The sequence below is a fragment of the Mucilaginibacter gynuensis genome (genome assembly GCF_039541195.1).
In the GTDB taxonomy this organism is placed as follows: Bacteria; Bacteroidota; Bacteroidia; order Sphingobacteriales; family Sphingobacteriaceae; genus Mucilaginibacter; species Mucilaginibacter gynuensis.
In genome coordinates this window covers 1-115,343 of record NZ_BAABFT010000004.1, presented here as the reverse complement: position 1 = coordinate 115,343, position 115,343 = coordinate 1, and the positions used below count along the sequence as shown (strand labels likewise).

The 115,343-nt window shown below is 43.3% G+C and carries 96 protein-coding genes and 1 tRNA gene; 41 read left to right on the top strand and 56 right to left on the bottom strand.

Annotation, left to right across the window (positions count from 1 at the left end):
- The first annotated feature begins 156 nt into the window (after positions 1-156).
- From ABD894_RS09640 to ABD894_RS09630, 3 genes are all read left to right on the top strand, one after another.
- Complete coding sequence (locus ABD894_RS09640; protein ID WP_345210808.1) at positions 157-834, top strand: MCP four helix bundle domain-containing protein; 678 nt, start codon at positions 157-159, stop codon at positions 832-834.
- A 117-nt stretch (positions 835-951) separates the two neighbouring features.
- A complete protein-coding gene (locus ABD894_RS09635; protein ID WP_345210807.1) occupies positions 952-3,453 on the top strand; it encodes an AsmA family protein in 2,502 nt (833 codons plus the stop codon).
- 71 nt (positions 3,454-3,524) lie between these two features.
- Positions 3,525-4,076 carry a cupin domain-containing protein gene (locus tag ABD894_RS09630; RefSeq protein ID WP_345210806.1) on the top strand — a complete coding sequence of 184 codons (552 nt, stop codon included), beginning with the start codon at positions 3,525-3,527 and terminating at the stop codon, positions 4,074-4,076.
- 179 nt (positions 4,077-4,255) lie between these two features.
- Here the strand turns inward: ABD894_RS09630 and ABD894_RS09625 are convergent, their stop codons facing one another.
- The 6 genes from ABD894_RS09625 to ileS form a co-directional block, all read right to left on the bottom strand.
- Positions 4,256-4,558: a hypothetical protein gene (locus ABD894_RS09625; protein ID WP_345210805.1), complete on the bottom strand. Its 303-nt coding sequence runs from the start codon at positions 4,556-4,558 to the stop codon at positions 4,256-4,258.
- 4 nt (positions 4,559-4,562) lie between these two features.
- Entirely contained in the window at positions 4,563-5,282 is a 720-nt protein-coding gene (locus tag ABD894_RS09620; RefSeq protein WP_345210804.1) for a pirin family protein, read from the bottom strand.
- Positions 5,283-5,358: 76 nt separating this feature from the next.
- Positions 5,359-5,949 carry a Crp/Fnr family transcriptional regulator gene (locus ABD894_RS09615; RefSeq protein WP_345210803.1) on the bottom strand — a complete coding sequence of 197 codons (591 nt, stop codon included), beginning with the start codon at positions 5,947-5,949 and terminating at the stop codon, positions 5,359-5,361.
- A 345-nt stretch (positions 5,950-6,294) separates the two neighbouring features.
- Entirely contained in the window at positions 6,295-6,900 is a 606-nt protein-coding gene (locus ABD894_RS09610) for a lipoprotein signal peptidase (RefSeq protein WP_345210802.1), read from the bottom strand.
- Entirely contained in the window at positions 6,900-7,286 is a 387-nt protein-coding gene (locus ABD894_RS09605) for a TraR/DksA family transcriptional regulator (RefSeq protein ID WP_345210801.1), read from the bottom strand. Before ABD894_RS09605 ends, ABD894_RS09610 begins: the two co-directional genes overlap by 1 nt.
- The gene (ileS, locus tag ABD894_RS09600; RefSeq protein ID WP_345210800.1) at positions 7,286-10,669 is read right to left on the bottom strand and encodes an isoleucine--tRNA ligase; all 3,384 of its coding nucleotides are present in this window, start codon (positions 10,667-10,669) and stop codon (positions 7,286-7,288) included. Before ileS ends, ABD894_RS09605 begins: the two co-directional genes overlap by 1 nt.
- A 139-nt stretch (positions 10,670-10,808) precedes the next feature.
- On the opposite strand from ileS, the gene ABD894_RS09595 reads away from it, so the two are divergent.
- Positions 10,809-11,177: a diacylglycerol kinase family protein gene (locus ABD894_RS09595; RefSeq protein WP_345210799.1), complete on the top strand. Its 369-nt coding sequence runs from the start codon at positions 10,809-10,811 to the stop codon at positions 11,175-11,177.
- Positions 11,167-11,892, top strand: coding sequence for a DNA repair protein RecO (gene recO, locus ABD894_RS09590; protein WP_345210798.1), 726 nt, complete (start codon positions 11,167-11,169; stop codon positions 11,890-11,892). The genes ABD894_RS09595 and recO overlap by 11 nt, the downstream gene beginning before the upstream one ends.
- Positions 11,893-12,075: 183 nt before the next feature.
- Here recO and ABD894_RS09585 read toward each other — a convergent pair whose 3' ends face one another.
- Entirely contained in the window at positions 12,076-12,318 is a 243-nt protein-coding gene (locus tag ABD894_RS09585) for a hypothetical protein (RefSeq protein WP_345210797.1), read from the bottom strand.
- A 582-nt stretch (positions 12,319-12,900) separates the two neighbouring features.
- Between ABD894_RS09585 and ABD894_RS09580 the strand changes: the two genes are divergently transcribed.
- Complete coding sequence (locus ABD894_RS09580) at positions 12,901-13,374, top strand: OsmC family protein (RefSeq protein WP_345210796.1); 474 nt, start codon at positions 12,901-12,903, stop codon at positions 13,372-13,374.
- A 129-nt stretch (positions 13,375-13,503) separates the two neighbouring features.
- On the top strand, positions 13,504-14,121 hold the full coding sequence (locus ABD894_RS09575) for a hypothetical protein (protein ID WP_345210795.1): 618 nt from the start codon (positions 13,504-13,506) through the stop codon (positions 14,119-14,121).
- A 6-nt stretch (positions 14,122-14,127) separates the two neighbouring features.
- Here the strand turns inward: ABD894_RS09575 and ABD894_RS09570 are convergent, their stop codons facing one another.
- Positions 14,128-14,688, bottom strand: a complete 561-nt coding sequence (locus tag ABD894_RS09570) for a DUF3575 domain-containing protein (protein WP_345210794.1) — start codon at positions 14,686-14,688, stop codon at positions 14,128-14,130.
- Between the two features lie 322 nt (positions 14,689-15,010).
- Between ABD894_RS09570 and ABD894_RS09565 the strand changes: the two genes are divergently transcribed.
- Genes ABD894_RS09565 through ABD894_RS09550 form a run of 4 tightly spaced genes read left to right on the top strand, consistent with a single transcriptional unit; the run spans position 15,011 to position 17,419 of the window.
- Complete coding sequence (locus ABD894_RS09565; protein WP_345210793.1) at positions 15,011-15,946, top strand: ring-cleaving dioxygenase; 936 nt, start codon at positions 15,011-15,013, stop codon at positions 15,944-15,946.
- 1 nt (position 15,947) lies between these two features.
- The gene (locus ABD894_RS09560; protein ID WP_345210792.1) at positions 15,948-16,583 is read left to right on the top strand and encodes an alpha/beta hydrolase; all 636 of its coding nucleotides are present in this window, start codon (positions 15,948-15,950) and stop codon (positions 16,581-16,583) included.
- A 40-nt stretch (positions 16,584-16,623) separates the two neighbouring features.
- The gene (locus tag ABD894_RS09555) at positions 16,624-16,908 is read left to right on the top strand and encodes a GNAT family N-acetyltransferase (protein ID WP_345210791.1); all 285 of its coding nucleotides are present in this window, start codon (positions 16,624-16,626) and stop codon (positions 16,906-16,908) included.
- Positions 16,909-16,945: 37 nt separating this feature from the next.
- Positions 16,946-17,419 carry a hypothetical protein gene (locus ABD894_RS09550; RefSeq protein ID WP_345210790.1) on the top strand — a complete coding sequence of 158 codons (474 nt, stop codon included), beginning with the start codon at positions 16,946-16,948 and terminating at the stop codon, positions 17,417-17,419.
- A gap of 73 nt (positions 17,420-17,492) precedes the next feature.
- Here the strand turns inward: ABD894_RS09550 and ABD894_RS09545 are convergent, their stop codons facing one another.
- Positions 17,493-18,401 carry an EamA family transporter gene (locus tag ABD894_RS09545; RefSeq protein ID WP_345210789.1) on the bottom strand — a complete coding sequence of 303 codons (909 nt, stop codon included), beginning with the start codon at positions 18,399-18,401 and terminating at the stop codon, positions 17,493-17,495.
- 217 nt (positions 18,402-18,618) lie between these two features.
- Between ABD894_RS09545 and ABD894_RS09540 the strand changes: the two genes are divergently transcribed.
- Positions 18,619-19,482 carry a DUF6624 domain-containing protein gene (locus ABD894_RS09540; protein WP_345210788.1) on the top strand — a complete coding sequence of 288 codons (864 nt, stop codon included), beginning with the start codon at positions 18,619-18,621 and terminating at the stop codon, positions 19,480-19,482.
- 20 nt (positions 19,483-19,502) lie between these two features.
- Here ABD894_RS09540 and ABD894_RS09535 read toward each other — a convergent pair whose 3' ends face one another.
- Positions 19,503-19,928: a hypothetical protein gene (locus tag ABD894_RS09535; RefSeq protein WP_345210787.1), complete on the bottom strand. Its 426-nt coding sequence runs from the start codon at positions 19,926-19,928 to the stop codon at positions 19,503-19,505.
- Between the two features lie 222 nt (positions 19,929-20,150).
- Here ABD894_RS09535 and ABD894_RS09530 point away from each other — a divergent pair, with 222 nt between their 5' ends.
- The 8 genes from ABD894_RS09530 (at position 20,151) to ABD894_RS09495 (ending at position 36,153) form a co-directional block, all read left to right on the top strand.
- Entirely contained in the window at positions 20,151-20,861 is a 711-nt protein-coding gene (locus ABD894_RS09530; protein ID WP_345210786.1) for a DUF4198 domain-containing protein, read from the top strand.
- A gap of 235 nt (positions 20,862-21,096) precedes the next feature.
- Positions 21,097-23,727, top strand: coding sequence for an outer membrane beta-barrel protein (locus tag ABD894_RS09525; protein ID WP_345210785.1), 2,631 nt, complete (start codon positions 21,097-21,099; stop codon positions 23,725-23,727).
- A 122-nt stretch (positions 23,728-23,849) separates the two neighbouring features.
- On the top strand, positions 23,850-25,358 hold the full coding sequence (locus ABD894_RS09520) for a sensor histidine kinase (protein ID WP_345210784.1): 1,509 nt from the start codon (positions 23,850-23,852) through the stop codon (positions 25,356-25,358).
- 9 nt (positions 25,359-25,367) lie between these two features.
- Positions 25,368-26,060 carry a LytR/AlgR family response regulator transcription factor gene (locus tag ABD894_RS09515; protein WP_345210783.1) on the top strand — a complete coding sequence of 231 codons (693 nt, stop codon included), beginning with the start codon at positions 25,368-25,370 and terminating at the stop codon, positions 26,058-26,060.
- A gap of 163 nt (positions 26,061-26,223) precedes the next feature.
- On the top strand, positions 26,224-26,901 hold the full coding sequence (locus tag ABD894_RS09510; protein ID WP_345210782.1) for a hypothetical protein: 678 nt from the start codon (positions 26,224-26,226) through the stop codon (positions 26,899-26,901).
- A gap of 35 nt (positions 26,902-26,936) precedes the next feature.
- Positions 26,937-31,946, top strand: coding sequence for an FG-GAP-like repeat-containing protein (locus ABD894_RS09505; RefSeq protein ID WP_345210781.1), 5,010 nt, complete (start codon positions 26,937-26,939; stop codon positions 31,944-31,946).
- Positions 31,943-32,644, top strand: a complete 702-nt coding sequence (locus ABD894_RS09500; RefSeq protein ID WP_345210780.1) for a hypothetical protein — start codon at positions 31,943-31,945, stop codon at positions 32,642-32,644. The genes ABD894_RS09505 and ABD894_RS09500 overlap by 4 nt, the downstream gene beginning before the upstream one ends.
- A 218-nt stretch (positions 32,645-32,862) precedes the next feature.
- Positions 32,863-36,153 (top strand): glycosyl hydrolase, encoded by a 3,291-nt coding sequence (locus tag ABD894_RS09495; protein ID WP_345210779.1) that lies wholly within the window; start codon positions 32,863-32,865, stop codon positions 36,151-36,153.
- A 235-nt stretch (positions 36,154-36,388) separates the two neighbouring features.
- On the opposite strand, the gene ABD894_RS09490 is transcribed toward ABD894_RS09495, so the two are convergent.
- On the bottom strand, positions 36,389-38,860 hold the full coding sequence (locus ABD894_RS09490; RefSeq protein ID WP_345210778.1) for a phosphocholine-specific phospholipase C: 2,472 nt from the start codon (positions 38,858-38,860) through the stop codon (positions 36,389-36,391).
- Between the two features lie 154 nt (positions 38,861-39,014).
- Here ABD894_RS09490 and ABD894_RS09485 point away from each other — a divergent pair, with 154 nt between their 5' ends.
- On the top strand, positions 39,015-39,698 hold the full coding sequence (locus tag ABD894_RS09485; protein ID WP_345210777.1) for an HAD-IA family hydrolase: 684 nt from the start codon (positions 39,015-39,017) through the stop codon (positions 39,696-39,698).
- A 105-nt stretch (positions 39,699-39,803) separates the two neighbouring features.
- On the opposite strand, the gene ABD894_RS09480 is transcribed toward ABD894_RS09485, so the two are convergent.
- The 21 genes from ABD894_RS09480 to ABD894_RS09380 all read right to left on the bottom strand — a co-directional run bounded on the left by ABD894_RS09480 (position 39,804) and on the right by ABD894_RS09380 (position 64,055).
- Entirely contained in the window at positions 39,804-40,745 is a 942-nt protein-coding gene (locus ABD894_RS09480) for an alkaline phosphatase family protein (RefSeq protein ID WP_345210776.1), read from the bottom strand.
- 33 nt (positions 40,746-40,778) lie between these two features.
- Positions 40,779-42,155 (bottom strand): aspartate aminotransferase family protein, encoded by a 1,377-nt coding sequence (locus ABD894_RS09475; RefSeq protein ID WP_345210775.1) that lies wholly within the window; start codon positions 42,153-42,155, stop codon positions 40,779-40,781.
- 269 nt (positions 42,156-42,424) lie between these two features.
- Positions 42,425-43,963, bottom strand: a complete 1,539-nt coding sequence (locus ABD894_RS09470) for an Ig-like domain-containing protein (protein WP_345210774.1) — start codon at positions 43,961-43,963, stop codon at positions 42,425-42,427.
- A 40-nt stretch (positions 43,964-44,003) separates the two neighbouring features.
- Positions 44,004-44,492, bottom strand: a complete 489-nt coding sequence (locus ABD894_RS09465) for a hypothetical protein (RefSeq protein WP_345210773.1) — start codon at positions 44,490-44,492, stop codon at positions 44,004-44,006.
- Positions 44,493-44,503: 11 nt separating this feature from the next.
- On the bottom strand, positions 44,504-46,141 hold the full coding sequence (locus ABD894_RS09460; protein ID WP_345210772.1) for a LamG-like jellyroll fold domain-containing protein: 1,638 nt from the start codon (positions 46,139-46,141) through the stop codon (positions 44,504-44,506).
- Between the two features lie 11 nt (positions 46,142-46,152).
- Positions 46,153-46,995: a DUF5007 domain-containing protein gene (locus tag ABD894_RS09455; protein ID WP_345210771.1), complete on the bottom strand. Its 843-nt coding sequence runs from the start codon at positions 46,993-46,995 to the stop codon at positions 46,153-46,155.
- A gap of 9 nt (positions 46,996-47,004) precedes the next feature.
- Entirely contained in the window at positions 47,005-47,643 is a 639-nt protein-coding gene (locus tag ABD894_RS09450; RefSeq protein ID WP_345210770.1) for a fasciclin domain-containing protein, read from the bottom strand.
- Between the two features lie 18 nt (positions 47,644-47,661).
- A complete protein-coding gene (locus tag ABD894_RS09445; protein WP_345210769.1) occupies positions 47,662-49,188 on the bottom strand; it encodes a RagB/SusD family nutrient uptake outer membrane protein in 1,527 nt (508 codons plus the stop codon).
- 90 nt (positions 49,189-49,278) lie between these two features.
- A complete protein-coding gene (locus tag ABD894_RS09440) occupies positions 49,279-52,347 on the bottom strand; it encodes a SusC/RagA family TonB-linked outer membrane protein (RefSeq protein ID WP_345210768.1) in 3,069 nt (1,022 codons plus the stop codon).
- Positions 52,348-52,352: 5 nt separating this feature from the next.
- The gene (locus ABD894_RS09435) at positions 52,353-53,642 is read right to left on the bottom strand and encodes a RagB/SusD family nutrient uptake outer membrane protein (RefSeq protein ID WP_345210767.1); all 1,290 of its coding nucleotides are present in this window, start codon (positions 53,640-53,642) and stop codon (positions 52,353-52,355) included.
- A gap of 25 nt (positions 53,643-53,667) precedes the next feature.
- Complete coding sequence (locus ABD894_RS09430) at positions 53,668-56,046, bottom strand: TonB-dependent receptor plug domain-containing protein (RefSeq protein WP_345210766.1); 2,379 nt, start codon at positions 56,044-56,046, stop codon at positions 53,668-53,670.
- 490 nt (positions 56,047-56,536) lie between these two features.
- Complete coding sequence (locus ABD894_RS09425; protein ID WP_345210765.1) at positions 56,537-56,947, bottom strand: hypothetical protein; 411 nt, start codon at positions 56,945-56,947, stop codon at positions 56,537-56,539.
- A gap of 47 nt (positions 56,948-56,994) precedes the next feature.
- Positions 56,995-57,135: a hypothetical protein gene (locus ABD894_RS09420; protein ID WP_345210764.1), complete on the bottom strand. Its 141-nt coding sequence runs from the start codon at positions 57,133-57,135 to the stop codon at positions 56,995-56,997.
- Positions 57,136-57,572: 437 nt separating this feature from the next.
- Entirely contained in the window at positions 57,573-58,082 is a 510-nt protein-coding gene (locus tag ABD894_RS09415; RefSeq protein ID WP_345210763.1) for a phosphoribosyltransferase family protein, read from the bottom strand.
- A 37-nt stretch (positions 58,083-58,119) separates the two neighbouring features.
- Entirely contained in the window at positions 58,120-58,509 is a 390-nt protein-coding gene (locus tag ABD894_RS09410) for a hypothetical protein (protein ID WP_345210762.1), read from the bottom strand.
- A 33-nt stretch (positions 58,510-58,542) separates the two neighbouring features.
- On the bottom strand, positions 58,543-59,994 hold the full coding sequence (gene rlmD, locus ABD894_RS09405) for a 23S rRNA (uracil(1939)-C(5))-methyltransferase RlmD (protein WP_345210761.1): 1,452 nt from the start codon (positions 59,992-59,994) through the stop codon (positions 58,543-58,545).
- Positions 59,995-60,704: 710 nt separating this feature from the next.
- Positions 60,705-61,079: a hypothetical protein gene (locus tag ABD894_RS09400; RefSeq protein WP_345210760.1), complete on the bottom strand. Its 375-nt coding sequence runs from the start codon at positions 61,077-61,079 to the stop codon at positions 60,705-60,707.
- A 117-nt stretch (positions 61,080-61,196) separates the two neighbouring features.
- The gene (locus tag ABD894_RS09395) at positions 61,197-61,616 is read right to left on the bottom strand and encodes a hypothetical protein (RefSeq protein WP_345210759.1); all 420 of its coding nucleotides are present in this window, start codon (positions 61,614-61,616) and stop codon (positions 61,197-61,199) included.
- An 85-nt stretch (positions 61,617-61,701) separates the two neighbouring features.
- The gene (gene creD, locus ABD894_RS09390; protein ID WP_345210758.1) at positions 61,702-63,051 is read right to left on the bottom strand and encodes a cell envelope integrity protein CreD; all 1,350 of its coding nucleotides are present in this window, start codon (positions 63,049-63,051) and stop codon (positions 61,702-61,704) included.
- 70 nt (positions 63,052-63,121) lie between these two features.
- Complete coding sequence (locus ABD894_RS09385) at positions 63,122-63,433, bottom strand: winged helix-turn-helix domain-containing protein (RefSeq protein WP_345210757.1); 312 nt, start codon at positions 63,431-63,433, stop codon at positions 63,122-63,124.
- Complete coding sequence (locus ABD894_RS09380) at positions 63,423-64,055, bottom strand: hypothetical protein (protein ID WP_345210756.1); 633 nt, start codon at positions 64,053-64,055, stop codon at positions 63,423-63,425. The genes ABD894_RS09385 and ABD894_RS09380 overlap by 11 nt, the downstream gene beginning before the upstream one ends.
- Positions 64,056-64,129: 74 nt before the next feature.
- On the opposite strand from ABD894_RS09380, the gene ABD894_RS09375 reads away from it, so the two are divergent.
- Positions 64,130-64,279, top strand: coding sequence for a hypothetical protein (locus ABD894_RS09375; RefSeq protein ID WP_345210755.1), 150 nt, complete (start codon positions 64,130-64,132; stop codon positions 64,277-64,279).
- A 256-nt stretch (positions 64,280-64,535) separates the two neighbouring features.
- Here the strand turns inward: ABD894_RS09375 and ABD894_RS09370 are convergent, their stop codons facing one another.
- Genes ABD894_RS09370 through kbl form a run of 6 tightly spaced genes read right to left on the bottom strand, consistent with a single transcriptional unit; the run spans position 64,536 to position 68,487 of the window.
- Complete coding sequence (locus ABD894_RS09370; protein ID WP_345210754.1) at positions 64,536-65,117, bottom strand: TetR/AcrR family transcriptional regulator; 582 nt, start codon at positions 65,115-65,117, stop codon at positions 64,536-64,538.
- A 4-nt stretch (positions 65,118-65,121) separates the two neighbouring features.
- A complete protein-coding gene (locus ABD894_RS09365) occupies positions 65,122-65,529 on the bottom strand; it encodes a Rieske (2Fe-2S) protein (protein WP_345210753.1) in 408 nt (135 codons plus the stop codon).
- Positions 65,526-66,560, bottom strand: a complete 1,035-nt coding sequence (gene pheS / locus ABD894_RS09360; RefSeq protein WP_345210752.1) for a phenylalanine--tRNA ligase subunit alpha — start codon at positions 66,558-66,560, stop codon at positions 65,526-65,528. Before pheS ends, ABD894_RS09365 begins: the two co-directional genes overlap by 4 nt.
- A 2-nt stretch (positions 66,561-66,562) precedes the next feature.
- A complete protein-coding gene (locus ABD894_RS09355; RefSeq protein WP_345210751.1) occupies positions 66,563-66,973 on the bottom strand; it encodes a PIN domain-containing protein in 411 nt (136 codons plus the stop codon).
- Entirely contained in the window at positions 66,970-67,248 is a 279-nt protein-coding gene (locus ABD894_RS09350; RefSeq protein WP_345210750.1) for a DUF6364 family protein, read from the bottom strand. The genes ABD894_RS09355 and ABD894_RS09350 overlap by 4 nt, the downstream gene beginning before the upstream one ends.
- 48 nt (positions 67,249-67,296) lie before the next feature.
- Entirely contained in the window at positions 67,297-68,487 is a 1,191-nt protein-coding gene (gene kbl / locus ABD894_RS09345) for a glycine C-acetyltransferase (protein ID WP_345210749.1), read from the bottom strand.
- Between the two features lie 885 nt (positions 68,488-69,372).
- Here kbl and ABD894_RS09340 point away from each other — a divergent pair.
- The 4 genes from ABD894_RS09340 to ABD894_RS09325 all read left to right on the top strand — a co-directional run bounded on the left by ABD894_RS09340 (position 69,373) and on the right by ABD894_RS09325 (position 74,406).
- Positions 69,373-69,969, top strand: coding sequence for a TetR/AcrR family transcriptional regulator (locus ABD894_RS09340; protein ID WP_345210748.1), 597 nt, complete (start codon positions 69,373-69,375; stop codon positions 69,967-69,969).
- An 11-nt stretch (positions 69,970-69,980) separates the two neighbouring features.
- Positions 69,981-71,135 (top strand): FAD-dependent oxidoreductase, encoded by a 1,155-nt coding sequence (locus tag ABD894_RS09335; RefSeq protein ID WP_345210747.1) that lies wholly within the window; start codon positions 69,981-69,983, stop codon positions 71,133-71,135.
- Positions 71,136-71,299: 164 nt separating this feature from the next.
- Complete coding sequence (locus ABD894_RS09330) at positions 71,300-72,343, top strand: NAD(P)-dependent alcohol dehydrogenase (RefSeq protein WP_345210746.1); 1,044 nt, start codon at positions 71,300-71,302, stop codon at positions 72,341-72,343.
- A gap of 104 nt (positions 72,344-72,447) precedes the next feature.
- Positions 72,448-74,406, top strand: a complete 1,959-nt coding sequence (locus tag ABD894_RS09325) for a DUF3857 domain-containing protein (RefSeq protein ID WP_345210745.1) — start codon at positions 72,448-72,450, stop codon at positions 74,404-74,406.
- On the opposite strand, the gene ABD894_RS09320 is transcribed toward ABD894_RS09325, so the two are convergent.
- Together ABD894_RS09320 and ABD894_RS09315 are read right to left on the bottom strand one after the other, a co-directional pair.
- Positions 74,403-74,846: a hypothetical protein gene (locus ABD894_RS09320; protein ID WP_345210744.1), complete on the bottom strand. Its 444-nt coding sequence runs from the start codon at positions 74,844-74,846 to the stop codon at positions 74,403-74,405. The two genes, ABD894_RS09325 and ABD894_RS09320, sit on opposite strands and share 4 nt — an antisense overlap.
- 31 nt (positions 74,847-74,877) lie before the next feature.
- Positions 74,878-75,747: an AraC family transcriptional regulator gene (locus ABD894_RS09315; RefSeq protein WP_345210743.1), complete on the bottom strand. Its 870-nt coding sequence runs from the start codon at positions 75,745-75,747 to the stop codon at positions 74,878-74,880.
- Positions 75,748-75,966: 219 nt separating this feature from the next.
- Here ABD894_RS09315 and ABD894_RS09310 point away from each other — a divergent pair, with 219 nt between their 5' ends.
- From ABD894_RS09310 to ABD894_RS09285, 6 genes are all read left to right on the top strand, one after another.
- Complete coding sequence (locus ABD894_RS09310; protein ID WP_345210742.1) at positions 75,967-76,296, top strand: L-rhamnose mutarotase; 330 nt, start codon at positions 75,967-75,969, stop codon at positions 76,294-76,296.
- Positions 76,296-77,966: a UxaA family hydrolase gene (locus ABD894_RS09305; protein WP_345210741.1), complete on the top strand. Its 1,671-nt coding sequence runs from the start codon at positions 76,296-76,298 to the stop codon at positions 77,964-77,966. Before ABD894_RS09310 ends, ABD894_RS09305 begins: the two co-directional genes overlap by 1 nt.
- 9 nt (positions 77,967-77,975) lie before the next feature.
- The gene (locus ABD894_RS09300) at positions 77,976-78,770 is read left to right on the top strand and encodes an L-fucose dehydrogenase (protein ID WP_345210740.1); all 795 of its coding nucleotides are present in this window, start codon (positions 77,976-77,978) and stop codon (positions 78,768-78,770) included.
- Positions 78,771-79,641: 871 nt separating this feature from the next.
- Complete coding sequence (locus tag ABD894_RS09295; protein WP_345210739.1) at positions 79,642-81,924, top strand: GH92 family glycosyl hydrolase; 2,283 nt, start codon at positions 79,642-79,644, stop codon at positions 81,922-81,924.
- Positions 81,925-82,068: 144 nt separating this feature from the next.
- Positions 82,069-84,264 carry a hypothetical protein gene (locus ABD894_RS09290; RefSeq protein ID WP_345210738.1) on the top strand — a complete coding sequence of 732 codons (2,196 nt, stop codon included), beginning with the start codon at positions 82,069-82,071 and terminating at the stop codon, positions 84,262-84,264.
- Between the two features lie 107 nt (positions 84,265-84,371).
- Entirely contained in the window at positions 84,372-85,538 is a 1,167-nt protein-coding gene (locus ABD894_RS09285) for a hypothetical protein (protein ID WP_345210737.1), read from the top strand.
- A gap of 431 nt (positions 85,539-85,969) precedes the next feature.
- On the opposite strand, the gene trhO is transcribed toward ABD894_RS09285, so the two are convergent.
- The 3 genes from trhO to ABD894_RS09270 all read right to left on the bottom strand — a co-directional run bounded on the left by trhO (position 85,970) and on the right by ABD894_RS09270 (position 88,055).
- The gene (gene trhO / locus ABD894_RS09280; RefSeq protein ID WP_345210736.1) at positions 85,970-86,926 is read right to left on the bottom strand and encodes an oxygen-dependent tRNA uridine(34) hydroxylase TrhO; all 957 of its coding nucleotides are present in this window, start codon (positions 86,924-86,926) and stop codon (positions 85,970-85,972) included.
- A 155-nt stretch (positions 86,927-87,081) separates the two neighbouring features.
- Positions 87,082-87,447, bottom strand: coding sequence for a hypothetical protein (locus ABD894_RS09275; protein ID WP_345210735.1), 366 nt, complete (start codon positions 87,445-87,447; stop codon positions 87,082-87,084).
- Between the two features lie 5 nt (positions 87,448-87,452).
- Entirely contained in the window at positions 87,453-88,055 is a 603-nt protein-coding gene (locus ABD894_RS09270) for a DUF998 domain-containing protein (protein ID WP_345210734.1), read from the bottom strand.
- Between the two features lie 112 nt (positions 88,056-88,167).
- On the opposite strand from ABD894_RS09270, the gene ABD894_RS09265 reads away from it, so the two are divergent.
- Positions 88,168-88,338 (top strand): hypothetical protein, encoded by a 171-nt coding sequence (locus ABD894_RS09265; RefSeq protein ID WP_345210733.1) that lies wholly within the window; start codon positions 88,168-88,170, stop codon positions 88,336-88,338.
- 541 nt (positions 88,339-88,879) lie between these two features.
- Here ABD894_RS09265 and ABD894_RS09260 read toward each other — a convergent pair.
- Positions 88,880-89,770 carry a helix-turn-helix domain-containing protein gene (locus tag ABD894_RS09260; protein ID WP_345210732.1) on the bottom strand — a complete coding sequence of 297 codons (891 nt, stop codon included), beginning with the start codon at positions 89,768-89,770 and terminating at the stop codon, positions 88,880-88,882.
- 82 nt (positions 89,771-89,852) lie between these two features.
- On the bottom strand, positions 89,853-90,671 hold the full coding sequence (locus ABD894_RS09255) for an SDR family NAD(P)-dependent oxidoreductase (RefSeq protein ID WP_345210731.1): 819 nt from the start codon (positions 90,669-90,671) through the stop codon (positions 89,853-89,855).
- Between the two features lie 231 nt (positions 90,672-90,902).
- On the opposite strand from ABD894_RS09255, the gene ABD894_RS09250 reads away from it, so the two are divergent.
- The 3 genes from ABD894_RS09250 (at position 90,903) to ABD894_RS09240 (ending at position 96,173) form a co-directional block, all read left to right on the top strand.
- Complete coding sequence (locus tag ABD894_RS09250; RefSeq protein WP_345210730.1) at positions 90,903-92,669, top strand: GH39 family glycosyl hydrolase; 1,767 nt, start codon at positions 90,903-90,905, stop codon at positions 92,667-92,669.
- A 40-nt stretch (positions 92,670-92,709) separates the two neighbouring features.
- Positions 92,710-93,555: a glycoside hydrolase family 16 protein gene (locus tag ABD894_RS09245; RefSeq protein WP_345210729.1), complete on the top strand. Its 846-nt coding sequence runs from the start codon at positions 92,710-92,712 to the stop codon at positions 93,553-93,555.
- Between the two features lie 230 nt (positions 93,556-93,785).
- Positions 93,786-96,173, top strand: coding sequence for a TonB-dependent siderophore receptor (locus ABD894_RS09240; protein ID WP_345210728.1), 2,388 nt, complete (start codon positions 93,786-93,788; stop codon positions 96,171-96,173).
- 104 nt (positions 96,174-96,277) lie between these two features.
- Here the strand turns inward: ABD894_RS09240 and ABD894_RS09235 are convergent.
- From ABD894_RS09235 to ABD894_RS09215, 5 genes are all read right to left on the bottom strand, one after another.
- Positions 96,278-96,351: transfer RNA gene (locus ABD894_RS09235), tRNA-Ala, on the bottom strand.
- Positions 96,352-96,473: 122 nt separating this feature from the next.
- Positions 96,474-97,292: a tyrosine-protein phosphatase gene (locus ABD894_RS09230; protein ID WP_345210727.1), complete on the bottom strand. Its 819-nt coding sequence runs from the start codon at positions 97,290-97,292 to the stop codon at positions 96,474-96,476.
- Positions 97,293-97,355: 63 nt separating this feature from the next.
- Positions 97,356-98,957 carry a SusD/RagB family nutrient-binding outer membrane lipoprotein gene (locus ABD894_RS09225; RefSeq protein WP_345210726.1) on the bottom strand — a complete coding sequence of 534 codons (1,602 nt, stop codon included), beginning with the start codon at positions 98,955-98,957 and terminating at the stop codon, positions 97,356-97,358.
- A 13-nt stretch (positions 98,958-98,970) separates the two neighbouring features.
- Positions 98,971-102,345 carry a SusC/RagA family TonB-linked outer membrane protein gene (locus tag ABD894_RS09220; protein ID WP_345210725.1) on the bottom strand — a complete coding sequence of 1,125 codons (3,375 nt, stop codon included), beginning with the start codon at positions 102,343-102,345 and terminating at the stop codon, positions 98,971-98,973.
- A 605-nt stretch (positions 102,346-102,950) separates the two neighbouring features.
- Complete coding sequence (locus ABD894_RS09215) at positions 102,951-105,371, bottom strand: ABC transporter permease (protein ID WP_345210724.1); 2,421 nt, start codon at positions 105,369-105,371, stop codon at positions 102,951-102,953.
- 1,014 nt (positions 105,372-106,385) lie between these two features.
- Between ABD894_RS09215 and ABD894_RS09210 the strand changes: the two genes are divergently transcribed.
- From ABD894_RS09210 to ABD894_RS09200, 3 genes are read left to right on the top strand one after another with little or no spacing between them, the layout of a single operon-like run.
- A complete protein-coding gene (locus tag ABD894_RS09210; protein WP_345210723.1) occupies positions 106,386-106,571 on the top strand; it encodes a hypothetical protein in 186 nt (61 codons plus the stop codon).
- A gap of 25 nt (positions 106,572-106,596) precedes the next feature.
- On the top strand, positions 106,597-106,749 hold the full coding sequence (locus ABD894_RS09205) for a hypothetical protein (RefSeq protein WP_345210722.1): 153 nt from the start codon (positions 106,597-106,599) through the stop codon (positions 106,747-106,749).
- Positions 106,750-106,781: 32 nt separating this feature from the next.
- Positions 106,782-106,943: a hypothetical protein gene (locus tag ABD894_RS09200; RefSeq protein ID WP_345210721.1), complete on the top strand. Its 162-nt coding sequence runs from the start codon at positions 106,782-106,784 to the stop codon at positions 106,941-106,943.
- A gap of 456 nt (positions 106,944-107,399) precedes the next feature.
- On the opposite strand, the gene ABD894_RS09195 is transcribed toward ABD894_RS09200, so the two are convergent.
- Both ABD894_RS09195 and lpxB read right to left on the bottom strand, forming a co-directional pair.
- Positions 107,400-110,705, bottom strand: coding sequence for a glycosyl hydrolase (locus tag ABD894_RS09195; RefSeq protein WP_345210720.1), 3,306 nt, complete (start codon positions 110,703-110,705; stop codon positions 107,400-107,402).
- A 98-nt stretch (positions 110,706-110,803) separates the two neighbouring features.
- The gene (gene lpxB, locus ABD894_RS09190) at positions 110,804-111,937 is read right to left on the bottom strand and encodes a lipid-A-disaccharide synthase (protein ID WP_345210719.1); all 1,134 of its coding nucleotides are present in this window, start codon (positions 111,935-111,937) and stop codon (positions 110,804-110,806) included.
- 101 nt (positions 111,938-112,038) lie between these two features.
- Here lpxB and ABD894_RS09185 point away from each other — a divergent pair, with 101 nt between their 5' ends.
- The gene (locus tag ABD894_RS09185; RefSeq protein ID WP_345210718.1) at positions 112,039-112,497 is read left to right on the top strand and encodes a DUF7684 family protein; all 459 of its coding nucleotides are present in this window, start codon (positions 112,039-112,041) and stop codon (positions 112,495-112,497) included.
- On the opposite strand, the gene surE is transcribed toward ABD894_RS09185, so the two are convergent.
- The 4 genes from surE to ABD894_RS09165 form a co-directional block, all read right to left on the bottom strand.
- Positions 112,494-113,267 (bottom strand): 5'/3'-nucleotidase SurE, encoded by a 774-nt coding sequence (surE, locus tag ABD894_RS09180; protein WP_345210717.1) that lies wholly within the window; start codon positions 113,265-113,267, stop codon positions 112,494-112,496. The two genes, ABD894_RS09185 and surE, sit on opposite strands and share 4 nt — an antisense overlap.
- 89 nt (positions 113,268-113,356) lie before the next feature.
- Positions 113,357-113,542 (bottom strand): CsbD family protein, encoded by a 186-nt coding sequence (locus tag ABD894_RS09175; RefSeq protein WP_345210716.1) that lies wholly within the window; start codon positions 113,540-113,542, stop codon positions 113,357-113,359.
- Between the two features lie 81 nt (positions 113,543-113,623).
- Positions 113,624-113,881, bottom strand: a complete 258-nt coding sequence (locus tag ABD894_RS09170) for a Txe/YoeB family addiction module toxin (RefSeq protein WP_345210715.1) — start codon at positions 113,879-113,881, stop codon at positions 113,624-113,626.
- A complete protein-coding gene (locus tag ABD894_RS09165) occupies positions 113,872-114,084 on the bottom strand; it encodes a DUF2683 family protein (RefSeq protein WP_345210714.1) in 213 nt (70 codons plus the stop codon). Before ABD894_RS09165 ends, ABD894_RS09170 begins: the two co-directional genes overlap by 10 nt.
- A gap of 274 nt (positions 114,085-114,358) precedes the next feature.
- Between ABD894_RS09165 and ABD894_RS09160 the strand changes: the two genes are divergently transcribed.
- Positions 114,359-115,087: a helix-turn-helix domain-containing protein gene (locus tag ABD894_RS09160; protein ID WP_345210713.1), complete on the top strand. Its 729-nt coding sequence runs from the start codon at positions 114,359-114,361 to the stop codon at positions 115,085-115,087.
- Positions 115,088-115,343: the final 256 nt, after the last annotated feature.

The following is a 115,343-nucleotide window of genomic DNA, read 5'->3' as shown; positions in this document are numbered from 1 at the left end:
GGATGGAGGGCTTTTTTGTTTGTTGCTTACACTTAAATATTCTTCACGATAATATACCCATAACGAAACCCTTGCTTTACAATTAATTTATACGGATATTGTATTGCATAACTATAAACCACCATCCTCCCCGCAGGGTTATTAATCTTTACAGCTATGAAATGGACGCTCTTTATTCAGCAGAAGACAAAAGTTGCCATGCTGCTTTTTTGCATCATGCTTTTCGCGATATTGACCAGTGTAATTGGCGGCCGCAACCTCGATAATATCAATTATTCGGTAAAATCAATTTATAACGACAGGCTGATTCCGGCTACCGACCTGTATTATATAAGCGACAACCTGCATAGTAAAAAGGCATTGCTCGAAAGCGCGCTTAACAATAGCGAAAATGTTACGGCTACCCATCAGCAGCTTAAGTATATCAACGCCAGTATCAGCAAGCTCATCACACAGTTTGAGGGCACCTACCTGGTAAAAAGCGAACCCGAATTTATAGATCAGCTTAAGCATAACAACAAATTATTGACCGTAGCCGAAGCAAGCATCATTAGGCTGCTGGCTGCTAATCAGCATGCCGAAGCCCATGCTGTTTATGATCAAAACGTGCTTAACACGCACAAAAACAGCATTACATTGCTGAGTAAGCTCATAAATATACAATCTGCCGTGGGTAAAGACCTTATTAAACAATCGGCATTTAACGCCAGTAGTTTCAACCTGCTGTCAACCTTGCAAATACTGGTATCGGTAATTATCGGGATGCTTATTATTAAGTTGGTTATCGCCTCAAAACTTAACAATACGGTTTATAAAAAATACAATATGAACTAAGCAGAGCGGCATTGCCAACTGCTTAAATATTCCTGTTGGGTTTAAGCCCGGGTGTTGGAATGTATTTTGCTTAACAGGCATATAATCTTTAGTACACGCATTTCAATATATATTTTTATGCCCAAATGGTTAAAAACTACGCTTAAGGTATTAGGGGGCTTTGTGGCCCTTATTATAATTATTTTTATAGGCCTTACCGTTTATGTAAGCTATAACAAGCAAAAGGTATTAACCTTGATAACCAATACGCTCAATAAAAGCCTCGATGGTTCATTATCCATCGGCGATATCGACCCTACCTTTTTCTCAGGCTTTCCGGGTGTATCGGTATCGTTAAAAAACGTATTGTTGAAAGACAACCAGTGGGCAAAACACCATCATACTTTACTGCAAGCAGGCGATGTAGGCGTATCAGTAAACGCGTTGTCGTTATTGATGGGCGATGTGGATATTAATAAAATTGTGATCAATAATGCGTCTATCGATCTGTTTACCGATAGCACCGGCTACAGCAATACGGCAGTGTTCGGCAAAAAGAAACCCGATCCTAATAAACCGAAAGACACTGAAAGCAGCGAGCCACCCATTATACAACGCATCAACTTTAATAATGTAAAATTCGCGGTAGATAACCGTAAGGCGTATAAACTATTCAAGTTTGAGGTACGCTCGTTAAAAGGTAAGGTTGATTACCCAAGCGAAGGTTGGAAAGCGCACCTGGATATGGATACCCGCGTGGTAAGCCTGGCATTTAACACCCGTCGCGGTAGTTTTATTAAGGATAAGGTACTGAAAGGCCCGTTTGATATTGACTACACTTCGGATAGCCAGGTGATCAACGTAGCGCCTAATAAGCTATACATTGGTGAAGACCTGTTCACCATTGGTGCGGTGTTTAACATGGCTAAAGACCCGGTTAATTTCACCATTAAGATTCATGCCGATGAGCTGTTATGGCGACATGCCGGCGCTTTACTGGCACCTAACATTACCGAAAAGCTGAACATGTTTAACCTGGCCAAACCATTGCTGGTAAACGCCACCATAGCAGGCGATTTTGGCGGCGGCGGCGATCCGGCTATTGATGTGGATTGCAAAGTGCGCAACAATACATTGACCAGTCCGGGTGGTACGGTGGAAGATTGTAATTTTGATGGGGTATTCACTAACAACTACGTAAAGGGTAAAGGTTTGGGCGATGAAAATTCGGCTATTAAACTTTTCCGCTTTACCGGCAAATACGATTATATCCCTTTTACGGCCGATACTTCTATTATCGCTAACCTTAATAAGCCGTTGGTGATAGGTACTTTCCGGTCAGATTTTCCGCTGATCAGGCTGAACCCTGTTTTGGGTGAAGAAGCCTTTAAATTCAGCAAGGGCAATGCCAAACTGAAGCTGCGCTATACCGCCGATGTTGTTGATTATAAACTGAACAAGCCCATACTTACCGGTATTGTAAGCATCAGCAATGCCGATATTAAATACCTGCCCCGTAACCTCGACCTGAAAAACACATCACTATCGATACATTTCGCGGGCGATAACCTGATGCTGAACAACATCCGTTTGCAAAGCGGGCGCAGCGTGGTTTTGATGGAAGGAAAGATCAGCAACTTTTTGAACCTTTATTATAACGCGCCCGAAAAGATCTTGCTGACATGGAATATCCGTAGTCCGCAAATGTATTTGGGTGAGTTTTTGGGGATACTGAACGCGCGTACCGTGGTAAAACGCCCCGTGAAACGCAATCCGCGAAGGTCAAACCTGGCCGACCAGGTGAACGCCATATTTGAAAAAGGCAGCGCCCAAATGCACCTGAGTGTAGATAAGGTATACTATAAAAAGTTTTTAGCTACTGATGCCAAAGCGGATATTTTACTGGCCAATAACAGCCTGCTCATCCGCAATGTAAGCGTTAAACACGCGGGTGGTTCGCTCAACCTTAACGGTAAGATCATCCAGAACGGGCCATACAACAGCTTCGCGATCAACAGCAAGGTAAACAATGTGGATATCAGCCATTTCTTTTACGCGTTCAGTAATTTCGGTTTAACCAGCTTAACATCCAGCAACTTGCGGGGCTATCTTTCGTCAACAGCTAATGTGAGCGGCCGTATCAGTAACACCGGCGATCTGGTGCCGCGATCGGTAAATGGCACCATCACTTTTAACCTTAAAGAAGGCGCTCTGCTATCCTTCGCCCCTATCAAAAGCGTGGGTAAGTTCGCATTTCCGTTCCGCGATCTGGATAACATCAAATTCTCCAATTTGGGTGGAAAATTCGACCTGCGCGGCAACCTGATCACTATTAATCCTATGCAAATCAATTCGAGCGTGTTGAATATGGATATTGCCGGTATTTATTCGCTTACCACGGGCACCAATATCGCATTGGATGTTCCCCTACGTAACCCGAAGGACGACTATAAAATAACCGACAAAGCCGAACGTGATAAAAAACGTATGAAAGGTATAGTGATACACCTGCTGGCTACCGATGGCGACGACGGCAAAATAAAGATCAAGCTGAACCGAAACCGCAAAAAAGATAAGGACAAGGATAAAGACGATAAAGAAAAGGAGCAGCAGGAAGATGTTGCCAAAAAAGAAAGTTAAATAGAAATATCAGGTGCGGCTGTAATGTTTTGCCGCTGTGTGCGTAATGTATTTATTAACCTTAAATACTTATGGCATACAGCGGTAAAATTTTGAAGAACCCCGTAACCGGGCAGCACATAAAATTTATACAAACGTATAATGATACCCAGGGCAAACTGCTGGAAATGGAGAGCACCTACCATGCCCGCTCTACCGAACCACCAGAACATTATCACCCTTATCAGTCGGAAGATTTTGAAGTATTGGAGGGAGAACTGCGTGTAAGAATAGATGGCGAAATACGTACCCTGAAACCCGGCGATACGCTGCACATCCCACCCAACAAAGTACACGCCATGTGGAACGATAACAGTACCAAAGCAGTGATCAACTGGCAGGTACGCCCTGCCATGCAAACCGAATACTTGTTTGAAACCACCTGGGGCCTGGCAGCTGATGGTAAGGTAAATGATAAGGGCATGCCCAATATTTTGCAGCTTGCCCTTACCGTAAATAAATTTTCGGATGTTTTCAGGCTGATAAAACCGCCCTATTTGGTGCAAAAGATAGGATTTGGTGTATTAACACCTTTCGCCTATTTGCTTGGTTATAAACCTACCTATAAAAAGTATATAGATTAATAATTTGAAGTTTACCCTACACGCCCACAGGTGTTGGGAAAGACTAATTTCTTAACCCGTCATGCCGAATTTATTTCGGCATCTCATTGGAAAAGTCTCAAATAAGCAAAGTGTTTACTCTACTCTTGGGATGCTGAAACAAGTTCAGCATGACATTGATTGTCTACCAACACCTTACCCTATACGCCCAGCGCCTGGTATATTTCGCAGCTTAATAGCCCGCTGCCGCCGCCATAGTGTTTAACCAGCGGAATATCAGCCTTGATAGCCCTGAAGATGATGCTTAGCTCTTTCTCTTCATCATCGAGCAGGCCGCCGCCAAACAGTACCACATCAAACGGGTTATTTTCAAAAGCATTAACGGCATCATCGGCGCTGAGTACGCCGGTGCCGTTCCATAGCTCATTATTATTGATGAGCCGCACAATGGTTTGTATAATGCCGGGATTGGTCCCAATCACTAAAATCTCCTTCTTCTCCATCTCCTTAAACATTAACAACCATTGGTACGTCCATCAAAAGCACCTGAACATCACTATCGGCCTTTATTTCTAAAGCGTCGATATCCCAAATTCCCATTCCATCTCTCTCGTTCAGGCTTTGGCCATTAACGGTAACATCCCCGCTTATCACAAACACGTATACCCCGTTACCGTTTTTCTTTATATTGTATGTAGCAGTTGTGTCCGCGGTTAACTGCCCTGTATGGAACCAGGCATCCTGGTGTATCCACACACCTGCATCATCGGCATTGGGCGATAATATCTGGTGCAGCACATTTTTTTCTGTAGTATTTATAGCAACCTGGTCGTAACGTGGCTGCACATTGCGCTTGTTGGGGTAAAGCCATATCTGCAAAAATTTAACCGCCTGGTTAGGGTTGTTGTTAAATTCGGTATGGTAAATACCTGTACCCGCGCTCATGGCCTGTATTTCGCCGGGCTTAATCACGGCTTCGTTATCCATGCTGTCGCGATGTTTTAGTTCGCCTGATAACGGTATGGAAATGATCTCCATATTATCGTGCGGATGATCGCCGAAACCGCGGCCGCCATCAACAGTATCATCATTCAAAACCCTTAGCGCGCCAAACTGTATCCTTTCGGGGTTATAATAACCCGAAAAACTGAAAGTGTGGTAGCTTTTAAGCCAGCCTAAATTTGCGAAGCCTCTTGTTGCTGCCTTGTGTATGATTGATTTTGCCATGACCATTTTGTTATTTGATACAACAAAAGTACGGCCGCCAAACCCGCAGGCACTTGATGTAGATTAAGAAATGAAACTACTTAGCCGGGCTGCGCAGTATTTTGGCCTGCATACGGCTAAAAAATTCGGGCGTTACACCTATATACGAGGCGATATCCTTTTTAGGCAACGCGTTGATAAGCGATGGGTACCGCTTACAGAAATTATTGTACCGCTCTTCGGCCGCGAGGCTCAGGTTATCCATCAGCCGTTGCTGATAGGCTACCAATGAATTTTCGGTAATGATGCGAAAGAAGCGCTCAAACTTGGGCACCTGTATATATAGTTTTTCCTGGTTGGCTTTCGAGAGCAGCAATATATCGGTAGGCTCGTTGGCCTCAATATTCAGGTTGCCGGGTTTCTGACTGATCAAACTATACATATCAGCTATCCACCAGCCCGGCGGCGCGAAATTCATTACGTGCTCAAAACCGTTATGATCTACCGTAAAACCCTTCATACATCCCGAAGTAATAAAGGCGGAGTACTTACATATTTCACCATCTTCCAGCAAAAACTCCTTGCGTTTTAACTGCTTGGTCTGCAACAGAGTAATAAAATACGCGCCCTCTTCGGGCGTAAGGTGAATGTATTTAGAGATGCTTTGCAGAATAAGACTGGTTTCCATATATGTAATTGACAGGGCAATTTAAGCATTTATGTATTATTAAGGCTTGGCTTTGTATTTCGCATTGCTAACCGCAGGTGTTGAGAATACCAATTTCTTAATCCGTCATGCCGAATTTATTTCGGCATCTCATTAGAAAAGGCTCAGGCAAGCAAAGTGTTCACCTTACTCGTGGGATGCTGAAACAAGTTCAGCATGACATTATGGTCTTCCTAATACCTTTTGCGTCACCGATGAAACTATTTTATAGCAGAATACTCAGGATTTGATCACCGACAGATAATTACCTCCCAAAGCAAAAAAAGCCGCTAAAAGCGGCTCTTCAATATCTATATAAAGTATAATTTACTCTTCAACAACTTCGCTGTTGGGGCTGCTTACTTCGGGCTCTTCCTGTTTGAAGTAGCGCTTTTGGTATATCAGTATCAATATAACACCTACTGATATGGCAGAATCTGCAAGGTTAAATACCGGGCGGAAAAATACAAAATCTTCGCCTCCCCATACCGGGAACCATTTTGGGAAATGACCTGATATCAGCGGAAAATAGAACATATCAACCACACGGCCATGAAACAACGGCGCGTATTTATAGATAACCCCGTAAAAGGTAGAGTCGATAATGTTACCTACAGCACCGGCCAATATAAGGGCCACATTCATGATAAGGCCGCGGTGATATTTATGCTTAATGAGGTGTACCAGCCCGTAACCTATAGCTATTACCGCCACAATGCGGAACAGCGTTAAAACAAGCTTGCCAATTTCGCCTCCCAGCTCCATCCCGAAGGCCATACCGTTATTTTCGGTATAGTGCAGCATACCACGGTTGCCTAAAAACTTTATTTCTTCCCCAAGATACATGTGCGTGCGCACCCATATCTTAATAATTTGATCGGCAAGAATAATTAACGCGGCAACAAAAAAAGGTTTAGCGTACGAAGCTTTCATTAATTCTGCTTCAGTTTGGCCTCCATGCTGAGGGTAGTGTGCGGTACGGCGCGTAAACGTTCTTTTTGTATCAGTTTACCGGTTTCGCGGCAAATGCCATACGTTTTATTTTCAATACGTACCAATGCTGCCTCTAGCTGCTCAATAAATTTCTTCTGCCTTGCAGCTAACTGGTTGATCTGCTCTTTTTCAAGCGTAGCCGATCCATCTTCCAAAGTTTTGTAAGTACCGGCGGTATCATCAGTACCGTTAGCGTTTGGTGAGCTTAATGAAGTTGCCAAAGAGTTTAACTCTTCTTTAGCCACACGCAGTTTTTCAAGAATGATGTCTTTAAATTCTTTTAGTTCAACGTCAGAATATCTGGTTTTTACGTTTTCAGTTGCCATTATATTTTACTTATAGAAATCAATAGTTCACTATCGTCAATCGTTACTTTTTCGCCTTCAGTCAGCTCATTATCAAGCACAATGCTGTCGGCTAAAATTTCGGCGCAAATGTACGATAAATTGTTTTGTATTGCTTCCCATATTACCGGGTTGCAATTAACGCGTACGTTTATTTTGTCAGTTACATCAAAGTCGAGGCTCTTGCGTAAGTTCTGAACACGGTTCACAAACTCGCGCGATATACCCTCCTGTTTTAGTTCACCGGTAACGGTAACATCTAAAGCCACGGTTAGTTTGCCTAAATTTGCAACTTGCCAGCCGGGTACATCTTCAGCAATAATTTCAACGTCGGTTATCTGTAGCTGATACTTGCCTTCCAACACATTTATAGTACCGTTTGTTTCCAGTTCGGTAATATCGGCCTGGCTAAAGTTGTTTATCGCATCGGCTACCAGCTTCATATCCTTACCCACTTTTTGGCCCAGTGCCTTAAAGTTGGGTTTTATCTTCTTCTTAATAAAACCCGCGGCATCGGTAATATACTCTATATCCTTAATGTTGGTTTCGGATAATATCAGCTCTTTTACCTGGTCAACCTGATGCGCAAAATTCTTATCCAATATAGGCAATAAAATTTTACTTAAGGGCTGCCTAACGTTTATACTTACCTTTTTACGTAATGATAATACCAGCGATGATATATCCTGTGCCATTTGCATGCGTTCTTCCAGGTCTTTATTTACCAGATCGTCGTGATAAACAGGGAAGTACGCCAGGTGTACCGATTCAAACTCTTCCTTTTTAGTAACCGAGTTCAAATCGTTAAATAATCTGTCGGCAAAGAAAGGCGCTACAGGCGCTATCAGTTTAGTAATTGTAGTTAAACAGGTATAAAGGGTTTGATAGGCCGATAGTTTATCATCCGAGTTATCAGACCTCCAGAAACGCCTGCGACTTAAACGGATATACCAGTTGCTGAAATGCGCGTCAACAAAATCCTGTATAGCGCGGGTAGCCTTGGTAGGCTCAAAATCAGCATAAAAACCATCAACCTCTTTGCTTAGAGTATTCAGCAGGGAAATGATCCACTGGTCAATCTCCGGGCGGTCTTTTATGGCTATCTCGGCTTCGTTGTAAGTAAATTTATCGATGTTGGCATACATCGCGAAGAACGAGTAGGTATTGTAAAGTGTACCGAAGAATTTACGGCGCACTTCATCCAAGCCCTCCAGGTTAAATTTAAGGTTATCCCATGGCGACGCGTTGCTGATCATGTACCAGCGGGCAGCATCAGCGCCGTATTGCTCTAATGTTTCGAACGGATCGGTAGCGTTACCTAAACGTTTCGACATTTTGTTGCCGTTCTTATCCAGCACCAAACCATTTGATACCACGTTTTTAAACGCTATACCGGCATTGCCTACGGCTTTGTTGATGTCTTCTATCTCGTCGCTGCTTTCGCTTAGCATAACGGCTATGGCGTGCAAGGTAAAGAACCAGCCACGGGTTTGGTCAACGCCTTCGGCGATAAAATCTGCCGGGTAGGCATTTTTAAATTCCTCTTTATTTTCAAAAGGGAAGTGCCATTGCGCGTACGGCATAGCGCCGCTGTCAAACCAAACGTCGATCAGGTCGGGTTCGCGGAACATTTTGTTGCCGGTTGATGAAGTTAGAATGATATCATCAACATACGGGCGGTGCATATCATCAATGGTGAACCCGGCAGGCATTAAGCCCGCGGCTATGGATTTTTCTATTTCCTGTTTCAGTTCAGCAATTGAACCGATACATTTTTCTTCAGGTCCGTTCTCTTCTCTCCAAATTGGCAACGGGGTGCCCCAGTAGCGTGAGCGCGACAGGTTCCAGTCAACCAAGTTCTCCAGCCAGTTACCAAAACGACCTGTGCCGGTCGACTCCGGTTTCCAGTTGATGGTTTTGTTAAGAGCAACCATTTTATCCTTAACCGCGGTAGTGCGGATAAACCAGCTATCCAGCGGATAATATAATATCGGCTCATCTGAACGCCACGAGTGTGGGTAGCTGTGCTCGTATTTTTTAACGTCGAACGCCTTGTTCTCTTCTTTCAGTTTAATGGCGATGAGTACATCGGTCGGTTTAAAATCCGCTTCGGCACGTTCGGCATCGCTGTAGTATTCTTCCTTAACGTAGCGTTTGGCGTAGTCGGTCACTTCATCAACAAAGCGGCCTTGTTTATCAACCAGCGGTACTTCTTTGCCTGCTTCGTCAAGCACCATTACTGATGGTACATTGTTCTCTTTACAGGCCCTAAAGTCATCCGCGCCAAAAACAGACGCGGTGTGTACTATACCGGTACCATCTTCAGTAGTAACAAAATCTGCTGGGATCACACGGAAAGCATTCGCTTCCAGGTCGGCATTGGTTACATACGGCATTAGCTGCTCGTAATGGATACCTACCAGTTGGCTGCCTTTGCACTCGGCTTCTATTTTGTAAGGGATCACCTTATCGCCGCCTTTGTAATCGGCAAACGAAGCGTTTTCGCATTCGGCTTTAAAATATTTTTTAACCAGGTCTTTAGCCAACACTACGCAAACCGGCTGGTAAGTGTATGGGTTAAAGGTGCTGATTTTGGCATAAGTAATGTTTTCGCCAACGGCAAGGGCACAGTTTGACGGCAATGTCCACGGAGTGGTTGTCCAGGCGAGTATAAACACATCGGTATCTATCCCTTCAAACAAAAACTCCGAATCACCATCACGCTTTACCTTGAACTGGGCGGTAATGGTGGTATCTTTCACCATTTTGTAAGTGCCCGGCTGGTTCAGCTCGTGCGAGCTTAAACCGGTACCCGATTTTGGCGAGTAAGGTTGTACCGTATAGCCTTTGTATAACAGGCCTTTATTGTAAAATTGTTGCAGTATCCACCAAAGGCTTTCAATGTACTCGTTTTCGTAGGTTACATAAGGGTTTTTAAGATCAACCCAGTAGCCCATTTTTTCGGTCAGATCGTTCCATACATCGGTATACCTCATTACCTCCTTACGGCAGGCATCGTTGTATTCTTTTACGGTGATCTTTTTGCCGATATCGTCTTTAGTAATGCCCAACGCTTTTTCAACGGCCAGCTCAATAGGCAAGCCATGGGTATCCCAGCCGCCTTTACGCTTAACACGGTAACCTTTAAGTGTTTTGTAACGGCAAAAAATATCCTTAATTGAACGCGCCATTACGTGGTGTATACCCGGCATACCATTGGCAGACGGCGGCCCCTCGTAAAAGGTGTAAGGATTATCAGCAGGACGGCTCCTGATACTTTTTTCAAATATGTTGTTGGCTTTCCAAAACTCAAGGATCTCTTTTCCGGTTTTAGATAAGTTTAACTGCTTATATTCGTTGTACATCAATATGTTCTACCTCGTTTTTTAGAGGTTGCAAAAATACGGAATTTTAACCAAAATATCTTATTTTGACGCATGAAAATTAAACCCCGATACCCGTTTAAATTTTGAAAAGCCCCATATTGCAGCAAGTTTTTACAGTATGAAAAAGGTAATACGCAGTTTTGGTTATGCTTTTAAGGGGATAGGCTACGCGTTTAAAACACAGCTTAACTTTCGCATACACTCGGTTGCCACCCTTATAGCGGCAGCAATGGGTTTTTGGCTGCGCATCAGCACGGCCGAATGGTTGTGGATCATCCTTTGCATTGCCATTGTATTACTTACCGAATTGCTGAATACCGCTATAGAAACACTTACCGACCTGGTATCGCCCCAGTATAACGAAAAGGCAGGCCATGTAAAAGATGTAAGCGCTGCTGCTGTAGTAGTTAGCGCGGTTTTTGCATTGATAGTTGGAATGATGATATTTTTGCCAAAGCTTTGCCTTTTATTTTGCCATGCTGCATAAAACCCGCGGAATTGTATTTAAAACTACCGATTACAGCGAAAGCAGCGTGGTGGTACAAATTTTCACCGAAAAATTCGGGCTGCAATCGTACCTCATTAATGGGGTAAAAAAGCCGAAGGCCAAAATAAGCCGCAACATGATACAGCCCCTGCATTTGCTCGATCTGGTGGTGTATCATAAAAACAACGGTGGGGTGCAGCGTATTTCAGAATTAAAGAATGCACCGGTTTTTAAAACCATCCCCTACGATGTGGTGAAAAGCAGCATCGCCATGTTTTTGAACGAAGTGTTGTACAAGGCCGCCAAGCAGCAAGCGGCTGATGAAAATTTGTTCAGCTTTATATTCAGCGCTATTGAATGGCTCGATCATCAAACCGAAGGACTGGCCAATTTTCACCTGCTGTTTTTGATACAGCTTACCCGTTACCTGGGTTTTTATCCTGACAAGACATGGGCTGGCAATGCCGATTATTTTGATATGAAGAACGGAGTTTTCAGTCGCATGAAGCCTGATACTACACTATACCTATCGCCCCCGCACACGCAGAATTTTTATAACCTGCTACATTGCAGCTTTGAGAATGCCGCCAACATAAAACTGACTATGGATGAGCGCCGGTATTTAATTGCAAAGCTGCTGGAATATTACGCTTTGCATATCGAAAACTTTGGGAATGTGCACTCGCACGAAATACTGGAAGAGGTGTTAGGTTAAGGCGCGCCCGGTGTTGATCCAAGTAATGAGAAGATCGATTTCTCAATCCGTCATGCCGAATTTATTTCGGTATCTCATTAAGAAAGTTTCAGCCAAGCAAAGTGTTTACCTGGCTCGTGGGGTGCTGAAACAAGTTCAGCATGACCTTTCTTACGGGCAACCTCCGGGCGCGCCCAATGTGCTTTATACCTGGTGACCTAATATTTGTTTTTTGATATAATCGATAGTAGATGCCGGGATGGGCGTGCCTTCTACCTGCTCAATGCTGCCATCGTTATTGATCTTCAATTCGGCGTTGATGTTATCATCAATGCTCACGTGCAATTTGTCTTGCTCCTTTTCCACTTTGCAGTTAAGCTCGCGTTCGGAGTAGTTGATCTTAAATTCGTATTTGCCGTCTTTTTCGGCAGGTGTTATCTCGTTCATAACTCAAGTGTTTAAGTGTATCACATTAACAGCAAAAACTTAAGTTATGTTTAACCAAAGGGAAAGAAAATTTACCCGTTCAGACATGTAAATTTATAAGGCACAAAAAAAGAGAAAGCAGCAACTTTCTCTTTTTATATTAACTGACCTCATAAAATTTATCATAAAGAACAAGTTGTTTTAGGCCGATAAATTGTATGCTGCAAATATATATTCCTCATTTATTAAATGCTAATTTTTTAACGCTTTTTAACAAGAAATTAACAGAAAAAGATAATTTTTTATAGTTTTTGAAAATTTTGAACTGAAAATGAATTTTTAAAAGCATTTAGCGAATAGAAAATTATCAATTTTTCAAAAAAAACAACACTTATTACTCATAATTGGTGTATAACTTAAAAAAGCGGGCATTTTTCAAGTACCTACTTGTAGGTATGCGTGTTTAAACATATCCTACCTATTAAATATACTTTGCAGCTTAGAAACGGCATTTCGCATGTTTTAACATCTAAATTTTGGTAATTGTTTGGCCAAAGCCAATATTTGATTGAGTAATTTTGGAAATAAAACCAAGGGCATAAAATGAGCAGGCAGCATCAATATTCGGCGCGAATTGACTGGATAGGCAACCAGGGAACAGGCACGAGCGGCTATAACGCGTACAGCCGGAACCACACGGTGTCGGTACAAAATAAGGCCGACATCTTATGCTCGTCCGATCCTTCTTTTCGCGGTGACAACACCCGGTATAATCCCGAAGAAATGCTGGTGGCTTCGCTATCGAGCTGCCATCTGCTTTGGTATCTGCACCTTTGTGCCGAAGCCGGGGTAGTAGTGGTAAACTATACAGACCAAGCCGCCGGTGTGATGCAGGAAGACAATAACGGCGGCGGGCGCTTCACCAGTGTAACCCTGCATCCCGAAGTAACTGTGAGCGATGCAACAATGGTTGACAAAGCCAATGAGCTGCATCATAAAGCCAACAGCTTATGCTTTATCGCCAATTCATGTAATTTCCCGGTTCATCATGAGCCTGTTTGTAAGGTAGCCAAGTAGGGTAAAATTTTTTCAGGTAGAATAATTCTTTGTGTAAAAAATTATTGGAGGCTGTCACATTCGTGAAGTAGTATCCGTCATGGTAATACAAGCCGTGTACAGCTAACAGCTTGTTAATTAAATATCACAATGAAAAAACACCTGATCTTAACCACAATTGTTTTAACTGCAATGCTACAGGCTTGCAAAGATGATAGATGCGAATGTGTTCCTGATGACGGTAATCATCCTGCCGAAATAATTCATCATGAGATAAACGCCATAGTGGCCTATCAACGCCATATTGAAATTGATATCGACCAAAATGGTGAATATGATTACTCATTTGGCAGTGTACTGATTGAGGAAAATGATCTGCCCTATCTTTATCTCTTTGCAAACGGCGAAACTACTAACGGCAGCAAGTTGCTTTTGCAAAGCAACCCCGAAGTACTTAACGCCCGATGGGCACGGTCACTGGCAAAAGGCGCCAAAATAGAGGACAGTGCCGGCAACGGAAATGAATGGAATGTGCCGCAAATGCACGGCAACATTATTGGTGTAAGAGATAATGGCGTACAAAAAACCTATATCGGCCCGTGGATAGGCAAGCAACATGCTTACATGGGTATGAAATTTAAGATCAACGGGAAATATCATTACGGATGGATCAGGATTACCCACGTTACCGGTAAAGAGCAAATATTGGTTGAAGATTATGCCTACAACAACATCCCCGAACAGCCTATTTATGCAGGGCAGGAATAAGATTTGCTATAATAGCCTGCGGAAGTTAAAGTTATAGGCCACTTTTAACCCGATAACAGGTGTTATCTTGGTTTCGCTGGATCTTAAGTTGATAAGATCTGTACGGAGGGTAAATTCAAGATCGCTATGCCTGTCGAGCATAAGTTCGTACCCTGCTGCAAGTGCGCCGCCTACACCGCCCGTCACCAGGTCTTCATTACCGCCGCCCAAATATAACATGGCGCCTGCGCGTGCAAAAAAACGTTCTTTAAAGTAATACTTAGCGCCTACACCAAGGTAAACCAGTCCGATATTCTCAACAGAATAAACCCTGTAGCCATACGAATCATACACATTACGAAAGTTCGCGTTCAGCTTTTCATATCCCAGGGAAGGTGTTATGGCTACTTTGTTACTAACACGTATACTGCTTTGCAGGTTAAACCCGCTGCCTGTTTTAAAATCGGTAGTTAAGGGTTTGTTAATACCATACGCCAAGCCAATTGAACTACGGGCCTGCCCATAACTTTGCCAATGGCTAAGCGTAGCAATTACTATAATAAGTGTTATTTTGATTATAGAGCGCATTTTATATGGTTATATAAGATGTTATAAAATTAACCAATAATGCTTATTGATGTGGAATATTAACAAAAAGGATACAGATATGGCTTTTGGCGAAATGTTATGAACATGGTGCAATTACCGGCGATATTACTATGAGGTAAGCGGCAGGCGCTATCTTTCCTAATGCCCCCCTCTTCGTAAATCTTATACCCTCATCTCCGGCAAAAACCATCAAAATCCCACTCCATTCATTTCTTATCCTACGTCAAGTGCGGGCGTAAAAACGCGTGGTACTTTTGTAGTGTTAAATCACAAATCATAACACACGAAAACAAAACACAACATGGAAAATACAATCAACGGCATCCACCACATCACTGCGATAGCAGGCAATGCCAAACGCAACTACGATTTTTATACCAAAATTTTAGGCTTACGCCTGATCAAAAAAACGGTGAACTTTGATGATCCCGAAACATATCACTTATACTATGGCGACAAAGAAGGGACACCGGGCACTGTGTTAACTTTCTTCCCATGGGGCAATATACAAACCGGCAGAAGAGGCAGCAGGCAAGCAACCGAAATTGGTTATTCAGTACCTGAAGGCAGTTTAGATTTTTGGTTGAAACGTTTTGAAGACCATAACGTAACTTACAACAAGATCTCTGAAAAATTCGGTGAGCAATACCTTACCTTCTTAGATCCTGACGGTTTGAAACTGGAACTGATTGCTTCAAAAACACCGGATAACCGCTTACCATGGGAAACCGATGAGGTGAAAGCCGAAAACGCTACAAGAGGTTTTTACAACGTAACCATTACCACCAACAAAATGCAGCCAACTGCCGATATTTTGACTAATGTATTTGGCTACCGTTTGCTGGAGCAGCATGTAAACCGTTTCCGTTTTATTACCGACGCGGTTGATAACGCGGCCATTGTTGACCTGGTAGAAGTACCCGGAGAAATAGCAGGCCATGTAGCCGGAGGTTCGGTACACCACGTAGCTTTCAGGGTTAAAAATGAGGAAGTGTTAATGCAATACAGGGATAAAATAGCTGCCTTGGGCTTACACATTACCGAAAAAATTGACCGTAACTATTTCTACTCACTGTACTTCCGCGAACCGGGTGGCGTGTTGTTTGAAATTGCTACCGATAACCCGGGCTTCAGCGTAGACGAACCGGTAGAAGAATTGGGCAGTCATTTAAAATTACCTGCACAATACGAGCAATACCGTACCCAGTTAGAAGAAACATTACCAAGCTTATATTAAAATGTACCAACACACTAAACAATATATTACCGCCGGGACACCCGCTGAAGAGGCTAAAGGCGCCCTGGTCATGCTACATGGCCGGGGCGGTACAGCCGCAAACATTGTGAGCCTGGCCCGCGAACTCAACACTAAGGATTTGGCCATTTACGCGCCGCAGGCTACTAACCAAAGCTGGTATCCTTATAGTTTTATGGCACCCGAAAGCCAAAACCAACCGGCATTAGATTCGGCACTGGAAAACATCGGCGAACTGGTAAAACAGATTGAAGCCGATGGAATCCCGTCAGAGAAGATCTATTTCCTGGGCTTTTCGCAGGGGGCTTGTTTAACGCTTGAATACGTAGGCCGCAATGCCAAACAATATGGCGGCGTGGTAGCTTTCACCGGCGGATTGATCGGTCAGGAATTGATAACCTCCCGTTACTCGGGTGATTTTAAGAACACCCCGGTACTCATTACCACTGGCGATCCTGACCCGCATGTGCCGGTAAGCCGCGTGGAAGAAAGCAATGTTATTTTGACTGATTTAAATGCCCAAACCACGGTAAAGGTATTTAAAGGCAGGCCGCATACCATTACCCAACAGGAGATAGAGTTGGCTGATAGCCTTATATTTTCAACCATAGGTAATTGATTTTAGTTAACTATCTTGCAGTAATTAAAACCTGAATACCATGAAATACGAAGAAGTAGAACTGATCAACAACGAGCCTGTTCATAATTTCGAGCTTACTGTTGAAGGGCACCGCGCCTTTATTGATTACCTGCTTAAACACGATAAGTATTACCTGATACATACCGAAGTACCACAGGAACTGGAAGGCAAAGGCGTAGCAGGCGCGCTGGTAGAAAAAGCCTTTACCTATATTGAGGCACAAGGCAAAAAGATAGTACCGCTTTGCGTATACATACAAGGTTTTTTAAAACGCCACCCGGAGTGGAACAGATTGGTGGCCTGATAAGGTAATTACGGTTACTTAACGGCTTATAATAAAGATGGATAGTATTTTGCGCATGAACAGGCTCCTGCTATTTCTTCTTTTTGGTTCATTGTTGCCGTCATGCACGTTTAAAAATGATGCCTCAAAAAGATCAACAGGTACAGATACTGTTAAAATACTAAGCCTGGTGTTTACGTATGATAAGGTTATTGAGGATATGTATATCAAGCCTGATACCATTTTTATTATAAAAACGAAAAGGGCTAAATACAATTCTTCATGGCCTAAATATGCCGGTAAAATAAAAATTGATTATTGGGATGAAACTCCGGAGACAACGAAGCGCTTGCAGTTTAATAATCGAATAGATGATAAGCCCATGAGATACATAGTGACTTCATTTTCTATTGAACATGATTCTTCCAACGTAACAGTATACGCAGTCAATCAGCGGGCCGACTATTCTTTCAAATTAAAAAAGACAGACAGTGTATGGACGGTCAGTCATTTCTCCTACACTATAGAGTAACTAAAAGGGGTTTCTTAAAACAAGAAACCCCTTTTTTTATTTCAACTGTAATGTAGTTTTATTAAGATTAACCCTATTTACTAAAGCTCATATTTACCTGCCTTACTTTGGCAATGTGGTGCGCGTTAAACACGATCACCGAAATAAATATGATACCGTACGATGCTACCTGTAAAAAGCTCATTTGCTCGTGATATACCAAATTGGCCAGCATAAACGCTATGATAGGGTTAATGTTAAGCAACATACCTACCGTTGATGAGTTAACGCGCTTAAGCGCATACAGGTTAAGGAACAATGGGATGATGGTGAAAGCTACGGCTATCACCTCTATGTACATATAGAATTTAAATTCCGTTGGTACCGGTCCTGAAAATTGGGGATAGAACGGCAACAGCATAATGGCCGAAAGTACGATATGGAAGGTAAGCGTAATAAACTTATCGAACCCGGTATTACGGCGCTGGCTCACCAAATAGCTGGCATAGCTAAGGCCTATGATCATGCTGTAAAACATATCGATAATATTGGCGTACGATAACAGGATACAGCCTGTAACACTTAACCCAATTGCTATCCATTGAAACTTATTCAATTTTTCGCGCAGCAGAAAATAGGCCAGCAGTGTTGTTAATATCGGGCAAACCAAATAAGCCAGCGAAGTTGCCTTTACACTTACATGGTTCATTACATATATAAAAGAGAACCAGTTGATACATAAAAACACGCTGCCGCCAATGTTTAGCAACGCGGTGCGGCGCTTTTCATTTTTGGGCAGCCGGGTGAATGCCTTTATTGTTTGGCGTAATGCAGCGCGCTTAAATAAAACAGTGATCAACAGCATTAAAATCGCGCAGCTAAATACACGGTAAAACAGAATATCTAACGACGCGTAAGCATGTATGGGTTTTAAAACCAAGCTGAAAAACCCCCAGGTTGTGTAGGCAACAATAGCTGCCAGGTAATATTTTGCATCCTTCATCTGATACTTATCCTCCTTTTATACTTGCAAATATCAGAAAAACCGGCAAAGCAATACAGATACAGTTTTATGATTTTGCAGCATAACAGATATTAAAATACATTATCTGAACCGTTTGCAATTTCTGTACCCGTTTTCCGTTTTAATAATTGTTATCACGATAAATGTGATTAACCTTTTTCACAAACGCACCTAAACATAATAAGTTCGGTTAAAGATGATGCCTGCTTTTATTAGAACCCTTATCGCCTCCTTTTTCATTTGTTTCGGCGCAAGCTTGCTACAAGCGCAAAACCTGCCGGGCAATAGCGCGGATATTAAAACCGCCGATTCACTTTTCAAGATAAAATCCTATAACAGATCGGCCGAATATTATTTAAGATCGTTTGCGCAATCGCCCGCTACCCGAACGAATATAAACCTGTTGAACGCGGCAAAGGCATGTACCAATAATCAGCAGGTTGACAGCGCTTTCGCGTTCCTATCGGTAATTGTAAGCCGGAAACCACGCACATTTTATAATGCCATTGTTCATGAAGCTGAGTTTATACAGTTATGGCACGATAAAAGATGGCAGCCGCTATTGGCACAAATGGAAAAGGCAAAAAAGCGCTTCAATGCTTCGGTACCTTACGAATTGGAAAGCTTACGCAAAGAGCGCATGCGCATGGACCTCACAAGGATAGATTTAGCTCGAAAATTCGGTACAAACTCCAACGAATACAAACTTTACCAGGATACCGTAGTTGCTAAAGATGCTGTGAACGCGCTTAAACTGAAATCCATTATTCACACCTATGGCTGGCCCGGTCCCGAGGAGATTGATGATAATGGGGTAGAATCGCTCATTTACCTCTATCTCAAACTCAACTTTGCCGACCAGAAACGCTACTACCCGCTCATATCAACCGCGTTTAAAAAAGGTAATATCGACGCGGAAAACTATGCCATCATTACCGATAGGATTTCCTTTACCGACAAAGGGATCCAAATTTACGGTACCCGCCCCGGCGACCCTGTAATTAATAAGGATAGCCTAAATTACAGACGTTTAGCCATAGGGCTTAATCCTGTAGAATAATTACAGGTTATTTAAAATCCTCAAATTAATTTATCAGTATTTTTATTTGCTGGCCTTTTAAATATCAGTCTTCTCAAACTATCGGTTACGTTTTGGGGCAAAGAATCTGCAATATCAACTCCCGATGTCGGCGCATAACCTTTAATGAATTTCTTTACAATAAATGAGTGTGTGAGGGATTTTAACTTCATGCCCTCGGTTTCTTTTAATTGATCTCCAATACATTCCGACTTATACATCTTCAACCCCATTTTGTAAGCTTGCGTATCGCTGGCGGCTACTATTACGCTGGTTCTTACATCAAATGTGTAGTCTGTTGATTTGCTGGTTAAAACTTTTTTGTATATCTCTACCCTGTATTTATTCAGAGGTTTAAGATGTTTCCGGACTTGTTGCTTGCAACACACAAGCGATAAAAGCATCAACAGCAATAAGCTATTCTTCATTTATGATATAGGTTTATTAAGGTAAACTTATTAAAAATCCGGACGATTGCTTTAAAGTGTATGCGTTAAATAACACTCCTGAGTTTGCATCCTTAATTAAAATCCACTATTTAGATTTATTCTAAATAATATTCGTTAAAGAAATATATTTCTATATATTTGCTTCACTTTAATCAGTCTAAATAAGAATTAATATCCATACACCACAAGTAAATGAAGACTATGAGATCCTTACTACTCGCTCTATTACTAATCATCGGTGCAAACCAGGTTATGGCACACGCCTTATGGATTGAAACCAATACTACAGGCAAAGCCAGACAAGCACACGAAGTAAAAGTATTTTACGGCGAATATGCCACCAACGAGCGCGATGAAGTAAGCAAATGGTATTCGGATGTTAAAGACTTTACGCTATGGCTAACCGCGCCCGGCAAAGAGAAAGTGAAACTAACTACTACCCCGGGCAGCAATTTTTACTCGGCAACATTTACGCCCGAAGGTAACGGCATATACGTAATAAGTGTGGTGCATGAGGCTAAAGAACTGGGCGGCACTACAAAATACGAGTTTTCATCATTGGCAAACGTAGCCGTTGGTCCGATAAAAACAGTTGATCTGGCAGCTATACCCAATAACTTAAAAATTGCGGTCGCCGAAGCGAAAAACTACAAATTGAACGCGCCTGTACAGTTAAAAGCCGTACTCAACAATAAGCCGCTGGCCAACAAACCGGTTACTGTTTTTAGCCCTGCCGGCTGGACAAAAGAATTTACTACCGACGAAAATGGCGCGATAACTTTTACCCCGGCCTGGCCAGGCAGATACGTACTTGAAGTTAGCCATAACGAAAAAACAACCGGCGATCATTATGGCAAAAGCTTTACCGCTACATGGCAGGGCGCAACCTCAAGCTTTGAGGTAAATAAATAATATTAAAGTCCTGTTTACCCCCGTATACTTTTAGTTAACAGGGTAATGCAGGCACAAATTTCTATACCTATGCAAAAAGAGAAGGTCGCTCTGTAATTGCGCGGCCTTTCTTGTTAATGGTTGTTCCGCTTGTGGTTTAGGCAGATATTTTATAATAATCATCGGTTAATAGTGATTGCGACTGATTAGCCTTTGGCAGATTTTTTATATCATTGTAAGCGAACCGCCTTATTATATGCTGCCTAAGTTTTTCTGCCTTTTCATGCTCATCTTTTCGCTGGCCTTTAACATGGTCCGGGCTCAAAGCAGTTACAATATTAAGGGCAATATTACCGATAGTACCACTACACCGCTCGAAGGTGCCAACATCCGCCTGGTTTTGGGTACCGATACATTAAAATTTACCAGCAATAATAAAGGCGAGTTTACCATTAACGGTATTAAGCGCCCGGCATTTCAAATAATGGTAAGCTATTTGGGTTATTTCGATTTCGCAAAAAATATAACTATCCCCGACAATAACACAGAATTAACGCTTCCCGCTATTGTTTTGCAGGTTGATACCAGTAACCTGAACGAGGTGGTTATTAAAAGCAAAACCAGGCCCATCGTGCTCAAAAAAGATACGATCGAGTATAACGTGGGTTCGTACCGCGGTAGCAATGAAGAGATGATACAGGAACTGTTGAAGCGCCTCCCGGGCCTGCGGGTTGATAAGGATGGCAACTTAACATCGGGCGGCAAACCGGTAACTAAACTGCGCATAAACGGAAGGGATTTTTTCACCGGGAATGTAAAGGAATTCATCAAACAACTACCGGCCGGCATATTTACCAAGGTACAAATAGTGAACGATTACGGCAGGGATGCCGATTTTACCGGGATAAAGAAAGATTACACCCAAACCCTTAACCTGGTTACCAAACCGGGGATGGATAATGGCGTATTTGGGTCACTTTCGGCAAGCGCAGGCACTAACCGGCAACTTGGAGGTGGCATAGGTGCAAATTACTGGAAAGCCATGAAACAGCTCTCCGCTTCGGGCGAAGTGAGAACGATGAAAAACGCAGTGGGTTCAAACAATTACAAAAGCTGGGGACTTACCTTTGGCAATGATATCGCTAAAAAACTGAACCTAAGTTCGTCATACCGTTATAATAACTCAAGCGGTAGTGCACAAAACAACACCTATTCAGAAAGTATCAGTTCCATCGGGAAGATTAATAATGATGTAAACAGTATAATGGCAAATAGCAGCAGCCAGCACAATTTCAGTACTAACCTCACTTACAATCCTGATAAAAAAACATATATAAACTTTGGAGCTAATCTTTCTTTAGCAAAAAGCACCAACAGTTTATTCTCTGACGCGCAACAAACAGGCATCATTAAACAAGGCCTGGTTACCAATAGTCTTGGAATTAACAAAACACCTAATATGGGTATTAACCTTACTGTTGGTCGCTCATTGGATACTAACAACCGGCTTACTGTAAATTTACAGTTCGGCCAAAACCCGGCAAAATCCACACAGCGGATAGATCGCAATATCAGGTATTATGATACGCTGGGCAATTTTAAAAAAGATTCGGTATTCAACAGCCTTCTTACCAATAACGGCCGGTCGCAAAATTTGTCGGCAGGTATTACCTATACCGCTATACTTACCAAAAAAGCCAATCTCGATGTTATTTATAACATCAACCAAAATAAACAAAGGAACGATCTGCAAACCGACCTGATAGAGCCACCAAACGGCTTAAGTAAAATTGATTCGCTTAGCAACAACAACCATAATACTGTTACCAATAACCAATTGGGTATTAACTATCGTTGGGAGGGTACTAAACTACGTACCACAATAGGTATAAACGCGCAGCGCAATGCACAATCAGGCTTGTATGAAGGGCGTACGGAAAAGGTAAGCAACGCCACTTTTAATCTGTCGCCTGTTTTTAACTTAAGCTATTCGCCATCAACTAAAGATCAGTTCGAAATAGGGTATTATGGGTACAATCAACCGCCGGCTATTGATCAACTACAACCGGTGCGCGATACCCGCAACCTCCAGAATGTTATTATCGGCAACCCTAACCTAAAATCGGCATTCAACCACTCCATCAATAGCAATTTCAGGCATGTTAATCCCGAAAACCAACAGATGATCTCTTTCGGGCTTAATACCTCCTTTACACAAAACCAAATCCTTTCCAATACCATTATCGAAAAAGATACGCTTAATTCGCTAAGGCAGGTAACTACCTTTATAAACGCCGGTGGCTCAAACAATACATCGGGCAATTATTCATGGAATATCCCTATCAAAATTGGCAAAACAAAACTTAATACAGAATTAGGCGGCTGGGTTGGTTTTAGCAGGCAGGTAGTTTACACCGATAATGTAAAAAGCTATAATAATAGCCGCAACATCACGCAATCGGTGAGGGCTATGCTCAACCTTACCAAATTTAGCAGCGAGGTAAACGTAACGTATTCGCAATCATTTAATCATTATGTTGTGGGGCAGGGATTAACCAGCAAAATTTCGCAATGGACGATAAATGCCAGCCAACGCCTCAATCTATCCGAAAACACGTCGATGGATATGAATATCAGCAAGACTTTTTTACATGGTTATACTAATATCAATACCAATAATCCGTTTATTGTAAATGCTTCTGCCAGCCAGCAATTTTTTAAGCATAAGTTGAATATCAGCATACAGGCATCAGATATCTTTAATCAGACCAACCAGGTTGGTCAATATACTAATGGTAACAGCATAGTAACCAGCAGGAGTAACTTTATTACCAGGATAGTGCTGATTAGCTGCTCGTACAGTATCAACAATTTTGGCATCTTATAATCAGCATGTAGAATAGCCGGTGTTTATCACATTTTTATAGGGGTTCGTCACATTTTTATTTTAGTAAAAAAACGGTGCTGTACTATTGCTGGAGTAAAACATAACCCCAATATTACAACAGTATGATTAAGTATATAAACGAACGGCTAAAAGAAACGGCCCGTATTGAATTTTGGATTGTAATAGGCTGTATAGCAGCCTCCCTCCTGTTCGATCTGATAGACATTGCCAGATCGGGCCCGGCTAATGTAGAAACCGCTATACTCAATGGCGCGCCCATGCCGGTTGTTCATCATGTAAGCAGCGCGTTAACAGCGGCACTTTTTAATCATATCATCACGCTGATGAGCTACCTGATGCTTTGCTTCTACGTAATACCGGCCTTTGAAAGCCCTGACGAGAAGGCATCAAACTCAATATTCGTGTTTATCTTTATTACCGTGTGCTTTATGGCCGGCATTATCAACATGCACTTCGCGGCCTTGCTGGCTATCAAAATACTCTTCGTGTTTTTTGGCCGCAACAGGCAAAATAAAGATAATGTATTGTACCATGATGCCGCCTTGCTTACAGCATCCTTATTACTCATAAGAACCGGTATTACTTACATGAGTGTTCCGCTATGGTTTTACTATTACCTGCTGTATAACCTGCCTATGGCCATGGTAGTTTATCTTTTCCTGCTACATCACCTCATGCCAAAATCAACTACCCGTAAACGCCCTTTTTTGTACTATTTACCACGTTTGTTTTTGTGGGCAATGCTCTCAACCCTGGCCTTGTACGGCGTATGCATGTGCTTTAAGGATAATACCAATGGTGTGATGCAGCAAATTCCCTTGCAACTGTTAAACCAATTGGTTGGTACAAACATTTGGCAAAAAATTGATGATGAGCGCATGATTACCATTTTGGCTACCAATTTCTTTTCGGTACTGCTTATTATCAGTCCGCTGGCACGGGGCGTTTATAAAAGCCGCCATGCTAAACGCGACGAAGAAATAAAAGTATTAAAAACCGAGCTGGGTAAAACCGATGCCAATCTCAACTTCCTGAAATCGCAAATTAATCCGCACTTTCTGTTCAATGCTCTAAACACCCTGTACGGCACCGCCTTGCAGGAAAATGCCGAACGTACCGGCGAGGGAATCCAAAAACTGGGCGATATGATGCGCTTTATGCTGCAGGAGAACATGCAGGATAAAATATTGCTATCACGCGATATTGATTACCTGAAGAACTATATATTGCTGCAAAAACTGCGCACATCAACATCTGAAGATGTTACCATTGAAACACAGATAGACGAAGAGGCTGGCGAACTGCTGATAGCCCCAATGCTGCTGATCCCCTTTGTGGAGAACGCGTTTAAGCATGGCATCAGTTTGCAAAATCCATCGCACATAAAGGTAACGCTTCAAATAAGCGGCAACACGGTGTATTTCGATGTGCATAACAGCATCCATATCCGTAACGAAAACGACCCGGAGAAAGGCCAGAGCGGCATCGGGTTGGAGAATGTAAAACAACGCCTGGCACTGGTATATCCGCAAAAGCACGATCTTATTATACGCGAAAACGCCAAAGAGTTTTTTATACACCTCACCCTGCAGTTAGATATTAATAGTTAATTTTAAAGGATGATAGCCATTGCCATTGACGACGAACCCATAGCCCTTGACGTGGTAAGATCTCACGCTGCCAAGGTTCCGTTTGTTGAACTTACCGCAACTTTCACCAATGCTTTTGATGCCCTGGCCTATTTACAACAAAACAAGGTAGACCTTATGTTTTTAGATATTAAGATGCCCGACATAAGCGGTATTGATTTTTTAAATACGCTGAGCAATCCGCCCATGGTGGTTTTTACCACGGCCTATTCCGAACACGCTGTAAAAAGTTTTGAACTCGACGCGATAGATTACCTGTTGAAACCCTTTTCGTTGTCGCGGTTTTTAAAGGCCTGTAATAAGGCGCACGAACTGTTTAACCTGCGCAACAAGCCGGTACCTGATGCCACTCCCGATTTTATTTTTGTAAAAGATGGTTACGAACAGGTAAAAGTGCAGCTGGATGATATACTGTTTGTAGAGGCGGCAGGGAACTATACCAAGCTTTACCTCACGGCCAACCGATCGTTGAGTACACGCGTTACGCTGGCCGATATGCAACTGTTACTGCCCGACAAAAAATTCATCCGCACTCACAGGGCGTTTATCGTGGCCTGGGACAAGATAGATAAGTTCGACCGGGCACAGATCAATATTAACGAACACATCATCCCGATAGGGGCTATGTACGCCCAGGATTTGATAGTGAAAAAGGCATGGTAATCTCCGTACTATAACAGCTATCTGCAAAGCCCGAAATCATTACTAAAGCCACGACATTTAATAATAACATTAAAATATAACGCCCATCTACCTATTTGATAATGAAGGGATATTGCTAAATCCGGCTAATTTCCATACTTTAGGGTCGCTAAATCTTATCTGTATGATCATTGCCTTCGGCACCGGCTTTTTTGGTAAAATATCAAACGTCAATGATAACTGGATAGAAACAAAATTCTTTACGATCATGTTTCTGCCGATATTTCCGCTAACATCTATGTTCGTAACCGGTTCGGAGTTCAGAAGCCGGCGGGGTTTTGAAATTGACCTTGTAGGCAAAAGCGTTTTTGCTACCTATGCGCGATTGTTTTCATTCTTGCTTGCCGCATGGTTCTTTTTCATGGCTTATGACAATAGCTATTATTCTGTTAGCGAGACAATTACTTACATTGTTGCCGGGCTATTATTTGCCGCGGCATGGGTATACTTCTGTTTTTTTTATGGCAAAGCCTCTGCCGAAGATGTGGAGTTACGTATAAAAATTGGAACAGTTGCTGGTATTTACGCCTTACCCAACTGGCTTGATTATAACGACCTGCGCAATATGCTGGGCACATCAGAGCTAAAATACAAACAACAATACCCCGATAGCAACTGGAAACAAGAACTTGCCGGTGATGCCATAGCTCCTGAAAAATATAAACTATTGTTTGCACTCGCATTATTTAACTGCATGGTTTATGATTTACCGGAGAATGATGAACTGTATAAGAAAGCGTATGTGCTGTATCAGGTTAAGCCGCAAACAGTATTTACTCCTGCAACGCCGCAATTAGCATAGGTTTGTTGTAACCCATAGCCTCCTCACTTATTTTTATGATAACACGCTTACGCACTGCTCTCCTGTTAACACTTTTACTTTTCGCTACACGGCTTTTTGCTCAAGCACCTGTAATTACTAATTTCAGTCCAAAAATTGCAAAAGCCGGAGCTACAGTTACAATTAACGGCAGCAATTTCGGCAGCGGAACGGCGGCTAACATGGTACTATTTGGCGAGGATAAAGGCACTATCGTATCCGCTTCGGCCGGTAAGATCACTGTTAAGGCTCCTGCGGGTGCAGGTTATAACCATATATCGGTACTTAACACGAGCACAGGGCTAAGAGCTACTTCAGGCGGTTTTTTCACGCTCGCCTTTGATTCGTCCGACCCTTTTACCGGGTCGGCACTGGAAACATCTTCCATATTAAACATACCTAATACTGAAGTTGCCGAAATGTTGTTAAAAGACTTTAACGGCGACGGTAAACCCGACCTTGTTATAGGTAATTATTTTGCCGGCAAAATATCAATACGGTTCAATAACATGAGCGTATCAAATGCTGATGATACTTTTAACGGCGATGTAATAACTTTTGATATACCCAGTCTCGCTATAAAAATCATGACCGAAGATATGGATGGCGATGGCAAGCCCGATATTGAGGTTTTTACATTCAACGGTAAAATACACATCCTAAAAAACACCAGCACAGGTACCGGCGCGCCAACTTTTGAGCCTGTTGATATTGTACTAAATACCATCGTAGAGGCTGTGGCTATAGCAGATATGAATAATGATGGCAAACCGGATATTTTAACGTCGGTAGACAAAGGTTTGGGCATTATTAAAAATAATTGTACGCCGGGTATAATCACACCCGCATTATTTGAAACCGCGGCCAGCATTACTTCTACTTACATTGGCGGCGGAATTAAGGTTGCTGATATAAATGGAGATAATCGTTTGGATGTGGTGGCAGGTTCAGATAATAAGATAATAATATTTGAAAATCATGTTACCAATGGCGTATTAAATAATGAATGCATGGTTGCCAAATATCCTTTTGTTGTTGAGGGGCTAAGCAACTTTATTGTGGCCGACGTAAATGCCGATACACGCGCGGATATAGTTTGCTTTGCCCGAACTTCAGAAACTAACACGATACATATCTACAAAAACAACATTGATGCGGGCGCAACCATAACCCCATTATCATTTGCTTTACAAACCAAGTTATTTATACCTGATGGCACTTCATCTCTGTCGGCTTCGGATATTGACGGCGATGGCCGCGTAGATATTATTGCAAGCAGTACAAAAAAAACGGTATCAATATTTAAAAATGCTTTTAATGGTACTACTCCCGCAGCACCTTGGTTTGATAAAGAAATACGTATTGGTATACCCGGCTCAACTAAATTTATAATTGGCGATTGCAATAATGATAGCCGGCCCGACTTGCTAATTGGTTCGTCTGGCCAAATTAATATCATTATTAACAAAGAGCCATTAATACCGGTAATAAGTTCTTTTTCGCCATTGCGTGGGGCTGCCGGTAGTACTTTAACTATAAAAGGAAAATACTTAATGATGGGCAATACACCCAGTAAGGTATTTATAGGCGGGAGGGAGGCCACAGTAACCCAGGCAAGTGATACCCTTTTTAAAGTAACAGTTCCAATTGGTACAGCAACCGGCCCGGTAAGCATATTAAATACCCGCGAACACCGAATAATAAACGCAAATGGAAATTTCAGCGCAACATTTAAAGCGCCGGCAAATATTGAACGGCAGGATTTCAGGTTTAGTAAAATGAAGTTGACCGGTGAATATGCTGACTTAATTCAATTTCGTGATTTTGATGGTGATGGGTTTTTAGATTTATTTTACCTGGATGCCGGAACCGCGGTAGTACAACGTAACAGCGGCAAAAAAAAGGGAATTGATTGCACCACATTTGAAGAGCCGATAAAACTGAACGCACCTAATAACGAAAAACGTATCGGTTTTTTAAGTGATATTAATTACGATGGTTTAACTGATATTATTGCCGGGCCCAATAGTTTCTTAAACAAATCAACAAAAGGAAAATTGTTATTTGAGGCTACTGAACAATTTGCACCACAGTTACCCCATGATCTGATAATTGATGTTGACGGCGATGGCCGTGCTGATTTTTCAGACTATGGAAACATCTACAGAAGTATATATCCTAAAAACGCCACTTCAGTATATGCATACGAACCTGTATATTTAAAATTATTGCCCAATTGTACTTTTATGGACATGAATGGTGATGGCAAGCCCGATCTGGTATGGACACGGCAATCGTTCACTGATTACGGATTGGTAATGTATAAAAATGACAATGTGCCTGGCTCATTTTCTGATTCGGCTTTTACGGCTGTAACAGTTCCTACCAATACGGAGTATGCAACAATCGCCGATTTTGATAATGATAACATGCCCGACCTGTACTCACAAGGCAAGCTTTATAAAAACGTTACTCCTATTGGCGGCACTTTCAAATTTGATGCTCCTATAGACATTCAGTATAATAAAGATGATGTTTATGCGGATGTGAACGGTGATGGACTGCCGGATCTGATCAGGCAGAAATCCGGGAAATTTCCGGAAGATCCCGATACGCTGCTAATATTCCAAAATAGAGCAAAAGCAGGGCAGCCATTTAAATTTACTACTCCTGTTTTGTTCCCTCAATCTGACAATTTTGATAGCGGTACATATTTTTTAACAAACTTTTTAGGGGTGCAGGACCTGAACAACGATAATAAACCGGAAATTATTTTTTACGATCACGAACTCAATGAACTAAGGATCAATGAAAATACAATGCAGATAAGTGATGGCGATAAGCCCCCTGTAATTACATCATTTAATCCGCAAACAGGAAGCGTGAATAGCCAGGTGGTAATTGAGGGAGAAAGGTTTGATCCGGCAGGCAGCAGGGTTTATTTCGGGAATCTGCTTGCCGATATTGTAAGCGCTACAAATAACCGCATTACAGTTAAAGTGCCCGCTGGCGCCCTGTATAAACCCATTAAGGTGCTTAATACCACAACAAAGCGTTACGCTATATCAACGCAATCATTCATCCCTAAAATTGCCGGGGTTGACGGAAAGGTTTTTGATGCATCCCTGCTTACACAGGCACCGGATATGGTAAATAATTTAGGTTTTTTGCTTAATTACGAAGTAGCAGATATGGATGGCGACGGCAACCAGGAAATAGTTATTGGTGATCTTTTAGATATTAGTCCTTTCAATAGATATGCTATCGATATTTATAAAAGCCAAACTAAGGATACTTATAATAACCCCATAAATTTCGCAAAAGCGGGTAATTACCGTTCATATATTTACAGTGGTATTTTAAAAGTATCAGACTTGGATGGTGATGGTAAAATTGATGTTCTTTCGCCCGAAAACGACGGACTTACCATATTAGAAAACCAATACGAGGCCGGTTGCGGCTATAATTTAAAGAGGGTTGCGCTTATTGGCCGGGGTGAATATGATGCTGATTTTAACTATATTATAGCCGACCTTAACAACGATGGGAAACCGGAAATTATTAGCGGTTCCGGTAAACCGAACGAACTCAACATATATTACAATAACTCAAAAAGAGGAAGTATTTCCTTCAGCCCGTTCAATAATATAAAATTGAACAGATATAATAAGCTTGGGCTTTATTACTTTTCTATTGACAACATGATGATTGCCGATATTGATGGCGACGGTTGGAACGATATATTATTTAATGATATTACTACAGATGTAAATAAAAAAGTATTGTTTTACATGCGCAATTTAGCAGATCCGCTTAAAAGTAGTGCAACCTTTGCCGAACCGGTTGAGTTAAATAAAAAAGGCGGCGAAAAAATATTTTGGGCTGATTTGGATAATGATAAAAAAGATGAGTTAATAGTTAAGCAAAGATACAATGTGCTCATTTATAAAAACAATAGTGTGCCGGGTACTGCAGCCATAACAGAGTTAATGGAATTACCACTGAATGCCGAAACATTAATTGACGTGGCAGATTTTGACGGCGATGGCAAGCCCGATTTGCTGGTGGACAATATTGATACCTTAACAATTTTACGCAATACTATTACAGCAGGTGTTTTTAATAGAGAAGCATTCAGCAAAAGGCAATCATACAAAGTTGGCGACCATAGTTCGGTTCAAGTTATTGATTATAATAAAGACGGTTATCCTGATATTTCTTATCTTGTTAGAGACCGCAAACCAACAGGCAATATATATACCTTAAAACTGCTTTCAAGTAATAGCGGCCAACCCGAAGAACCGGCAGAGGAACTCCCCGTAACTAACTTCAATGTATCTGTTAGCAGCGAAACTTGTAAAAACAGCAACAATGGCAGTATAAGCATTACCGCAGTAAAACCTTTAAACTATACAGCAACAATAAACACAAATGACACAACCTTATTAGCCAAATTTACTACGGCCGTAACAATTAATAATTTGCAGGCTGGCACATACCCAATGTGTATTACTATTGATGGCAATACTAAATTTCAGCAATGTTATAACCTGGTAATTACCGAGCCTAAAGATCTTTCTGTTTTTGCCGTGGCAGACAAGGCAACAAATATACTTAGCCTTAAAATGGAAGGCGGCACACAATACCAGGTACAGCTTAATGGTATAACTTATACCAACACAACCGGCGATATGCTGCTCTCTTTGCAAAAAGGCAATAACGAAGTATCTGTAACAACTGATAAGGAATGCCAGGGAGTTTTCAAAAAAACGTTTAATGTAGTTGGCGATGTATCTTTTTATCCAAATCCGTTTACAGATGTATTGAAGATTGCACTTAATGGCTACTCAGCCCCCTTGGTGGGTATAGAGGTGCGCGACCTGCAAGGCAAGGTGTTTTTTGAAAATAACGTGATAAATAACAATGGTTCGGCCGAAGTAAACCTGGCTAAGTTAAGTGCCGGCGTTTATGTAATAAAGGTAAGCTTTGATAAAACAAGTAAAACTTATAAGATAGTAAAAAAATGAGGAAGGTATACAGTATATTAACTATTGCGTTATTGTGTTGGGGCTGCGCCAGTAAAAAAAGCAACGATACAGAGCCGAAGCCCGATCCGGTGATGCCTGATAAAGTAGTGATGAGCTTACCGGCAAATAATGAGCTTTGTAATACCGGCGAGGTAGTATCAACCACTAAAAGCAAGGTAAATTTTAAATGGAACACCGCTAAAAATGCCGACAAGTATGAGTTGGTTATTACAAACCTTCAAACTAATGATGTATTAAAAACAAATCAGACAAAAACTGATACATCAATAACTATAAACCGTAACGCGCCATATAAATGGCAGGTTATAGCTTACAATACAGCATCGGGCAAATCCGTTGCAAGCGATAACTGGAAATTTTATAACTCCGGACCGGCCACGGTAAGCTATGCGCCGTTCCCCGCAGAAATTATCGCTCCGATAAATCAAAAGCAGTATGACGCAACCGTTAAAAAAGTAACCCTCGAATGGAAAGGCAGTGATGTTGATAACGATATTACTAACTACGAAATTTACTTTGGCACATCAACCACGCCAGTATCTTTCAAAAAAGACCTGTCATCAACTACGCTTGATGTTGATGTTACCGGCAAAACTACCTATTACTGGCAAGTAATAACTAAAGATAGTAAGGGCAATACATCTGCCTCCGGCATAAATAGCTTTAAGGTAAATTAAGGAACTGCAAACAGCGGGACCCATTATCGAAAAATTAAATTTCCACGTATATCAATTACCCTTAATATCATACTATGTGACATTAAGGGTAATTGTTCATTCAGCCGGGCACTTATCTGCTATAAGTGCGCCCCGACAGTGCAGGAAGGTTATAAAATAATCGTTAATTACCTTGTGCAATAAACCAAGGCATAACCAATTATTTATAAGCTTGTACCGTGAAATACAACTACCTGTTCAAATCTTTTTTACCGGCATTATTTCCTTTAATTATGTGCCCGGTTGTTAGTACCGCTCAATTGGCTAAAGTACCTATCGTACCTTCTAAGGCAGAGCTTAACCGTCCGTTTGGTGAGTACGACGAGGTATTGTTTCGCAACCCGTCAAAAGTTTATCACCCCGAAACCTGGTTTCATTACATTGGCGGTAATGTATCAAAAGCAGGAATTACGAAAGATCTGGAAGCGATAGCCAGCGCCGGGATATCGGGCATTCAGCTATTTCACGGACAGTTTGGAGGCCCGTGGCCCGGGGTTGAACCTCAAATAACAAGTTTAAGCGCTAATTGGGACGATGCAGTAAGGCATACAGCGCTGGAATGCCGCCGCCTGGGTTTGAGATTTTCTATGAACAACTGCCCGGGCTGGGCAACATCAGGAGGCCCCTGGATTACGCCATCAAATGCGATGCGTAATTTGATCTGGAACCGAACCGATGTTACAGGTGGCAGGTTGATAGATCAGGTATTGCCAATACCCGAACCCAACAGTGAAGAGTGGCGGGATTATAAAGATATTACCGTACTTGCGTTTCCAACGCCCGCCGGCGATACCGGCAAGCCGCTTGTACCACAATCTATTAACAGCAATACCAATTTTAAATTGGATCAGTATTTTTCCGGAAGCGCTCGTGAACCTATCCATTTGCCGCCTGTTGCACCCGGTAAACCCAATTGGGTAGAGGTTACCTTTCCTGATGCTGTTGTCCTGCGCAGTGTGGAGTTTTCATGCGTTCAGGCCTTTAACCACAGCCAATCTTATGAACCCGGCGTAACTATAGCTATACAGGGTATTTTGCCCGATGGAAAGACGAAGGATATACTGCTTGCTGAAATGCCGCAGGCCAACTGGCAAGACGACCGGCCTATCACCTTTGCCTGTTCTGAACTTGCCGGTGTAAAAAAATACCGTATTTCTATTAGCAATAAATATGATATGGCGCTGAGTTCGCTCCGTTTGTTCTCTGCTGCACGAAAAAACAGTTGGGAATCAGAAGCAGCGTGGACATTAAGAAGCATTGAGCGTAGCGGTCAGCACCCTAAACAATCGGCCGGGGCATTTGTAGCTCCCGGGCAAATACTGGATATATCAGACAAGATGACCGCGGATGGAAAACTGAACTGGCTTGCCCCCAAAGGTAACTGGACGATATTGCGAATGGGACATATCAATTCGGGAAAACAAAACGGCCCTGCGCCTGCCGAAGGTACAGGATGGGAAGCGAATAAGTTTTCCAAATCAGGTGCTGAAGCTCATTTTGCAGGCTATATCGGGCGCCTTTCCAATCAAAATGGACCACTTGCCGGCGGCCTTTTGAACGGAATGCTGATAGATAGCTGGGAATGCCACACCCAAAGCTGGACACCGGATATGGAATCGGAATTTAAACGCCTTTCAAATTACCGGCTGCGCAAATGGTTGCCCGCCTTATTAGGCTATGTGATCAAAGATCACGAAACAACCTCGCGTTTTTTAACAGATTGGCGAAAAACACTTAACGACTTGCTGGTGAACAACTATTATGGTCGTATGAGTACGCTGGCCAAAAACAACGGATTATCAGTTGCCTATGAAACCGGCCCCGGAGACGTTGTACCTGCTGATATTATGGAGTACTTCAAATTTGCAGACGTACCCATGTGCGAGTTTTGGCAACCTATGAGTGATGGATTTGTAGGTTCAATCAATTTTAAACCTATAAAACCTACAGCATCTGCAGCAAGGATGTACGGCAAGCCACGTGTTGCGGCCGAGTCATTCACAAACATATCATTATCATGGGACGAGCATCTTGATATGCTTAAAGAAGTAGCCAACATTAATAGTGTGCAAGGGGTTAGTCATTATGTATTTCATACTTATACGCATAATCCGCAAATGCCTTTCAAAGCTCCCGGCAGCTCCTTTGGTGCAGGGATAGGCACCCCGTTTTTAAGGGGACAAACGTGGTGGCCATATATGCCTGAGTTCACAAATTATTTGTCGCGCTGTACTTATCTGCTTGAAAGAGGCAAACCCGTATCTGATGTACTTTGGTATCTTGGGGATGAAATTAACCATAAACCCAACCAAAATGCAGCTTTTCCGGAAGGTTTTAAATACGATTATTGCAATCCTGACGCGCTATTGAACCGCTTAACCACCGAAAATGGCATGATAGTAACACCTGAAGGAATCCGCTACCGGGTACTTTGGTTACCTGATGTACCAAACATGCTGCCCCAAACACTTGAGAAAATACAAACTTTATTACGCAACGGGGCAACCATTATTGGCAACGCGCCAACCGGTTTAGCCACGCTTACCGGCGGTGATGACGCTAAACAACGTTTTAGTGCTGCAATTAAAAACATATGGGGTACAAGCCACAAAGGTTTAAGGAAAGTTGGAAAAGGCTATGTAGTTGCGGGATTAACCATAGAGCAGGCATTAACAGCATTGAATATTAAACCGGATGTTACCGGGGGCAACGCGCTATGGGTGCACAGGCGCACTGAAGGCGCAGACTGGTATTTTGTTACAGCCCCGCGGGGAAACGGCTTTAAGGGAGAGTTAAGTTTTCGGGCAAATGGGCATGCAGAAATATGGGATCCGGTTACCGGGACATCCGAAGTTGCCGAAAGCAGGCAAAATAGCGATCGTAATACGGTTAAGTTTAACCTGGCAAAAGGCGAATCATGCTTTGTAGTATTCAGGCAAAAAGAAATTTCAAATGTGGCAGGCACGTTTAAGTTACATAAAGTAATTACTACAATACCCGTATCCGGAAATTGGAAACTGGCTTTCCCAGCCGGCTGGGGATTATCCGAAACAATAGCGTTGACAGAACTGAAGCCATGGAAAGATCTTGATATTTCTGCTGAAGGTAAGGCGTTTTCAGGTACCGCAACGTATACCACTACCTTTAATATTGATAATACACCAGCCGGACATGAGTATGTACTCGATTTAGGAAAGGTAGATATGGCTGCCTCTGTAACAATCAATGGGCATAATGCAGGTAAATTGTGGGCGCCTCCATACCGTATCAATTTAAAGAACTTTATTAAACCCGGTAATAATTCCCTAACCGTGGAGGTAACAAGCACCTGGTTCAATCGCCTTGTTTTTGATGCGGGGCAGCCTGAAGACAAACGTAAAACCTGGACAATATCCGGCCCCGGCAAAGATATGCCTCTGCGCGTATCAGGTTTACTTGGCCCTGTAACACTCGACGTTCAAACTGAATAATTAATATCTTTTTACACAACCAACACTGGGAGAACCCGGCATTATGCACCTTATCAGACAGGATATTGAGCGACATTAGTGAAACCGCTGAGGAAAGATATGATAACCTTAGTACGCGAGGTAACATATTTCAACCTGGTTATAAGCACCTGCATACTTTAACCATAAAACTAATAGAGGGCTATCTGCAAACAGATAGCCCTCTATTAGTTTCACCACTCGATTAAGTTATTCCTCACGCGCCTATCGCCGGATCAGTAAAGCCATGCTGACCGGTTTCTACACGCCCGGTGTACCTGCGTAAAAAGGTATCGTTTCCATCTAATGCGATGCCCAAGTCATACCAATGGTGACTGGCTTGCAGGTTGATCACCTTTTTACTTGTTTGCCCCGGTTTGAGGGTAAGTTTTTGGGCCGGCTGTTTGTAAGCGAGGTCGGCTATAGTTAGCTGGAATGTTTTTGTTTTGTTTAAGTTAACCAGATCAATCAGCAGCTCACCGGTTTTGCTGTACGCTACGTTAACAGAAATTTCCGGATCATTTTTACTGCCTGCAAAATGCCTTGAAAAACCGTTAGGTCCGTTTAAAATTAACTGATAGGCATTGTTATCAAAACCATTTAAAGGCCATACGTAACTGATTTCATCGTTACCTTTTACCGCAAAATCCCATACCTGCATTTTCCCTGTTTCGCTATTTGATGTATGGGTAGCAACATTAAAAGGCGCGCCGTTTGCAGTCGCGCTTTTCATCGTGATCTCGAAGCTGTCGCCGGTTTTGTTCAGGTGCCCGTTGGCGTGCAGTTCATAAGGCAAAGCGCATGATCGTCTTTTACCTTTCTCCTGCTGCGGGAAAGCTTTGAATGAAGCAGGATGTTCGTTCACCGTTTTAATGTCCTGTCCGTTTAGTTCTTTATAGTTATGCGGCAGTGCTTTAAATTTACTATTGTAGATACCTTGTATGGTTTTGTCCCTATCTAACGATACCGGGTAGGCGATCTTTTCGCCATTGTACGGTCTGAACACGGAGGTAAGGTCGCCGCATACGGTGCGTCTCCAGTCGCTGATATTGGTATCTTTTAGTTTTTTACCGTTCTTTTTGTTTAAAAAGGTTTCCAGAAATTGCAGGCAAGAGGTATGGTCAAATACCTGCGAATTTACCCAGCCGCCGCGGCTCCATGGCGAGGCGACCACCATAGGCACCCTGAAACCAAGCCCTATCGGGCTTTCTCTGTGACTGTCACCATCTTTTCCGCCCTTTTCATTTTGCGCTTTGGTTACATGTTCAACACTGGTATCTAAACCTGCCGAACTTTTACCTGTTTCGGGCTTTGCCGAATGTGGCGGTACAAAAGGCGCTACGTGGTCAAAATAGCCATCGTTCTCATCATAGTTGAGTATAAAAATGGTCTTTTTCCACACCTCGGGGTTTTTAGTGAGGATATCCATCACCTCCGATATATACCAGGCACCATACCATGGCGAACCCGGGTGATCGGAGAAATTAGACGATGCCGTAAGCCACGATACTGTAGGCAGTTTACCTTTGTTCACATCCTCCCTAAACTGGTGCAGCACATCGCCTTTAGGCACTTTCACTTCACGTTTTACGCCGTTATCATCATACACAAGTGTTTCCAGTTCGTGATAATCAGGATCGTTCACATTGGTTACGAATGCCTTTTGATGGATGTTCTTTTCAAAGTCAGACAGCTTATCATATCTTTCGGCCGTCCATTCGGCTATCTCTTTTTTTACCCGCTCCTGCTGTGCCTTCTGTTCCGTAAGTTTTTTGGCGATCTCCGGTGTTGATGGTTGCTTTTCTAATTCGCTGATCGATTTTTCAATCGCCGCCAATTCTTTCGGAAGGTTATCGCGGTAGGCCTTATGCAGGCGCACGTTATATTGTTTAAAAAATTCGAGGTCGTTATCGGTAAAGTTGGCCAACCAGTCATCTGCCTCGCCTTCAAGTCCTACACCTACACTTAATTCATTCTGGTATACTTTCCATGATACGCCCGCTTCTTCAAGCCTTTCCGGAAAAGTTTTCCAGTTAAGGTCGTGGTAATCAATTTGTCCGTTATATACCTTGGCTTGCGAGTTCTCGTTCTGCTCTTCGCGGATAGTACCCGACCAATAAAAACAGCGGTTAGGGCTGGTACCGGTTAAGGATGAGCAAAAGTTTTGATCGCAAACCGTAAAGGCATCGGCAAGGGCGTAATAGAACGGTATATCCCTCCTATCGTAATAGCCCATGGTTAGCGGCATGTGTTTATATTCGGGGTTGCCCGATTTTTTGCTTTCCAGCCAGCCGTCCATTTTACCTTGGTTACGCGCGTCAACCTGATTATCCCACGAATGTGGTAACGATTGCATCCAGGTAGCTTTTGAATTTTTAATATCGAGGTTGAACGGAATGTAAGTTTCGCCCGCTTTGTTACTTTGCAGCCAAACGAGATTATTATTAGGCAAATGCATAGCCCGCGGATCGTCAAAACCGCGAACACCCTGTAAGGTACCGTAACAATGGTCGAACGAGCGGTTTTCCTGCATCAGAAATACAATGTGTTCGGCATCAAGGTAAGTACTCCCCTTTTCGGCATCAATGGCCAAAGCCTTTTGTATAGATTCGGGCAGTACCGAAAATAATCCGGCGGCACCTGTTAACAGGGTCGCTTTTTTTATAAACTCACGGCGTGTATCACTCATAAAAATATAATATTATTGCTTTTCAGAACAGCGTACTAATTAAGCACATTCTTTTTCACCAACCAAAGATAATTAAGCCACATTAACTAAAATTTAACGCAATGTTTGTTTATTAATAATAAAGTATGTTTAGTTTTGCTAAACATACTTTAACATGAGCAGAACAATTAAAATGGTTGTTTTTGATATGGCCGGCACTACGGTAAACGAAAACAACATAGTTTATAAAACACTACAAAAGGCCATCAACGAGGCCGGATATAATTTTACACTCGACGAAGTTTTAGCGGAAGGTGCCGGAAAAGAGAAATTGCAGGCCATTAAAAGCATACTAAAAACTTATGCAGGCAATACCGATACCGAACTGGCCGACCGTATCTACAGCAATTTTTCGGTTCAGTTGACCGAGGCGTACCAAACAGCTAAGTTATTGCCGCAGCCTAATGCTGCCGATTTATTTTCGGCGTTGAAAGAGCGCAATATCTTCAGGGTATTAAACACGGGCTACAGCAGACCGGTGGCGCAATCTATTATTGACATACTGGATTGGAAAGAGGGTACGGAATACGACCAACTGGTTACCGCTACCGATGTAAGCGGCGGCCGTCCCGAGCCGGATATGATACTCTTCGCTGCTGATAAGTTTGGCATTAAACCTGCCGAAATAATAAAAGTAGGCGATTCGATAATTGATATTGAAGAAGGCAAAAATGCCGGCAGCGCATTAAGCATTGGCATAACCACGGGCGCGCATACACCGGGGCAATTACAGTCTGCCAATCCGGATCATATTATCGATAACTTGATGGAATTATTACCCATCATAGATCGTTACTAAACCCCATCCCAAGCCCCTATTCTTTTCTTATATATACAAAAAGCACGCGATCTTTACAATCGCGTGCTCTGTTATGTGAAAGAAATTATACGCTGATTATAGTGCTTAGTTAAGCCCTACATTAAGATTTTCAGGTTCAGAGAAACCGGTGAAGGCAGCCTTTACAGGGCGCGATGTCCATGAATAAGGTACTTTAAGGTTAAAAACAAACGCTATGGTAGCGGCCAGGTCATACTGGTATACCGGTTGCTGAATTTTGTAGCCCTTTTTTACGCCTTTACCATAATAAATAACCGGAATGTTGATCTCCTCATCAGATTCGCCACCGTGGCCTTTGTTGATACCACCATGATCAGCAACAATTATTACCATCGTATTTTCTTTTATGCCTGCTTTTTCAATCGCTTTTAAAACCGTGCCTATCAGGCTATCGGCTTTGGCAATGGCTTGCAAATATTCAGGGGTCATGTGGCCTTTGTCGTGTCCGGCACCGTCAACGTGGTCAAAATGAAGCAACGCGAACGTAGGTTTTTTAGCAGTAATATAATCCGCGAATTTCTCGGCAGCTTCGGTTTCTGTTTTGGCATACTCGTAATGGTTCACCATCTCTTTTTGCAACAAGCGACCGTAATCATCCCAATGGAAAACAACACCTTGTTCAGCCTGCGGACGTTGCTGGCGAATAATGTCGTAAATGCTTGGTGAACGACCAACCTTATTAACCGCTACAGGGGTCATGTGTTTAGCATCGGGTTTCCAATCGTTTGAGGTGATACCGGTTATTTCAGGACCTGCACCCAAAATCATGGCCGACCAGTTTGATGAGCTTGATGATGGTAATACAGTACGCGCGTTTTGTTTAAAAGCGCCTTCCTCAATCATGCGGTGCATAACCGGGGCATTAGCTTTTAACAACCCGTTAACGCTTAATCCGTCAATACCGATAACTATCACATGCTCAGCCAGCGGTTTACCGCTCCTTTGCTGGGCCTGCAAATTTGTACCTCCTAAAGCGATAATCGCCAATACACTTAAAATACGTTTCATAGTAGTTTTTCTTCTGTTTATATTCTATTGTTTTTATTCTGCACCGCCATTGGCATACACCATGGCTTGTTCCAATATATTCAGGGCTTCATCCAGCTCTTGCAGGGTAATGATCAAAGGCGGGTAAAGGCATAGCACATTACCATCTGATACCTTAAGGCTTAAACCCAGTTCGAGGCATTTGTACAGTATTTTTTCTGCGGATTGCGTGTACTTCTCTTTGGTAGAGCGGTCTTTTACCAGTTCAACTCCCCATAAAAGGCCCTTGCCGCGTACATCGCCAATAAAGGCAAAACGCTGTTTCATTGCTTGCAGGCGATTGTCCATAAATTCGGCTGCTTGTGCTACATGCGCCAGGGTGTTGTTGCTTTCCATATAATCGAAAGCGGCCAGGGCAGCCACAGCACCCAATGGGTTTTTTTCGTGGGTGAAATGCCCCAATGATACCTGCGCGGCAACGTTCAGTTCGTCCTTACAAACTATAGCGGCCATAGGTATAATACCGGCGCCCAGCCCTTTACCCAGTACCAGTATATCGGGCACTATGCCGTAATGCTGATAGGCAAACATGGTTCCGGTGCGGCCCATCCCGATAGGAATTTCATCGAACACCAGTAAAACGCCATGCTTATCGCATATTTCGCGCACCCTTTGCCAGTACGCTTTTGATGGCACATGAACAGTGGTACTGCGAATAGTTTCGGCCACCAGTATGCCCACGTCTCCTTCTTTTTGTATAATATACTCCAGATAATCGGCATAAGCCAAATCGCCGCCTTCGGTATTGTTGGGATTGAACCACATGCCCCTGTAGCTGTCAACCGGTGGTACGTGTACACTACCGGCCATCAGCGGACCAAGCCCTTGCTGAAAAACGTATTCGCCGCCAAGCGAAATACTATCCATAGATGCGCCGTGAAAAGAATCGTACATGGCTATGGTTTTGTACTTGCCGGTATAAATACGCGCCAGTTTCATGGCCATCGCTATGGCTGATGTTCCTCCCGGAGCAAACAGCACGCGCGACAAGGCATTATCCGTTAATGCAGAAAGCCGTTCGGCAAGGCTTATAGCCGGGATATTGGTATACCGGCGCGGACAAAAAGCCAGTGTATCTAACTGCTCTTTTACCCTGCCGATAATGTACTCGTTATGATAACCCAGCTGATGTACGTTGTTCCCGTGAAAATCAATGTATGATTTCCCCGACAGGTTGGTGATCCTGATACCTTCTGCCGATTCCAGTACATCCAAACAAGGCGTAGACAGGGCCTGATGCAGAAAATGATCCGAATCGTTTTTCAGCGCAGCTTGCGAAGCCGGATCATTAATACTTTGATTCCAACTCTCGCGGCTTTCACTTAAATTAAGATCGCCTTCTGTATGCAGATATCCTTCGCGGTTTGTCATTTAGTTCAATTTTTATAATGCTTGTATTAACTCACCCCGACATCGCTTCGCTTGTCACCCCTCTCTGCTTCGCAAAGAGGGGGCTTCACTTCTTGCTATTACTACCCTCTTTGCGGCAAAGCCGTAGAGAGGGTGGTCCAGCGAAGCGTAGACCGGGTGAGTTGATTATTGCGATGGCAGGGAGGGATTTTTACAGTTTCAAATGAAAAGCTCTGTTGATGAAACCCCTCCCTACACCCTCCCGAGGGAGGGAATCGCACATTCTCTATTTAGTCGGTTACGTAAAGGCCTGATACTTCTGCCGCGCTTAGTGCTTTGTTGTAGATCCTTACATCATCTACTAAACCGCTAAGTGTTTTGCGTGTATCGTCGCCGCTGTTGTAAACGCCTGATCCATCTTCCCATATAGTGAACGGATAATCGTTGGCGCTATCCCAAAGCGGACCTTTTAATGTATTCAAATCAAAGCTGGCAGGTTTTGTAGCCTGAACGGTTTCTTTGGCATCGATATATACATGCAGTAATTTAGCTGTCTGGTCAACCACTACGGTCACCATGTGCCATTTATCATCGGCAACCGCCGCTGCCTGGGGGGTAGTTTCATTAGCTCTCCAGTCCATACGGTTACTTACGCCACCTGCATCGCCTGTTATTTTCACCAACCAGCCTCTGCCTGGTGAACCGGGCCCGGTATAGGTATCGCCTCCATCGGTAGCTACCACAAAACCCGGGTTACCGCCGCTATCCCAATTAGAGTTTGAGAACAATGCAGGATCAGAACCGATACCTTTTAGTTTCACCCAAATGCTGAAGCTGAAGTTTTGTGTAAGTGACGGTTTTAATAAATTATGCTTAGGGAATACCGCATACGAACCTGAAACAAATGATGCAACCCTGCCTCTGTCAGCGTCATTAACGAAGCTTACACTGGCGGTTGCATGCTCACCCAACATCGCGTCAAGCTTGTTTCCGCTGGCATCGTGCAAGTCGTTATCCATTGGTAACCAGGCAACCAAAGCGGTGTTACTGCCGCTGGTAGTGGTAAAGCTCCATGATGTTGGGGTTAAAAACCCTTCAAAGGCTTTTCCATCGGCATCCACAATAGTACCGGCATCGGCAAGTACGTAGTAAGCAGTACCAAATTTAAGCGGCGTTGCCAGTTTAACTGTTACACGCTTACCCTCAACCACAACCGACTGGCTGCCTACTGCAAGCTCTGCTACTTTTACGTTACCTGTAGTTTCATATACAGCGATATTTCCGGCGCCTTTTATAACGTTGTTGGCAAAGGTAAGTTCCAGTTTTAACAAAGAACCATCGGTACTACCCGGTAGCGGGCTAAGTGAAGTAAGCGGAAGGCCGCTTGAGCCAACCGTTTTAAACGTCCACGAAAAACCATCGGGCAAGCCCATAAATTTATTGCCAAGCAAGTCGGTAACAATGCCCTGTTCAAGGCTAACGGTGTAGTTTTGGTCTGCTTCCAGATCGTTTACCGGGTTAATTACCAGGATACGTTTATCATCGGCAATAGTAACCGCGTCAGAGGTGATATCTATGCGTTGGGTATCTACCTTACTGGCAATTACCACGGTACCTGCACCTTTTTTAATAATTTCGTTAAAGGTTAGCACCAGGTTACTACCTACTGCAACTCCCTCAACCGCCGAAGTAGGGTTATAGCTGACAACAACCGGGTTACCCGTATCAACTGTATAATCGTTTTCCTGTTTACATGACGTGAACAAGGCCAGGCCAAGCATAACCATTGTGCATGATACAGCAAATGGTTTAGTGTAAATTTTCTTCATATCTTAATTGAAAATCTCTTTATATATTTCAGTGCAGCTATTATTGACGGGCAAGTGTTACCCTGAAGTTTCCTTTTCCGGTCGCCTTGGTATCGGTATTTTCCCATCCCATAAAAAATGAGATAGTTAGGGAGTTTGATGAAACCTTTATATTAAAATCATCCACCGGGCCAATGCCTGCCACGTTAACTTTGGCGCTATCAGCAGTTTGTTTCACACTCCAGGTACCCGACGCGTTGTTGCCAAATACAACCGGACAATCCTGTGCCATAAACCTGGCCGGGTTGCCTGATGCCTCTGTGGTAAATACCAAACGCATAGATCCAAATACTTCTGCCGGTACATTTTCAGGCGTTACAATATCCCTTGGCGTTGCCCAGGTACCGTCAAGCCTGCCTGCTACCAGTTGGTCTGCACTCAGGTTGTTATCGGGATGCACCAAATCCTTGTTGCACGAAGTAGCTCCTGCTACAACAATCAATGCCACAAGCACAATAAAAACCGATCTTAAGCTAAATCTCTTTATCATATCATTTTGTGTTAATTGTTCACTTTAAACAGGCGATACGGAACGTTAGATTTCAGTACGCTTCCTTCCAAACCCCAGCTGCCATCGGCACGCATGCCCAGGTGGCTCAAAATATTTACTGATACATCAGTAAGGCCGATAGGGTAATACGGGTGGCGCTCGCTCGCCGGGCCAACCAACTCGCCGTTATTGCCTTTGCCGCTATAATCTTTTACAATAGTTCCCCTTACATCATCCATTTTCAGGTAGAGGTTTAAAGAGGCTTTGTTAGGGTGATCGCTGGTTTCGATATTGCGTAGGTACATGTATTTTTGAATGGTAGCGGCTGACAGTACATCCGTCCAGATCCTTACCTCGTTAAATGAACCGGCCCAGTTAGGCGCGCCACCACTATAGGTTTGCGTACCATCTTGTCCAAGGCACAAATAATCATAAGGTGAAGCCATGTTATCGCCGTCCTTATAGGTAAGCGTTGATTCGGCTACCTTTACACCATCCTGGTAAACCGCGCAAACTTTGGTTTTATCGAAAGTAACAGCCAGGTGATGCCAGTTGCCGTCTTCCAGCGCCTTGGTTGAGCCAATATCGTAACGTTCTGATTTTTTGTTGGCGATGTTGATCTTCCAGGTTGAACCGCTGCGGCAAATAGTATAACCCGGTAAACCGCCCGAATCCCAGTTTTTATCCCCAATGATTGATGGGTCACTGGTATTAGCGCCTGCCTTTACCCATGTCTCTATGGTAAACTTGTTCATACCCTGTAGCGGTGTTCCTTTAATGGGCACACGCACATAAGTACGGTCGCCCGAACTGGCTTTATTGATCGTGAGGATATTATCAGCGTTTTCCCTCGGGGCCAATGACGCGCCTACAAGCTCTTTGTTATCCAGCTCGCTTCCCGAAAGAATGATAGGCACGTTGATCTCTTCCGGGCTTGTACTTTGAGGCACGCCTGATTCTGTACCGCCATATGTAGATGCCAGGAAAATATCCCAATCTTCATTGGCATAACCTGTACGTGCTTCAATAGCCGCGTTTAAGCCTGCAACATACTCGTCAATTTTTTGGATAGCCAATACATAACGTGCCTGGCGAAGCTGAAAGCCAACCTGCTCACCCACTTCGGCCGGGCTGCTGAACTGTACGAATACCGCGCCCATATCTGCCTGTTTTACAAGCTCGGCAGCTTTTTTGTACACTTCCTCGTCAGTACCGTACTGAAATTTTTGATCGGCCGCCTGGTTAAGCAGGGTATTGATCTCGGGGGTACGCACAATAGAAGCCACTACTATAGATGGAGCGCCTGTTTTGATACGTGCCACTACCGAAGGGTATTGCGTAAACTTATTACCCGAATACGATTTGTTTATTGTTACCCCATGTTTATCAGATGATACACCGGTAAGCATGGTTGCCCAGCCAGAGCTTGAAAAGGCAGGTATGCCGCCGTAACCGTTCATACTGTACGAAGCATCAGCGGTTATTTTATCAATACCCGGTGTAGCCGCGTAATCAATGGCAGTATTGATAATACCATCTACGCCGATAACCAGTATTTTTTTGGTTTTAGCCGTCTGAGCGTAAGCTCCTTCACCGGCGCCTAAAAAGATGGCCAGTATTAAGCAGGAATATTTAAAAATACGTTTCATTTCTCTTCTCCTTATTTATATAACCGAATCACGTAACTACCCGGCAGACCTATCACAAAATTGAAGTTCTCGCTTACATAGCTTACTACGCCTGTACTGCTTGTTATTTTCCAGGTACAGTAAGTATCTGCCTCCTTTACCGGGAAATTCACATTCCATATCTCGCCGTCATTGGCATCGTTAACAAATGTGCCCTTAAAGCCCATAGCTCGATCTTTGGTAAAGTCGATCTGATCGCCGCCAAGCGGGGTACCGTTCAAATAACCCACAAACTTGATCTGATTAGGTGTATCGCCCACACGTTCTATCTCGGGCTGTTTAGCCATCCCGGCCGACCATGTTTTCACTTCAAATTCTTTAAATTCAATTACCAGCGCGTCTTTAAGCACCCTGCCGCCCGATTGGTTAGCCACCCTTATATCAAAGTGGTACTCACCGGCAGGGATCCTGTTACCTTCCAGTATTTCCAGCTGGCCGGTATGTTGATTAATGCTTACAGCGGGCGTCATTACCGTATCTGTTTTAAGTAGTAGTTCGGCAGGTGTTTCGTTACCTACAATAGGCTCTTTGTAGCGCACTACCGGTATATTTTCGTTTAGGGCGGTTGTTTTAAGCCCGTTAAGTTCGCGCACTTCAACAATTTCAAAATTGAGCGGCAGTGTTGAGGTTGATACCTGGAAATTGCCGATGTTTTGCTGCAAGCCCGAAATGGCGTATTGCTTCCTGTTCTTGTAGCTGATATCGGGCGCAAGGCTTCCCTCCTGCGGAATTTTGGTACAGGCACTCATGAGCAGTGTACCGCAGGCAAAAAGCGCCGTTATTAAAAACAAGGATATTTTTCTGTTGCGTTTCATCACCATTACTTAATTAAATCCAAAAATGTGTGTGTTTGAATTGAGTATATGCACTATGCCGTTGGTCGACCGCAGATCGGCTGTGACCACCTCTACCGATTGGTAAATCTCTTTTTGCCCATCAGGGCTGATGTTAAGAGAGAAAACCACATACTTGGCTCCCATGTTAACATTGCCCAAATAATCATCTGTTATAATGTTAAAGCGGGCTTTTTTACCATCAAATGTGGTGGCGTAGCTGTAGGTAGTAGCCAGTTTATTACGAACTATCTCTTCGTTAGGAATAATGTAGTTTTTAAGGATCTCCGTTATCTTCACCATATCTTCCTGCGGAATGGCCTCTAATGTTGCCGGTCTTTTTTCCGGATCAGGGTATAACAGTTTAAAATAGTTGTGAATTGAATAATCCCTCGGGGCTAAAAATGTGTTGCCCTTGGCGTTAACAGCGCTCTCAAGGCCGGTAAGCTTTATTAAACGGGCCAGCGTATCAAACGTAGCAGGGTGGCTGGTCAGGTAATCCATAGTGGATACACCCAAAACACCTGATTGCTCGGCGGGTACATTACCCCCGTCAGTAAAATAGGCGTCTTTGCATCCCACAACAAACAGGACACCTATTAACGCGATTGCTTTGATTAATTTTATCATTTCGAATGCGTGTTTATATTATTGATTAAACTGCCAGTAATAGGTTTGCTCCATATTAGGGTTGTTGGCAAAGGCCTCGTCGCTAACCGGGAAGAAACCGGCACCGTCTTTTTCGCCCTGAGCGGTAATGAAGCTGTTAAACTCGTGCAGGCGGCCTAAGCGAACCAGGTCATACACACGGTGAAACTCACCGATCAGTTCTCTGCGCCTTTCTGCCAGTACTTCTTCAATAACAACCGGTGCATCATCCCTTGTAAATACCGGGATACCGGCACGGATACGTACTTTGTTCAGGTTGTCTAAAGCCTCCGGAACACGGCCAAGCCTTGCATCGGCTTCCGCTTTCAGAAGCAGCACATCAGCATACCTGAAAATAGGTACCGGTGCATCCATCAGGTTATAACTTCTGTCTTTCACCTTTCTGAATTTGGCGAACATGATTGCACGCTCACCATTTTGCAACGGATCAGGGAATATTGGCCTAAGCTCGCTGCTGCTTACCGAAAAATCTATACTTTGAAAGAAAGCATTAACCCTTTTATCTGATTTATCCCTCGCATAGTCCGGATAGATCTCCAATATTTTTGATTTTGGCACGGCCAGCGAAAGCTCGCCCCTTGAGGTGTATGGGTTGGTTAGATAATACGTCATGATGTGGCCGTAGTAATCTGAATATTCCCCTTTTTTAACATCGTAGTACATCTCAAAGATGATCTCTTCAGATTCGCCGGTATCAAACAAGGTACGCAGGCCATCCATTGTCACCAGTTTGAAAACGCCCGAATCCATAATTTCTTTAATGGCATCAGAAGCCCCCTGGTAATCCTTCAGCCACATTAAAGCATGCGCTTTAAGGGCAAGGGCGGCACCTTTTGTACCTCTCGACATCGACTCCTTACGGGTACCTTTATTTTGCCATACCAGATCAGGCAGTGCTATGTTCACTTCATCAACCACCATTTTCATTACCTCGGCAAGTGGTTTTCTGCCCAGTGCCTCTACGTTACGCGCGGTAAGATTAATAGGCACATCGCCCCAAATACGTGCTGCATAAAAATGCGACATGGCGCGCAGGAAACGTGCATCGGCAAGTAACTGGGCCTTTCTTTCGTTGGTTAGTCCGTTTGTAATGGCCGGTATTTTCTCCAGCACCAGGTTACATTGCTCAATAGCCCTGTAAAACAGGCGCCAGTTGGTCATCGGCTCCAACTCAGTACGCTGTATCAGGTGGTTTTGGAAACCCGCGTTCCAGTCGCCGTCGTTATTAGGTGTGATCCAGTCGCCTGAACGCGAATCACCCCAGAAATAATAATCACCCCATGAGCCGTTACGTGTAGTTGAAGGGGTATCGTCTTTTGTTAAACCCGACAATCCTCTGCGGAAGATAGCGAAAGCTGCCGCCACCGCGCCTTCAGCATCAGCACCTGTTTGCCAGGCCTGGTCTTCTGTTACCGTATTGATCGGTTTTTCGTCCAGCCACTTTTTACAGCTTGTTTCGGCAATCATTATCACCAGCAGGAACATGGCAATTACCTTATTTTTCATCTCTTTAATTTTTATTTTTTTGATGATGCTATCATGATCTCTTATCACGACGGCCTTCATATTAAATTGAACCTATATCTCTCCGTCAGATTAAAACCCTAATGACACGCCAAACAGTAACATTCTGCGCATTGGGTAACCTCCCGAAACATCAAAACCATCTATACTTACCAGCTCCGCATCAGGGCCGCTGTATTTTTGGAAGGTAATCACGTTATCCATAGTGCAATACACTCTCATCCTGTCAAAAGGCAGGCGTGGTATAATCTTCTTAGTGAAATTGTATGATAATGTAACCGCTTTAATTTTGAAGTAAGAACCATCCTCAATGTATTCAGAGTCGAGATTAACAACTTGCGATATACCATTCCATGGGTTTAAAGTAGGGTACCTGGCATTGTCACCGCTTTTTTCCCATATCGAATAGTTATCGAAGTTGGGCAAAGATGAGATACCGGCAAAGCTTTTATCCAGTTTAAGCCTGTCAAGCAAAGCGGTATTAACAATATCCCGGCCGATAACGAAAGTGGAAACTATATTTAAACCGAAGCCTTTATAGTTGAGGTCGTTGGTCCAGCCGCCGGTCCATTTCGGATTGGGGTTACCTGCATAGATACGGTCAGATACATCTATCCTGTAATCGCCGTTCTGATCTTTAAAATTACGGTCGCCAACCTTTAGTATCTTACGATCAAGCCCGGTTAGCGGCGCTCCTGTTTTAGGATCTACCGGTATTTGGTTTTCCGTTTGATAAATCCCCTGCGATTCGTAGAAAAAGAAGCCGTTTAACGGTGCACCTACCCTGATTATAGTACCAAAGTCCTGGCCGCCGCTTTTGCCCACTTTTACAATGTCGGCGTTACCATCAGGAAGCGAGATCACCCTGTTTTTGTTAAAAGCGAAGTTTAAGCCTGTGCTCCAGGTAAAATTGCGGCTTACATTCATATTGGTGTTCAGCGTAAACTCTAAACCGCGGTTTAATACGTTGGCCGCATTACGGTAAACCTGGTTATACCCCGATGTTGTAGGCAGGTCTGTAGTCAACAGCAATCCTTTTGTTAATTTCTCGTAAGCATCAAATATGAACTCCACTTTTTTATTAAAGAAGGAAAGATCCACACCGATGTTGCTCATTGAGGTTTTTACCCAGGTTAGGTTCTCGTTTTTGAAACCATTGTACCAGGTAGGTGTATAGCCGGAGATACCACCGTAAGAGATTTGCAGCAATGAATTATACTGATCAAGCGCGCCGCCATTCATGATACCAAGGGCGAGGTAATCGTTATCCCACGTGGTACCGGATAAACCGTAGCTACCGCGGATCTTTCCGCTTGATAACCAGTTCCAGTTTTCAAATATTTTTTCTTTGCTAAAGTTCCAGCCGGCCGAAACAGAGGGGAAGATACCCCAACGGTTAGCCGCGCCAAATTTTGATGACCCATCTGTACGGATAGAAGCGCCAAACAGGTATTTCTCTTTGTATGAATAATCTAACCTGCTGAAGTACGACATCAGCGTATTAGCGGTATAATTACTGTTACCTATACTTTGCCCCTTAGGCCAGTTAACGGTTTCAGATAAAGTTGGCGCCGCGCTTACAGCGCTTACCGTTGTAATTTTCGATTCCAGTTTTTCAGCACTCTGGCCAACCAGCAAACTTATTTTGTGGCCGTCGCCAAACTTAGGCGCGTAGGTTAAAGTATTTTGAAAAAGCAGGTTTCGGTTTTCACCTACTCCGCTTTTATTGCCCGACCGCAGCGTGCGGCGCGATGAAGCAGATGAATCCTGCATTAACCTCAGATATTCTAAACTTAAACTGGCTTTATAGCTTAGGTTTTTTATGATATTTAATGTAGCATCAGTACTAAAACGTACCCTGTCGTTAAGATTTGATATTTTGCCCGGCTGGTACACTTCAGCGCCTTTTACAGTATTATTATCCGGAAGTGGCAGCAAGGATGAATAATTACTGTTAAGCGAACCCGGGTTACTGCCTTTATCTGTACGTGAAATAGCCAGCGTATTGTTGATGATCAGTTTCTTGTTTAAGGCATTGAAGGTTGTACTGGCCATGGTGCTGTAACGTTTGAACCCTGTATTGAACAGAATACCTTCGTTATTCATATAACCCATGCTGATACTGTACTGACCAAAATCGCCCGCGCCCCTTACAGAACCGCTATAATCCTGGGTAACGGAAGTATTATACAAATACCCCTGCCAGTCAGACGAGTTATGATAAAATGGGTTAGTTACATCACTGTACATTGATGGCATATAGGTACCAAACGGCGCATACAAATCGTATAAGCGGGTAACCTGCTCACGCTCTTTATTTCCTCCGGCAACATCCTGCAATTGCGGTACAAAGTTGATACCCGTACGAATATTCAGATTGATTTGCGGTTTGCCTATCTTTCCTTTTTTAGTGGTGATCAAAATTACACCATTAGCCGCCCTCGAACCATAAATGGCCGCCGCGGATGCATCCTTTAGTACTACTACATCTTCAATATCGCTCGGGTTAAGATCGGCCAGTACGTTGGTACTGGTAATGGCAAACTCGCTGCTTGTTTTTGAAATGATGGGAATACCATCAACCACATATAAGGGTTCAGACATCGCGGAAGCATCATCACGGCTTACGGCCGCCAAACCCCTGATGATAATGGCAGGCGATGCGCCCGGCTCACCGGAATTGAGTTGGATGTTTACACCCGCTACCCTACCCTGCAATAATGATTCGAAAGATTCTGCCGCCTGGGTTTCGGTGATCTTATCCATTTTAACAGAAGCTACCGAACCGGTAATTTCAAGCTTGGCCTGGGTTTTATAACCTACTACCAATACTTCACCCAGTGTTTTATTATCCTCAACCAAACGGATGGTTAAATCAGATGCTTTTTTATAAACTACTTTAAGGTTTTGAAAACCGATAGACGTACAAAGCAACGTATCGCCTACGGTGAGCGGTAAACGGAACGTTCCGGAATTATCCGTCATGGCGCCGCCTTTTTTACCTTGTACTTTTATGGTAGCTCCTATCACTGCTTCGCCCCGCTGATCGGTTACTTTACCCGTTGTAACAGTTTGAGCGATAACACTTACAGGAATCACCAGTACTACAAAAAGAAAAACTCTTTTTATTAATGCCTTCATTATATTTAATTTTTCGATAACCAATAACTGTTTTGACTTAATGAATTACCCTTCAAGCTATTTGCCGATAATGGCCAGTAAGCTGCCCCGTTTTGCACATCGGCTTCGGTAAATACCGGGATGAATGTGCTCACTTTACCAAACCTGATGAGGTCGAACACGCGCTGACCGGTGCCCGGCAGCATACGCCTGCGTTCGGTTAGCAGGGCATCGGCAAAGGTTGTTTCGCTTAATGTGCTGTAATCTTCTTTTGCGCCGGCTGCTGCTTTTATCAGGTAGGTTTTAGCCTCGCTCAAGTGCCCGCCCCGCCAGGCCGCTTCCGCGAAAAGCAGGTTGATTTCGCGCAGCGGTAAAAGCTCCAGCATATCTTTGTTGCTAATTATCAGCGTTGCGGTATTGTCGGCGGTTGAAATGTTGAACATATTACGCCTGGTATCTCCGGTTGGATAAATGGTGTTGAACCTCTCAAGCGGCATGCGCACTACTTTCTCATCCAGCGGATTTTGAGGAATCTCGGTCCGCCTGTCAGCCCCTACCGATAAACCGAAAGCAGATAAGCTATCGGCAGTGGCAGCGGTAAAAGTATTATTAAGTACATCATAAGCATTTTGGCCGTTACCCAGCCATAGCTGTTCTTGTGCCAGCAATGAAGTAGCTGCTGTTTTATTAAACCTGATATTGGTTAAGGAAACGCTTTCTATACCGTCATCGTTGATCAGCATCCATGGTAAAAGGCCTTTGGCTTCCAATGCCCAGGCTGCGGCCATCTTAACAGCGTCCTGATTGCTCAGGCGTACACCGAAGTTGCTTTTTTCGGCAGATGGGATATCGCCCCATATACGGGCCAGGTAAAAATATGCCGACGATTTAAGCGCCAGTGCTTCACCTTTAAATAAATTACGCTGGTTGTTATTTAGTATGCTTGCATCTGCCTTATTAATAATATTAAGCAAATCGTTAGCATCTTTTATTACATCGTAAAAGTAGCCCCAGTCGGTAAGTTGTTTTACGTAACGATCATCTGAGGTTAGCTTTTGTGTTGCTACTGCCTGCTGATAGTTAACGGTTACCGTAAGATCGCCGGTTCTGGCTTCGCCATACATTAACCATGCGTAATTGGCCAGTAGCGCCCTCCGAAGGTCAACATAGCCTCCAACAACAGCCTGCTCTATCTTCTGCGCCGAATCATAATATCCTTCGGCAACTGTTCTGTTATCCAAATCGGTAGTGAGCGAATCCTTGCACGAAGTAAGGACACACAACAGCACAACCGGGATGAGCTTCCAAAATTTCATATCGTTCATTTTTAATGTCGTAGTTTTATAATACCAGTTTTAAGCCCAATACAAGAGATGCGGGTAGTGGGGTTCCTGTATAACTTAGGTCGCGCTTGCGGATACCTGTTATGTTCTCCTCGGGATTAAGCCCGCTGTATTTTGAAAGGGTGATCAAATTATCACCACGAACAAATACTTGCATATCACTGATAGATAACAGGCGGTTAAGCGATGAGCCGAAATGGTAAGTTAGGGCAGCTTTGTTTAAGCGTACAAAACTTGCATTTTCGATATTGCTTATCCCCTGGTAAATAGTGCGGCCCGTAGCATCAGTACTGGTAGTATAGTAAGGTGTTTCGGCGCTTTTTAGCGGGAAGTTATTGCTAACCTGATCGGCAAAATAAGTACTGGTGAAAGATTGTGCTGCTACATCAGCTCCCCAGGCATAGCTAATCATTACATCGGCCGAAATATTTTTATATCGCCAAGTATTGCTGATACCACCGAAGCCTTTTGCCTCGCTGTTACCGATCACTTTCTGCTGGTTGCCTTCGTAGGCTATGAGCGAGGTAACCGCGTCGCCTTTTGAAAGCGCGCCCAGGTAAGCAAGGCTGGTGTTTTGAATATCGGCAGGTAACGATCTTACCTTATTTTTATATGCCGCTACGTTCAGGTTGGTTGTCCAGCTAAAATCGCGGGTGTGGATCCATTTGCCATCAAGGTTAAACTCAAATCCCGAAAGACCGATTGAGCCACCTGTTTCGTATTCGTAATCGATACCGCTAATGTTGGGCAGGTATCTTTGATAAGTAAAGTCTTTGTATATTTTATTGAAATAGTTAACTGAAAAATTTATTGAAGAATTGATATCGAAAGATAAACCTGCATCAAGCTGGTAAACACCTATGCTTTTGGCATCGGCAAAGGCAGGATAAAGCAGGCCTACACCCAACTCGTTACCACCGTAATAATCGCCATACCCGCTTAATTGCCCACGGTAAGTTTCGGGACGGCTTAATATGCCTGTTTTACCGTAAGCTACATTAGCTTTTACCGGTATATTCAGGGTGTTTTTGAGGTTGTAATGCACACCCAATGCCGGGTAAAGCGCCCATTTGTTTTTGTAGAATGAGCTACCATCGGTACGCAACACCATGTTAATATCCAGATCTTCCTTATAGTTCCAATTCCATTTACCATAGAAAGAAAAGATCTTCTCCATCTCATGATCTGATAAAGCATTCACCTGGTTGGCGTTATAACCTGTTACTACTTTTACAAAGTTTGAGCCCCCGCTTTCTAAACTGCGTTGCCCGTCAACCGAGGTCAGCCTGTCGTCGTTGGTTCTGAGCTCATTGCCGAGGGTCATATCCAATTTCAACCAGTCGGTAAATTGGTGCAGGTAGTTTACAGAGGTATTAATAGTGATGAGTTGCCTTTTGCTGGTAACGCTTGCGGCATACACATTTCCGTTTAACACGGTAGATGGCACAAACACATCCCTGCTTGCTGCTTCATATGATAATGAGGCAACCGTACTGGCTTTAAATGCAGGGTTGAACTGATAGTTAAGCCCCACGAAGGAAACCAAACCAACATTCCTTTTCTTATCCATTACAAAACCTTCGTCGTTTATAACCGGCAGCGGCAGCTCGCGATTGAACTCGCCCGCGTAACGCCCGTTCCTGCTGGTAAGCGCCAGGTTATTGTAAAAGTGTGCCGAAAACTTCGGAGAAATATTATACTTAGCATTAAGAAACAACGACTGGCGGCCAAAACCTGAATCTTTGATGTAGCCTTTATCCTGGTAATTTGATAAACCAAAAAGGTACGAACCGAAATCGCCGCCACCATCTACCATTACATTTTGTTCGTTAACAATGCCGCCGTTGCCATATACATCTCTGCGGGCCATGTTATTAAAATTGTAAAAGGCATCCTTCTTATAATCATTATTGGGCACAAAGTTGGCACCTGCAAACGCGTTAGCCCTTACATGGATAGCGCCTGATTTACCCTCTTTCATAACAATGTTAATGGCCCCGTTAGGAGCCTGAACACCATAAGCCGCCAGCAGATCAATGTTTTTTATCACTTCTATCCGCTCTACCTGATCTGCCGAAAAATAACTGAGCGGGTTAATGCCTGTTACATCCGACGGACTGCCGATCATCGGGATACCGTCGATAAGGATAAGCGGCATGGTTGATTTGTCGGTAGGATCAATATTTAAACCGCGAAGGTTTATAGTGGATTGTACACCGGGTGTACCAGTCCAGCTTTTAACCCTAAGGCCGGCAATGTTGCCCAGCAGGGTATTCTCAATTCCGCTTCGGTTTGATGAGATAACACTGTCAACCACCAGTGTATCCTGGGCATGTGCATTCATCGCTGCCCCTGCAGACGCGAGAAAAAGAAACATAGTTTTCCAAATGCATTTTGGCAATAACTTCATAATTATCGTTTCAAGATTTTACAACCAGACCTGTTTTTCATGAACATGAATTTGTACAGCTTTTAATTTTCCATCAGGCTAAAGGAGCAGCTTAATCCCTTCGCTAAATGTTAAGCAATACTAAACATTGTTTATTAAGATAAGGGGTTAGATAAATTAACGAATTGTGAATTATGCCTTATTTGAGATGTGGAGTTGTTAAATAATGTCACATTATTGGTGGAGAAACCATAATGTAAGTTCGGGGAATGAATATTGTCGGAGTTTAGTAAGGAAGAGCAATACTTTACCAAAAAGTTTTACGTTGAGATCAACAAAAAATAATGGAGATACAGGGAGAGCAGGTTAATTTTACAGAATAATCTTTTAACTCCCGTTTGGGTGACGGGTATTAACTTGGAAGGTTTATCTGATAATGGTATAAGTTACTTTATCAGGATAAAATTACAGAGGCATATTAGTAGTGTTTATGATAGCCCATACCAATCACCATGCCTAAAGCTACGTAACTATATTTAGAAACGTTGCCACTTAGTTTGAAGCCCAAGCTACCGCCAAACCCGGTGGGCCTGCCAACCGGGATTAGCCAGTATATTTTGTATTTCTTTTTATGGCTTTTAAACCATGAGATATTAAACTCAAAGGGCAGGCCCGGGTAATTACTATATTGGGTATTGTACAGGTCATCGGCTTGCAAACTGCCAAGTTGGGCATGATTATAGGAAACACCTGCCGAAAAGCTTATGGCATGCCCATCCTTAATTAATCGCTTACCATATAAAAGCCCTATTTCTGCAAGTATATTTTTTGATTTAAGCGGCACACCGATAGATTCTCCAAAACGATCTGTAGTTAATGTACCACGCAAGGTAAGCAGGTTGTTTTTAAATTGATAATTAATGCCGCTACTTAACGCTAACCGCTGTATTTAGATATTGCGTACCCTATTTGCCCATCATAGTAGATAATTGGGTTATTACTTTTAGTACTGTCCTGCGCAAATGCACCGGTAAAAAACAATAATGTAAATAATAGCGTAAGCAGGTTAGGTTTCATTGTGCAGTTTGATGCCCTAATATATCGATATAATTATTAGCAGCATGTTTCCGCAAGGTTATATATGCCGTACGATGCCCGGAATAATACACGCCGATACTCCAAAACACTCATCGCAACCTTTTAAATAGAAATAGGTCATAAACCTTTTAAAAATCGGTGCCCCCCACTAAAAATCTGTGTAATCCAAAGCAAAGAAAAAAAGGCCAGAAAACTCTCGCAGTTTCTTGGCCTTACATCTACCTATGAAAAACAAACCCTTTGAGAAGGGTATTAATACATATTCAAATGTAATGCCAAGTAACAAAAAGCAATTTTATACTTATAATTAAGGCTATTTTCTACTATGTGGAAATATTGCGGGAAATTAATTCCACAATAGAGAGGTTAAATTTTCTCAATTGAGGAAATTCGGGATTTTAGGCCTCAACAAAAGCTTATACTAAATACACGGCATCCTCTTCGTTTGTTTTATCTAAAACAACATCCACATGGTCTTTTATCACGGTAGAGAGGGCTATCCCCGAATAATCGGTAGTTACCGGGAAGCTTTTGTGGTTGCGGTCAACTAACACTACGCTACGTACTTTCTTCAGCGGAACGTTTAAAAATACACCTAAACCGTAGGCCAGCGTTTTGCCGCTGTTAAGTACATCGTCAACCAGTATTACTACCTTATCGGTACAGTCGGCTACGTTAAAATTGGTGTTGGCTTTTAACGTGCTGCTTTGTTTTTCAAGCTCGATAGTGATGAGCGTGCTTTTAAATGGGGCAATATTATCGAGGATATCTTTTAACCTTTGAGCAAGGGTATTACCGCGCGGCAAAATACCCGCAATCATTATCTCCTGCTCTTCAAAATTATCTTCCAGTATCTGGTAGGCAATACGATCTATCTTTTGCTGTATTTGCTGGCTGTTTAATATGAGTAGTTTTTTACCCGACATATCGATATATAATTTATGAGCTAAGATACCTTTTATACTATTCCTTACTATACGGAAAATAAACAAAATTTGCCCCCTCGGGCACAATTACAAATACGCACATATAATCGTGCGGACTTTTATAACTGCCGATAAAGCGTTCTTTAAGCTCTTTTTTGATGATACCACGCTCTACAAATTCTTCGAGGGTGGAGGCGTGGATGGTCCACTCGGAGTTGATCTCGTTCTTGTCCAGTATCACTTCGCCAAGGCTCAGGTCGTGCTGGTGAGCTGCAAATATGGGATAAGCCGAAAGGCCTTCCACCATTATCTCTACCGCTACTTCACGTATTGATTCGCTGAAAAATTTCAGATCTGTTTCGAGGCTTACCAGCGGACTTTCTTTTTGTTCGCCTGCACCTTCATTTAATAATTCTTCCGGATCCATCTCTTATTTAACAATCGCTAAACACTTTTATTATTAAACCGCGGCTTCTTCTGCCCCGGGCTGTTGTTCTCTTAATACCAGCAATACCACGTTTTCCACATGCTGTGTATGCGGAAACATATCTACAGGCTGTATCTTCACAGTGTCGTATTTTTCTTTCAGTATTTGCAGGTCGCGGGCCTGGGTGGCAGCATTGCAGCTCACGTATACAATTTTGGGCGCTTCAATTTCCATTAACCTGGCTACCACATCGGCATGCATCCCCGCACGCGGCGGATCGGTGATGATCACCTCGGGTTTGCCATGTTCTACAACAAACTCGGCCGATAGCACATCTTTCATGTCGCCCGCGTAAAACTTGGTGTTGGTGATATTGTTAATGGCCGAGTTCACTTTGGCATCTTCAATAGCCTGGGGAACGTATTCAACCCCAACAACTTCTTTTACATGCGCCGCCACAAAATTGGCTATGGTGCCGGCACCTGTGTAAAGGTCATACACCAGTTCGTTACCGGTAAAACCTGCAAAATCGCGGGTTATTTCATATAGCTTTAATGCCTGTATCGAGTTGGTTTGGTAAAACGACTTTGGCCCTATCCTGAACTTAATGTTGCCATTTGGCGATGGCATTTCTTCGTAAATATATTCGGGGCCTTTCCAGGCTATCACTTCCTGATCGAAAATGGTATCGTTCTTTTTTTGGTTGATGATATACAGCAGGGAAGTGATCTGCGGAAATTCCGCGTCAATATAGCCCATCAGCGTATCTACTTCTTCCTGCGTTACGTAAGCAAACACTACCACCACCATTACTTCGCCTGTCGACGAGGTGCGGATGATGAGGTTACGCAACGCGCCGGTGTGCTGCTTTAAATCGTAAAAGCTATAGCCCTGCTTTTTGGCAAACGCGCCAATGCTGTTACGCAACGAGTTTGAAGGTTCGGCTTGCAGGTAGCAATGGTTTACCTCCAATATCTTATCAAACCTGCCCGGGATATGGAAGCCAAGCGCATTCATATCCAGCTGCTCGTTGTCGCGACTTTCGCCATCGTACAACCAGCGTTTGTTTGAAAAGGTAAATTCCAGCTTATTACGGTAATATTTATCAGCAGGCGAAGGTACAATGGGCGACATGCCGCTCACATCTATCTTAGCCATGCGGCCCAATGCATCGGCCACGGCCTTTTGTTTAAAAGTAAGCTGGGCACTGTACGTCATGTGCTGCCATTTACAGCCGCCGCAGGTACCAAAGTGTTCGCAAAAGGCCTTAACACGGTGTTCCGATTCCTTTTTCAGCGCGGTTATTTTGCCCTCGCCGAAATTCTTTTTGCTGCGAAAAACCTCCACATCGGCTATATCGCCGGGCACGGCCTTATCAACAAACAGCACAAAATCGTCTGCCTTGCCTACACCCTTGCCTTCTTCGGCAATATCAATTATGGTTACGTTCTCGAAAAACTTACTTTTTTTTGGACCTCTGCTCATCAGCCTGCAAAGGTAAAGCAATTATTTAAAAATTCGAGGGTGTAGGGATTGATTAGGATTTGGTGCTTTTGCATGGCGAAGATTTTTACCACAGAGCGCACTGAGGTTTGCACGGAGTTACACAGAGAGTTTTCTGTTTTTCAAATAAATCACGCAGTATCTCACCCTGAGCGAAACGAAGCATTTTCGTCGTTTTGTTCTTCGTTAGGAATGGTAGTGCTTTATTGTATGTTAGTGGATGTAACTTTCTTTTTTCTCTCAAAAAAGAAAGTCACCAAAGAAAAAAGTCGCGGCTGCGCAAGAAACTTTCAAAGTTTCTGATTAGGCAGGGCTTGTGCTACCCGTTCCTTACGATGCCGCATTTTGTGAGTATTAATGGTTTGTGCTTTTGCATTGCGATGAAGGCATTCATTACAGAGCGCTGAGGTTTGCACGGAGTTACACAGAGATTTTCTGTGTACTGTTTTAAACATCACACAGTCGCTACGGCTTCAGCCGAGTGACGACTATTACGCGGCGTCCCGCCGCACGGCTTACCAGCAACTTCATTCTGCTATTGAAAGCTTTGATAAATTTAAAATTTGTCAAAGCTCGCTCACCGAAAAAGGCACTACCCTCGCAACCCTAAACCCGGGAGTAGCGGATACCGGCCAAAGTGGCTAAGACCTTGTGCAGTATGAGCGGATCACGGGGCTATCGGGAACCAAACGCTACTGGCTTTGATTTTCTGAATATACGGAATCGAAGGCTTCTGTGGCACTTTCATCATTGTCAGTATTATTTAACTTGTAAAGCCAAATACCGCCCACAATTACAGCAGCATAAGTGGGAACGAAGATAAATACATCATAATTAAGCATTTTTAGATCTGAAAAGAACGGAAAGAAATTAAACCATGTTAATGATAGACCAATGATAGAGAGAATTATCTTATTATACCACCTATAGCTTTGAGCGGTGAGTAAGGTGGTTGCTATCCATAATAATATTAAGCTGGGAGTAGAGGCAAGCCCGCCTACAATAGTTCCTGCTACCAGCAAAAAAATCCACTCGTTTGAATTATTGTTTTCGATGGATAAATACAAAGAAATAAGCAAAGGAGACACAAAAGCGGCTGTAAGCCATACCCTTGCAGCATATTTAAATGCTGTTTTTACTACTTGCTGATTTATGTTCGTGAGAGCAGAGGAATAATATATAAATTATACAGGCTGATTCCAGGAAATTTGATCCTCAGCAATGCCGTGAAATTTGTAATACCAAATTCCGGCTATAATTACCAACGCGTACACAATAGCGAATTGAAGATTTTCGCCATGTAGCATTCTGTTTTGCTGATACAGATAAAATGCCAATAGTGTTAGGGCGATACCGGTAAATGACAGGATAATTTTTTTATACCATGGTTTAAAATCCCGCTTAACTATGATGGCTGTGAGCGATAGCAATAACAGGAAGCTTGGTATAGATAATACCAGGCCGAATATGGTACCGAAAAAAAAGATGAATACGATGTTATCAAAATTATTGCGGGGAATTATCCCGAAAACCGCGATGATGGCCGGTGATAAAAGCACACCGGTTAACCACACCCTTACAGAATATTTAAAAGCTTCGTACATTGATTTATGATATTAATTTGTTGTTTTTAAAAAGCACCCGGCGCTTATGGCCACCGGGTGCGGGTGATAAGGTTAGGTGTAATGCTTATTGCTTATCCCAATCGATACGGCGGGATACATACATGAGTATGGCGATGATGATGAACAGGGCTACACTGCCTACCATGAGCGCGAGGTCTTCCAGTTGAATAATAACGAAGATGAACGTGTAAAATACCGACAGGATAAGCGCGAATAATGCCGCCGCTTTTTTGTTTTTTAATAACGACGCGATAAACACGCTTATTAAACATATAGTGGCGCCCGAAGCCACCAGGTAGGCCCAATTAAAGCCAATTTGCTCGGAAAAAGAGAGCAGGAGGGTATAATAGATCACCATGGCTGCGCCGATGAGGATATAGTTAAAGGCATGTACCTTTTGCTTGCCTATCAGCTCGGTTAAAAACAACGAGATAAAAGAAAGCAGAATGATGAGCAGCGAATATTTACTGGTGCGCATGGTTTTCTGATATTCATCAACCGGTAATTGCAGCTTTATACCAAAGGTGGCATCAGCTTGCTTTTTCTTATCATCGAGCAGGTGACTATCCCCTACCCATTGTTGCGGGAACGGCCTGTTATAGTACAACATCCGCCATTTGGCGCTAAACCCGTTTTTATCAACCTTACGATCATCGGGCAGGTAGCGGCCATCAAAACTTGGAGTGGCCCAGTTACCGGCAGACTGCACATCGGTTACCTTACCCAGGTGTAAAAAATATAGCTGCTGGCTGCCTTTTAGTTGCAGGTCGTAATTAAAGGTAAAGGCATTGTCAGTCACGTTGGTTAGGTTAATACGGGCTTGCAGGCCATTCTCAAAAACAGATTGATCACTGTATGATGGTTCGGAATTGAGCGACTGCCCGGCAGCCTTTATTACGGGATTGTTTTTTAGTCCTTTTAAATCGGATACGCCGAAAGTGATGATGGCTTTATCCAGCATCAGCTGATCGCTGGCAATACCCAGCGCGCTGATATCCGTTTTAGAGAAATTACCCGATACCTTAATATCGGTATTATATACTACTACCTTAAATATTCCCCTGTGCAGCAATTCGCCTTTTACATTGGCTTTGTAATTAAGGCCATCGGGCAGTATGTACAGGTAATCTATCACCTGGCGTACAGTTTGCCTGCGTGAGGTATCAATGTAGTTTTCGTTCTTTTTATAGGGAATCACCAGCACCGGCCCGTTCACCTGCTGACTGCCCGACCAGGTATCGGACACCTTACTGATCACTTCTTCCTGCCGAACGGCACGTTCGCTGATGAGGTTTTGGATAAATACTGATGGAATAAGCAGTACCAGCGCCAGCACGCATATAAATATCAGCTTAAATGTTACCGACTCCTTAAGCCAGTCGGTTGTTTTTGGTTTTTGAGGTTGTTCAAACATGATCGTATTATTTATATTTTATATATTAAAAGTACTTTGCATTTCAAAGTTAATAGGCAAAAAAATATAGCTATAGCTTCTTCTGCAATTTTATCAGTTGCTCCATAGCGTCGAGGTGTTGTTTAAAAGCTGTTTTTCCTTTTGCCGATGCTTCATAATTGGTGTTGGGTTTACGCCCTAAAAAACTCTTGTTCACCACAATATATTCGTCTTTTTCTAAAGCCTTAAGGTGCGATGCCAGGTTACCGTCGGTAATGTTCAGCAATTCTTTAAGCGAGTTAAAGTCGTAACGGTCGTTAGCCATTAAAACGCTCATAATTTGCAGTCTTACGCGGTTCTCAAAAGCTTTGTCGAGCTTTTCAAAAGGGTTTTTACCGGTCATATTTAAAGTACATTATACTGCCGTATATTATATGCAGTATACCAAAACCTATTGCCCAAAACAATAAACCATAGCCGGGTAGCAGGGCGGCTATCAGGCCTAAAATAATTTCGAAAATACCGAGGTATTTAACGTCGCCAAAGGTAAAATTACTTGCGCCGATAAGTGCAAGCCCATAAAAAATTAATGAAGCAGGTGCCACAATGCCCAAATACCCCCTAATAATGAAGATGATAATAAGCGCCCCGCCGGTTAGCAAAGGCGTGGCCATATAAAACAATAACGACTTACTGGTTTTACCCCATACCGGCTGCCCGTTCTTTTTCGCCTTGCGGCGGGTTAAGATAATGCCCGATACGATTGATAAAATTAGCACCGATAATGCTACTATAATAAGGTTATAAAGTGTTGACGGATCGCTTTCGGTTGATGCTACCACATAATCGCGCGTGTAGAACAAGCCATTATGAGTGTATACCATTTTGTATGCGATAACCGCCCCTATCAAAGCATATATACCCGCCAGCACGCCCGAAAGGCCGCTTAACGAAATAAACTTTGATGAACGCTCCATCAATGCGCGGATAGAGGTAAGCTCGTCTTGTAATTGATCTTCTTTCACTTGAAAGTACTTTTATTTTCAAAGTAATTGATAATAATCCGTATCAGCAAATTTATTTCATATTTATGTATTGGATGGATCGAACAATTTTAGCCTCACCAGTCAGCAAACAGCTTCGGGCGAAAGCAGGCATAACTGTGAAAGCCATGAGCGTAATGGCGGGCATAGTGAACTTGCTGCATGTAGGGATGGATGGCGCTTCGGGGCAAAAGTTCCAGCTCTAAGTTCTGGCAGTTTTGCAGGGTAATGGCCTCGTGCGGCAAGAAGCCTTTTGCTGGACAAGGGTTTATTCGCTGTTTGTTTTTTTAGGTACTCATGAGATCGCTTCGCTTAGTTCTGTTACTTTTGCCTTCAAAAGTAATGGGGCCCTGCGCCCAAGAGCAGACTAATGTTGATCAAACCACAAGCTAACACCTAAGTAGAGATTGCTTCGTGCCTCGCAATGACAATGGTTTTAGAGACGATGTTTTTAGATGCGCCTTAAACAGTAATAGCCGCCTTTACCAAATACGGCAATATTTCTTTTTGAAAGGATACGAAGTTCTTGCGTACGTCGGCATCACTTACCGAGGTAAACGCGAAGCTGAACACGATGCTTTTACTGCATTTAATTAAAAAGCGCAGGCGTTGCTGATAGGTTTCGTGCTTGCGGATGTGGGTAAGCTGGGTAAATGATAATACCAGCAGGTCTTCCAACTCGTTAGAGAGGTTCTTTAAAAACTCTTGCGAGTTGGCCGATTCGCGGATGAACTCCCAGCCTATAAACTCATTACATACAGTGTACGAGAGACGGCAGGTTTTCATGATGAGGTTGCGCAGGTGCTCTTCCTCGTCCATTTCTGGCGTGGTAACGTGTATCAGCTCGTCAACACTTACGCGTATATAGTCCATCAGCAGGGAGTGCAATACGGCTTCCTTGCTGTCAAAATATTTATAGATAGTGGCCTTTGCAATTTTGGCCTTCTTAGCTATTTCGTTAACACTTGTTTTATGGTAACCGAACTTGCGGAACAGGTCCTGCGCGGCACGCTTTATGCTGTCTTTAATTTTATCGGCTTCCATTCAATTAATTAGTAACATGTATCTCAAACCCATTTGAAACCGCTATGTACGCACGTAACGATCGCGAAGCGGGCGCTTTAACCGGCGAACCGTCCGAAAGCAAAAACTTCGATCCGCTGCATGGGTCTACCACTTGTATATCAACCTCATCAATATTAACAGCGCATTTATTTTCGGGCTGATAACTGCTGCAACGGTCGTACGCCACAAAGGCATCCTGCGAGCGGCGGTAAACAATAACACCGGCCACACCGCCCTGTACCAAAGCGTACCCTCCTACCCTTGTAAGCGAGTACCGCGGATCGTTTATTTGTACCGTTACATCTACACGCGCATACGGCACTACTTCGCTTTGCTTTCCGCAACTCAGAAAACAACAGCTCAGTAATGCCAATATAAGCAATTTCCTCATATAATATCAGTCTGGAACTGTTTCAGGAAACGAACATCGTTCTCTGAGAACAGGCGCAGGTCGCGAATTACGTATTTCAGGTTGGTAATACGTTCAATACCCATACCAAAGGCAAAGCCGGTATATTTCTTACTATCAATGCCGCAATTTTCGAGCACGTTAGGGTCAACCATACCGCAACCTAAAATTTCAACCCAGCCGCTGTATTTGCACATATTACAGCCATCGCCTTTACAGATGGTACATGATATATCCATCTCGGCCGATGGCTCGGTGAATGGGAAATACGACGGACGGAAACGCAGCTTGGTACCTTCGCCGTAAAGTTCCTGCACGAAGTGGAAAAGCGTTTGTTTCAGGTCGGCAAATGATACGTTCTCATCTACATACAAGCCTTCTACCTGGTGAAAGAAACAATGTGCACGGGCAGATATAGCCTCGTTACGGTAAACACGACCTGGCATAATAGCGCGGAACGGCGGTTTACCATTCTCCATCATACGTACCTGTACCGATGAGGTATGCGTACGTAGGGCGATATCATCCTTACCGTTATTCTTTTTTATAAAGAAGGTATCCTGCATATCCCTCGCCGGGTGTTCTTCAGGGAAGTTTAGTGCCGAGAAGTTATGCCAGTCGTCTTCAATCTCAGGCCCTTCTGCCACTACGAAACCCGAACGTTTAAAAATATCGATGATCTCGTTACGCACCAATGACAGCGGGTGACGGGAGCCTACCGCGAAACCTTCGCCCGGCAGGGTAAGGTCCTGCTGCTGATCGCCTGTTGTATCGTGTGCGCTCAGGCCTTCTTTCAATTCGTTATAGCGCGCCTCGGCCAGTTGCTTAAACTCGTTAAGCACTTTACCAAAAGTACGTTTCTCTTCGGCACCAACAGTTTTAAACTGCTCAAACAGGTCTTTAATGATCCCCTTAGTACCCAGAAATTTTATACGGAACTCCTCCAGCTTTTCGGCATTAGCCTGTGTAAAAGCTTTAATTTCAGAGGTGTATTTATCTATTGTTTCTTGCATTGTTATAATGTTCTTAAAAACTGCTCGGCCGTTAAAACAGGTATAGCAGAATTTTTATAGTCTTTTATATTCCTGGTGATGATAACATCGGCCCTGCCGTTCACGGCTGTATAGTATTGTACGGCATCTTCCAGGTCCGAAAAAACTGAAGCTATAGCCTGATCAACAACAGCAGCATCTTCTGTAAGTATGTTTAGCTTTTGGGCCAGTACTTTTATTGATGCACGCGCGGCTTTTTCACCTACGTGTTTCTTTACTATATAATGCGTATTTAACAGCGAGTGTACTGATGTGCAACCAGTATATTCACCATTATCTAACAGCATTAAAACACCTTTAGCCCAAATATCAAAAGGCTCCCGCTTTAATAAGGCATCAAGCAATATGTCCGAATCAATAAATATTGACTTCATGCACCATACTTTTCTTCTAAATGCTTCCCGTATTCTGCTTTGTGGTCAAAATCGGGGGTTGGCTTATCAACAAGTGTTAACTGCTGAATCCAATCGGGCATCTCGGTGCTTTTCAGTTTCTCTAACAGCGGGTCTTTCTTACTTTTCTTTTTTGCTATCTCCGTCACCAAATTCTTAAACAGTTTAGACACACTGATGTTACTCTCCGAAGCAATTCGCTTTGCCAACTGGATAGTTTCCTTATCAGCGCTTAATGTCAGCTTTGTAGTTGCCATAACCGTTTAATTTAACTTATACGTACAAATATAAATAAACTATACGTATTATTTGATCACGCCCAGTTCCTTACCTACTTTGGTAAAGGCGGCTATGGATTTGTCCAAATGCTCCACCTCGTGTGCGGCAGAGATTTGTACCCTGATACGGGCTTTACCCTGCGGTACTACCGGGTAATAAAAACCAATTACGTATATACCTTCTTCCAGCATTTTCGCGGCAAACTCCTGGGCCAATTTAGCTTCGTAAAGCATAACGGGTACTATCGGGTGCACACCCGGTTTAATATCAAAACCGGCAGCGGTCATCTTTTCGCGGAAGTATTGGGTATTGCTTTCCAGTTTATCACGCAGGTCGGTGGTTTCGCTTAGCATATCCAGTACTGCTATTGAAGCGCCGGTAATAGCCGGAGCTAAAGTGTTCGAAAACAAATACGGACGCGAGCGCTGGCGCAGCATATCGATGATCTCTTTACGGCCCGATGTAAAACCGCCCGAAGCGCCACCCAATGCCTTACCCAAGGTACCGGTAATGATGTCTATTTTACCCATTACGTTATGGTGCTCATGCGTACCACGCCCGGTTTTACCCATAAAGCCCGAGCAATGGCTCTCGTCTATCATTACCAGGGCATTATACTTTTCGGCCAGCTCGCAGACTTTATCCAGTTGGGCAATAGTACCATCCATACTGAAAGCGCCATCGGTAACGATGATACGGTGACGCAGGTTTTGTGTTGCCTGTAGTTTCTCTTCCAGGTCGGCCATATCATCGTGTTTATAGCGGTAACGCTGTGCTTTACACAAACGTACGCCATCAATAATAGAGGCATGGTTCAACTCATCGGAAATGATGGCATCCTCGGCGTTGAACAATGGCTCGAACACACCACCGTTAGCATCAAATGCCGCGGCGTAAAGTATGGTATCTTCTGTGCCTAAAAATTCGGCTATCTTTTGTTCAAGTTCTTTGTGAATATCTTGTGTACCGCAAATAAAACGTACAGATGAAAGGCCGTAACCATGGGTATCCATAGCCGCTTTTGCCGCCTCAATTACTTTAGGGTTTGATGACAGGCCAAGGTAGTTGTTAGCGCAAAAATTAATTACTTCTTTACCACCCTGTACAGTAATATCCGCACCCTGTGGCGATGTAATGATCCTTTCTCTTTTATATAACCCGGCGTTTTCTATTTCAGTTAGTTCCTGCTGTAAAACCGGCTGTAAGGTATTGTACATATCTGCTTATTTTTTAATCGGCAAAATTAATCATTACCATGTATTTAAGGGTTAAAAATTAACCTTTTAAATATATTAATTACACAAGATTGCATTTTAGGTGTATAACGTGTTAATGGTGAATAACATGAGTGGATTTTTTGTGGGTTTACAGTGCGATGTATTTTTTGGAGGGAGTTAGATGCTCCTATATTTTGTTTGTGCTTTAATTTGCGGCAGTCTGCTCTTGGGCGCAGGGCCCCAGTTACTTTGTCTTCGCCACAAAGTAACCAAAAGTCAAGTCAGCAAAAAGGCTTCTTTGCCGCACAAGGCCATTACCCTGCAAAGCTGGTTTGCTGACGGTAGGAGCTTCTCCGTTACCTGCCTTCATGAACTTTTCAGCTTTGACAACTTTAAAAAGTTGTCAAAGTTTGCCCGTTGCCCTCCCCGCTGTCGCGAGTTTAACGTAGCGTATTTCGGACACGACATAGCCGGAGCTTTCAGCTCCGGCTTACATGCACTATCCTAACCGACTTAAACCCGGGAGTAGCGGATACCGGCCTGTGGTTAAGGCCTTGTGGCGTATGAGCGGATCACGGGGCTGTTTTGACCAATGATCACAGGCATTGATTTTCTGATGCTATTCTATGTTGTGAATTGCTGAATAACTAAAAGTAGGAGCCAATTGGCTTTGGGAGGATCGGGCTTAATTACATGCGCTATCCTGACATAAAAGAAGTACAAAATACTAAGAGATTGCTTCGTGCCTCGCAATGACAATTTTTTATTAGTTTCTACCTCCGTCATAATACAGTTAAAATCAATGTATAATCAAAATATATTTTTAAGTAAATAAACATTTACTTATTATTGTATCGATATTTTAAATCAGATAGATAACATAGCATGCGCCCACGAAATTTAGAGAAGGAAGAAGCCATACGTACCATTGCTTTAGATATAATAGCGAACGAAGGCCTCGAAAATTTGACTATGCAAAAGCTGGCTGCTGCTGCCGGGGTGTCGCCGCGTACCATTTATATTAAGTACGAAAACAAAGAAGACCTGCTCATCAAACTATTTATCAAGGATGTTTTGGCGGCTTATGAAAAGGCAATATTGAACGGCTTTAACGAGGATATGCCTTTTGCCGAAGGCGTTGAAAAACTGTGGATTAACGGCTTCGGGTATTTGAAAAATAACCGGCCATCGTTCGCGCTTATTCAGCATGGTAAATCATCGCCATTGCTAAACAAGGCTTTTCAGCAGGAAAACATACAGCAGGGGCAGTTTTTTGCACCTATCCACAGCTTCATTATGGCTAATATTAAAGCTGGGGTGATAAAAAACCTGCCGTTTGATGTGCTTCGTGCCCTGCTTTTCGCGCCGCTGCTTGATTTGGTGAACGAATATTTTGACCATACCGACCGCCCCGTGCAAATTATTACCGATGAGGTGATAACCACTTGCTGCGAAGCGGTTACTAAAGGGATTTTAAAGTAAACAGATTTAACATGAACTCAATTAAAAACAAAAACATAGCTATAGTAGGTGGCGGTCCGGGTGGACTTACACTTGCACGATTATTACAAATGAACGGCGCCCACGTAAAAGTATACGAGCGCGACCTCAACCGCGAAGTAAGGGTACAAGGCGCAACGCTTGATCTGCACGACGAATCGGGTTTAAAAGCTTTGCGTGCTGCGGGATTGATGAATGAGTTTGAGGCCAACTATCGCCCCGGTGCCGATAAAATGCGCATTGTAGATAAAAGCGCGCAAATTATTTATGCCGATGAGGGCGGCGGCGAAGGCGGTTTCTTTAGGCCGGAGATAGATCGTGGTCCGCTCCGCGAAATTATGCTGAATTCCTTACAGGCCGATACCGTGGTTTGGGATAGCCAGTTTGTCGCCCTCGAACAGCAGTCGGACGGAACGATAAAACTCGAATTTAAAAACGGAACAGTAGCCTATGCCGACGTAGTAATAGCGGCGGATGGCGCCAACTCAAAGATAAGGCCATACATTACGCCTGTAAAACCATTTTACGCGGGCATTTCTGTAGTGGAGGGGGCGGTGTATCATTCGGCTACGGCAAGCCCGCGAATTCATCAATTGCTTAACGGCGGAAAGATTTTTGCCATGGGGGATGAAAAAACGATCATCGTAAGTTCAAAAGGTGATGGGAGTTTGGTGTTTTATACCGGCTGTAAAACAGATGAATTTTGGTTTCGCGAAAGCGGTATCGATTTTAACGATAAAACGCAGGTATTTGCCTGGTTTGAACAGGAGTTTGCCGGTTGGGATGCGATATGGGATGAACTATTTGAAAACGCCAACCCGGTGTTTATTCCAAGGCCGCAATATTGCATGCCTTTAGATCAAACCTGGGAAGCACAACCCAATATCACCATGCTGGGCGATGCTGCCCACCTGATGCCGCCTTACGCCGGCGAAGGCGTAAACATGGCTATGCTTGATGCGCTGGAACTGGCCGAATGCCTGCTCAGCGACCAGTATACCAATATCCACGCGGCAATAGCAGCTTACGAAGAGCAAATGCGCGCCCGTGCATCAGAAATAGGCGCCATCACGCTCGAACAAACAGCATCCCTGCATTCGCCGCAGGCTATTGAAAATATGGTAGCCATGTTTCGGCCCGAAGAGTAATACAGTATGGGTTGTTTATAATTAAAGAAGGCACATTAAAACCTATCGGCAAGCATGCTGTTGTTACCAACAACTGTTTAAACACCTGTTTAAATTTTTAAGCCCGGCCTAGTTGGCAACACTTATTAATTGCTTTACCTTTAACGTACATAAACATACCACCAATGATTGAAACAAAAGCTTACGCGGCCCAGGACGAAAAGACGCCTTTGGCCCCATGGACATTTGAGCGACGCGATGTAGGTCCGCATGATGTTCAATTTGATATTTTATTTTGCGGCGTATGCCACTCCGATCTGCACCAGATCAAGAACGACTGGTTTCCGGGCATTTTCCCTATGGTGCCGGGTCACGAAATTGTTGGCCGTGTAATTAAGGTTGGCGATCACGTAAAAAACTTTAAGGTTGGCGACCTGGCCGGTACCGGCTGTTTGGTTGATTCGTGCCGCGAGTGCGAAAACTGCAAGCAGGATCTGGAGCAATACTGCCTAAAGGGTAACTCTCAAACCTATAATGGTTACGAGCAGGATGGCAAAACCCCTACCTACGGAGGTTACTCAAACACCATTGTAGTGAACGAAGATTTTGTACTGCACATTAAAGAAAATTTAGACCTTGCCGCTGTAGCGCCGCTGCTTTGCGCGGGCATTACCACTTACTCGCCATTACGCCACTGGAAGGTGGGCAAAGGGCATAAACTGGCTGTATTAGGCTTGGGCGGATTAGGCCACATGGCTGTTAAATTTGGTGTCGCTTTTGGTGCCGATGTTACCGTGCTAAGTACATCTTCTAAAAAAGAAGAAGACGCTAAAAGATTGGGTGCGCATCATTTTGTGGTAACTACCGATGAAGCGCAGGTAAACGCGGCTAAAAATACATTCGATTTTATATTGGATACCGTATCTGCCGAGCACGATTTTAATATGTACCTGTCGTTGTTAAGAACCAACGGTGTACACATTTGCGTGGGTGTACCACCAAAACCTGCCGAAATTGCTGCCTTTAGTTTATTAGGTGGCCGTAAAAGCGTTGCAGGTTCGGGTATCGGGGGCATTGCCGAAACTCAGGAAATGCTTGATTTTTGCGCCGAGAACAATATCGTATCCGATATCGAGAAGATAGATATTAAGGATATTCAAACCGCTTACGATCGTATGGAAAAAGGCGATGTACGTTACCGCTTTGTAATTGATATGGCTACGCTGTAAAAGAGGATACACAACTTGTAAAGGCACTTGCATTTAATGCAGGTGCCTTTTTTTGTTAAATCAACGGCGATAATTCACTATCTTCGGGTAACTTAAATTATTGGATGAAAGCCTGTATCATGTTATTGGTGTTTGTTTTGGCCATGCAGCTGGCATCGGCACAAATAAAACCCTATGGCAAAGTTGATACGGCCGACCTTAAACTTAAGGAATGCGATTTTGAAAAAGGTGCCGGGGCAATGGTACTTTTCGATCGCGGCGACCTGCGCAGCCTCGCCAAATCAACCCTGCTCATCAGGCATAAGCGTATCAAAATACTCAGCGATGCCGGTAAGGATAAAGCTAACATCACGCTAAGTTATATCAGCAAAAGCGGTTTCGAAAACATAACGGACATTGAGGCGCAAACCATCAACCTTACAGGCAATACTATACAATACATCCCGGTTGATAAAAAACAGATCTACATTCAAAAAGCCGATAAGTACCGTAAAACCATCACCTTCTCGTTTCCGGCGGTAAAGCAGGGTTCTATTGTCGAGTTCAGGTACAAATGGTCTACAACGTATGAGCATTATCCGGTGTGGGAGTTTCAGGCAGATATTCCGGTGAGATATAGCGAGTTGGTAACCAATTTTAAATCGCCGGTTGATGTGTACACCCGCAAAATACAGGAGTTTACCAAAAGCACCAGCGAAAGGTTAGGTCCTAAGTATTGGCCCGTGAAAGTAAGCAACACCTGGGCTATGGCCAATGTGCCCTCACTGGTTGATGAACCCCTGATGCCCGCCACCGATAACAACCTGCAAAGGATCAGCTTTTTCGACGATCTCTATACCACCTGGCCTGTTTTGGGCGAAATGCTGCTGGCCGCTAACAAATTCGGCGGGCAGTTTAATAGCTACCTTAAAAACGAGGAAGATATTATTGTAAAGGCAGATCAGGTGGTAAACCGTGCCAAAAAAATAGAAATGCTGTTTGAAACGGTAAAGAATACCCTAACGTGGAACGGCAGCGATGATTGTTTTACGGCTATTGGCGTAAAAGAAGCCTGGAACAAAAGGACAGGCAACGCCACCGAAATAAACCTGGTACTGTATAATTTATTGCGTCATGCGGGTGTTACCTGCTACCCGGCCATTATCAGTACGCCCGATAACGGCGAAGTGGAGGTTGATTATCCTTCGCTTGCGCAGTTTAACAAAACTATTGTATATGTACCGGTTGATAGCGCGTCATATTATATACTCGACGCAACTAACAAACGGAATAAGTATAACGAAGTGCCTTACAGCATGCTCAACCTTACGGCAATGGCTGTTAACCCCAAGGGGGATATCATAACATCGGAGGAAGTTATTGCCGCTAAGGATGCCGTGCAGCCCGAGGCCAGCCGCACTTCGCTGTTTGTTATCCGTAACATGTCGCCCACAAAGGATGCGGTTTATATTGATGCCGAAATTAGCGCCGACGGTAAAATGACGGGTACGGCACATGTAGCCAGTAACGGCTACAGCAGGGGCCTGATATTGAAAAGGGACGATCTGAAAAAAGAAAGCTATAAGCAATATCTTAAACAGGGCAACAATAACCTCAAAATTGAATCGGTAAGGTTTGATAATGCAGAAACCGACTCGTTGCCGTTAAGGCAGGATATCGGCTTCGAGCTGGATATGACAGGCAGCGGGCACGATGATTACCTTTATTTAAATCCTAATATATTCTCGGCCTATATGGTAAACCCTTTTTTGAGCGAGAACCGTTATTCGGATATTGAGTTTTTGTACGCCAGTAACTATGCCATCACCGGTAATTATAAACTACCGCCGGGTTACAAGGCCGAAACCTTGCCCAAAAATACAGTGATACGCATGGATGACCACAGCATTAGTATTAAGCGGCTAATTGAACAAACCGACGATCATATCAACGTGAGTTATACCATAAACCGCAGCAGAGTTTTCTACAAAAAGGAAGAGTACGGCGGCCTTAAACAATTTTATAAAAGCCTTACCGAAATACTGAACGAACCGATAGTGCTTAAAAAGGCGGTGTCGCGTTAAAATATTACAAAATCGCCTTTGTTGCCCTTCACCACATAATCAAACCCGAATATCCTGTTCTCGTGGAACAGCAGATACACAACGGGTTTATTTTTGATGCTCACTATGTATATATCTTTAGGGTTGGCAAAGCTTAGTTTTTTGCCTTTGTAGGCTGTGTAAGACGATACCGAGTAGCGTGCCCCGGCGAATGCTTTACCATACTTCTTTTTAAAAAGCTTCACCTGGCTATCAACCATATCAAAGCGCTCGTACGTTGAAATTTTATCGTTGGGGGTATGGTATAGCAACTCGTTGGTAATAAAAACAGCATCCTTATTATCAGCAAAAACAGCCTGTATAAAACGTTCGGTAGTTTTAACGCGTGCATCAGTTTTTTGAGCGAAGCTTAAGCTTGTGGTAAACAGTATAAGGTTAACAATGAGTAACAGTTTCTTCATTTGTATAGTTGAAAAGAGAGCTTCAAAAATATCAATTCCCCCTGAAAAATTCCTTTTGATAAGTTAGCGGGCTTTTACCCGTGATACTCTTAAAATACTTGTGAAAGCTGGCAAAGTTGTAAAAGCCGCTTTCGTAACAGATCTGTTTAATGCTGATGTTATTATCGATCAATAACTTACAAGCATGCCCCACGCGGATCTCGTTGATAAACTGCGAATAAGTTTTGCGTGTGCGCGATTTAAAATACCTGCAAAAAGAATTTGGGCTAATGTTGGCCACACCGGCTACCTCTTCGGTTTGTATTTTGCGTTTAAAATTGCTGAGGGTGAACTCGTAAATATCATTGATCCGGTTATTCTCGGCCTCCTCAAAATCGTGCCTGAAACCAATGGACGATAACAAGTTGAAATCGCTGTTGCCTATATTATTGAGCGCGTCCATCAGCAGCATAATGCGTTTGGGGCCGTCGGCTTCCAGAATATTTTCGATGATGCGGCCTATCTTTTCTCTGCTGTCGCCATTTACTTGTATACCCCGCTTGGCCTTGTCCAGTACAGATCGTATCACTTTATTTTCGGGCAGCTGCAAAAACTGGCTTCCCCAAAAGTCTTCGCAAAAATGTACCACGCTTACATCGGCACGGGCGGTTGAGTTTTCTTCAAAATACATTTCATCAAATTTCCAGTAATGGGGCAGGTAAGTACCCAGCAATACCACATCGCCCGCGCGGAAATGCCGTATATCGTCGCCGATGAATTGCGTGCCCTCGCCCTCCCTGAAATAGATGAGCTCAACCTCGGGATGGTAGTGCCAGCGGTTGTTCACATACGGTACGGTATCGCGCCGTGCACCGAACGATTGTACCATGCTGGTGGAAACTTTAAGTAACTGGGGCTTCATTTAAAAGTTTATAATTGTACAATAATACTAAGTTATATAATTTTTTAAACTAAATATGCGGCTATTGGTTTAATGGATGCGCTAACATGCCAAAATAACTTAATTATATGTTAAAAAGGCAAAATATAAACGCGCTATAAAACCTTTATTTTGGTTGTTTATGTATGCTAAATGCATAAAGTGATTTTTAACGCGCCAATTAGCCCGACCCGGTAACAAATGAAGAAATACTGTTTAACGCTCGATCTGAAAGATGATCAGGCACTTATAGCCGAATACGAGCAATATCACGTAAGTATATGGCCCGAAATTCGCGCGTCTATAATTGATTCGGGTATCACCAATATGGAGATCTACCGTTTTGATGTGCGCCTGTTTATGATCATGGAGGTTAACGACGATTTCAGCTTTGAAAAAAAAGGTGCCGCCGATGCAGCTAATGCTAAAGTGCAGGAGTGGGAAACCCTGATGTGGAAGTACCAGCAGCCGGTTAAAAACGCGCTTGCCGGAGAAAAATGGGTGCTAATGGATAAAATATTTGAATTGTAATGGAAATACCTGCTGCTTCACAAGAAACCTTTTTACAGATACACCCGGCCGATAATGTGCTGGTAGCCTTGAAGGACCTCGCGCCGGGAACCCTCATTACTTTTAATGGCGATACCTTTCCGCTGGTTGACAGGGTACTGGCCAAGCATAAATTCACCATAAGCGAGCTTGCCGAGGGCGATGCCATTTACATGTATGGCGTACTGGTGGGTAAGGCTAATAGCACCATTGTAAAAGGGGGTGGAATTACTGTAAACAACATACACCACGCTGCTGACGGCTTCCATTTGGGGGAGCGCCATTTAGAGTGGGAGCGCCCCGATGTAAGTAATTATGCCGATAAAACATTTTTGGGCTATCACCGTGCAGATGGTTCGGTAGGTACGGCCAATTACTGGATAGTGGTGCCCCTCGTATTTTGCGAAAACCGTAATGTTGATACGCTGAAAGAAGCGCTTAACGATAAACTGGGCTACAAAAAACCTAAAAAATACGAGTACGATATTGATAACCTGATCGGTTTATACCAAACAGGTCATTCGGTTGAAGAGATCCTTCAAACAGATATCGAGGCTGCCGCGGACACTCCCGCATCGGCAAGGCTGTTCAAAAATATAGATGGGATCAAATTCCTGAACCATGATATGGGCTGCGGCGGTACCCGGCTCGATTCGGATACCCTTTGCGGACTGATAGCCGGTTATATTACCCACCCCAACGTGGCAGGCGCTACCATACTAAGCTTAGGTTGCCAGCATGCGCAGGCCGGTATAATGCAGGATGAGATCGCGAAGCGTGACCCCAATTTCAGCAAACCGCTGATAATACTTGAACAACAAAAATTAGGTACCGAAAAGAAATTATTGCAGGAAGCCATCAAGCAAACCTTTGCCGGACTGATAGAGGCTAATCGTACCGAACGCACACCCGCGCCCTTGTCAAAACTATGTATAGGGTTGGAGTGCGGTGGTTCTGATGGGTTTTCGGGTATTTCGGCAAACCCAGCGTTGGGTTACCTGTCGGATATGCTGGTAACCATGGGAGGTTCGGTAATACTGGCCGAGTTCCCCGAGCTTTGCGGCGTAGAGCAGCAATTGAGCGATCGTTGCATCGATGTGCCAACCGCCAACCGCTTTATGCAGTTAATGACGGATTATAACGCGTTAGCCGAACAGGGTGGATCGGGTTTTTACGCTAACCCATCGCCGGGCAATATTAAAGATGGTTTAATTACCGATGCCATTAAGTCGGCAGGCGCAGCCAAAAAAGGCGGTACATCGCCGGTGACCGCCGTGCTTGATTATCCTGAAAAGGTAACCAAACCCGGCCTTAACCTGTTATGTACCCCCGGCAGTGATGTGGAAAGCACTACGGCCGAAGTAGCGGCGGGCGCTAACATTGTATTGTTTACTACCGGCTTGGGTACGCCAACAGGCAACCCGGTAACGCCGGTAATAAAACTATCAACCAACACGGCATTAAGTATCAGAATGCCCGATATTATTGACATAAATTGCGGTACCATTATAGAGGGCACCGAAACGATAAAACAAAACGCCGAACGTATTTTAAATTATGTGATAGATGTGGCCAGCGGTTACAGCACACCTAAATCAGTGCAGTTAGGTCAGGATGATTTTATCCCATGGAAAAGAGGGGTTTCATTATAAAATTATTGTATGGATCTGTTATTAAAGGATAAAGTTATTATAGTTACCGGCGGCGCTAAAGGTATTGGCGAAGGTATTGTGAAACTGCTTGCGCAGGAAGGCGCTATACCGGTTATTGTTGGCCGTAACGAAAAAGACAACAACAAACTGCTTGCCGAATTACAAGGCAGCGGCTTTAACGTATACCAGGTAGCTGCCGAACTAACGCAGGCCGACCAATGCAAAAACGCGGTAGACGCGGTACTTGCTCAATTTGGCCGCATCGATGGTTTGGTGAACAATGCCGGGGTAAATGATGGCGTAGGTTTAGAGAGCGGCGGTTACGAGCAGTTTATCGAGAGCCTGCACAAAAGCCTGGTGCATTATTACCTGATGGCCCACCATGCCTTACCTGCTTTAAAGGAAAGCAAGGGCGCTATCGTAAACATCGCCTCAAAAACTGCCGAAACAGGGCAGGGCGGTACATCCGGCTATGCCGCTGCTAACGGCGCGCGTAACGGCCTTACCCGCGAATGGGCGGTAGAGTTGTTGCCATACAGCATCAGGGTAAATGCCATCGTAGTTGCCGAGTGCTGGACACCGCTTTACGAAACCTGGATCAATACCCTGAGTGATCCCGAACAAAAGTTAAAAGAGATCACCGCTAAAATACCATTGGAAAACCGCATGACCACTGCCGAAGAAATAGCCAATATGGCGGTATTCTTACTGTCGCAGCGCTCAAGCCATACTACCGGGCAGTTATTCCATATCGATGGCGGTTATGTACATTTGGATAGGGCACTTATCAATAATCCGAAATAATAATATATAAAGGGGCGTTTTTATAGATGCCTGTCAAAACGCGACGAAGCAATCTCGTCGCGTTTTGTGCTTGCTATATAAACCATCGTCATTGCGCGAATTTTATTTTTTTTGGACTATGAAGGTAAAATGACGATGGCTTATACCCCCTCTACACTGTCATGCTGAGGAACGAAGCATCTATCGCAGATAAGCATAGCGAAGAAGATTCTTCAAACATTCAGAATGACAGTTTTTTGTAGGTACGAAGCAATTGCTACTTAGGATGTGTTTGTGCTAAGTTAACGTTGGTCTGCTCTTGGCCGCAGTGGCCCATTACTTTTGGGGGCAAAAGTAACAAAACCCTTGTCCAGCAAAAGGCTTCTTACGCACAAGGCCACGCCCTGCAAAACGTGCAGAACTTGGGGCTGGAACTTTTGCCCCGCCGCGCTATCCCCGCCCACATGCAACAAGTTCCTATGCCCGCCTTTGCGCACTAGGCCTCCGCAGTTCCGCCCGTTTTCGCCCGAAGCTGTTTGCTGACATAAAGGAGGCTTACATAAAAAATATATAGCCCTCTCCTATGGAGAGAGTTGGGTGAGGCAAACCTATTTCTGATCTTCTTTTTTGTATCAATCCTAATACAAAAACGTGGTGTTGGGCTTATAGCTCAATAAGCGGCTGGTAATTGCTAAAAAAAGAGTAGTTTTATGCAGTTTTGCATTCGCAGGTAAATGATTTAGCAGCGCCGAAATGCCTGTTTTTTGCTTATTTTTAAAATCTTTATAGCATAATACAAGTAAAATTGCTAAATCGCAAAACATTATCATCAGGTACTATAAAAACATAGATACAATTAAACGTTAAGCAACAAAATCACCCAGTATTAATCATGAAGAAAATCTTTATTATTCTGTTCGTGTCGTTATGCTTTAAAGGCTACGCACAACAGGTAGGTAAAATAACGGACCCTGTTGAGTGGATAAACCCGCTAATGGGTACAGACTCAAAGCCCGACCTGTCAAACGGTAACACTTATCCGGCAGTAGCTGTGCCATGGGGCATGAACTTCTGGACTCCGCAAACCGGTGTAAACGGCGACGGATGGGCCTATACTTACGATGCGCACAAAATACGCGGCTTTAAACAAACTCACCAGCCATCACCATGGATGAACGATTACGGTCAGTTCTCTATCATGCCTATCGTTGGTAACTTAAAGCCCAACCAAAACTCACGCGCAAGCTGGTTCTCGCATAAAGCTGAGGTTGCAAAACCTTACTACTACAGCGTTTACCTGGCCGATCATGATGTAACTACCGAGATCACCCCAACAGAACGTGCCGCTCAATTCAGGATCACTTATCCTAAAAATGAGCTGTCGGCTATCGTTATTGATGCGTTCGATAGAGGTTCATATATCAAAGTTATCCCGGGCGAAAAAAAGATTGTTGGTTACTCAACCAAATATGCCCGCGGTCCGCTTAAAAACTTCAAAAACTACTTCGTAATTTATGTAGATAAAGCTATTGAAACATCAAAGGTTTACCAAGACACTACCTTAGCCGAAGGTTTAGAAGTTACTACTAATCACGCTTTAGCGGTTATCGGTTTCAAAACCAAACTGGGCGAAAAAGTTAACCTGCGTGTTGCTTCATCTTTCATCAGCATTGAGCAAGCCGAAATTAACCTGAAACGCGAGTTGGCAAGCGATAGCTTTGACGCTACCGAAGCAAAAGCGAAAGCAACCTGGAACAAAACTTTAAGCCGCATCAATGTTGAAGGCGGTACAGTTGACCAAACCCGTACTTTCTACTCATGCTTATACCGCATGCTGTTTTTCCCTAACAAACTGTACGAGTTTGATGCCAACAACAAAATTGTACACTATAGCCCTTACACAGGTAATACCGCGCCGGGTTATATGTTTGCAGGTACCGGTTTTTGGGATACCTTCCGTGCATTGTATCCGTTCCTGAACCTGGTTTATCCTTCAATAAACAAAGAAATGCAGGAAGGCCTGATCAACGACTACAAAGAAGGTGGTTGGTTGCCCGAGTGGTCGAGCCCTGGTTATGCCGATATTATGGTGGGTAACAACTCTGCTTCGGTAGTAGCTGATGCTTACATAAAAGGTATCCGTGGTTATGATATCAATACACTTTATGAAGCCGTAGTACATGGCGCTAACAACGAAGGCCCAATATCTGCCGTAGGCCGTAAAGGTGTTAAATACTACAACGAATTAGGTTATGTGCCTTATGATGTTGATATCAACGAAAATGCTGCCCGTACTTTAGAGTATGCTTATGACGACTTTGCTATTTACCAATTAGGTAAAGCGCTGAACAAACCGGAATCAGAGATCGCTATCTTCAAAAAACGCAGCTTAAACTACGTTAACCTGTTTGATAAAGAAACCGGTTTTATGCGTGGCAAAAACAAAGATGGTCAGTTCCAAAAACCGTTTAACCCACTTAAATGGGGCGATGCCTTTACCGAAGGTAACAGCTGGCACTACACCTGGTCGGTATTTCATGATATGAAAGGCCTGATCAACCTAATTGGCGGCAATAAAAAATTCATAGCTAAATTAGATTCAGTATTTACCGTACCACCGGTATTTGACGATAGCTACTACGGTGGCGTTATCCACGAGATCCGTGAGATGCAAATTGCCAACATGGGTCAGTACGCGCACGGTAACCAGCCTATACAACACATGACCTACCTGTACAACTACGCAGGTGAGCCATGGAAATCACAACTGCATGTTCGCGAAGTGATGGACAAACTGTACAAAGCAACTCCTGATGGTTATTGCGGTGATGAGGATAACGGCCAAACATCAGCCTGGTATGTATTCTCGGCAATGGGTTTCTACCCGGTTTGCCCTGCAAGCGATCAGTATGTAATTGGTACGCCGCTGTTTAAAAAACTTACCCTATCATTAGAGAACGGTAAAACAGTGGTAATAAACGCGCCAACCAACAGTGCTGCCAATAAATACATTAACAGCGTTACGGTTAACGGCAAGCCATACAGCCAAAACTGGTTTAGCCACAAAGCGCTGCAAGCGGGTGGTGTTATTAACTTTAATATGGCTCCTGCACCAAACAAACAAAGAGGTATCAGCGCTGCTGATTTCCCTTTCTCACTGTCAGACAGTAAATAAAACATACCATAAGCACCCGCCAAAAACGGGTGCTTATTTTTTTTGACACTATTTAAACCAATGTTGCTGCCAATATTGGTTTTTTTAATGGATGAAATTTGTGCGGTGGGTTAACGCTTAATTATTTTTGATCAGTAATTTGTTATGATAAAAAAGACTACGCTACTATTTACCTGCTGCACAGTTGTTGCATTGGCAGGTTATGCCCAATCTGCAAAAAAAACGCCCGGGGCGGCCAAAGAGAAAACCGCTTTTCAAACCGGTAGTTCGTGGCGGCCCGAGATAGACGTACGATCAGACATTGCCATTGTGTATGGGGCGAATGATCATGACGATATGACCTTTGAGCAACGCGTAAAATCGTGGCGCGACCGCGGTTATCAAACCGATTTTATGACCGGCATTGCCTGGGGCCAGTATCCCGATTACTTTTTGGGTAAGTGGGATGGCAAGAACCACCTTGGCATAGGCCAGGTGAACATGAAAGGCGATACTATATGGCATGGCCGCAATATCCCTTATGTGGTGCCGGTACAGTCGTTTATTGATTACATGAAAACGGCCGTTATAAAAAAGGTGATTGATGCCGGTATCACTTCCATCTACCTTGAAGAGCCTGAATTTTGGGCACGCGGTGGTTATGGTGAAGCCTTTAAAGAGGAATGGCAAAAATTTTACGGTTTCGAGTGGCGCGCGCAGCACCTCTCGCCCGAGAATACTTACCTCTCCAATAAACTGAAATACCAGCTGTTTTATAACGCTATAAAGGAGGTTTCCAACTATGCCAAGGAGTACGGCCAATCGAAGGGTTTAAAGGTGCGCGTTTATATCCCAACGCATTCATTGGTTAACTATTCATCGTGGCATATTGTTAGTCCGGAGGCCAGCCTGGCCTCATTGCCAGGCATTGATGGCTACATAGCCCAGGTATGGACAGGTACCAGCCGCGAACCGGTATTTTATGAAGGAACCGCCAAAGAACGCGTGTTTGAGAATGCCTTTCTGGAGTATGGTTCCATGGTATCAATGACGGCGCCTACCAACCGTAAGCTCTTCTTTCTGACAGACCCCATTGAAGACCGTGCCCGTGACTGGGCCGACTATAAACGCAACTACCAGGCTACCTTTATAGCCAAGCTGCTATACCCCACAGTGGCCGACTACGAGGTAATGCCATGGCCCGAGCGTATTTATACCCATACCTACAAAATGCCCAACACTAACGAGCGGGTGCTGATACCTAAATATTACTCCACCCAAATGCAGGTGATGGTAAACTCGCTGAATAATATACCCGTTTCGGTTAATAAGGTGAGCGGGGTTAACGGCATCGGGGTGCTGATGAGTAATTCGCTGATGTTCCAGAATTTTCCGTCGCATAACGGCTATGATGATCCTTACTTCGCTAACTTTTACGGGCAGGCCATGCCGCTGCTTAAACGTGGCGTACCGGTGCAAACCGTGCACATGGAAAACCTGCAATACCCGAACACGCTGAAGGATATTAAAGTGCTGGTGGTAAGCTACTCTAACATGAAACCTCATGCCGCCGAAGTACACCAGCACATTGCCGACTGGGTGCGCAAAGGTGGCGTGCTAATCTATTGCGGCAGGGATAACGATCCGTTCCAAACCGTAATGGAATGGTGGGATACCAAGGATAACAGCTTTAAAGCGCCATCAGAGCATTTGTTCAAGCTGCTCAATATTGAGCCATCATTAACCGACGACGGTAGCTTTAAGGTAGGTAAGGGTATGGTACACGTCATCCGGAAGAACCCTAAAGAATTTGTAATGCAGAAGAATGGTGGAGCAGGTTACCTTGAAACCGTAAAACAAGCCTACGAAAAAGAAGCCAAAGGCGGCGAACTGCAACTGAAGAACAGCCTGTACCTTGAACGCGGCGCTTATGACATAGCTGCCGTGATGGATGAAAGTGTAGATGCCGAACCGCTTACCATTTACGGCCCGGTGATCGACCTGTTCGACCCGCAATTGCCTGTACTTACTGAAAAGGTGGTCAAACCCGGCGAGCAGGCTTACCTGTACAATGTGAGCCGTATAGAAAATAAGAAAATACCGCAGGTGGTAGCTACGGCGGCAAGGATCTACAAAGAAGAAAATAAGGATAACAACTACACTTTTATTGCCAAAAGCCCCATTAAAACCTTAAATGCCATGCGCATATACATGCCATCGATACCGCTTACAGTTAAGGTTACCGACAGCAAGGGCAAACCTGTAACGGATATCAACAGTTCATGGGATGCGGCCTCAAAAACTTACTTTTTAGGCTTTGATAACAACCCTGATGGGGTAAAGGTGAGTATGATCTGGTAAGTTAATCGCTAAATTTATATAGAACCGGGGTGACGAAACATCCCGGTTTTGTTTTATAAAAACCTGAAAAGTGTTTACATTTAGGCTGTTTATTTAACGATTAAAACATGCAACCCACCTTACCACCGAAGCAAGAATATGCCGCACCCATCGGCCTGAAAATTTTGGGCATCACGTTCTCCGTAATTATGGTGGCCGGTTTTTTATGGCTGATAATTGATGGCGGAAAGGGTGCCGTTAGCCCCGCAGGAATGATCGTTTTTTCGATTTTCGGTGCAGCCGGTTTTCTTTTATTGCTGTTATGGATAATTCGCGAAAAGTTGATCATTACCCAACAAAGTTTCATTCGTAATACCCTGTTCGGGCAAAAGGAAATTCATTTTGATGATGTTAAGGGTTTTAATAAGGATAACAAGAATATCTATATCCGCTCAAAAAGCAGTAGTCGCAAAATAATCATATCAGAAAATACAGGTAAAGTAAAAGCCTTGAAGGAATGGCTTAGCCAAAACTTTATTAATCTTGATGTGGTAGAATACGAGCAAGAGCGCCAAGCTATACTAAGTAACACAGATTACGGTTACAGCGATGAAGATCGCATTAGTAAGCTTGAACAAGCCAAAACATTAGCCCGCTTTATTAACATAGCCGGAATAGTGATAGCGTTATGGATAGGTTTTTACACCAAACCTTATTTATTGGCTATTGTGATAGGCATAGTATTCCCGCTGATCCCTTTAGTGGCGATTAAAACAAGCAACGGACTCATCAAATTTGACAGTAAGAAAAATTCGGCGCACCCATCGTTATTAATCGCTTTTTTGGCACCTACCATAGCGTTGGTTTTCAGGTGTATATTTGATTTCGATATTTTGCTTTACCAAAACCTGCTGCTGATTTCGGGTGGTGTATTCATAGCCCTTATTGTGGCATTGTTAATGGGTGCCCCTTTCTTTGATTTTAAGGGCGAAAAAGCCGGACTTATCGTTGGCATCATCCTGATATATGTTTACAGCTTTGTCACTACCGCGCTTATCAATACCACCTTCGATAAATCTGCCCCGGAATATTACCATGCCAAAGTGCTCGATAAAAGTGTACACCGTGGCAAAAGCACTACCTATCACCTGCAACTGGCTCCCTGGGGGCCAAACCACGAAAGCAAAGACGAAACCGTAAGCCAGGACATGTACAACAGCGTTGATGTTGATGAAGATGTAAACGTAGAGCTCAAGAAGGGATTGCTGGATGCGCCCTGGTATGTGGTTTATTAGTGATAAGTAAGTCTCGCTCTTCCCGTCAGCAAAGAGCTTCGGGTGAAAACGGGCAGAACGTTGAAGGCCACGAGCACAAAGGCGGGCATAGTGAACTTGTTGCATGTGGGCAGGGATAGCGTGGTGGGGCAAAAGTTCCAGCCCTAAGTTCTGCACGTTTTGCAGGGGAAGGCCTGTGTGGCAAGAAGCCTTTTGCTGGACAAGCCTTTTGTTACTTTTGTGCTCAAAAGTAATGGGCCCCTGCGGCCAAGAGCAGATGAACGTTGATTACAGCACAAACACATCCTAAGTAGAGATTGCTTCGTTCCTCGCAATGACGATGGTGGTTTTAGAGTAAGCACAAAACACGACGAGATTGCTTCGTCGCGTGATGGCATACCTCTATAAAAAACGCCATTGCGAGGAAAAGGCAACGGCATTTTTTAAGTTATTTACTCTGCTAATTCCAATTTATCCTTCTTAACATTTACCGGTTGAGGCACTTTTACATAGTAACCTGTACCATCATAAACACGCTTACGCGGATGGCTTTGGCAGGCATCAGAGCAGCAGCCATCCAGTTTTTCGCCACAGGCATCGCACTGGGTAAAATGCTCATTGCACTCGGGGTTGGCGCAATTGATCATTTTATGTGTCACTGTACCGCAGTTAAAGCAGGTAGAAATTACCACCGGGTTCACGCTGTTTACATCAACCGACAGGCGGTTGTCGAAAACATAGCATTTGCCGTCAAAATCTTTACCGCCGGCTTCTTTACCGTATTTGATGATACCGCCATGCAACTGATATACATCGGTAAAGCCTTCGTGTAGTAATAAGGCTGATGCCTTTTCGCATTTGATGCCACCGGTGCAATAGGTAAGTATTTTTTTATCCTTGTATTGGGCCAGTTCGTTTATTTTGGCTGGGAAATCGCGGAAGTTCTCAATATCAAGTGTTACCGCGTTTTTAAACTTACCTAAAGAGTGCTCGTAGTTTGAACGTACGTCGAGTATCACTACATCGTCGCGGTCTTTCATCGCCATAAAATCAACAGGTTCCAGGTGTTTCCCTGTTTGAATTTGCGGATTGATCATATTAGGATCGCGCAGCCCCGAGTGTACAATTTCCGATTTATAACGAACGTGCATTTTTACAAACGAAGGGGTATCCACCTCGTCAACCTTGAACTCTGTTTTGGCAAAGCGTTCATCAGCATGCACTGCTTCCATATAAGCTTTACAAGCTTCTTCGGTGCCCGATACGGTACCATTCAGGCCTTCGTCGGCCACAATGATACGGCCGGTTAAGCCAAGTCCTTTACAAAATTTAAGATGATCGGCCGCAAATTGCTCGCCTTCGGCTATTGTTGAATAACAATAGTATAGTATTGTGTTATATTTTGCCATAAAATACATTGATACTGCTGCAAACAGTGTTAAATGAGCGGCAAAGATAACTATTTACGCTTAAAGCAAAAAGTGATATAAAACACAGGAATTCAAAAGTCAAAACCTTAGTATTCGGGTTCAAGGTTTTGACTTTTGAATTTTAACTTTTGAATTTATTTCCCTGCTTTCAGTTTAGCCTGTTGTTTGGTAATGATCTTGATGGCATGGCTTAAAAATTCCTGGTCGGCTTCGTCAAGCTTGCCGTTTTTAACCTTGCCGTCAATTACGTAAATAATGCGACTTTTCGAGTCGCTTTCGGCGGTAAGCTCTTTGCCATCTTCGTCGTATTTAAGGTAGCTGTTGGGCGACATATCCGCGATAGCGGTTTTCTCCTCATTAAAAACAATACGGCCCGAATATTCAATTTTGGTTTTGTAGCCATCGGCATTGCTGGTAATACTGGTTACGTTGCCACGATGGCATGAGGTGGTAATGGCCAACAGGCAGATCACCATAATAAATACGTGTAGTTTTTTCATGATTATTAAGATTTTAAATTATTGATAGTATAGTTTGTGCTTAAAAGCCTGTTGAAAGTAATGGCTACTGATACAAACCAAAACGACCACCCGAAATGCACAAAGCGTTGCACCAGGCCCGGGTAATGGTTTTGTACTGCCGGTATAAAGCGTAAAAAAATGAGCAGTAAGATGAGCAGACTAATAACAGAGATCAACCGAAATTGCTGCAATGCCATACCTCGCCACACAAAAGCGGAGATCAGGATACCAACATAAAGCAGCAAAATTACCGGCCCCATCACCGCGTGCAGCGGGTTACCCAACGGAAATGCGGCCGCCCACAAAAACATAACTGGCACAGCTAACATACCAAACACGGGTGCAATGTTTATACCCATTTGCCGGCAAGCCTGGTAAACCCCAATTACAAAACAGATGCTTAGTGCACCGCAAATGGCTGTGCAGGTGGTCATGAACACATGCGAGCAACTGCTTAATGCACCAAGCTGACTGATGGTGCCGCTTAAATGGTTGTAATTACCATGGATAAAGCCCCCGATAACGGTACTTACCCAAAAGATGACCGGCAACGTAATGCCTGTATAAAGTAAATAATGAGTCCGCATAATTATAAGTATTAATTAACCCGAACTATCCGGGCATACAAAGCTAATATAAAACATGGTACTATACAATACATAGTACTATTTAATTATTTTTGATTAAATAAGGTGACAAATGATCAGAATTAAAGAATCGTATAATAGAGATCAGAAAATCAATGCCTATGATAATTTGTCAAAACAGCCCCGTGATCCGCTCATACGCGCACAAGGTCTTAACCGCAGGCCGGTATCCTCTACTCCCGGGTTTAAGTCGGTTAACGTAGTGCGTGTAAGCGGGAGCTGAAAGCTCCGGCCATGCTGTGTCACGAGTTACGCTACGCTAAACTCGCGACAGCGAAGTAGTTTACGTTCAATCGGTGAGCTTTGACAACTTTTAAAAAGTTGTCAAAGCTGAAAAGTTCATGATGGCAGGTAGCAGAGGAGCTCCTACCGTCAGCAAAGCAGCTTCGGCCGAAAGCGGGCAGAACTGTGCAGGCCAAGAGCGCAAAGGCGGGCATAGGGACTTGTTGCATGCGGGTAGAAAATGAGCGGCGGGGCAAAAGTTCCAGCCCCAAGTTCTGGCCGCTTTGCAGGGCAATGGCCTCGTCCGGCAAAGAAGCCTTTTTGCTGGACTTGCGTTTTTGCTACTTTTGGGGCATAGCCAAAAGTAGTAGCCCCTGCGGCAATGAGCAGACGAACGTTGATTACAGCACAAGCTCACCCTAAGTAGAGATTGCTTCGTTCCTCGCAATGACGCGATTTATAAAGAAAGCTAAAACGTGACAGGATTGCTTCATTTCTTCGCAATGACAAAATCCCGTTCCCACTGCACAATCATATAAACATCAGTTCAATTGCTGCTTCTTAAACTGCACAGGACTCACACCTACCTCCTGTTTAAACAGCCGCGAGAAGTACGACATATTTTCGAACCCAAGGTAATAAGCTATTTCCGCTACAGATTGATCGGCACTTCTTAGCAGGTTCTTGGCTTCGGAGATCAGGAAAATATGGATAAGTTCGATTGCTGTTTTTCCGGTTTCCTGCTTTAGCAAATCACTCAAATATCGTGGCGAAATATTCAACTGGTCGGCCATCATATTTACCGAGGGCAGGCCTTTAAGTTGTAATTGATCTTGCTTAAAATATTTAGTAAGCACATCGTTAAACCGCGACACTGTCTTACCCGAAAGATCGGTACGGTTTATAAACTGCCTTTTGTAAAAGCGCTGCGCGTATTTAAGCATGGTGCCGATGTTGGTCAGCATCAGTTCGCGGCTAAACTCGTCCTGGTTGTTTTCGTATTCGGTTTGCAGCGCGTTATATATGCCCCAAACTATCTGTTCCTCTTTTGGCGACAAGTGCAGCGCCTCGTTGGTTTCGTAATCAAAATAATGATAATCCTTTATTTCATTATGCAGGGTATGCCCGTTCAAAAAGTCTTCATGAAAAAAGATCAGGAAGCCGTTTTCTTCAAAATGCAAGTCCTTCATTTCAATAACCTGGCGTGGCTTTACAAACAGCATGTAACCACTTTCGTGGTCGTACTTGGTACGGCCATATTTAATAATGCCCGATTTAAGCTTTTTAAAACCCACCATATAAAAATCGGTGGTAAACTCACGGTCGCCCAGTGAGCAGGTATTGTTACAATGATACAGGCTGATCAGCGGGTGCTCTGGCGGGGTAAAACCGTTCTCACGGTGCAGCTCTATTAAACTTTTATAATGCTTCATCTGCTTAAAATTAAAATACATCGCACTCCTGCTAATGTAGGCAGGAATGCGATGCGAATTATTGTACTATTGTAATATTTACTTAGTGACCGTGAGCCGCGGCTGATACCTCTTTCCACTCATCCCACGATGCCAAACGGCTTTCATAAAGCGCCTTAACAGCCGGATAAGCTATTTTACCCAACAGCAACCGCAATGGAGGGTTAGGGCTATCAACAATTTTCAGCACCGGCTCAATTGTAGCCTCGGGTTTACCCCAGGTATCTGGCGTAGCTCCTTCCATAAAGGCCTTTTTAATTGGCGCGTAAGTTTCGGTAGCCTCTGTTTGAAATGCTGACGCACCCGACCAATCGGTTGAAAAACCATTAGGCTCAATAAGCGTAATATTGATCCCGAAATCTTTCACCTCTTGCGATAATGTTTCGCTTAAACCTTCTACCGCGAATTTTGAGGCGTTGTATAAGCCAAGCACCGGCAGCGTAGCCAAACCTAAAAAGCTTGATACCTGTATAATGTGACCGCTTTTTTGCGCACGCATAATTGGCAGCACCGCTTGCGTTAACCAAAGCAAACCGAAAAAGTTGGTTTCCATTTGAGCACGGGCCTGCTCTTCTGTTGTTTCTTCAATAGCGCCGAAAAGGCCATAACCCGCGTTGTTAATAAGTACATCTATACGGCCAAAATGCGCGTTTACTTTGTTTACCGCGGCAAACCCGGCTTCGCGGTCGTTAACATCTAATTGAATAGGCAATACGGCATCTCCATATTTTTCAACCAGGTCGTTCAGCGTATCTAAATTTCTGGCAGTGGCAGCTACTTTATCGCCGCGTTGTAACAAGGCCTCGGCCCATAGTTTACCGAAACCTCTCGAAGCACCGGTAACTAAAATTATTTTTGACATTTTTTTGTGTTTTAATTTACATCACAAAACTATATCGCGGCAGGCTGCATAATTTATACAAAAGTGGGTATTACTGACACAAATTCACGTGAGCCATACTATTCTCGCTACTCATTATCAACGGGATACTACCGTCATACTTTCTTTACATAATATATTGACCGGGGCTATTGCAAGGCGTTATTTAATTGTTATTTTTACAATTATAAACTTTCTAAGCGACCGCCATTTATGCATTTTAAAAAGCAGATCAATAGCGGCTTAACATTCATCAGGGTATTTATTATTAATAGTATTATTATGCAGTTTTTGAAAGCGATTTCATTATCCATTGTGCTTGCATTGTTGTTTAACCGCGCGCATGCACAGTCGGGCAGCACACAACCGGCTATTATATCGGTCGATCTGAACAGTAAAACAGGTACCATGTACCCGTTTTGGGCATGGTTCGGGCACGATGAGCCTAATTACACCTACATGAAAGATGGCCGGAAACTGTTAACCGAACTATCAAAGCTAAGCCCTACACCTGTGTATATGCGCGTGCATAACCTGCTCACCAGCGGGGATGGCAAGGCCGCTTTGAAATGGGGATCAACCAACGCTTACACCGAAGATGCCAATGGCAAGCCCATGTACAACTGGCATATTGTGGATAGTATTTTTGATGCCTATATACAGCGGGGTATGAAACCCTACGCGCAAATTGGCTTTATGCCCGAGGCGCTGTCAACCCGCCCTACCCCATACCGCCATTACTGGAAACCCGGCGACAACTATAACGATGTGTATACCGGCTGGACGTATCCGCCAAAAGATTATAATAAATGGGAAGAACTGGTTTATCAATGGGTGAAACACTCGGTGAGCCGTTACGGCAAAAAAGAGGTAGAAAGCTGGTATTGGGAAGTATGGAACGAGCCTAACATTGGCTACTGGAAAGGCACCATGCAAGAGTTTTTTAAACTGTATGATTATGCTGCCCATGGCCTAAAACGTGCCTTGCCCACCGCCCGTATTGGCGGCCCCGAAATTGCAGGGGGCTCAAGTCCGGGCGGGATGAAGTTTTTGCGGGCATTTATTAAACATTGTATTGCAGATACCAATTACGCTACCGGCAAAGTGGGCACACCGCTGGAGGTAATATCATTCCATGCCAAAGGGCAGCCCCGTTTAAAAGACGGTCACGTGCGCATGAACATGGGCACGCAGCTGAAAGATATTGCCGAAGGTTTTAAAATTGTGGCCTCATATCCGCAAACTAAAAACCTGCCAATAGTAATAGGCGAATCGGACCCGGAAGGTTGCGCGGCCTGTGGTATGTTTACCAACCCCGAGAATGCTTATCGCAACGGCACCATGTATTCGAGTTATACGGCGGCATCTTTCGCGCGTAAATATTTACTGGCCGACTCGTTGCAGGTGAATTTATTGGGGGCGGTATCATGGTCGTTCGAGTTTGAAGACCAGCCCTGGTTTTTCGGTTTCCGCGATTTGGCTACCAATGGTGTGGATAAACCGGTGCTCAACGTTTTCCGGATGCTGGGCATGATGACCGGCGACCGTATAAAGGCAGAAAGCAAACGCATGTACAGCGTAAACCAAATTATTGATTCGGGCGTGCGGGCAGTTAATACCGACATTGGCGCATTAGCATCGAAAGACAAGAATTCGGCAGGTATAATGGTTTGGAACTACCACGATGATGATATACAAACAGATGGCGAACCTATAGAAATTACCGTAAAAGGCCTGCCCCAAAAAACGATAAAGATCATCCAGTACAGGATAGATCAAACACACAGCAACTCCTACGAAGTATGGAAAAAGATGGGATCGCCCAAAGAGCCAACGGCAGCCCAAATTACTGAATTGGAAAAGGCCGGTCAGTTACAAACCATCGGCGAAGTTGAAAACAGGAAAGCAACTAATGGTAACTTAGCTATAAAAATCACACTGCCAAGGCAGGGCATATCCTTACTAAAATTAAGCTGGTAAATCAATTAAGCTGGTAAATCTGTTTTATATTACTACCGGAATGAAAACACCGACTTTTCTCATCTGCATATTGCTTACCCTTTACGTAGGTGTTGCTCATGCACAAGCCGCTAAAGATACCTTTGCCCGCGATGGCTATAAATTGATATGGGCCGATGAATTTAACAAAACCGGCGTGCCCGACAGTACCGCTTGGCAATTTGAGAACGGCTTTGTACGCAATAACGAAACGCAATGGTACCAGCCGCAAAACGCTTTCTGTAAAAATGGATCGTTGATTATAGAGGCCCGCAAAGAGAGCCGCCCTAACCCTGATTATGTACCCAACAGCACCAACTGGAAAACCAACCGGCAGCTGATCACTTATACATCGGCCAGTATCAATACTAACGGCAAGCACCATTGGCAATATGGCCGGTTTGTGATGCGCGCCAAAATAGAAACCGATGCAGGCTTGTGGCCCGCCTTTTGGACGCTGGGCATCGATAAGCCCTGGCCATCAAACGGCGAGATAGACATTATGGAGTATTACCGCGATATGCTGCTGGCCAATATTGCCTGCGGCACCAATACCCAATGGAAAGCGAAGTGGTATAGCAACAGCAAACCGCTTGAAAGCTTCGGCCCTAACTGGAACAAGAAATTCCATATTTGGCGTATGGACTGGGATGAAACCGCGATCAGTTTGTATGTTGACGATCAGCTATTAAACCGTGTACAACTCAAAGACCTTGTAAATACCGATGGAAGCAACTTTAACCCTTTCAAGCAGCCGCATTACATACTACTAAACCTCGCCATCGGCGGCGATAATGGCGGTGATCCGTCGGATACCACCTTCCCGCGGCGATATGAAATAGATTATGTGAGGGTTTATCAGAAGTAATCTTTATTTACTCTAACAGCACATGTTTTGCACGAAAGCAAGCATTTTCAGCTAAACACAAATGCACTCATACAACCTAAGGCATATCAATAAGTGTTTGCTTCTATAAAAAAAGCCGCAAAACAATCCCACTTCGCACACTTTTCACTATTTATACTAAATCTAAATAAAGTTTGGTGAGGATGTATTTTTCGTGTTTCTTTGCATTATTTAGAATAATTCAAAATTGCATGAAAAAACTCCTTACTCTTTTTATTTCCATCGTACTCGGATACAGCACTTTTGCCCAACAGCAAAATGGTACTGTTAGTGGCGAGGTAACCACCCGCGAAGGTAGCGCGGCCCCATATGTAACCGTTGGTGTAAAAGGCTCTGCCGATGGTACACTAACTAATGATAAAGGCCACTTCCGCTTAACAAGGCTAAAACCGGGAACTTATACTATTAGCGTGAGCGCGGTGAACCTAACTCCACAAGAGCAGCAGGTTACTGTTACCGCAGGTAAAAACACCGAACTTAATTTTGTTTTGGATATTAACACCTCGCAATTACAGGAAGTAATAGTTAACTCGCACAGCAACCGCATCAAAATGGATAATCCATCGCAATCATTACGCTTGCAGGAGCCATTGATAGAGATACCGCAAAATATACAGGTAGTATCTACCCAGGCGCTTAAAGAGCAGCAGATCATCAGCTTAAGCGATGGTCTTATCCGTAACGTGAGCGGCGCCGTACGTTTAGAGCACTGGGGCGATCTGTATACCAACATCAACATGCGCGGTTCGCAGATCCAGGCTTTCCGTAATGGCTTTAACGTAGTGAGCTCTTTTTGGGGACCACTTACTGAGGATATGAGCTTTGTTGATCATATCGAGTTTGTGAAAGGCCCGTCGGGTTTCATGCTTTCAAACGGCGACCCGAGCGGTTTATATAACGTGGTTACCAAAAAACCTACCGGCGAAACTAAAGGCGAGGTTAGTTTTACAACAGGTAGCTTTAACCTTTACCGCGCTACTGCAGATCTTGATGGCAAGCTGAGTAAGAATGGTAAATTACTATATCGCTTAAACCTGGCAGCACAAAAAAAGAAATCGTTCCGCGCCAACGAGTTTAACGATCGCTACAGCGTTGCTCCGGTGCTATCATACCAAGTTGATGACAAAACCAAAATTACCGCCGAATACATTTATCAACGCGCCAATACTTCTGACGTTGGTTCATACTATGTATTCAGCCCTAAAGGTTATGCTGCCTTACCGCGCAATTTTTCTCCCCTCCCTCCTGATTTACCCACTACTAAAATTAACGACCATAGCTTTACCCTTAATATGCAAAACCAGTTAAGCAGCAACTGGAAACTTACAACACAAGCTGCTTATTATAACTACCATCAGGATGGTACCTCAATGTGGGCCGATACTGTTGCGCCTGATAGCCGGTATATACGCAATGCCGGTATATGGGAGGCTAAAAGCACCATGAAATTGGGTCAAATATTTGTTAACGGTAAGGTTACTACCGGTTTTATTACACACAAAATTTTGGCAGGTGTTGATGCTGCAAATAAAAAATACGCTGCCGACTATGCCCAAACTTTCGCTTTAGATACTGAGGATCAAATGTTCGATCCGCAAAACCCCAACAACGGTACACCATCAAACGGTTACCCGGTATACGATCGCAGTCAGGATTTAAACACCAGGGCCGCGGCTGGTTTTGGTATTATTGATTCGAAATATTCAAGTTTATATATACAAGATGAACTTGGCTTTTTGGATAATAAACTACGCCTTACACTTGCAGGCCGTTATACCTACGTAAAACAAGCCAGCTTTGGCTCAGAAGATGAGGCCAAACATTTTACTCCGCGTGTGGGCGTAAGCTATTCTATTAACGAGCAAACATCTGTTTACGGTTTGTACGATCAGGCATTTGTGCCTCAATCCGGCAAATTAAGAACCGGTACCGTAAAACCGTTGACCGGTAGCAATATTGAGTTTGGTATTAAGAAAGATTGGGCAGATGGTAAATGGAATACTACCGTATCGGTTTATAGCATCACCAAAAATAACGAACTTACCAGCGACCCTACCGCAGGCCCTAACGAAGGCCTGAGCATTGTTTTCGGTAAAAAAAGAGCAAAAGGTATCGAGTTTGACCTTCGCGGCGAATTATTACCGGGCTTAGACCTTACCGCTAACTATGCCCTAACCGATTCAAGAATAATTGAGGTGGCACCGGGGGTAACAGAAAGCACCGGCATGAAAAAAGGCGATATCGTACCTGCTTATGCAAAACATGTTGCCAATGCATGGTTAACCTATAAACTGCGTAACGGCGTATTAAAAAATTCAGGAATCGCGGGTGGTTTTACTTATTATGGTGATCGCCACACTAATGATACATTTATTGAAGGCCAGCAAAAATTGCCTACGTATTTTAAACTTGATGGTGGCTTATTTTGGGATAATGGCAAGATTAGGGTAGCAGGTAACGTTTTCAACATTTTGGATAAATACCTTTACAGCGGTTCGTACTATACCTACCTATCATCATACTACTACCAGGCAGAAGCCCCGAGAAACTTCCGCTTATCAGTTAATTACAGATTTTAGTAAATAATACTAATACCAAAACAGCCCCGGGCCTTGTAAGGTTCGGGGCTGTTTTATTTAACAAAAAAATCACCTGCAAATGCATGCAGGTGATCTTTGAATTGTGGAGAATATCGGAGTCGAACCGATGACCTCTTGCATGCCATGCAAGCGCTCTAGCCAGCTGAGCTAATCCCCCGTTCGGGTCGCAAATATATCATAAGTTCACAAATAATTAAAGCCGAATCTTAAATATTTTAAATAAGCGCTTATGTAATATCAGGATCAGCTTCAGTGGCCGGCCACTTCTTTCCGTTTATACTATTCTAAGTACTTGCTTTTTAAAACAGTTAGTTGTTTATCATCCAACTTTAATTGATTCTTTAAAAAGTTATCTACCGAACCATACTTTTTATTGATAGCCGCAAACGTTGCATCAAGGTATTCCTTTTTTGCACTTTGCATAGATGTTGCAACACTCGGATCAATATGCATTGCCGACATGGCTTTTACGCTACGTGCGTTATCTGCCTGGCGATAATAATCTGTAGCAACATAATCGGCAACAATAGTTTTGTAGGGTACACCAAGACTGTATAAAAACAAAGCTGCTGCTATACCGGTGCGGTCTTTACCCGCCGTACAATGAAACAGTAAACTTTGATCGTCCGGAACCAATAAAAGCTTATTAAAGAACGGTGTATACCTGTCTGCAAGGTAATTGGTGTTGCTATAAAAATTGATCATCACCGAGTCGCCGTTTACATTAGGCGCCATCATTATTTTACGCATTTTAATATTGATGCTATCGCTACCGGCAGGGCATAAAACATAATCAACCCCCGGGTTAAGTTTATCAGGCGCTTCCTGTGCTTCTTCGCGCCCGCGCAGGTCAACATCATAAGTAATTTTTCTGGCACTTAGCGCAGCAAGGTCGGCTTCGCTTAGTTTGCTTATATCAGCACTGCGGTAAACCTTACCCCACTTAACCGTTTTTCCGCTTTTTGTTTTGTAGCCGCCCAAATCTCTGAAGTTAGCAGCACCGTTAAGTATTACGTGGCGTTTGGCGCTATCTGCCACCTGTGCAAATACAGTTGTAACACAGGCTACTATAACTAATAATAAAAAGGCCTTTTTCATATTGTATCAATTAAAAAAACAGGGCTTGTTTTGGCAAGCCCTGTTTTACAGTTATTAAATAATTTATTTGACTAACCAGATGTCTTTGAACACGTCCTCTGCACCACCAAACTGACTTTGTATGGCCGCCTGATAATTAACATTATTAGCGTTTATCTCATCTAAAGGATATAACCAGCGGCGCGGCAGTTTACCACCTATGGTTCCTATACCTACACCGCCTTCACTAAAGGCAGGCAGGTTGGTACGGCGATGATTTAAATAAGCTTCCCAGCCCGAATTCATAAACAAGGCAATATACTTTTGCTGCAATATTTGCGAAAGTGCTGTTGTTGAATTACCGGTGTTATAAGCTACGTTAGCCAAAAAGGCAGCATTATCTGTATTAACAGTACCCAAGGTTTTACCTCCTGCATCAGAGATGGTTAAAGTAGCGTTTGAAGTAACATTTAAACCGAAGTTTGAAAACGATGCCGCAATACCCTTATCATACCACGTTTTAGCATCAGTTGCTGAAAGTGAAGGAACCCAGCCCCTGTTGATGGCTTCTGCAATGTTAAAACACATTTCAGGATAACCTATGAAAATAAAAGGCTCGGCAGTTGTACCTAAATTGCTTCTGAAATAGCGTGCGCCGTTAAATGCGGAGTATTTTCCGGCAGTGTTTTGTAATGTGGCCAAAGCTGTACCCGGGTCTGCGCCTATATAATTGCTGAATGACGTAACATCCGGTGAAGCAACATCTGTTGATGTAATAGGGCTGGCTATTAAATAAGTACGCGGATCTTTAGTTGATGTAGTAATATCAAGTACAGGCTTACCAACGTTCTGGAAATTGTTGTACGAGTCGTTACCGGTTGCAAAAGGAGGATACTGGTTAGAAGCTACGAACTTATAAACCATATTATCGCTGTTGGCAATCATAATAGGGTAAGTTGTGGCATTACCAATAATAGTTGCTACCTGGTTTTTGATATTAAGGTCGGCATTATCATCGGCTCTTTTGCTAAGGCTTATTAAAACCCTTAACCTGTAAGTGTTGATCAATTTTTGCCATTGCTGATTTGTTAATCCGAAAATATCACCGCTATCAAATACGGCACCTGGTATACCGGCTATTGTTGCATTCATAATTACATTGGCTTCTTCCAATAATTGAAGCGAATTTTTATAAATGTCTTTTTGTTTATCAAACACAGGAGTTGGATATTTTTGAGGATCACCGGCCTGTGACATTGGTATATCACCTACACGCTGTGAAAGCCATATAGCAGAATAAGCGCGGAAAAATTTGGCAACCGCGGCATATTTACTATTAGCGCCAACCTGGCTTGTGGCCTGTATTTCTAACTGTATAGCATATTTCAGCATATCGTAGCTATGAGCGCTGTATGACCATGTATCCTCATTGGTAGCCCAGTATTTGGCATAGTTAGATACCTGAAACTGGCTTGACTTATACGGAATATAATCACTACTGGCAAAAGGCATTTCTTCGCTTCTGATAAAAGTAGCTGTAAGGTGGTTTAAGATCAACGAAACCGGAACTATCGAATTGGCGTTGCCTGCATTCGGGTTTTTATCAAGTTCCCCTTTCTGGCAGCCCGATATCGAGAATACCAGCAGGAAACATGCAGCAAATATTTTGAATGTTGTATTTTTCATGTTAATACTGTTATTAGAAGCTTAAATTAATATTGAAACCAAACCTGCGGAAGGTTGAACTTTGCAATGCACCGTTTGACGAAGATCCGTTAGCGGTTCTATCGGCTGAGTTATAACCTGATGCATACTGGTCAATATCAAAGTCTTTACGTTTGGCAAAGTATAATAGGTTTCTGCCCACTAATGATACAGTGGCCGATCTGATACCGATTTTTTGAAGGAATGTTTTGTTGAAAGTGTAACCAAGGGTAACCTCGCGCAGTTTAGCATATGACCTGCTGATCATAAACGACTCATCAATGGTTTTAATAGTACCGTTCAAGTAACCCTGAACAGTAATTGGCGTAACGTTTGGCGCAAATGTAAGTTCATCAATATTAGCTATTTCACCATTTACATAACGTGGCGTACCGCTCACTATTTTAACACCCTGGCCAAACTCGTTACCAATTAATGCCGGCGTTGGTGCTTTAGTGCCGCTTGCGGTTGAATTCCACTCTGCTAAACGTGCGGCGCCAATTACCCCCTGTACGGTAGAAATATCACTACCGCCCTGGCGTGCCGAGTAATAATTATAATCATAAATTACACCACCTATACGGCCGTCAAACTGGAAACTGAAATTCCAATTCTTGTAAGAGAACTTATTGTTTATACCGAAAGAGAAATCAGGATTTAAATGGCCCAGTAAGCCTAAAGTCTGGCTGTTTCCGCCTGTAGCTTTTAACAAGTTACCTGTAGCGTCATACACAATATTACCGCTTTTATCTCTCAGGAATTTTGTTCCGTACACTTCATCAATACGATCACCTACTTTAAAGTTATGGTTACCAAGCGGAAGCTCGTTTAAACCATCTACACCAATATCGGTAATGGTTTCTTTAAATGTAGAGTAGTTAACATTAATATCCCATGAAAATCCGTTAGGGTTTCTGATAGGCGCACCGTTTAAAGCGATCTCGAAACCTGAACGTTTGGTTGTTATAGCGTTTAGGTTGTGTGCGCTAAATGTAGTTGATGGAGAGAGGATCACCGGATATATCTGCGGACCGTTCTCTGTATTAAAATAAGTTGCATCTAAACCTAAGCGGTTATTCAAAAATTTAACATCCAAACCGGCTTCGTATGATATACGCTTGTAAGCTTTCAAATTAGCATCAGCAAGCGTATTTGAATATACCGCTGAAGGTGTATTATTGTAATAAGAGATAGGGCTAACTGTATTTTGGTTCACATAGCTGGGTCCGTCATAAGAGCTGTACAACTCTGAACCATAACCTAACAACGCGTTAGAGCCTGTAGTATTACCAGTGTTTTGGAAGTAGGCCGAACCAATGCTCGATTGTGTTAAACCACTTTTTACCATAGCTGCAGATCCTCTTACTTTCAGGAAGCTTATAGCTTCGGGCAATTTCAGGTAATCAGTAATTGCCGACGAAATAGATACAGAAGGATAAAAGTAACCGCGGTTTCCTGGTACAAAGGTTGATAAGTTATCGTAACGGCCGGTTGTATTAATATTAAAGTATTTATCGTAACCAATATCAAAAGAGTAATAAGAGCTGTAGATCTGCATCTTAGAATCCCATGTCCAGGTAAGGGCCGTTTGTACCGAGTTTGATAATATGTACGCGTTAGGTACTGCCAATGCTCTTGTAGTACCGTAAAAAGAATTGTAATTAAATACACGCGCGTTGGCACCTAACAATGCAGAAACAGCCCATTTACCAAGTGTTTTGTTGTAGTTAACCTGCACGTCGGTATTGTTTTCAAACAACCGGCGGTCGTCCTGGCGGTAATCACCATACCAGCCAAATTTGTACCATGGTGTATATGCGTTTAAGTTAGCCGATGACGGAACCTGTTCTGTTCTTGTTTGATTCCAGGTTGTTACCTGCGAACGTAACGATACATTCAGGTCGCTGCTGATCTTGTAGTTTAATTTCAAATAACCGTAAATATCTGTTTTATCATGGCCACGCAACCATTTTTCGGCCATAAAGTATGGATTATTTAAACGACCGTATTCCTGCGCGTATTGCGTTATACCCGGTACACCCTGCGGGCCTTTATATATATCTTTCAAGTCTCTTACATCGTAATCGGCAGATCCGTAAACTTTAAACATGTATATATAACTGTTTGGGCCGTAGCTAACGTCAGGTATATTAGGGGTATATTGCTTGTTAAAATTTAAATTACCTTCAACAGATAACTTAGATGTGATGTTATAGCTTGCAAAAAGATTAAAGTTATCAGAGTTTAACTTGGTATTAGGCATTACACCCTTTTGGTACATGTGAGTGTAAGACATTCTTAAGGCATAGTTTTGGCCTGCCGCAGATACCGCTATGTTGTTGGTTGAAACCAAACCTGTTTCTATAAAGTTTTCCCAGTTATTTATACCACGTGCCAACCATGGTGTGGGTGTTCTTTTACCGGTAAGCGGATCGTACGGGCTATCGTATTGGCGCAGCAGCTGTCCCTCAAAGCGTGGACCGTACTCACCTAAGCGGTTAGCGTTATCATATAAAACATCACCTGTTGGGATATACGGATTAGTGTTATCTTTTGCCTGGTACTCGTAGTGATAGCCATTACCGCGGCCATATTCGTTTTGAGGCTGCGGTGAAGCTATCATTCCTTTTTCAAACAGAGTGCTGCTGTTGTAATCTACCTGCCACCCTTTGGCATCTTTTGTGCCTTTTTTGGTAGTGATAACAATAGCACCGTTGATACCGCGTGTACCATAAAGTGCCGCCGCGTTGGGGCCTTTTAATATAGTATACGTTTCTATATCATCCGGGCTGATGTTCCAGGTATCAGAGTTGATTGGAGAGCCGTCAACAACAAATAATAAATCTTTACTACCACGCAAAACAATTTCTGGCCTGCCTAACATTTCGGCATTTGCACCAATTGTTAAACCGGCAACTTTACCGGCAAGAGAGTTGATAGGGTTAGGATCGCGGGCTTTTACCAGCTCAGAACCTTTAACTTCCTGAACCGAATAACCCAGCTTACGTACTTCCTTTTTAATTCCGTAAGCCGTAACAACAACCTCTGATAGTGCTTTGGAGTCATTTTTCATTTGGATAGAGATATTGGTTTCTGTACCAATTATCACTTCCTGGGTTACAAGCCCAACTGATTTGAAAACCAAAACCTGCCCACGAGTTGCCGAAAGCGTAAAGCGACCTTCATTACCGGTGGTGGTTCCAAATGTCGTCCCTTTTATTTGTACGGTTACAGCCGCGAGAGGCTGATTTTGTTCATCGATAATGATACCTCTGATGGGTACATTCTGAGCATACAAAAGCTGCGGAATAACAAGCGTTATTACAGCTAATATTGCTACGTATCGCAATTTTAGTAAAAATATTTTCATGTATTTAAATTTTTACACGAAAGTATTTTAGCGATGTTAAGGATTTGCGTACAAGAGATATCCCCTATTTTAATTGATTGTTATCTTTACACTAAATGTTTATTTAATAAAATTTAAACCTTTAAAAATTGTTAAAACTTCAATTATTTAAAAAGGGCCACCGCTAAACGTTGGTTGCATTTAAGGGTTATTCTAATCAAGTTCTAATATCAGTCTGTAGCAAATTAATAGACCATTTTCTAAAAGATTGCTGAATTATACTTGCCTTCGCGGTATTATTAAAATCCCTGCAAAAATACCATTGAAAGCAGTTTGAAATATCAAGATGGCTCTAATCTGTTTCTAATAAAAATTTGATACATTTTGGATAACAATTTATTAATACCTGTAGAAATTTTAACATTCTGTTTAAATTTCTACAGGTATTTTTATTGGATATTCCAATATGGTTAATCAACGTTTTCCTGAGATTTGTTAGCAGATGTTTTATTACACTTTAATCATGCCAGCCAGCTAATTTTTCATTGAGGCAATATCTAAGTGATATAAGGGGGGTACACCCGGCATAATGCCTGTGCGGCAATCCTAACGGTATTGTGTAACCTCTACTCGCTTCTTAAACTTTTAACAGGGTTGGCCAACGCTGCTTTTATGGATTGATAGCTTATGGTTGCAAAAGCTATAATTACAGCCGTAACACCGGCCATTGCTAATACCCACCATTGTATATTAATACGGAAAGCGAAATCGAGCAGCCATTTGTTCATGGCGTACCAGGCAATTGGCAGCGCTATTAAGGCGGCAATAACAACGAGTTTCAAAAAATCTTTAGATAGTTCGGTTACTATTTGCTGTATACTGGCGCCAAGCACTTTACGCACGCCTATTTCTTTAACCCTTTGCGAAATGGTAAATGCCGACAAGCCAAATAAGCCCAAACAGGCGATAAATATGGCGATGCACGAAAATATGGTGAACAGGTTGCCCTGCTGCTGCTCGGTATGGTAAAGCTTTTGAAAGCGTTCATCCAAAAAAGTATACTCAAAAGGCTTTTCGGGTTGGTACTTTCTCCACATTGCTTCAATAGCGTTTAAACCGCCTTTTACATTATGGCCGTCAATTTTTATAGAAAGCCGGCTGTAGTTATTTTTGGCAAAAACAGGCATGCGCATTAAAAGCGGTACAATGTCCTGGTGCAGCGATTCGAAATGGAAATCGGCCGTTACACCGATCACCTTTCCGGTTACGCCGCCATAAATAATATCGCGGCCAATAGCGTTTTCGGGCGTTTTCCATCCTAATACCTTAACAGCCGCCGTATTGATCACGTAATTATTACTATCAGTACCGAAGGTGTGGTTGAAGTTGCGCCCCGCGGCCATTTTTATGCCGTAGGCAGGTATAAATCCATCATCGGCATTAAGGTATTTGATGGATGCTTTAACCGACAGTTCTTTACCACCTGCCGAAACAGACACGCCCTGATCGTCAAGCAACCTTCCCGATGGCAGGCGCGACGACCGCCCGAGTTCTTTCACCGACGGATTTTTTAGCAGATCAGCTTTAAAAGCATCATAATCATTCGCCGGGATTTCGCCAATGGTAACAATATGATCTTTGTTTATCCCGAGCGATTTACTTTGCATATACCGCAGTTGCTGAAAAACAATAGTGGTAGCTACTATTAATATAATAGAGATGGAAAATTGTGTAACCACTAATACCTTGCGGAAAGAGATACCGCCGCCGCCAATTTTCAATATCCCCTTTAAAACCTTTAAAGGATTAAACGACGACATGAAGATGGCCGGATATATCCCGCTCACTATACCTATTATAAAGGGCATCATCAAAATGGGTATCAATATGGCAGGCTGAGTTAAGGCGTTGATGGATAAACCCAGCTCCGATGCCTTATTAATTACAGGCAGCAACAAAGCTGTTAAAACCAGGGCAAGTATTAAGGATACATAGGTAATTAATACCGATTCGCCCAGAAACTGCATGATGATCTCTTTTTGCTGCGCGCCTATAACTTTCCTGATGCCTATTTCTTTAGCCCTTAAAGCAGAGCGCGCGGTAGAAAGGTTCATGTAGTTGATACAGGCGATCAGCAGGATAAAGAGCGCGATGGCCGAAAAGATATAAACCCTGGTAATATCACCATTGTCTTCCACCTCGGTATCCAGGTGCGAGCGGAGGTGAATATCCAGGAATGGCTGCAAACTTATCTTGGTCCAGCTTGAGGGTTTGTTGGCATCGCCTTGCGACGACATGTATTTGTCTAAAAAAGCGGGAAATTGCGCCTGCACATGGGCTACATTATAATCAGGCGGAAACAGCAGGTAAGTAAAAAAAGAATTGTTCCCCCAGTTGGTTTGCAAGCCCTTTCTGCCATAAACAGTACTATCGTTAAGCGTATTGAACGACATGAGCATCTGCGGGTGCATTTGCGAATTGGCCGGGAAGGCTTTGTAAACACCGGTAACTTTAAAGTTAAACTGGTTTTCAAAACGTATCTCTTTATTGATCGGATCTTCGTTACCAAAGTATTTGCGGGCAAGGTCTTCGGTTAGCATTACGCAAAACGGATCGGCAAGTGCCGTTTTGGGGTTGCCTTTCAGTGTTTTTACCGTAAAAAAGTCGAAAAAGTTCTCTTCGGCAAAGCATGCGCCCCTTTCGGTAAACAATTTATCCTTATAACGCAGGGTAACGCCGCTATTGGAGTATACACGGGTTGTTTTCTGAATATCCGGAAATTCATTTTTAAGCAGCGGCCCAAATGGTGGCGCCACCGAACCCAGGTTTAAGTTTACAACACCGTTTGCACTGTTAAAGCTGCGCGTTACACGATATATATTGGGCGCGTTGATATTGAACTTATCGTAGCTTACCTCATTTATAATATAAGTAAGTATCAGTAAACAGCAGGTAAGCCCTACCGTTAGGCCAAAAATGTTTATAAACGAAATAAACTTATGCCTGCTGATATTGCGTATAGCACTGCGTAAATAATTCTTTATCATAACGATAGCTGGTTCATTGAAAAATTAAAACTCCGGGGCTATTAACAACACTAAAAGGCATGCCACCTACTTAAATATATGTAAATCAATAAATTAATTCTATTTATTAAGATGTGGGTGTCCGCAGATGCAACAGCAGGTGTTCGGTTATGATACAGTTGTACAATGAATTGCGATTAACCCGGATGTAACAGTTATAGGAAGATGTTGATGTGTTTAGTTTATTTTGAGGCTGAAATAAGCGGTTACAAAAACCCTATAAATAAGTAAAGCCCCTGATGGGCAGGGGCCTTTACTAACCAATTATAAACCTAAATTATGAGAAGACTACTTTATGTGGTTGATTCGATGTTTTTGTTTCATCATTTTCAACAGTGTAAAGGTAACACTAAGATGAACAGTTTGCAAATGTTTTTTCAAATATTTTTAAATTATTTTATCGAAGCTTATTTTAATGACAATCATATTATCAATATGTTACGAATATCACAATTTTGATACCTTTTTAGCTAAATCAATTAATTAAACGCCTGTTTTTGTTAAAAATTATAAATTAATAAAAATTAGCCTCAAAATTCTGTTTGCCACAGTTAGTTTTAACAGAAAACACTAAAAAATTTAACAAAACAGATATTTTCCATAAAAATTCGCTTCAATTTCACTTCAAAATCGCTTCAAGTTGTACTGGGCAGCTATATTAACAAAAACACCTCTTAACATTTACTTAACATTTCGAATCCGTCACTATCGGGTATTAAAAGCATCTATGTCGTTATTTTTTTCCTGATTTGGGCGCAATCGGCGGATTGTCATCCGAAAAACATCAATTTGACTACTACAGCGAACAGGTGTATCACAATTTTGTACATCGCTTGTCCTAAAAAGAATTTACATTTCAACCAACGCGCCTTTTTGAAGCTTAATTTTCAGATAAATTAAGTTTACGAGCATATATTTTATCAAACTTTAAATTTTTGGCATTGAATTGGAATAGTACTTATCAAATGCAACGTTATGGTTATCGCGAAAAAAGGAGCAGCAGACGAGGGTGAACAAACATGGGAGAATCCTCAAAATCCGGAGAAGCCATCAGATGCCCGGAACGAAGAACAGATACTGAGGCAATATAAAGAGGCAAAACGAAGGAAAGACAACCTGACTGACGAAGAAGACAACAACGAACAAGAAACTAAGAACTGACAAAAACATAAAAAATATTTATACTATGAAAACCTACAAAAAACCATCAGTAAGCAAATTAGTTGCACGTTTTGATAACGAACTGAAAAACATTTTAATGAACGATCTGAAAGCTATTAAAGCCGCGAAAGATCAACTTTTAAATAAAATTTCGGCTGATCGTTTGTCGGCTGCTTAGTAACATATTTTCAACCATCACAACATCTACCTATGAAAAGCAATAAAATACCTGCAACAAGCAAATTAGTTGCAAAGTTCGACCAGCAATTAATGGATATTTTAAGAGAAGATCTGAGGTCTTTTAAAGCTAAAAATCAGTTTTTAGGCATCAACAAACAGGAAGCTGCCAAGCACCGCTTATCAGCCGCCTGACCATCATATACATCTACCTACAAAGCATCTACCTACAAAGCTTTACATCAACACCTATGAAAACGCAGAGAAGCTGTTTCAAAAGTAAAATCGCAAGCGAAAGCACAATATAAAATTTGGCGATCGTACTAAAAGCACTTCTTACAAACACAAAACGGGTGATTTTCGATTTGAAAATCACCCGTTTTGATTTATAAAGCGACTCAAAATTTAATCTGGCGAGTTTTGTCAAAAAACGACTTTTGATACAGCCTCGTTTTAATTACTGATCATGCGAAATAACTACAGTTTTACCCGCTGATAGCTTCTTATCATTACGGGGCCTAATAACCCTGATAATTGTAATTTTGACTTAGCATCCCAATGTCTGTAGGCGGCAAAAGTGACACGTTTAGAATCGCGGGCTACGGTACTATCAATTAACCAGGCAGGCCAGGCCGATGGCGGGCCATCTCCTCAACTGATATCATCAGGCAGTTGGGCATCGCCTATTAAGCGATTTATCCAAAGGTTGGTAACGCGTATCTCCAATTCGTTATCGCCTGCTTTTGCAGCGTCGGTAATATCTACTCTGAAAGGAGCTTTCCAAAATACGCCCAGGTTATGGCCGTTCAGGGTAACTTCGGCCATTACGCGCACACTACCCAAATCGAGTTCTAACATCTTGTCTTTACCTATCATCGCATCTGTAAGGTTCACATGCTTTTTATAGACCGCTGTACCTGAATAGTACTTGATGCCATCTATGTCAGACTTTGTCCACGACATCAGACCGGGGAACATAACCGATGCCGGGGCACCCATCTTTTTGTCAAAGCCAATCTCCCAAGGGCCAGTCAGAACAACAGGCTCAGGGATGTTTTTTACATTAACGTTTTTAGAGATACCTGTCGCCGACTTATAAGTTACCGTACCGGCATAAGGTGTGATCAGCAGGGGTATCTTATTTTCGCTCAGCATTTTGGGCTGCGGGATATCCTGTTCCAGGTGCGCGATGTTGCCCTGCGGAATGGCAACATCGCGCGGGTCTTCTTCTGTAGTGTAGCTCAGTCTCAATTCCCTGTCTATACCGGGTGTTGGCGCAGCATCAAATAATACATCCGTCACTTTAAATATCAACTGCCCGGAATTGATCAGCTCATTCACTTTATCTGCCACGTCGTAAACCGGATATTTAGGTGGCACTCCTTTAAACTCTTTAGTAAACTTACCATACAAAGCCCTGATGAGCTTGAACGGCTTACCCTCGAACTTAAGATCGTGCTGCTGACCTTCTACTAAACTAAGCGTCTGCCGCCTACCATCCAACTCATAATCCATGCGCAACTCCTTTACCGACCCGGGTGCAGGATCGGCAGGAAGCAAATTATTAACCGCCGCTATATATACGCCCTCCGGCTTCACCGCTTTGTTGATGACATCGGTCACGTCGCCCATACCATCAGGCAGGAAAGTGCCATACTCAGCCTTAACGATCTTCAGATCGGCAAGTGGTTGAGCTTTGGGATATTGCAGGTCGCTTTTCACCCGGCTGATTTGTGGCAACGCGCTGCCTTTACTGAATATTACGAACACGCTGCCATTAGGATCAAGGGATACGGGCACATCGATAGTTCCATTATCCCCTTTATTCCAAACCAACACATCTTCTACTTTGCCTGTGGATGAATCCCATAGCGATGGTTGCCTGCCCGATACTCTGAAACTTAAAGTAACAGCACGCTGCTCGGTTTTTGGGTTCGATACAAAGTAGATATCCTCTGTAGCGGTACGCCGATGGATGTATTTGATATCGGCCCCTGCTCGTCCGGCCGAAAAATCGGGAGCAAGGCGCAGCCTTGATAAGGCTTTACCTACCGATAGATCGGCAGATATTTTGGCAGGCCAAAGCTGACCGCTAAGTTGCTTTACCTGAGCATCATTATTGGGATAACCTACTAAACCTGGTGAGCGCAATGGCTTAGCACCAATAATGGTAGCACCACCCAAAGCCAGTTCCTTTAGCTTACGCAGCAATTCGGGCGTGGCCCATTTGCTTTCAGGTAGTACCAGCATGCTGTAGATATGGCCGTATGCGTCGTATATCTTGCCGTTCCTGGCTTTTAATTTAGCTAACTGATCCGGGCCGATCTGATCATAATCGTAACCCAGGGCTTTGATATCCGGACGCAACATGGCATCATTGGGCGAGGTTTCACCGGTGAATACTAATACATCGGCAAAGCTCTTACCGGTTTGCAACAAGTATTGCGAACGGGCAAGATAATCCATGTAGGCCTTGCTCTGCTCCCACCAGGTATTATGGCGATTCATATCCAAACCGTATTGGTGGAAGGTCATACCCGGAGTCAATTCCCAGGGTTGATGCGTGTAGGTGTGAAAGATGAAGCGATTAACACCCTCTGTCCAAACCCGATCACCCGAGGGTTTAAGCGTGGCCGGATGATTTACCCAGCCGCCTAAGCTGGTAAACGATTCGGTACCGACGATATTAAGGCCGCTTACGTGGGCTATAGATGCTGCCAGTTTAGGCGACTCAATATACTCATTCCTGCCGATCCAAAACTCACCCATCACGATATCGCTTTTGGCACCAACTTTTAGTGCCTCGAACGGACCGCCATAAGGCTCGGTAGAGAATTTCATCCCCACTTTATGGCACAGATCGGCAAAATGGCCCCAATAGTTCTTGGCCATCAGATCGCTGATGGTCTTACGATAATCATACAGAAAACGCTCAGACACCTCGCCGCTTTGCACATAAAAGCCGGCAAGAGTTGGCAGGTAAGGTATAAGGTCATAAGCATTTCTCTTACGAAATTCGGCAGCAAAACCCGGTGTCCAGTTACCGCAGCCAACTTCATAGCTATCTATCAAACAGTTGTTTACTGTAGTGCCAACCAGCGGACCAAGCTTATCAATGATCGGTTTAATGCCATCTGTCCAGTAGGCATCCATAGCCGCGCTGCTCATTTTATCTACCTCTAAACCAAGCCCGCCTTTTGGCGCAGGGCGGTTTTGCGCCCCGGTGCTGGTATGTCCAAATCTGAGTACCGTCCAATCACCGGCAGGCGCATCCCAATCCAGCGTGCCATCAGTAGCCATTTTGGCGCTCAGATCTAAAACCTTTGTTTTATCTATTACCGATGCTGGATCGATCACTTTATCATCAGGATACAAATGCGTAAGAAATTGATCGCCCGACAGCGTTTTTAATCCTAATTTATCTATCAGCACATTACCCTTAGGGGTAGGGAAAGCGATCAACGCTATATCCTTATAGTAATTGAACCTGGCTGTTGGCTGCGTTAGTTTAAAGTGAAAGTGGCTCCCTCCCTTTATGCGCGACTGCGAGTAAACCACCGTTTGCATAGACTGCTCCGGTTTAACCCATGGCCCACCGCTTGATGACCAGCCGGGCCCGTTATGAAAGGCCAACTCCATACCCAGGCGTTTGGCTTCATCGCCGGCAAATTTTATCATGTCCAGCCATTCAGGGCTAAGATATGTGTATGGCCCGTCCGGATAACCCTGACCAACATTAAAGATCTGCGCTTCTTGAATGCCTACACGCTTCATGGCCTCCAGATCGGCGGTGATACCCTTTTTAGATATATTGCCATCTATCCAATGCCACCAGGTGCGGGCCTTAGCGGCCGACGGCGGGTTATTGAAGCCCGTTTTTAAAGCAGTTTGCGCTTGCGATGCGGCAGATAACAACAAGAGCAGGTATAGGACAGATGATCTACGGATACGCGTCATAATTGGTTATTGGTTTGGCCAATTTAGCCAAAATACCATAGTCAACCATCCCCGACTGTCTTGTGATAGCAGGAGATACTCCACGCAAAGGGGCTGCCTCAAAGGGACAGCCTATTGCTGTTTTTAATGGTGCTATATTTTACAATTAAAGCGGCTGTTTTATCCGAAGCGCCGGGCGTGCCCATCTTTTCATCAAGCACATCATAATCGGCCAGCATATTTTGCCGGTATGTGGCATCGTTTATCATTCGGTTCAACTCTTCGCCTATCTTTTGGGGTGTACAGTCCTGCTGAATGAGTTCTTTTACCACCAGCTTATCCATAATAAGGTTCACCAGCGATATGTATTTTATTTTGATCACCATACGGCCTATGCCAATGGTAATGGCATTGCCCTTATATACCACCACCTGGGGTACATTAAACAAAGCGGTTTCTAAAGTTGCCGTGCCCGATGCTACAACAGCTGCCTCAGCATGGCTCAGCAGATCATAAGTAGCGCCAAAAACTACCGGGATATCATTGCCATTCAGGTATGGTGTGTAATAATCAACCGTGAATGATGGAGCGCCTGCAATAACTAATTGATGATGCGGAAATTTATCTTTGAGGGCTATCATATCCGGCAACAGGTAATTGATCTCCTGCTTACGGCTGCCGGGTAATAAGGCTATTATTTTTTTACCGTTAAGGTGATGCCGGGTTAAAAAGTCGGCAGCCGGCTTAAATGCCGATACGGCATCTAATAAGGGGTTACCCACATAATCAACCTCCATGCCCCAGCTTTTATAAAAATCAACCTCGAAAGGCAGTATGCAAAACAGGTGATCTACTACGCGTTTGATCTTCAATACCCGTTTTTGGTTCCAGGCCCAAACCTTGGGCGATATATAGTAACAAACTAAAATGTTATGTTTTTTTGCAAACCCGGCTATTTTGAGGTTAAAACCCGGGAAATCTATCAGCACCAAAACATCCGGTTGGTAAGCCAAAATATCCTGCTTGCACTGCTTCATATTTTTGAGGATGGATCGCAAATTTATCACCACCTCTACAAAACCCATGTAGGCCATTTCGGCATAATGTTTTACCAGTGTACCGCCTTCGGCCTGCATCAGGTCGCCGCCAAAATAGCGAAACTCTGCCTGCGGGTCGTGCTGTTTAAGCGACTTCATGAGGTTGGCCCCGTGGAGGTCGCCTGATGCTTCGCCGGCTACAAGGTAATATTTCATACAGATGGATTAATTAGCATGCCCTCAAAAGTACAAGCTTAGCGTTATTATAAAATAAATTAATATCATTTAACCGCCGTTTAACTATTTTAGCCTTTAGCATGACTGAATTAGGAAACCTAAACAACCGTCAAATAATTTATCAACCGTATAGCATAAACGGCGATTGGATAAACGCCCTGCCGCTTAACGATTGGCTGATGTTTATTATTACAGATAACCTGAGCAATGAAGAACTTTTTGAAATTGCCGATCAACTGATAGATAAAAAAGCCTGCTACCTGTGCTGCACCGGCATGCAGGGCGAAGATTTTCATGATATTGTTGACAATAACCTCGTTCTGCGAAACATAGAGAACAACCAGTCGGCTTTTGACGTGGTAACCACCTGGCACGAAAATATTGAGAACGGCTTTTGGTATTCCATATTCGCGGCCATACCCGATCATCCCGTGAGTACCGTTTTCTGTTTAGATGCCAGCCTCACCAATTTTCAATCGGCATTGCAACACCTCGTAACACAATTCGGCGAGGGTTATTTACCTGCCGACGAATCTTAGTCGTTAAACTTCCAGCCGTTCAATATGGGTATGGCGTGATGCGCCGTCATATCAAACTGTACAGGCACTACCGAAACATAATTATTATCGAGCGCCCAAACATCGGTATCCTCACCATTATCATTAGTTTGGAACACGCCGGTTAACCAATAATAAGGGCGGTTATGCGGGTCCATTCTACGGTCGAACTCTTCGGCCCATTTGGCATTAGCCTGGCGGCAAATTTTTATCCCTTTCAAATCATTCCCTGCCGGGAAGTTCACATTCAGTAACGTTGCTACCGGTAAGCCGTGCTCCAATACCTGTAAAGCAATTTCCTTTACATATTTAATGCAGGGCTTAAAGTTGGCTTCCTGTGTAAAATCATCTAAAGAATAACCTATCGAAGGAATGCTCTCGATAGCCCCTTCCACCGCTGCCGACATGGTGCCGGAATATAATACGTTGATAGAATTATTCAGGCCGTGATTGATACCCGAAACACACAGATCGGGCTTTTGGCCCTTAAAAACCAGGTTAACGGCAAGTTTCACACAGTCGACGGGGGTACCCGAGCACTTGTACATTTCAATGCCTTCGTACAAATCTACCTTATCAAACCTAAGCGGTTTGCCAATAGTAATGGCATGCCCCATCCCCGATTGCGGACTATCCGGCGCTACTACCACTATCCTGCCAATATCGGCCATGGCTTCTATCAGTGCTTTTATGCCGGGGGCGGTTATTCCGTCGTCGTTTACAACAAGTATGGTGGGTTTTGCTTTGCTCATGCGGCAAAATTACTAATAATAGGGCTTGGTATAGCCGTTAAAAAGTAAAGCCCCGGTTTTTTACCGGGGCCTTACTTTTATGATATTGCTTATAAGCTGTTGATCCAGTTTACCAGATCTTCGCGGCTTTTGCCCAGCTTTTGCTGTAAGCGGCCAAGCGTTTCGTCGTCTTTGCCTTCTTCGTGTTTCAAATCATCATCGGTTAAATCACCGTATGCCTGTTTAATTTTTCCTTTCAGCTCATTCCAGCCGCCTTTTATTTCTAACTTATCCATGATGTTTTTATTTAGATGTATATGGATAACAGACGGGGATGGGTTTGGTTTGATTTTTTGGGAAGGAGGACTAAAAGATAATTAATAATGATAACGTAACTGTACGATATACAGCGTGTCGTTCTCTACTTTATATACCAGGCGGTGTTCACCTGTGATTCGTCTTGACCAATATCCGTTCCAATTATGCTTAAGAGGTTCCGGCTTTCCAGTACCTTCAAATGGTGTTTGTAATATTTCTTCTATTAATTGCTTTATCTTTTCAACAACTTTTTTGTTTCCACTTTTCTTCCAGTATTGGAGTTGTTCTAAAGCATCTGTAGAAAAAACTATTTCCATAGATCTTCGAAAGAAACCTTAATGCCCTTACCAGCTTCTAATTGTTGAATACTTTCGTCCAAAGCTTTTTTATTAGCATCACTTGCAGCTAAATGCTCTGTTTCATCAAGTTCCTTCTCGTACTTAATATTAAACGCATCAAAAATTGTCTTTAGCGCTTTTTCCTGTGCTTCATCTTTTGGATGAATAGTAAGTATTGACATGCTTTACGACTTTCTAATATTTCTGTTATAGAAAACAAATTTAATAAAAAAGAATCAGGAGGATCAACTTTTAAAGTTGTCAATACTTATACCCGATTTATTGCAATAGATTTTTTCAGGTTTAATTGCGCTCATGCTTTCAATCCGCCACCACTTAAAACCTCCTATAGCTTCAAAACTTTAAATGTCGGGGTAATGTCGGCTATAATACAGCTTCATTTTTTGTACATTGGTTATGTTAATTATAACATTGCTCCAGAATTTTTATATAGCCATGCAACAACCAACCTTAGGCAAAAAGATTGTGAAACTTAGAAAAGCTAAGGGCTTAACACAGGAAGAACTTGTAGAAAAATGCAACCTAAGCGTACGTACCCTGCAACGGATAGAAGCCGGGGAAGTAACGCCAAGGAGCTATACGATAAAGTTGATCTTTACAGCTCTTGGTTATGATGTTTACAATACAGCGCCGGGATGGACAATTGGTGAAACAAAGGATACGATTCGCGATAGTATCTTAAAATTCTATCATTTCATAATCGATCTGTTTAATCTAAAAACCAACGCAATGAAAAAATTAACAATCTTGTCTGTCTTCTTTTCAATCCTTTGTGCCGTTGTATTTTCGGCCTGTCTTAGTTCAAAAAAAGTTATAAACGATCAGAAAGCTTTGGTTGGCACCTGGCAAATAACGCAGAATGGCGTGCCCGATACTACTTATGGCGGCCAACCTGGGCAAATCAGGTATCAAACAATTACCGGCGACCGCTTTATAGTTACCGATATACAGTATGCCAAAAAGCAGATCAACGCGGCATTTTCCGGGTCGTATACTTTAGATACTCAAAATAAAACCTACGCCATATTAATTGAAGCTGTTGGAGGGCCGGGCTACGCGCAGTACATGGATGGAAAAATAGGAACCTTTAAATATAAACTTACAGATTCACTGTTGTACCTAAAAGGGAATGGTTATGATGAAGTTTGGAAGAAGGTAAAATAAAACGTTTTTAAAGCATTGACAACTTTTAAAAAGTTGTCAATGCTTACTCTTATTGTCATGCTGAGCGTAGCGAAGGATCTATCACTTGCTGATTTCTTCGTTAGGAATGTTTCTGCTATTATTATTGTCAGTGGATGTTCTTTTTTCTTTTCGTGGCTGTTGCACAACTAACACAATGTTGAAAAGACATTAATAATGAAAGGCGAGGTGTTTCTTATCTTGTAATATGCAAGGGAAGAAAAGCCACCAGGAAAAG

Coding starts and splice junctions, on each gene's coding strand:
- ABD894_RS09410 (WP_345210762.1), bottom strand. CDS start 58,509: ATGGATCCGGAAGAATTATTAAATGAAGGTGCAGGCGAACAAAAAGAA.
- ABD894_RS09575 (WP_345210795.1), top strand. CDS start 13,504: ATGAAAAAACACCTGATCTTAACCACAATTGTTTTAACTGCAATGCTA.
- ABD894_RS09295 (WP_345210739.1), top strand. CDS start 79,642: ATGAAGAAAATCTTTATTATTCTGTTCGTGTCGTTATGCTTTAAAGGC.
- kbl (WP_345210749.1), bottom strand. CDS start 68,487: ATGTACAATACCTTACAGCCGGTTTTACAGCAGGAACTAACTGAAATA.
- ABD894_RS09640 (WP_345210808.1), top strand. CDS start 157: ATGAAATGGACGCTCTTTATTCAGCAGAAGACAAAAGTTGCCATGCTG.
- ABD894_RS09375 (WP_345210755.1), top strand. CDS start 64,130: ATGGATCGAACAATTTTAGCCTCACCAGTCAGCAAACAGCTTCGGGCG.
- ABD894_RS09215 (WP_345210724.1), bottom strand. CDS start 105,371: ATGATAAAGAATTATTTACGCAGTGCTATACGCAATATCAGCAGGCAT.
- ABD894_RS09610 (WP_345210802.1), bottom strand. CDS start 6,900: ATGAAAGCTTCGTACGCTAAACCTTTTTTTGTTGCCGCGTTAATTATT.
- ABD894_RS09500 (WP_345210780.1), top strand. CDS start 31,943: ATGAGGAAGGTATACAGTATATTAACTATTGCGTTATTGTGTTGGGGC.
- ABD894_RS09220 (WP_345210725.1), bottom strand. CDS start 102,345: ATGAAAATATTTTTACTAAAATTGCGATACGTAGCAATATTAGCTGTA.
- ABD894_RS09200 (WP_345210721.1), top strand. CDS start 106,782: ATGAAAAGCAATAAAATACCTGCAACAAGCAAATTAGTTGCAAAGTTC.
- ABD894_RS09615 (WP_345210803.1), bottom strand. CDS start 5,949: ATGGAAACCAGTCTTATTCTGCAAAGCATCTCTAAATACATTCACCTT.
- ABD894_RS09250 (WP_345210730.1), top strand. CDS start 90,903: ATGCATTTTAAAAAGCAGATCAATAGCGGCTTAACATTCATCAGGGTA.
- ABD894_RS09545 (WP_345210789.1), bottom strand. CDS start 18,401: ATGAAGGATGCAAAATATTACCTGGCAGCTATTGTTGCCTACACAACC.
- ABD894_RS09170 (WP_345210715.1), bottom strand. CDS start 113,881: ATGGAAATAGTTTTTTCTACAGATGCTTTAGAACAACTCCAATACTGG.
- ABD894_RS09210 (WP_345210723.1), top strand. CDS start 106,386: ATGGTTATCGCGAAAAAAGGAGCAGCAGACGAGGGTGAACAAACATGG.
- ABD894_RS09395 (WP_345210759.1), bottom strand. CDS start 61,616: ATGTACGAAGCTTTTAAATATTCTGTAAGGGTGTGGTTAACCGGTGTG.
- ABD894_RS09430 (WP_345210766.1), bottom strand. CDS start 56,046: ATGTTTCTTTTTCTCGCGTCTGCAGGGGCAGCGATGAATGCACATGCC.
- ABD894_RS09255 (WP_345210731.1), bottom strand. CDS start 90,671: ATGTCAAAAATAATTTTAGTTACCGGTGCTTCGAGAGGTTTCGGTAAA.
- ABD894_RS09415 (WP_345210763.1), bottom strand. CDS start 58,082: ATGTCGGGTAAAAAACTACTCATATTAAACAGCCAGCAAATACAGCAA.
- ABD894_RS09620 (WP_345210804.1), bottom strand. CDS start 5,282: ATGGCAAAATCAATCATACACAAGGCAGCAACAAGAGGCTTCGCAAAT.
- ABD894_RS09370 (WP_345210754.1), bottom strand. CDS start 65,117: ATGGAAGCCGATAAAATTAAAGACAGCATAAAGCGTGCCGCGCAGGAC.
- ABD894_RS09315 (WP_345210743.1), bottom strand. CDS start 75,747: ATGAAGCCCCAGTTACTTAAAGTTTCCACCAGCATGGTACAATCGTTC.
- ABD894_RS09605 (WP_345210801.1), bottom strand. CDS start 7,286: ATGGCAACTGAAAACGTAAAAACCAGATATTCTGACGTTGAACTAAAA.
- ABD894_RS09560 (WP_345210792.1), top strand. CDS start 15,948: ATGTACCAACACACTAAACAATATATTACCGCCGGGACACCCGCTGAA.
- ABD894_RS09485 (WP_345210777.1), top strand. CDS start 39,015: ATGAGCAGAACAATTAAAATGGTTGTTTTTGATATGGCCGGCACTACG.
- ABD894_RS09465 (WP_345210773.1), bottom strand. CDS start 44,492: ATGATAAAGAGATTTAGCTTAAGATCGGTTTTTATTGTGCTTGTGGCA.
- ABD894_RS09305 (WP_345210741.1), top strand. CDS start 76,296: ATGGAAATACCTGCTGCTTCACAAGAAACCTTTTTACAGATACACCCG.
- ABD894_RS09385 (WP_345210757.1), bottom strand. CDS start 63,433: ATGACCGGTAAAAACCCTTTTGAAAAGCTCGACAAAGCTTTTGAGAAC.
- ABD894_RS09625 (WP_345210805.1), bottom strand. CDS start 4,558: ATGGAGAAGAAGGAGATTTTAGTGATTGGGACCAATCCCGGCATTATA.
- ABD894_RS09335 (WP_345210747.1), top strand. CDS start 69,981: ATGAACTCAATTAAAAACAAAAACATAGCTATAGTAGGTGGCGGTCCG.
- ABD894_RS09310 (WP_345210742.1), top strand. CDS start 75,967: ATGAAGAAATACTGTTTAACGCTCGATCTGAAAGATGATCAGGCACTT.
- ABD894_RS09265 (WP_345210733.1), top strand. CDS start 88,168: ATGATCAGAATTAAAGAATCGTATAATAGAGATCAGAAAATCAATGCC.
- ABD894_RS09455 (WP_345210771.1), bottom strand. CDS start 46,995: ATGAAACGCAACAGAAAAATATCCTTGTTTTTAATAACGGCGCTTTTT.
- ABD894_RS09520 (WP_345210784.1), top strand. CDS start 23,850: ATGATTAAGTATATAAACGAACGGCTAAAAGAAACGGCCCGTATTGAA.
- ABD894_RS09540 (WP_345210788.1), top strand. CDS start 18,619: ATGATGCCTGCTTTTATTAGAACCCTTATCGCCTCCTTTTTCATTTGT.
- ABD894_RS09160 (WP_345210713.1), top strand. CDS start 114,359: ATGCAACAACCAACCTTAGGCAAAAAGATTGTGAAACTTAGAAAAGCT.
- trhO (WP_345210736.1), bottom strand. CDS start 86,926: ATGGCAAAATATAACACAATACTATACTATTGTTATTCAACAATAGCC.
- ABD894_RS09260 (WP_345210732.1), bottom strand. CDS start 89,770: ATGAAGCATTATAAAAGTTTAATAGAGCTGCACCGTGAGAACGGTTTT.
- ABD894_RS09195 (WP_345210720.1), bottom strand. CDS start 110,705: ATGACGCGTATCCGTAGATCATCTGTCCTATACCTGCTCTTGTTGTTA.
- ABD894_RS09420 (WP_345210764.1), bottom strand. CDS start 57,135: ATGAAACCTAACCTGCTTACGCTATTATTTACATTATTGTTTTTTACC.
- ABD894_RS09450 (WP_345210770.1), bottom strand. CDS start 47,643: ATGATAAAATTAATCAAAGCAATCGCGTTAATAGGTGTCCTGTTTGTT.
- ABD894_RS09565 (WP_345210793.1), top strand. CDS start 15,011: ATGGAAAATACAATCAACGGCATCCACCACATCACTGCGATAGCAGGC.
- ABD894_RS09505 (WP_345210781.1), top strand. CDS start 26,937: ATGATAACACGCTTACGCACTGCTCTCCTGTTAACACTTTTACTTTTC.
- ABD894_RS09330 (WP_345210746.1), top strand. CDS start 71,300: ATGATTGAAACAAAAGCTTACGCGGCCCAGGACGAAAAGACGCCTTTG.
- ABD894_RS09630 (WP_345210806.1), top strand. CDS start 3,525: ATGGCATACAGCGGTAAAATTTTGAAGAACCCCGTAACCGGGCAGCAC.
- ABD894_RS09510 (WP_345210782.1), top strand. CDS start 26,224: ATGATCATTGCCTTCGGCACCGGCTTTTTTGGTAAAATATCAAACGTC.
- ABD894_RS09340 (WP_345210748.1), top strand. CDS start 69,373: ATGCGCCCACGAAATTTAGAGAAGGAAGAAGCCATACGTACCATTGCT.
- ABD894_RS09245 (WP_345210729.1), top strand. CDS start 92,710: ATGAAAACACCGACTTTTCTCATCTGCATATTGCTTACCCTTTACGTA.
- ABD894_RS09290 (WP_345210738.1), top strand. CDS start 82,069: ATGATAAAAAAGACTACGCTACTATTTACCTGCTGCACAGTTGTTGCA.
- pheS (WP_345210752.1), bottom strand. CDS start 66,560: ATGCAAGAAACAATAGATAAATACACCTCTGAAATTAAAGCTTTTACA.
- ABD894_RS09490 (WP_345210778.1), bottom strand. CDS start 38,860: ATGAGTGATACACGCCGTGAGTTTATAAAAAAAGCGACCCTGTTAACA.
- ABD894_RS09550 (WP_345210790.1), top strand. CDS start 16,946: ATGGATAGTATTTTGCGCATGAACAGGCTCCTGCTATTTCTTCTTTTT.
- ABD894_RS09185 (WP_345210718.1), top strand. CDS start 112,039: ATGACTGAATTAGGAAACCTAAACAACCGTCAAATAATTTATCAACCG.
- ABD894_RS09165 (WP_345210714.1), bottom strand. CDS start 114,084: ATGTCAATACTTACTATTCATCCAAAAGATGAAGCACAGGAAAAAGCG.
- ABD894_RS09535 (WP_345210787.1), bottom strand. CDS start 19,928: ATGAAGAATAGCTTATTGCTGTTGATGCTTTTATCGCTTGTGTGTTGC.
- rlmD (WP_345210761.1), bottom strand. CDS start 59,994: ATGAGCAGAGGTCCAAAAAAAAGTAAGTTTTTCGAGAACGTAACCATA.
- ABD894_RS09480 (WP_345210776.1), bottom strand. CDS start 40,745: ATGAAACGTATTTTAAGTGTATTGGCGATTATCGCTTTAGGAGGTACA.
- ABD894_RS09525 (WP_345210785.1), top strand. CDS start 21,097: ATGCTGCCTAAGTTTTTCTGCCTTTTCATGCTCATCTTTTCGCTGGCC.
- ABD894_RS09475 (WP_345210775.1), bottom strand. CDS start 42,155: ATGACAAACCGCGAAGGATATCTGCATACAGAAGGCGATCTTAATTTA.
- ABD894_RS09515 (WP_345210783.1), top strand. CDS start 25,368: ATGATAGCCATTGCCATTGACGACGAACCCATAGCCCTTGACGTGGTA.
- ABD894_RS09275 (WP_345210735.1), bottom strand. CDS start 87,447: ATGAAAAAACTACACGTATTTATTATGGTGATCTGCCTGTTGGCCATT.
- ABD894_RS09530 (WP_345210786.1), top strand. CDS start 20,151: ATGAGATCCTTACTACTCGCTCTATTACTAATCATCGGTGCAAACCAG.
- ABD894_RS09635 (WP_345210807.1), top strand. CDS start 952: ATGCCCAAATGGTTAAAAACTACGCTTAAGGTATTAGGGGGCTTTGTG.
- creD (WP_345210758.1), bottom strand. CDS start 63,051: ATGTTTGAACAACCTCAAAAACCAAAAACAACCGACTGGCTTAAGGAG.
- ABD894_RS09320 (WP_345210744.1), bottom strand. CDS start 74,846: ATGAAGAAACTGTTACTCATTGTTAACCTTATACTGTTTACCACAAGC.
- ileS (WP_345210800.1), bottom strand. CDS start 10,669: ATGTACAACGAATATAAGCAGTTAAACTTATCTAAAACCGGAAAAGAG.
- recO (WP_345210798.1), top strand. CDS start 11,167: ATGCTGCATAAAACCCGCGGAATTGTATTTAAAACTACCGATTACAGC.
- ABD894_RS09580 (WP_345210796.1), top strand. CDS start 12,901: ATGAGCAGGCAGCATCAATATTCGGCGCGAATTGACTGGATAGGCAAC.
- ABD894_RS09435 (WP_345210767.1), bottom strand. CDS start 53,642: ATGAAATTTTGGAAGCTCATCCCGGTTGTGCTGTTGTGTGTCCTTACT.
- ABD894_RS09555 (WP_345210791.1), top strand. CDS start 16,624: ATGAAATACGAAGAAGTAGAACTGATCAACAACGAGCCTGTTCATAAT.
- ABD894_RS09285 (WP_345210737.1), top strand. CDS start 84,372: ATGCAACCCACCTTACCACCGAAGCAAGAATATGCCGCACCCATCGGC.
- ABD894_RS09270 (WP_345210734.1), bottom strand. CDS start 88,055: ATGCGGACTCATTATTTACTTTATACAGGCATTACGTTGCCGGTCATC.
- ABD894_RS09440 (WP_345210768.1), bottom strand. CDS start 52,347: ATGAAGGCATTAATAAAAAGAGTTTTTCTTTTTGTAGTACTGGTGATT.
- ABD894_RS09175 (WP_345210716.1), bottom strand. CDS start 113,542: ATGGATAAGTTAGAAATAAAAGGCGGCTGGAATGAGCTGAAAGGAAAA.
- ABD894_RS09445 (WP_345210769.1), bottom strand. CDS start 49,188: ATGAAAAATAAGGTAATTGCCATGTTCCTGCTGGTGATAATGATTGCC.
- ABD894_RS09355 (WP_345210751.1), bottom strand. CDS start 66,973: ATGAAGTCAATATTTATTGATTCGGACATATTGCTTGATGCCTTATTA.
- ABD894_RS09365 (WP_345210753.1), bottom strand. CDS start 65,529: ATGAGGAAATTGCTTATATTGGCATTACTGAGCTGTTGTTTTCTGAGT.
- surE (WP_345210717.1), bottom strand. CDS start 113,267: ATGAGCAAAGCAAAACCCACCATACTTGTTGTAAACGACGACGGAATA.
- ABD894_RS09595 (WP_345210799.1), top strand. CDS start 10,809: ATGAAAAAGGTAATACGCAGTTTTGGTTATGCTTTTAAGGGGATAGGC.
- ABD894_RS09325 (WP_345210745.1), top strand. CDS start 72,448: ATGAAAGCCTGTATCATGTTATTGGTGTTTGTTTTGGCCATGCAGCTG.
- lpxB (WP_345210719.1), bottom strand. CDS start 111,937: ATGAAATATTACCTTGTAGCCGGCGAAGCATCAGGCGACCTCCACGGG.
- ABD894_RS09470 (WP_345210774.1), bottom strand. CDS start 43,963: ATGAAGAAAATTTACACTAAACCATTTGCTGTATCATGCACAATGGTT.
- ABD894_RS09205 (WP_345210722.1), top strand. CDS start 106,597: ATGAAAACCTACAAAAAACCATCAGTAAGCAAATTAGTTGCACGTTTT.
- ABD894_RS09460 (WP_345210772.1), bottom strand. CDS start 46,141: ATGAAACGTATTTTTAAATATTCCTGCTTAATACTGGCCATCTTTTTA.
- ABD894_RS09300 (WP_345210740.1), top strand. CDS start 77,976: ATGGATCTGTTATTAAAGGATAAAGTTATTATAGTTACCGGCGGCGCT.
- ABD894_RS09585 (WP_345210797.1), bottom strand. CDS start 12,318: ATGAACGAGATAACACCTGCCGAAAAAGACGGCAAATACGAATTTAAG.
- ABD894_RS09570 (WP_345210794.1), bottom strand. CDS start 14,688: ATGCGCTCTATAATCAAAATAACACTTATTATAGTAATTGCTACGCTT.
- ABD894_RS09240 (WP_345210728.1), top strand. CDS start 93,786: ATGAAAAAACTCCTTACTCTTTTTATTTCCATCGTACTCGGATACAGC.
- ABD894_RS09225 (WP_345210726.1), bottom strand. CDS start 98,957: ATGAAAAATACAACATTCAAAATATTTGCTGCATGTTTCCTGCTGGTA.
- ABD894_RS09350 (WP_345210750.1), bottom strand. CDS start 67,248: ATGGCAACTACAAAGCTGACATTAAGCGCTGATAAGGAAACTATCCAG.
- ABD894_RS09230 (WP_345210727.1), bottom strand. CDS start 97,292: ATGAAAAAGGCCTTTTTATTATTAGTTATAGTAGCCTGTGTTACAACT.